The organism is Ruegeria denitrificans, assembly GCF_001458295.1.
Taxonomy (GTDB): Bacteria; Pseudomonadota; Alphaproteobacteria; order Rhodobacterales; family Rhodobacteraceae; genus Ruegeria; species Ruegeria denitrificans.
In genome coordinates this window covers 1-114,306 of sequence record NZ_CYUD01000013.1, presented here as the reverse complement: position 1 = coordinate 114,306, position 114,306 = coordinate 1, and the positions used below count along the sequence as shown (strand labels likewise).

The 114,306-nt window shown below is 57.5% G+C and carries 107 protein-coding genes, 1 tRNA gene, 2 pseudogenes and 1 riboswitch (1 of these 111 only partly in view); of the genes and pseudogenes, 63 read left to right on the top strand and 47 right to left on the bottom strand.

Annotated features, from left to right (window positions below):
* The 4 genes from mtgA to RUE5091_RS18280 all read right to left on the bottom strand — a co-directional run.
* Window positions 1-7, bottom strand: partial view of a monofunctional biosynthetic peptidoglycan transglycosylase gene (mtgA, locus tag RUE5091_RS18295; RefSeq protein WP_058283383.1) — the 5' portion only. Its footprint begins 728 nt before the window's first position; 7 of the gene's 735 nt are visible here — the first part of the coding sequence; the start codon lies at window positions 5-7; the stop codon falls past the left edge of the window.
* 116 nt (window positions 8-123) lie between these two features.
* Window positions 124-4,656 (bottom strand): glutamate synthase large subunit, encoded by a 4,533-nt coding sequence (gene gltB / locus RUE5091_RS18290; RefSeq protein WP_058283382.1) that lies wholly within the window; start codon window positions 4,654-4,656, stop codon window positions 124-126.
* On the bottom strand, window positions 4,653-5,087 hold the full coding sequence (locus RUE5091_RS18285; RefSeq protein ID WP_058283381.1) for a GFA family protein: 435 nt from the start codon (window positions 5,085-5,087) through the stop codon (window positions 4,653-4,655). Before RUE5091_RS18285 ends, gltB begins: the two co-directional genes overlap by 4 nt.
* A 28-nt stretch (window positions 5,088-5,115) precedes the next feature.
* On the bottom strand, window positions 5,116-6,549 hold the full coding sequence (locus RUE5091_RS18280; RefSeq protein ID WP_058283380.1) for an NAD(P)-dependent oxidoreductase: 1,434 nt from the start codon (window positions 6,547-6,549) through the stop codon (window positions 5,116-5,118).
* A gap of 229 nt (window positions 6,550-6,778) precedes the next feature.
* Between RUE5091_RS18280 and RUE5091_RS18275 the strand changes: the two genes are divergently transcribed.
* Window positions 6,779-7,582 carry an undecaprenyl-diphosphate phosphatase gene (locus RUE5091_RS18275; RefSeq protein ID WP_058283379.1) on the top strand — a complete coding sequence of 268 codons (804 nt, stop codon included), beginning with the start codon at window positions 6,779-6,781 and terminating at the stop codon, window positions 7,580-7,582.
* On the opposite strand, the gene RUE5091_RS18270 is transcribed toward RUE5091_RS18275, so the two are convergent.
* Entirely contained in the window at window positions 7,583-8,566 is a 984-nt protein-coding gene (locus RUE5091_RS18270) for a complex I NDUFA9 subunit family protein (RefSeq protein WP_058283378.1), read from the bottom strand.
* A gap of 199 nt (window positions 8,567-8,765) precedes the next feature.
* Between RUE5091_RS18270 and RUE5091_RS18265 the strand changes: the two genes are divergently transcribed.
* Window positions 8,766-8,852, top strand: a tRNA-Leu gene (locus tag RUE5091_RS18265).
* Between the two features lie 1,333 nt (window positions 8,853-10,185).
* The gene (locus tag RUE5091_RS18255; protein WP_058283376.1) at window positions 10,186-11,121 is read left to right on the top strand and encodes a phosphatase PAP2 family protein; all 936 of its coding nucleotides are present in this window, start codon (window positions 10,186-10,188) and stop codon (window positions 11,119-11,121) included.
* 739 nt (window positions 11,122-11,860) lie between these two features.
* On the opposite strand, the gene RUE5091_RS18245 is transcribed toward RUE5091_RS18255, so the two are convergent.
* The 4 genes from RUE5091_RS18245 to RUE5091_RS18230 all read right to left on the bottom strand — a co-directional run bounded on the left by RUE5091_RS18245 (window position 11,861) and on the right by RUE5091_RS18230 (window position 16,150).
* Entirely contained in the window at window positions 11,861-12,313 is a 453-nt protein-coding gene (locus RUE5091_RS18245; protein WP_058283374.1) for an SRPBCC family protein, read from the bottom strand.
* A gap of 320 nt (window positions 12,314-12,633) precedes the next feature.
* Window positions 12,634-14,163: a heme biosynthesis protein HemY gene (locus tag RUE5091_RS18240; RefSeq protein ID WP_058283373.1), complete on the bottom strand. Its 1,530-nt coding sequence runs from the start codon at window positions 14,161-14,163 to the stop codon at window positions 12,634-12,636.
* 10 nt (window positions 14,164-14,173) lie between these two features.
* Window positions 14,174-15,382: a COG4223 family protein gene (locus tag RUE5091_RS18235; protein WP_058283372.1), complete on the bottom strand. Its 1,209-nt coding sequence runs from the start codon at window positions 15,380-15,382 to the stop codon at window positions 14,174-14,176.
* Window positions 15,383-15,436: 54 nt separating this feature from the next.
* On the bottom strand, window positions 15,437-16,150 hold the full coding sequence (locus RUE5091_RS18230; protein ID WP_058283413.1) for a uroporphyrinogen-III synthase: 714 nt from the start codon (window positions 16,148-16,150) through the stop codon (window positions 15,437-15,439).
* A 97-nt stretch (window positions 16,151-16,247) separates the two neighbouring features.
* Between RUE5091_RS18230 and tsaD the strand changes: the two genes are divergently transcribed.
* From tsaD to RUE5091_RS18205, 5 genes are all read left to right on the top strand, one after another.
* The gene (gene tsaD / locus RUE5091_RS18225; RefSeq protein ID WP_058283371.1) at window positions 16,248-17,345 is read left to right on the top strand and encodes a tRNA (adenosine(37)-N6)-threonylcarbamoyltransferase complex transferase subunit TsaD; all 1,098 of its coding nucleotides are present in this window, start codon (window positions 16,248-16,250) and stop codon (window positions 17,343-17,345) included.
* Window positions 17,342-18,304: an NAD(P)H-dependent glycerol-3-phosphate dehydrogenase gene (locus RUE5091_RS18220; protein ID WP_058283370.1), complete on the top strand. Its 963-nt coding sequence runs from the start codon at window positions 17,342-17,344 to the stop codon at window positions 18,302-18,304. Before tsaD ends, RUE5091_RS18220 begins: the two co-directional genes overlap by 4 nt.
* Window position 18,305: 1 nt before the next feature.
* On the top strand, window positions 18,306-18,575 hold the full coding sequence (locus RUE5091_RS18215; protein ID WP_058283369.1) for a YciI family protein: 270 nt from the start codon (window positions 18,306-18,308) through the stop codon (window positions 18,573-18,575).
* Window positions 18,575-18,997: an EVE domain-containing protein gene (locus tag RUE5091_RS18210; RefSeq protein WP_058283368.1), complete on the top strand. Its 423-nt coding sequence runs from the start codon at window positions 18,575-18,577 to the stop codon at window positions 18,995-18,997. The genes RUE5091_RS18215 and RUE5091_RS18210 overlap by 1 nt, the downstream gene beginning before the upstream one ends.
* Window positions 18,998-19,158: 161 nt before the next feature.
* Complete coding sequence (locus RUE5091_RS18205; protein ID WP_058283367.1) at window positions 19,159-20,277, top strand: hypothetical protein; 1,119 nt, start codon at window positions 19,159-19,161, stop codon at window positions 20,275-20,277.
* A gap of 202 nt (window positions 20,278-20,479) precedes the next feature.
* On the opposite strand, the gene RUE5091_RS18200 is transcribed toward RUE5091_RS18205, so the two are convergent.
* The 4 genes from RUE5091_RS18200 to RUE5091_RS18185 all read right to left on the bottom strand — a co-directional run bounded on the left by RUE5091_RS18200 (window position 20,480) and on the right by RUE5091_RS18185 (window position 23,531).
* Entirely contained in the window at window positions 20,480-20,821 is a 342-nt protein-coding gene (locus RUE5091_RS18200) for a DUF2853 family protein (RefSeq protein WP_058283366.1), read from the bottom strand.
* Between the two features lie 144 nt (window positions 20,822-20,965).
* Window positions 20,966-21,715 (bottom strand): extensin-like domain-containing protein, encoded by a 750-nt coding sequence (locus tag RUE5091_RS18195; RefSeq protein WP_058283365.1) that lies wholly within the window; start codon window positions 21,713-21,715, stop codon window positions 20,966-20,968.
* Between the two features lie 13 nt (window positions 21,716-21,728).
* Entirely contained in the window at window positions 21,729-23,117 is a 1,389-nt protein-coding gene (gene ahcY / locus RUE5091_RS18190; RefSeq protein WP_058283412.1) for an adenosylhomocysteinase, read from the bottom strand.
* 99 nt (window positions 23,118-23,216) lie between these two features.
* Window positions 23,217-23,531: a hypothetical protein gene (locus RUE5091_RS18185; protein WP_058283364.1), complete on the bottom strand. Its 315-nt coding sequence runs from the start codon at window positions 23,529-23,531 to the stop codon at window positions 23,217-23,219.
* A gap of 205 nt (window positions 23,532-23,736) precedes the next feature.
* On the opposite strand from RUE5091_RS18185, the gene RUE5091_RS18180 reads away from it, so the two are divergent.
* Window positions 23,737-24,330, top strand: a complete 594-nt coding sequence (locus RUE5091_RS18180; RefSeq protein WP_058283363.1) for an HD domain-containing protein — start codon at window positions 23,737-23,739, stop codon at window positions 24,328-24,330.
* 91 nt (window positions 24,331-24,421) lie between these two features.
* Entirely contained in the window at window positions 24,422-24,745 is a 324-nt protein-coding gene (locus tag RUE5091_RS18175) for a hypothetical protein (RefSeq protein WP_131726333.1), read from the top strand.
* Window positions 24,746-24,756: 11 nt separating this feature from the next.
* Here RUE5091_RS18175 and RUE5091_RS18170 read toward each other — a convergent pair whose 3' ends face one another.
* Window positions 24,757-25,311, bottom strand: coding sequence for an ActR/PrrA/RegA family redox response regulator transcription factor (locus RUE5091_RS18170; protein ID WP_058283361.1), 555 nt, complete (start codon window positions 25,309-25,311; stop codon window positions 24,757-24,759).
* An 85-nt stretch (window positions 25,312-25,396) separates the two neighbouring features.
* Window positions 25,397-26,017 carry an SCO family protein gene (locus RUE5091_RS18165; protein WP_058283411.1) on the bottom strand — a complete coding sequence of 207 codons (621 nt, stop codon included), beginning with the start codon at window positions 26,015-26,017 and terminating at the stop codon, window positions 25,397-25,399.
* A 92-nt stretch (window positions 26,018-26,109) separates the two neighbouring features.
* On the opposite strand from RUE5091_RS18165, the gene regB reads away from it, so the two are divergent.
* The 10 genes from regB to RUE5091_RS18115 all read left to right on the top strand — a co-directional run bounded on the left by regB (window position 26,110) and on the right by RUE5091_RS18115 (window position 38,710).
* Complete coding sequence (regB, locus tag RUE5091_RS18160; RefSeq protein WP_058283360.1) at window positions 26,110-27,507, top strand: sensor histidine kinase RegB; 1,398 nt, start codon at window positions 26,110-26,112, stop codon at window positions 27,505-27,507.
* Between the two features lie 62 nt (window positions 27,508-27,569).
* Window positions 27,570-29,075, top strand: a complete 1,506-nt coding sequence (locus RUE5091_RS18155; RefSeq protein ID WP_058283359.1) for a PAS-domain containing protein — start codon at window positions 27,570-27,572, stop codon at window positions 29,073-29,075.
* Window positions 29,076-29,116: 41 nt separating this feature from the next.
* Window positions 29,117-29,590: a tRNA (adenosine(37)-N6)-threonylcarbamoyltransferase complex ATPase subunit type 1 TsaE gene (gene tsaE / locus RUE5091_RS18150; RefSeq protein ID WP_058283358.1), complete on the top strand. Its 474-nt coding sequence runs from the start codon at window positions 29,117-29,119 to the stop codon at window positions 29,588-29,590.
* The gene (locus RUE5091_RS18145; protein WP_058283357.1) at window positions 29,587-30,591 is read left to right on the top strand and encodes an aminoglycoside phosphotransferase family protein; all 1,005 of its coding nucleotides are present in this window, start codon (window positions 29,587-29,589) and stop codon (window positions 30,589-30,591) included. Before tsaE ends, RUE5091_RS18145 begins: the two co-directional genes overlap by 4 nt.
* Window positions 30,588-31,274 carry a nucleotidyltransferase family protein gene (locus tag RUE5091_RS18140; protein WP_058283356.1) on the top strand — a complete coding sequence of 229 codons (687 nt, stop codon included), beginning with the start codon at window positions 30,588-30,590 and terminating at the stop codon, window positions 31,272-31,274. The genes RUE5091_RS18145 and RUE5091_RS18140 overlap by 4 nt, the downstream gene beginning before the upstream one ends.
* Window positions 31,267-34,194 carry a double-strand break repair protein AddB gene (addB, locus tag RUE5091_RS18135; protein WP_058283355.1) on the top strand — a complete coding sequence of 976 codons (2,928 nt, stop codon included), beginning with the start codon at window positions 31,267-31,269 and terminating at the stop codon, window positions 34,192-34,194. The genes RUE5091_RS18140 and addB overlap by 8 nt, the downstream gene beginning before the upstream one ends.
* Entirely contained in the window at window positions 34,191-37,550 is a 3,360-nt protein-coding gene (addA, locus tag RUE5091_RS18130) for a double-strand break repair helicase AddA (RefSeq protein ID WP_058283410.1), read from the top strand. Before addB ends, addA begins: the two co-directional genes overlap by 4 nt.
* A 9-nt stretch (window positions 37,551-37,559) precedes the next feature.
* On the top strand, window positions 37,560-37,931 hold the full coding sequence (gene trxA, locus RUE5091_RS18125; protein ID WP_226689009.1) for a thioredoxin: 372 nt from the start codon (window positions 37,560-37,562) through the stop codon (window positions 37,929-37,931).
* 69 nt (window positions 37,932-38,000) lie between these two features.
* The gene (locus RUE5091_RS18120) at window positions 38,001-38,351 is read left to right on the top strand and encodes a Lin0512 family protein (RefSeq protein ID WP_058283353.1); all 351 of its coding nucleotides are present in this window, start codon (window positions 38,001-38,003) and stop codon (window positions 38,349-38,351) included.
* Window positions 38,348-38,710 carry a Lin0512 family protein gene (locus tag RUE5091_RS18115; RefSeq protein WP_058283352.1) on the top strand — a complete coding sequence of 121 codons (363 nt, stop codon included), beginning with the start codon at window positions 38,348-38,350 and terminating at the stop codon, window positions 38,708-38,710. The genes RUE5091_RS18120 and RUE5091_RS18115 overlap by 4 nt, the downstream gene beginning before the upstream one ends.
* Window positions 38,711-38,766: 56 nt before the next feature.
* Here the strand turns inward: RUE5091_RS18115 and RUE5091_RS18110 are convergent, their stop codons facing one another.
* Window positions 38,767-38,961, bottom strand: coding sequence for a DUF1127 domain-containing protein (locus RUE5091_RS18110; protein ID WP_058283351.1), 195 nt, complete (start codon window positions 38,959-38,961; stop codon window positions 38,767-38,769).
* Between the two features lie 197 nt (window positions 38,962-39,158).
* Here RUE5091_RS18110 and hslV point away from each other — a divergent pair, with 197 nt between their 5' ends.
* The gene (hslV, locus tag RUE5091_RS18105) at window positions 39,159-39,716 is read left to right on the top strand and encodes an ATP-dependent protease subunit HslV (RefSeq protein ID WP_058283350.1); all 558 of its coding nucleotides are present in this window, start codon (window positions 39,159-39,161) and stop codon (window positions 39,714-39,716) included.
* On the opposite strand, the gene RUE5091_RS18100 is transcribed toward hslV, so the two are convergent.
* Entirely contained in the window at window positions 39,708-40,949 is a 1,242-nt protein-coding gene (locus RUE5091_RS18100; RefSeq protein WP_058283349.1) for an MFS transporter, read from the bottom strand. The two genes, hslV and RUE5091_RS18100, sit on opposite strands and share 9 nt — an antisense overlap.
* 192 nt (window positions 40,950-41,141) lie before the next feature.
* Between RUE5091_RS18100 and hslU the strand changes: the two genes are divergently transcribed.
* The 3 genes from hslU (at window position 41,142) to RUE5091_RS18085 (ending at window position 44,863) form a co-directional block, all read left to right on the top strand.
* On the top strand, window positions 41,142-42,449 hold the full coding sequence (gene hslU, locus RUE5091_RS18095; RefSeq protein ID WP_058283409.1) for an ATP-dependent protease ATPase subunit HslU: 1,308 nt from the start codon (window positions 41,142-41,144) through the stop codon (window positions 42,447-42,449).
* A gap of 99 nt (window positions 42,450-42,548) precedes the next feature.
* Window positions 42,549-43,646: an alpha/beta hydrolase gene (locus tag RUE5091_RS18090; RefSeq protein WP_058283348.1), complete on the top strand. Its 1,098-nt coding sequence runs from the start codon at window positions 42,549-42,551 to the stop codon at window positions 43,644-43,646.
* The gene (locus tag RUE5091_RS18085; protein ID WP_082643713.1) at window positions 43,643-44,863 is read left to right on the top strand and encodes an MFS transporter; all 1,221 of its coding nucleotides are present in this window, start codon (window positions 43,643-43,645) and stop codon (window positions 44,861-44,863) included. The genes RUE5091_RS18090 and RUE5091_RS18085 overlap by 4 nt, the downstream gene beginning before the upstream one ends.
* Here the strand turns inward: RUE5091_RS18085 and RUE5091_RS18080 are convergent.
* The 3 genes from RUE5091_RS18080 to RUE5091_RS18070 are packed head-to-tail and all read right to left on the bottom strand — an operon-like array spanning window position 44,860 to window position 47,143.
* Complete coding sequence (locus RUE5091_RS18080) at window positions 44,860-45,447, bottom strand: Smr/MutS family protein (protein WP_058283347.1); 588 nt, start codon at window positions 45,445-45,447, stop codon at window positions 44,860-44,862. The two genes, RUE5091_RS18085 and RUE5091_RS18080, sit on opposite strands and share 4 nt — an antisense overlap.
* Entirely contained in the window at window positions 45,447-46,487 is a 1,041-nt protein-coding gene (gene mltA / locus RUE5091_RS18075; protein WP_058283346.1) for a murein transglycosylase A, read from the bottom strand. The genes RUE5091_RS18080 and mltA overlap by 1 nt, the downstream gene beginning before the upstream one ends.
* Complete coding sequence (locus tag RUE5091_RS18070) at window positions 46,484-47,143, bottom strand: Tim44/TimA family putative adaptor protein (protein ID WP_058283345.1); 660 nt, start codon at window positions 47,141-47,143, stop codon at window positions 46,484-46,486. Before RUE5091_RS18070 ends, mltA begins: the two co-directional genes overlap by 4 nt.
* 107 nt (window positions 47,144-47,250) lie before the next feature.
* On the opposite strand from RUE5091_RS18070, the gene RUE5091_RS18065 reads away from it, so the two are divergent.
* Window positions 47,251-47,751: an FxsA family protein gene (locus RUE5091_RS18065; protein ID WP_058283344.1), complete on the top strand. Its 501-nt coding sequence runs from the start codon at window positions 47,251-47,253 to the stop codon at window positions 47,749-47,751.
* Window positions 47,752-47,805: 54 nt separating this feature from the next.
* Window positions 47,806-48,303, top strand: coding sequence for a protein-export chaperone SecB (gene secB, locus RUE5091_RS18060; RefSeq protein WP_058283343.1), 498 nt, complete (start codon window positions 47,806-47,808; stop codon window positions 48,301-48,303).
* A gap of 27 nt (window positions 48,304-48,330) precedes the next feature.
* Here the strand turns inward: secB and dnaQ are convergent, their stop codons facing one another.
* The 4 genes from dnaQ to RUE5091_RS18040 are packed head-to-tail and all read right to left on the bottom strand — an operon-like array spanning window position 48,331 to window position 51,065.
* On the bottom strand, window positions 48,331-49,053 hold the full coding sequence (gene dnaQ, locus RUE5091_RS18055) for a DNA polymerase III subunit epsilon (RefSeq protein ID WP_058283342.1): 723 nt from the start codon (window positions 49,051-49,053) through the stop codon (window positions 48,331-48,333).
* A complete protein-coding gene (gene coaE, locus RUE5091_RS18050) occupies window positions 49,046-49,639 on the bottom strand; it encodes a dephospho-CoA kinase (protein ID WP_058283341.1) in 594 nt (197 codons plus the stop codon). Before coaE ends, dnaQ begins: the two co-directional genes overlap by 8 nt.
* Window positions 49,636-50,469: a shikimate dehydrogenase gene (locus tag RUE5091_RS18045; RefSeq protein ID WP_058283340.1), complete on the bottom strand. Its 834-nt coding sequence runs from the start codon at window positions 50,467-50,469 to the stop codon at window positions 49,636-49,638. Before RUE5091_RS18045 ends, coaE begins: the two co-directional genes overlap by 4 nt.
* A complete protein-coding gene (locus RUE5091_RS18040; protein ID WP_058283339.1) occupies window positions 50,466-51,065 on the bottom strand; it encodes a Maf family protein in 600 nt (199 codons plus the stop codon). Before RUE5091_RS18040 ends, RUE5091_RS18045 begins: the two co-directional genes overlap by 4 nt.
* A 404-nt stretch (window positions 51,066-51,469) precedes the next feature.
* On the opposite strand from RUE5091_RS18040, the gene RUE5091_RS18035 reads away from it, so the two are divergent.
* The 7 genes from RUE5091_RS18035 (at window position 51,470) to RUE5091_RS18005 (ending at window position 58,831) form a co-directional block, all read left to right on the top strand.
* Entirely contained in the window at window positions 51,470-51,919 is a 450-nt protein-coding gene (locus RUE5091_RS18035) for a CopD family protein (RefSeq protein ID WP_058283338.1), read from the top strand.
* Window positions 51,920-52,041: 122 nt separating this feature from the next.
* Complete coding sequence (gene rho, locus RUE5091_RS18030) at window positions 52,042-53,313, top strand: transcription termination factor Rho (RefSeq protein WP_058283407.1); 1,272 nt, start codon at window positions 52,042-52,044, stop codon at window positions 53,311-53,313.
* 29 nt (window positions 53,314-53,342) lie between these two features.
* Complete coding sequence (gene mnmE, locus RUE5091_RS18025; RefSeq protein WP_058283337.1) at window positions 53,343-54,629, top strand: tRNA uridine-5-carboxymethylaminomethyl(34) synthesis GTPase MnmE; 1,287 nt, start codon at window positions 53,343-53,345, stop codon at window positions 54,627-54,629.
* A gap of 12 nt (window positions 54,630-54,641) precedes the next feature.
* Window positions 54,642-56,510, top strand: a complete 1,869-nt coding sequence (mnmG, locus tag RUE5091_RS18020) for a tRNA uridine-5-carboxymethylaminomethyl(34) synthesis enzyme MnmG (RefSeq protein WP_058283406.1) — start codon at window positions 54,642-54,644, stop codon at window positions 56,508-56,510.
* Window positions 56,507-57,121, top strand: coding sequence for a 16S rRNA (guanine(527)-N(7))-methyltransferase RsmG (gene rsmG / locus RUE5091_RS18015; RefSeq protein WP_058283336.1), 615 nt, complete (start codon window positions 56,507-56,509; stop codon window positions 57,119-57,121). The genes mnmG and rsmG overlap by 4 nt, the downstream gene beginning before the upstream one ends.
* Window positions 57,114-57,917: a ParA family protein gene (locus RUE5091_RS18010; RefSeq protein ID WP_058283335.1), complete on the top strand. Its 804-nt coding sequence runs from the start codon at window positions 57,114-57,116 to the stop codon at window positions 57,915-57,917. Before rsmG ends, RUE5091_RS18010 begins: the two co-directional genes overlap by 8 nt.
* 20 nt (window positions 57,918-57,937) lie before the next feature.
* Window positions 57,938-58,831: a ParB/RepB/Spo0J family partition protein gene (locus RUE5091_RS18005; RefSeq protein ID WP_058283334.1), complete on the top strand. Its 894-nt coding sequence runs from the start codon at window positions 57,938-57,940 to the stop codon at window positions 58,829-58,831.
* Here the strand turns inward: RUE5091_RS18005 and RUE5091_RS18000 are convergent.
* The 4 genes from RUE5091_RS18000 to rph are packed head-to-tail and all read right to left on the bottom strand — an operon-like array spanning window position 58,821 to window position 61,646.
* Window positions 58,821-59,174, bottom strand: coding sequence for a YbaN family protein (locus RUE5091_RS18000; RefSeq protein ID WP_058283405.1), 354 nt, complete (start codon window positions 59,172-59,174; stop codon window positions 58,821-58,823). The genes RUE5091_RS18005 and RUE5091_RS18000 overlap by 11 nt on opposite strands.
* 3 nt (window positions 59,175-59,177) lie before the next feature.
* A complete protein-coding gene (gene hemW, locus RUE5091_RS17995) occupies window positions 59,178-60,332 on the bottom strand; it encodes a radical SAM family heme chaperone HemW (protein ID WP_058283333.1) in 1,155 nt (384 codons plus the stop codon).
* Entirely contained in the window at window positions 60,322-60,936 is a 615-nt protein-coding gene (gene rdgB / locus RUE5091_RS17990; RefSeq protein ID WP_058283332.1) for an RdgB/HAM1 family non-canonical purine NTP pyrophosphatase, read from the bottom strand. The genes hemW and rdgB overlap by 11 nt, the downstream gene beginning before the upstream one ends.
* Window positions 60,933-61,646 carry a ribonuclease PH gene (gene rph / locus RUE5091_RS17985; RefSeq protein WP_058283331.1) on the bottom strand — a complete coding sequence of 238 codons (714 nt, stop codon included), beginning with the start codon at window positions 61,644-61,646 and terminating at the stop codon, window positions 60,933-60,935. Before rph ends, rdgB begins: the two co-directional genes overlap by 4 nt.
* A gap of 112 nt (window positions 61,647-61,758) precedes the next feature.
* Between rph and hrcA the strand changes: the two genes are divergently transcribed.
* Together hrcA and RUE5091_RS17975 are read left to right on the top strand one after the other, a co-directional pair.
* Window positions 61,759-62,823, top strand: coding sequence for a heat-inducible transcriptional repressor HrcA (gene hrcA, locus RUE5091_RS17980; RefSeq protein WP_058283330.1), 1,065 nt, complete (start codon window positions 61,759-61,761; stop codon window positions 62,821-62,823).
* Between the two features lie 10 nt (window positions 62,824-62,833).
* The gene (locus RUE5091_RS17975) at window positions 62,834-63,397 is read left to right on the top strand and encodes a nucleotide exchange factor GrpE (protein WP_058283329.1); all 564 of its coding nucleotides are present in this window, start codon (window positions 62,834-62,836) and stop codon (window positions 63,395-63,397) included.
* Window positions 63,398-63,428: 31 nt separating this feature from the next.
* Here the strand turns inward: RUE5091_RS17975 and mutS are convergent, their stop codons facing one another.
* Entirely contained in the window at window positions 63,429-66,044 is a 2,616-nt protein-coding gene (gene mutS / locus RUE5091_RS17970) for a DNA mismatch repair protein MutS (protein WP_058283328.1), read from the bottom strand.
* Window positions 66,045-66,206: 162 nt separating this feature from the next.
* On the opposite strand from mutS, the gene RUE5091_RS17965 reads away from it, so the two are divergent.
* Together RUE5091_RS17965 and RUE5091_RS17960 are read left to right on the top strand one after the other, a co-directional pair.
* Window positions 66,207-68,462 carry an NADP-dependent malic enzyme gene (locus tag RUE5091_RS17965; RefSeq protein ID WP_058283327.1) on the top strand — a complete coding sequence of 752 codons (2,256 nt, stop codon included), beginning with the start codon at window positions 66,207-66,209 and terminating at the stop codon, window positions 68,460-68,462.
* Window positions 68,463-68,465: 3 nt separating this feature from the next.
* On the top strand, window positions 68,466-69,335 hold the full coding sequence (locus RUE5091_RS17960) for a ribokinase (RefSeq protein ID WP_058283326.1): 870 nt from the start codon (window positions 68,466-68,468) through the stop codon (window positions 69,333-69,335).
* Here RUE5091_RS17960 and msrA read toward each other — a convergent pair.
* From msrA to RUE5091_RS17940, 4 genes are all read right to left on the bottom strand, one after another.
* Window positions 69,332-70,003, bottom strand: a complete 672-nt coding sequence (gene msrA / locus RUE5091_RS17955; protein ID WP_058283325.1) for a peptide-methionine (S)-S-oxide reductase MsrA — start codon at window positions 70,001-70,003, stop codon at window positions 69,332-69,334. The two genes, RUE5091_RS17960 and msrA, sit on opposite strands and share 4 nt — an antisense overlap.
* A 97-nt stretch (window positions 70,004-70,100) precedes the next feature.
* On the bottom strand, window positions 70,101-70,382 hold the full coding sequence (locus tag RUE5091_RS17950; protein ID WP_058283324.1) for an SCP2 sterol-binding domain-containing protein: 282 nt from the start codon (window positions 70,380-70,382) through the stop codon (window positions 70,101-70,103).
* 79 nt (window positions 70,383-70,461) lie between these two features.
* Window positions 70,462-70,902 carry a DUF1810 domain-containing protein gene (locus RUE5091_RS17945; protein WP_058283323.1) on the bottom strand — a complete coding sequence of 147 codons (441 nt, stop codon included), beginning with the start codon at window positions 70,900-70,902 and terminating at the stop codon, window positions 70,462-70,464.
* Entirely contained in the window at window positions 70,899-72,125 is a 1,227-nt protein-coding gene (locus tag RUE5091_RS17940; RefSeq protein ID WP_058283322.1) for an argininosuccinate synthase, read from the bottom strand. The genes RUE5091_RS17945 and RUE5091_RS17940 overlap by 4 nt, the downstream gene beginning before the upstream one ends.
* A 141-nt stretch (window positions 72,126-72,266) precedes the next feature.
* Between RUE5091_RS17940 and RUE5091_RS17935 the strand changes: the two genes are divergently transcribed.
* The gene (locus RUE5091_RS17935; protein WP_058283321.1) at window positions 72,267-73,034 is read left to right on the top strand and encodes a hypothetical protein; all 768 of its coding nucleotides are present in this window, start codon (window positions 72,267-72,269) and stop codon (window positions 73,032-73,034) included.
* 57 nt (window positions 73,035-73,091) lie between these two features.
* Window positions 73,092-74,318 carry a threonine ammonia-lyase IlvA gene (gene ilvA, locus RUE5091_RS17930; RefSeq protein WP_058283320.1) on the top strand — a complete coding sequence of 409 codons (1,227 nt, stop codon included), beginning with the start codon at window positions 73,092-73,094 and terminating at the stop codon, window positions 74,316-74,318.
* Here ilvA and RUE5091_RS17925 read toward each other — a convergent pair.
* Window positions 74,315-74,644, bottom strand: a complete 330-nt coding sequence (locus RUE5091_RS17925; protein WP_058283319.1) for an Hpt domain-containing protein — start codon at window positions 74,642-74,644, stop codon at window positions 74,315-74,317. The genes ilvA and RUE5091_RS17925 overlap by 4 nt on opposite strands.
* Window positions 74,645-74,800: 156 nt before the next feature.
* Between RUE5091_RS17925 and RUE5091_RS17920 the strand changes: the two genes are divergently transcribed.
* Window positions 74,801-76,072 carry a PP2C family protein-serine/threonine phosphatase gene (locus RUE5091_RS17920; protein ID WP_058283404.1) on the top strand — a complete coding sequence of 424 codons (1,272 nt, stop codon included), beginning with the start codon at window positions 74,801-74,803 and terminating at the stop codon, window positions 76,070-76,072.
* Here the strand turns inward: RUE5091_RS17920 and RUE5091_RS17915 are convergent.
* Window positions 76,069-76,515: an NUDIX hydrolase gene (locus RUE5091_RS17915; RefSeq protein ID WP_058283318.1), complete on the bottom strand. Its 447-nt coding sequence runs from the start codon at window positions 76,513-76,515 to the stop codon at window positions 76,069-76,071. The genes RUE5091_RS17920 and RUE5091_RS17915 overlap by 4 nt on opposite strands.
* 76 nt (window positions 76,516-76,591) lie before the next feature.
* Between RUE5091_RS17915 and hslO the strand changes: the two genes are divergently transcribed.
* From hslO to RUE5091_RS17875, 8 genes are all read left to right on the top strand, one after another.
* Window positions 76,592-77,569 carry an Hsp33 family molecular chaperone HslO gene (gene hslO, locus RUE5091_RS17910; RefSeq protein WP_058283317.1) on the top strand — a complete coding sequence of 326 codons (978 nt, stop codon included), beginning with the start codon at window positions 76,592-76,594 and terminating at the stop codon, window positions 77,567-77,569.
* Window positions 77,559-78,158 carry a CoA pyrophosphatase gene (locus RUE5091_RS17905; RefSeq protein WP_058283403.1) on the top strand — a complete coding sequence of 200 codons (600 nt, stop codon included), beginning with the start codon at window positions 77,559-77,561 and terminating at the stop codon, window positions 78,156-78,158. The genes hslO and RUE5091_RS17905 overlap by 11 nt, the downstream gene beginning before the upstream one ends.
* Window positions 78,155-79,309 carry a CCA tRNA nucleotidyltransferase gene (locus RUE5091_RS17900; RefSeq protein WP_058283316.1) on the top strand — a complete coding sequence of 385 codons (1,155 nt, stop codon included), beginning with the start codon at window positions 78,155-78,157 and terminating at the stop codon, window positions 79,307-79,309. Before RUE5091_RS17905 ends, RUE5091_RS17900 begins: the two co-directional genes overlap by 4 nt.
* Before the next feature lie 194 nt (window positions 79,310-79,503).
* Window positions 79,504-81,342, top strand: coding sequence for an ABC transporter ATP-binding protein (locus RUE5091_RS17895; protein WP_058283315.1), 1,839 nt, complete (start codon window positions 79,504-79,506; stop codon window positions 81,340-81,342).
* Window positions 81,339-83,171, top strand: coding sequence for an ABC transporter ATP-binding protein (locus RUE5091_RS17890; RefSeq protein ID WP_058283314.1), 1,833 nt, complete (start codon window positions 81,339-81,341; stop codon window positions 83,169-83,171). The genes RUE5091_RS17895 and RUE5091_RS17890 overlap by 4 nt, the downstream gene beginning before the upstream one ends.
* A gap of 56 nt (window positions 83,172-83,227) precedes the next feature.
* Entirely contained in the window at window positions 83,228-84,457 is a 1,230-nt protein-coding gene (locus RUE5091_RS17885; protein ID WP_058283313.1) for a class I SAM-dependent RNA methyltransferase, read from the top strand.
* 20 nt (window positions 84,458-84,477) lie between these two features.
* On the top strand, window positions 84,478-85,263 hold the full coding sequence (locus RUE5091_RS17880; RefSeq protein ID WP_058283402.1) for an ion transporter: 786 nt from the start codon (window positions 84,478-84,480) through the stop codon (window positions 85,261-85,263).
* Window positions 85,264-85,319: 56 nt separating this feature from the next.
* Window positions 85,320-85,838: a L,D-transpeptidase family protein gene (locus tag RUE5091_RS17875; RefSeq protein ID WP_058283312.1), complete on the top strand. Its 519-nt coding sequence runs from the start codon at window positions 85,320-85,322 to the stop codon at window positions 85,836-85,838.
* Here RUE5091_RS17875 and RUE5091_RS17870 read toward each other — a convergent pair.
* From RUE5091_RS17870 to cysQ, 7 genes are all read right to left on the bottom strand, one after another.
* Window positions 85,822-87,267 (bottom strand): hypothetical protein, encoded by a 1,446-nt coding sequence (locus RUE5091_RS17870; RefSeq protein WP_058283311.1) that lies wholly within the window; start codon window positions 87,265-87,267, stop codon window positions 85,822-85,824. The genes RUE5091_RS17875 and RUE5091_RS17870 overlap by 17 nt on opposite strands.
* Before the next feature lie 6 nt (window positions 87,268-87,273).
* Window positions 87,274-88,974, bottom strand: coding sequence for a DUF5927 domain-containing protein (locus RUE5091_RS17865; protein ID WP_058283310.1), 1,701 nt, complete (start codon window positions 88,972-88,974; stop codon window positions 87,274-87,276).
* Window positions 88,971-89,957, bottom strand: a complete 987-nt coding sequence (locus RUE5091_RS17860) for a glycosyltransferase family 2 protein (RefSeq protein ID WP_058283309.1) — start codon at window positions 89,955-89,957, stop codon at window positions 88,971-88,973. The genes RUE5091_RS17865 and RUE5091_RS17860 overlap by 4 nt, the downstream gene beginning before the upstream one ends.
* 165 nt (window positions 89,958-90,122) lie before the next feature.
* Entirely contained in the window at window positions 90,123-91,160 is a 1,038-nt protein-coding gene (locus RUE5091_RS17855; protein ID WP_058283308.1) for a glycosyltransferase family 2 protein, read from the bottom strand.
* Window positions 91,161-91,167: 7 nt separating this feature from the next.
* On the bottom strand, window positions 91,168-92,151 hold the full coding sequence (gene galE, locus RUE5091_RS17850; RefSeq protein ID WP_058283307.1) for a UDP-glucose 4-epimerase GalE: 984 nt from the start codon (window positions 92,149-92,151) through the stop codon (window positions 91,168-91,170).
* A gap of 69 nt (window positions 92,152-92,220) precedes the next feature.
* Window positions 92,221-93,021, bottom strand: a complete 801-nt coding sequence (locus tag RUE5091_RS17845; protein ID WP_058283306.1) for a 3-deoxy-manno-octulosonate cytidylyltransferase — start codon at window positions 93,019-93,021, stop codon at window positions 92,221-92,223.
* The gene (gene cysQ, locus RUE5091_RS17840; RefSeq protein WP_058283401.1) at window positions 93,021-93,818 is read right to left on the bottom strand and encodes a 3'(2'),5'-bisphosphate nucleotidase CysQ; all 798 of its coding nucleotides are present in this window, start codon (window positions 93,816-93,818) and stop codon (window positions 93,021-93,023) included. The genes RUE5091_RS17845 and cysQ overlap by 1 nt, the downstream gene beginning before the upstream one ends.
* A gap of 122 nt (window positions 93,819-93,940) precedes the next feature.
* On the opposite strand from cysQ, the gene RUE5091_RS17835 reads away from it, so the two are divergent.
* A complete protein-coding gene (locus RUE5091_RS17835) occupies window positions 93,941-94,762 on the top strand; it encodes an ABC transporter permease (protein WP_058283305.1) in 822 nt (273 codons plus the stop codon).
* Here the strand turns inward: RUE5091_RS17835 and RUE5091_RS17830 are convergent.
* Window positions 94,759-95,361 carry an alpha-ketoglutarate-dependent dioxygenase AlkB family protein gene (locus tag RUE5091_RS17830; RefSeq protein WP_058283304.1) on the bottom strand — a complete coding sequence of 201 codons (603 nt, stop codon included), beginning with the start codon at window positions 95,359-95,361 and terminating at the stop codon, window positions 94,759-94,761. The genes RUE5091_RS17835 and RUE5091_RS17830 overlap by 4 nt on opposite strands.
* A gap of 212 nt (window positions 95,362-95,573) precedes the next feature.
* Here RUE5091_RS17830 and dnaK point away from each other — a divergent pair, with 212 nt between their 5' ends.
* The 11 genes and pseudogenes from dnaK (at window position 95,574) to radC (ending at window position 105,858) form a co-directional block, all read left to right on the top strand.
* Window positions 95,574-97,481, top strand: a complete 1,908-nt coding sequence (gene dnaK / locus RUE5091_RS17825) for a molecular chaperone DnaK (RefSeq protein WP_058283303.1) — start codon at window positions 95,574-95,576, stop codon at window positions 97,479-97,481.
* A 74-nt stretch (window positions 97,482-97,555) separates the two neighbouring features.
* Window positions 97,556-98,707 (top strand): molecular chaperone DnaJ, encoded by a 1,152-nt coding sequence (gene dnaJ, locus RUE5091_RS17820; RefSeq protein WP_058283400.1) that lies wholly within the window; start codon window positions 97,556-97,558, stop codon window positions 98,705-98,707.
* Between the two features lie 127 nt (window positions 98,708-98,834).
* Window positions 98,835-98,941: riboswitch (TPP riboswitch) on the top strand.
* Between the two features lie 43 nt (window positions 98,942-98,984).
* A complete protein-coding gene (gene thiD / locus RUE5091_RS17815) occupies window positions 98,985-99,788 on the top strand; it encodes a bifunctional hydroxymethylpyrimidine kinase/phosphomethylpyrimidine kinase (RefSeq protein WP_058283302.1) in 804 nt (267 codons plus the stop codon).
* The gene (locus RUE5091_RS17810; protein WP_058283301.1) at window positions 99,785-100,762 is read left to right on the top strand and encodes an FAD-dependent oxidoreductase; all 978 of its coding nucleotides are present in this window, start codon (window positions 99,785-99,787) and stop codon (window positions 100,760-100,762) included. Before thiD ends, RUE5091_RS17810 begins: the two co-directional genes overlap by 4 nt.
* Window positions 100,746-100,940, top strand: a complete 195-nt coding sequence (gene thiS, locus RUE5091_RS17805) for a sulfur carrier protein ThiS (RefSeq protein ID WP_058283300.1) — start codon at window positions 100,746-100,748, stop codon at window positions 100,938-100,940. The genes RUE5091_RS17810 and thiS overlap by 17 nt, the downstream gene beginning before the upstream one ends.
* A gap of 2 nt (window positions 100,941-100,942) precedes the next feature.
* Window positions 100,943-101,707, top strand: a complete 765-nt coding sequence (locus RUE5091_RS17800; protein ID WP_058283299.1) for a thiazole synthase — start codon at window positions 100,943-100,945, stop codon at window positions 101,705-101,707.
* Complete coding sequence (locus RUE5091_RS17795) at window positions 101,704-102,300, top strand: thiamine phosphate synthase (RefSeq protein ID WP_058283298.1); 597 nt, start codon at window positions 101,704-101,706, stop codon at window positions 102,298-102,300. Before RUE5091_RS17800 ends, RUE5091_RS17795 begins: the two co-directional genes overlap by 4 nt.
* Window positions 102,297-103,259 (top strand): HesA/MoeB/ThiF family protein, encoded by a 963-nt coding sequence (locus tag RUE5091_RS17790; protein ID WP_058283297.1) that lies wholly within the window; start codon window positions 102,297-102,299, stop codon window positions 103,257-103,259. The genes RUE5091_RS17795 and RUE5091_RS17790 overlap by 4 nt, the downstream gene beginning before the upstream one ends.
* A 19-nt stretch (window positions 103,260-103,278) precedes the next feature.
* Window positions 103,279-104,213: pseudogene (locus RUE5091_RS17785) on the top strand (ABC transporter substrate-binding protein).
* A pseudogene (locus RUE5091_RS17780) lies at window positions 104,210-105,064 on the top strand (thiaminase II/PqqC family protein); the annotation flags it as partial. The pseudogenes RUE5091_RS17785 and RUE5091_RS17780, both read left to right, overlap by 4 nt.
* Before the next feature lie 38 nt (window positions 105,065-105,102).
* The gene (radC, locus tag RUE5091_RS17775; protein ID WP_058283296.1) at window positions 105,103-105,858 is read left to right on the top strand and encodes a RadC family protein; all 756 of its coding nucleotides are present in this window, start codon (window positions 105,103-105,105) and stop codon (window positions 105,856-105,858) included.
* Between the two features lie 4 nt (window positions 105,859-105,862).
* On the opposite strand, the gene RUE5091_RS17770 is transcribed toward radC, so the two are convergent.
* The 3 genes from RUE5091_RS17770 to secA form a co-directional block, all read right to left on the bottom strand.
* Entirely contained in the window at window positions 105,863-107,419 is a 1,557-nt protein-coding gene (locus RUE5091_RS17770; protein ID WP_058283295.1) for a phosphate ABC transporter substrate-binding/OmpA family protein, read from the bottom strand.
* 25 nt (window positions 107,420-107,444) lie between these two features.
* Window positions 107,445-108,368 (bottom strand): hypothetical protein, encoded by a 924-nt coding sequence (locus RUE5091_RS17765; protein WP_058283399.1) that lies wholly within the window; start codon window positions 108,366-108,368, stop codon window positions 107,445-107,447.
* 100 nt (window positions 108,369-108,468) lie between these two features.
* Window positions 108,469-111,186, bottom strand: a complete 2,718-nt coding sequence (gene secA / locus RUE5091_RS17760; RefSeq protein ID WP_058283398.1) for a preprotein translocase subunit SecA — start codon at window positions 111,184-111,186, stop codon at window positions 108,469-108,471.
* Between the two features lie 176 nt (window positions 111,187-111,362).
* On the opposite strand from secA, the gene RUE5091_RS17755 reads away from it, so the two are divergent.
* From RUE5091_RS17755 to mutT, 3 genes are read left to right on the top strand one after another with little or no spacing between them, the layout of a single operon-like run.
* On the top strand, window positions 111,363-112,211 hold the full coding sequence (locus RUE5091_RS17755; RefSeq protein ID WP_058283294.1) for a peptidylprolyl isomerase: 849 nt from the start codon (window positions 111,363-111,365) through the stop codon (window positions 112,209-112,211).
* A 5-nt stretch (window positions 112,212-112,216) separates the two neighbouring features.
* A complete protein-coding gene (argJ, locus tag RUE5091_RS17750; protein WP_058283293.1) occupies window positions 112,217-113,443 on the top strand; it encodes a bifunctional glutamate N-acetyltransferase/amino-acid acetyltransferase ArgJ in 1,227 nt (408 codons plus the stop codon).
* The gene (gene mutT, locus RUE5091_RS17745; protein ID WP_058283292.1) at window positions 113,440-113,838 is read left to right on the top strand and encodes an 8-oxo-dGTP diphosphatase MutT; all 399 of its coding nucleotides are present in this window, start codon (window positions 113,440-113,442) and stop codon (window positions 113,836-113,838) included. Before argJ ends, mutT begins: the two co-directional genes overlap by 4 nt.
* Window positions 113,839-113,937: 99 nt before the next feature.
* Here the strand turns inward: mutT and RUE5091_RS17740 are convergent, their stop codons facing one another.
* Entirely contained in the window at window positions 113,938-114,234 is a 297-nt protein-coding gene (locus RUE5091_RS17740) for an antibiotic biosynthesis monooxygenase family protein (protein ID WP_058283397.1), read from the bottom strand.
* Window positions 114,235-114,306 lie beyond the last annotated feature (72 nt).

Here is a 114,306-nt window from a genome sequence, read left to right as displayed (position 1 = left end):
TTGCCATGTCACAGCTATACGACGTCCGGCGCGCGTTTAAAACGGGTGTTGTCGGTAAACTCACATAAGAAAACCCGCGCGGCTGCTTGCGCGCGCGGGTTTGGAACTGGTCTGTCGTGCCGGTTATTCAGCCGGAACAGCAGTTGCTTCGTTGGTCAGCGGGTGGCTGAGATTGTTCAGCATCTCTTTCGGGCAGACCTGCAGGAAGTTGGCTTTCTCTACATCCCAATGCTGCAGGATGTCTGCGGCCTTGCGGCTGAAGGTCTCGGCCTGATGGGTTTCGATCAGCGATTTCAACTGATCTTCCCAATGGTCGACCGTCACCGGGCAGGTCACCAGAGTTTCCATGTTCATCAACGCCTGTGCCTTGCCTTCCGGGTCATACAGATAGGCCATACCGCCTGTCATGCCTGCGCCAAAGTTGGCACCGATATCACCTAAGATTACAGCGACACCGCCGGTCATGTATTCACAACCGTTGGAACCACAGCCCTCAATCACCACTTTGGCACCCGAGTTCCGCACCCCAAACCGCTCACCGGCGCGACCTGCGGCAAACAGGTGGCCATCGGTGGCGCCATACAGAACCGTGTTGCCGATGATGGTGTTGTCATCCGCCTTCAGCGGGCTGACCTGCGGCGGACGTACAACAATTGTACCACCCGACAGACCCTTGCCGACATAGTCGTTGGCGTCACCGGACACTTCCAGTTTCAGACCGGGCGCCGCGAAAGCCCCCAGAGACTGACCGGCCGAACCCTGCAGTTTGACGTGTAGGTGGTCGGACTGAAACGTGTTCCGCATACCGAAATTCTGCACAATATGGCTTGAGACACGGGTTCCCACAGTCCGGTGTGTGTTCTGGATCGCGTAAGACAGCTGCATCTTTTCACCGTCTTTCAAGAACCGTGCCGCATCGCGCACGATTTCCGCATCCAGCGTATCGGGCACTGCATTGCGATCCTTGTCGCGGTTGTAGACGATGTTATGCGCACCATCGACGGTGATCAGCAGCGGGTTCAGGTCCAGATCGTCCAGATGCGCAGACCCACGGCTGACCTGCGCCAACAGATCGGCCCGACCAATGATCTCATCAATCGAACGCGCGCCGAGGCTGGCCAGCAGTTCGCGCACTTCCTGCGCGTAGAAGGTGATCAGGTTCACCACCTTATCCGCGTTACCGGTGAATTTGGCGCGCAGGTCCTCGTCCTGCGTACAGACACCGACCGGGCAGGTGTTCGACTGGCACTGGCGCACCATGATACAGCCCATCGCAATTAGGGCGGCGGTGCCGATGCCGTATTCTTCGGCTCCCATCATTGCTGCCATGACGATGTCACGACCGGTGCGCAGGCCACCGTCGGTCCGCAGGGTCACGCGATCCCTCAGGTTGTTCATCGCCAGAACTTGATGTGCCTCGGTCAAGCCCATCTCCCACGGCAGACCGGCATATTTGATACTGGTCGCAGGCGAAGCCCCGGTGCCACCATTGTGACCCGAAATAAGGATAATATCCGCTTTCGCCTTGGCCACACCGGCCGCAATCGTACCAACACCGGACGACGCCACCAGTTTCACCGTCACTTTGCAGCGCGGGTTGATCTGTTTCAGATCATAGATCAGTTGCGCCAGATCCTCGATCGAGTAGATGTCGTGGTGCGGCGGTGGCGAGATCAGGGTCACGCCTTTGGTCGAATGGCGCAGGCGCGCGATCAGGTCGGTGACTTTCATGCCCGGCAGCTGACCACCCTCACCCGGCTTTGCACCCTGAGCGACCTTGATCTCCAACTCTTCACACTGATTCAGGTATTCCGCGGTCACACCGAACCGCCCCGAGGCCACCTGTTTGATCTTGGCTGACGGGTTGTCACCATTGGGTTCGGGCACGAAGTGTGCAGGGTCTTCACCACCTTCGCCACTGTCGGATTTCGCACCGATCCGGTTCATCGCCACGTTCAGCGTCTTGTGCGCCTCAGGCGATAGCGCGCCCAGCGACATGCCCGGCGTGACGAACCGCTTGCGGATCGACGTGATCGACTCGACCTCTTCCAGCGGGATTGGCTTGCCCAGCGGCTTGAAGTCCATCAGGTCACGCAAGTGGATCGGCGGATTCGACTGCATCTTGGTCGAATACTGCTTCCACAGCTCATACGAGGCGCGGTTGCAGGCCATCTGCATCATATGCATCGAAGTCGCTTCCCACGCGTGCGTCTCACCCGATTTGCGCGCCTTGTAGAAGCCACCAATGGGCAGCACGTCCAGACCGCTGTCCCAGCCATTTGCGTGGATCTCTTCGGCTTTGACCCGAATACCGTGAATACCAATGCCCGAGATACGGCTGGTCATACCGGGGAAATATTCAGCCACCATAGCGCGGCTCAGACCGACAGCCTCAAAATTCAGCCCACCGCGATAGGATGAGATTACCGAGATGCCCATCTTGGCCATGATCTTAAGCAGGCCTTGGTCGATAGCTTCGCGGTAACGGGCCACATTTTCCGTCAACGTACCGTCCAGCAGGCCGCGATCAATGCGGTCGGCCAGCGTATCTTCGGCCAGATAGGCGTTCACCACCGTCGCACCACAGCCGATCAGCACAGCAAAGTAATGCGGGTCAATACACTCGGCCGCCCGCACGTTGAGCGAGCTGAAGGTTCGCAGGCCTTTACGCGTCAGGTGGCTATGAACCGCGCTAGTGGCCAGGATCATCGGCATCGCCACTTTGTCCGCACCAGAATATTGATCGGTCAGAACCAGATGTCCGGCACCTGAACGCACAGCCTCTTCGGCCTCGGCCCGAATACGGGTCAGCGCTACATCCAGCTGGCCCGCACCGGGTTCGAAGCTGCAGTCGATCTCGGCCAGCGGCGCGTTAAAGTTCTTGGCTAGAATTTCCCACTGTGCGTTGCCGACAAAGGGGCTTTCCAGAACGATAATCTCAGTCTGGCTGCTGTCCTCGTCCAGCACGTTCTTGAGGTTACCAAACCGCGTTTTCAGCGACATCACGCGATATTCGCGCAAGCTGTCGATCGGCGGGTTGGTCACCTGGCTGAAATTCTGGCGAAAGAAATGGCTGAGCGGGCGATACTGTTTCGACAACACGGCAGAAGGTGTGTCATCGCCCATGGACGCCAGCGCCTCTTTGCCGTCTTCGGCCATCGGCGCAAGGATTTGTTCAAGTTCTTCGACCGAGTATCCGGCTGCGATCTGACGCTTGCGCAGCTCCTCACCTGAGAACAGCGGCTGTTCTGTCACACCGCCCAGCGTTGCATCCAGATCGTTGATCTTGCCGACCCAATCACCAAAGGGCAGCGCGCGCGCCAGCTTGTCCTTGATCTGCTTATCGCGGAACAGTTTGCCTTTTTTCATGTCCACGGCCAGCATCTGACCCGGTCCCAGCGCGCCTTTTTCGGTAACGGATGCCTCATCAATCGGCACCATCCCGGCCTCGGATCCCGCGATGACCAGACCATCGCCGGTCACCACATAGCGCATCGGACGCAGCCCGTTCCGGTCCAGACCGGCACAGACCCAGCGGCCATCGGTCATCGCCAGCGCGGCGGGGCCGTCCCACGGCTCCATCACCGAGTTGCAATAGGAATACATGTCGCGCCAGGCCTGCGGCAGCTCGACCGCCTGCTTGGACCAGCTTTCCGGCACCAGCATGGTTTTCGCCATAGGGGCCGAGCGGCCTGCTCGGACTAGAACCTCGAATACTGAGTCTAATGCGGCTGAATCCGACGATCCGCCGGCGATGATCGGCTTGATATCTTCGGCATGATCACCAAAGGTCGAGGACGCCATGCGGATCTCATGGCTTTTCATCCAGTTGACATTGCCGCGCAGTGTGTTGATTTCACCGTTATGCGCCAGCATGCGGAACGGCTGCGCCAGCCACCATTGCGGGAAGGTGTTGGTGGAATAACGCTGGTGATAGATTGCAAAGGCGGATTCGAACCGCTCATCCATCAGGTCGGGGTAGAAAACCGCCACCTGCTCGGCCAGCATCATGCCTTTGTAAATGATCGAACGACAGCTGAGCGAGGCCAGATACAGGCCAGAAATACCAGCAGCAGCAGCAGCCTTTTCGATGCGGCGGCGAATGACGTACAACTCACGCTCAAACGTCTCCTCGTCCACACCTTTCGAGTTCGAGATCAGAATCTGCTCGATCTCAGGGCGGGTCGCGTTGGCTTTTTCACCCAGACAGGTCACATCGACCGGCACATGGCGCCAGCCATAGATGTAATAACCCATCCGTAGAACTTCGGTCTCCACGATGGTCCGGCAGCTTTCCTGCGCTCCGAAATCGGTGCGGGGCAGAAAGACCTGACCAACGGCAATCAACTCATCCATGTTGGGTTCATGGCCGGTGCGGCGGATCTGATCGTAAAAGAACGGAACCGGGATCTGTACATGAATGCCCGCGCCGTCGCCCGTCTTGCCATCAGCGTCCACAGCACCACGGTGCCAGATCGCCTTGAGCGCGTCGATACCGGCATTCACAACCTTGCGCGACGGCTTGCCGTCTACGGACACAACAAGACCCACACCACAGGAGGAATGCTCTTCTTCCTCGGAATAGAGACCGTTTTCCGCCATCCATTTGCGCTTGGCTTCCTCGGCGCGCACCCAATCGGCGTCATATTTGGTCATTGGCTGTCTCCTTCTTCCGAGGGGGCGAACATCGCTTCGACCTCGGCTTTGGTCATTTGCTTGCGTTCACCTGCAAACGCGTACCCGTCGGGTTTTTTGTCGATAAATAATTCCAGTTGCAGGCCGTAGCCTGTGTCTTCGAACAGGCCCGCTGCCATTTCTGTGTGCCCGTGCATGTCGCCCGGTGCGGTGACCCGGTACCACAGGGCTGATCCGCAATCGGCGCAAAAGGCGCGCTCGGCCCAATCGGACGACGCGAAGGTCTTTACCGGACCAAGCGCGGCATAGCCTTCTTCGGCCTGAAACGTCACCAGCATCGAACTGGTCCAGCGGCGGCACTGGTCGCAATGGCAGGCACCCAGCGCATTTTTCGCCGGGGTGGCGGTGACTGTGACCGCGCCGCACATGCATTGGCCTTGCAATTCGGGCATACTGACCCTCCTGTCGCGGGGCTTGGTGTTACTCGGCTGCGACGGCAGCCTTGCTGTTGAATCGGGCGATGATTGCGTCGGCGCAATCGCGACCGTCACGGATCGCCCAAACCACCAGTGAAGCACCGCGCACGATGTCACCGATGGCATAGACGCCGTCCATCTCGGTCTCACCTGTTTGGAACGCCGCCTTAACGGTACCCCAGCGGGTCACGGGCAGGTCAGGCTGGCCAAACAGGGTGGGTAGGTCTTCGGGCTCAAAGCCCAGCGCCTTGATCACAAGATCGGCCTCTTCCACGTAATCCGCGCCTTCGATGACTTCGGGGGCCTGGCGGCCCGACGCATCGGGCTGACCCAGACGCATCTTTTGCACCATCACACCGGACACTTTGTCGTCGCCAGTGAACCCTTTGGGCGCGCTGAGCCATTCAAAGATGACGCCTTCTTCCTCGGCGTTCTGAGTTTCACGCTGTGAACCCGGCATGTTGGCCCGGTCGCGGCGGTACAGACATTTGACCGAGGTTGCACCCTGACGGATTGAAGTACGCACGCAATCCATCGCGGTGTCACCACCCCCGATTACAACGACCTTCTTGCCGTCTGCATTCAGGCGGCCATTGTCGAAATCCTCGACCGTGTCACCAAAGCTTTTGCGGTTCGAGGCGGTCAGGAAGTCGATGGCTATTTCGATGCCGTTCAGCCCGCTGCCCGGCATGGACAGATCACGAGACTTATATACACCGGTTGCGATTATCACGGCGTCATGCTTGGCGCGGATTTCATCGAACCTGGCGGTGTCCACGTCACAGTTCAGCACGAACTCAACCCCGCCATCGGCCAGCAGGTCATTGCGGCGCTGCACGATATCTTTTTCCAGCTTAAAGCCCGGAATGCCATACATCAGCAGGCCACCGGCGCGGTCATGACGGTCATATACCGTGACCTGAATACCCGCACGGCGCAGCATATCTGCAGCCGCCAGACCACCGGGTCCACCACCGATTATGCCAACGCTTTCGCTGCGCTCGGCACCGGGGGCGACGGGCTTTACCCAGCCTTTGTCCCAAGCGGTGTCAGTGATGTATTTTTCGATTGTGCCAATGGTGACCGTGCCATGGCCCGATTGTTCGATCACGCAATTGCCTTCGCACAGACGGTCCTGCGGGCATATACGGCCACAGATTTCCGGGAAAGTGTTGGTGGCCTGGCTGGTCTGATACGCCTCTTCCAGACGGCCCGTCGCGGTCAAGTGCAACCAATCGGGGATGTTGTTGTGCAGCGGACAATGCGACTGACAATAGGGCACACCGCACTGACTGCAGCGGCTGGCCTGTTCTTCTGCTTTCGCCGATGCATACTCTGCATAGATTTCGTCAAAGTCTTCTTTGCGCACGTCGGCGGCACGCTTTTCAGGCATGACGCGATCGACTTGCACAAATTTCAGCATCGGTTGCTTGGCCACGGGTCAGACTCCATGAATTGGCTTGGTCGAGCCTGTTTAAGTGATATGTTGTCGAATTAAAAGTCAATTATTCTGACCTAAATTGAAAAAATATGTGGTGCCTCACAAAATATTTGGAAAATATCGACCTTTTTAGTTCCGATTCGGACCTATATGCACGCTTTCCTTTTGCGCACCGCACTTATACCCATAGATCGCAACAATACGTGACGGCAGCACGGCAGGTTAAATGAGTCTTTTTCAGTTGATTCTCGCGGCGATTATTCAGGGTATTACTGAGTTCTTGCCGGTCTCTTCCTCGGGCCATCTAATCCTGCTCCCCAACCTGACGGGGATGGACGATCAGGGCCTGGCTATCGACGTTGCTGTGCATGTCGGCACACTCGGTGCCGTGATCCTGTATTTCTGGTCCGATGTGAAACAGGCCGCCGCGGGCCTGCCGCGGGCCCTGACCGGGAACACCGACACACCGCAATCACGACTAGCGATGAGCCTGATCATTGCAACAATTCCAACCGTCATCGTCGGTGCTGTTTTGTTTACAACCGGAATGAGTCAGTCCCTCCGTTCGATGACGGTGATCGGCTGGACCATGCTAGGCTTCGGACTTCTGCTGTATTGGATGGACCAGAAGGGCCCCCAGACCAAGCAGGCCAGCAATTGGGGTTTGCGCGATGCGGTTATCCTGGGATTGTGGCAGGTTCTGGCACTGATCCCCGGCACGTCACGCTCGGGCATCACCATCACCGGCGCGCGGCAGCTGGGCTATAACCGCGAGGACGGCGCGCGGATCGCAATGCTGATGTCAATTCCTACGATATTGGCCTCGGGCGTGTTGCTGTCGGCACAGGTGATCCGCGAGGCGGACGCCCAATTGGCCAAGGACGGCGCCATCGCCGCCTTTTTTGCCTTTATTTCGGCCCTACTGGCCTTGTCGTTGATGATGCGCCTGCTACGAAGCGTCAGCTTCACGCCATACGTGATTTATCGCGTGATCCTGGGCGCGGTCCTGCTGGTGATTGCCTACAGCTGATCAGGTGCGCAGATTGTCGGCCGACTTCTGAATCTCATCGTACTGACCCGAGGGGCGGAATTTCCACAGGTAGTCCGGCAAAATGGATTCCAATGTGGCAGGCTCGATCCCCAGAACGCCAAAGCCTTTGGCATCCTCTGACACCACATTGTCCCGGCGCAGGTTCTTCAGTTGATCTCGCGTCAGGATAGGATTGGGGAACAGCTGGAAACTGACAAATTTAACGATGTCCAGCACCCCCGCCATGATCCGCGCAGCCCAGAACGGGATACCAATGATCACGCGGCGACGGTAAATCACCCCTAGCATCTGCTGCATCAGCGCGCGGAAGGATTTCACCTCGGGTCCGCCCAGCTCATATGTACCGGCCTCGGCTTGCCCCAGAACACCCTGCACTGCGGCCTTGGCCACATCGTCCACATAGACCGGTTGAAACCTGGTCTCCGCTCCGACCAGGGGCAGGAACGGCCCCAGCCGGGTCATCCCGGCAAAGCGGTTAAAGAACTGATCCTCAGTTCCGAAAATGATCGACGGACGCAAAACCATTGCGTCTGGCATATGGGCAAGCACACCGGCTTCACCCTGCGCCTTGGTGCGGGAATATTCACTACTGGACGCGGCATCCGCGCCGATGGCCGAAATATGCACCATCCGTGCCACGCCCTGTTCAGCCGCGATACGCGCTATCCGTTCGGCGCCTTCGGCCTGAACGCTGTCAAATTCATTTTTGCCCAGCTCGTTCAGCACACCCACGCAATTCACCACCGCATCGGCCCCATGCATCACTGCCGCAACCGAGGCATCGTCACGGATGTTGCACAGAATAGGTTCGACCTGACCAACCACTCCATACGGTTTGACGAACATCGCCTCGTTCGGGCGGCGCACCGCGACCCGTACGCGCCATCCTTCGTTTGCCATGCGCCGGGCGATATACCGACCGACAAATCCCGATCCGCCATAAATCGTGACCAGTTTGGACATGCGAGGGCTCCTGCTGATGGGTCTTGATCCGATCTACCGCCCAAAGCCCCGGCAAACAAGGCGCAATAACGCCGCGCATCCGAGAAAAACCTGACAATTTCCGGAGCGTTTTAGATGTGGGTCAAAAAACTTTCAAAAAACATTCCGAATCTGGTTGACGCTCCCCGTCAGTAGGCTTAAACGCCGCTCCACGACACCTGCCCAGGTGGCGGAATTGGTAGACGCGCTAGCTTCAGGTGCTAGTGTCCGTATGGACGTGGAGGTTCGAGTCCTCTCCTGGGCACCAAACTCTCCGAAAAATATATGCAAACGCAATGTGTTATGAACCGAGCCGGTTCTATAGTCCACCTCGTGGACCACTTTTTGCTTTCAGGCTCCTTGACTGAAACACCTGTTGCTTCAGAAAAGTTTCTTGTTTGAGTTTTGGCATCAAATGACTCGCACTCGATGCCAAGTGTTTTGTAAGCAACCTGCCCGCACGGTTCCAGATGCCCGAAAAGGCTATGCTACAAGGTTTGGAGGGCATTTGCTTCCCTCACGATACCTCCAGTGGCCAACCTTCACCCGCGTTTTCAGGTGACAGAATCGTCTCGCTTCTGAAATTTACGAACGTAGGATCGGATGTGCAGACGCCATCGACGATCACTTGGCGTTGACGGGATGACGATAAATCCTTTGCCGAATGGCGGGTAAACGCGCCCATGAACGCGGCCGCGTTTGAAGGTCCAGCCAGTCTTCAGTAGCGTCCTGATCACCTTGTTTATGTCCTTATCGCTGCAATACTTCTGCATCGAACATCTCACCGGTAACGGTTGATGAAACCGAGCGCCAAGAAATCGATAGTCCCTAAGGCCGCACCCGGACCAACATCCAATATGGGCTTGCTGTATCGGTAAACCGTTCGGCAATAGGTCACGAGCGCATCCCAAGAAGATACCACGTCGCCTTTCATGACTTGCACCTGAGTCATGCGGTGTCCAACGAACCCAGAGCAACTGACTATGATGGGTATATGTCAGAAGATTTGAAAAAAGCCTTTGGATAATTGTTTGCTCGTGCTTCGGCTCGCTGATCCTAGGGGCCGAAGAGGCCCTTAAGGACACAAGAAAAACAGGGGCGTCCATTCAGTCCTGTCACTGGCGAACTTCGGTCACATTTGGTGTCCATTCGAAAAATGGCAGAGAATCCATGTAGGCAATACCACTCACTCCAGTTTTGATATTTCCCCCGTGGGGGGCTGCGAATTCAGTAACGATCTTGGAATAGCGTTTCGGGCGAGAGGCACCTAATCTGTTGTAAGTCCAAATTCATCTTACGGGCCCAAGGTTTCAGAAAAACACCATCTTCAGCAGAGCGGTAATTCGTTGACGTGCGTCTTTACGAGGTGCAGATGGTCCTGAAAAAGCATACAAAGACGACTAACCCTTGTCCGAAGCAAAAGTCGTGCCGAGCTCGTTTCTGTCGCAGATCCCAACCGAGATCACGTCGATGCCACACCTCAAATTTCTTTCATCGGCACCACCTTCAATATTGCTTGGAGACCGGGTCTTTTGCCACTAGCATTCGAACGACTGACCGCCGCATGGCGTTTTGTAAACGTATCTTTTTAGTGTTGTTGGATGATTGATTATAAAAGCCGCACGCTTCTCCAACCGCCAGAAATCGCATCATTTTTTGTTTGCGTAGTCATACTTTCCCTGTTTGTCGCGCTATCCATAATCTGGCAACAAACCGTAGCGTGGAATGAGGTCGTATTTCGCACCGGTGCAGCCTTGGGTGTCGGCGGGCTTGGTGTGCTCTACAGAAAGTTGGGTCGCAACGAAGGTATCGCATTGGCCCTGATAGGTACGGGTATATTCGTAGGATTCACCAACAGCACGATTTTGTTGAACTACCTTCTGCTTCCGGTGTCTCAACCAATTGTCGATTCCCACTTGATCCGCTTTGACGCCATTTTTGGATATCGTTGGGAGTCTTTCGTTGCCACACTTGCGGGCTGTCCTGAGTTCGGCCGAGCCTTGGCGTGGGTTTATCACACGTCTGTCGTTCAGATGTTTGGAATGATCCTCATTCTGGCCTTTGCGCAAAAACACCTGCAACTATACCGATTTATTGTCGCGGGTATCATTGCGGGGGTCATGACTGTCGGTATTTGGTTTGTATTCCCAAGTTTTGGTCCGGCCGCTTATCAAATTGTGCCTGCCGAGGTTTCAGAAAATATCAATCTCGTGGTCACGAATGATTATGGACAAGAAATTCTGCGGCTAGCTGAAGAGGGCAACGCTGTCATATCATTTTCACACGTTCTGGGATTAATAGCGTTCCCTTCATTTCACACAGTTATGGCAGCGCTTGCTGTATGGTTTAGTCGCGGTCTGGTTATTTTTTATCCGCTTTTGGTTCTGAATATCCTGATGATCCCGGCAATCTTGTCTCACGGAGGACATCACTTAATCGATGTGTTCGGTGGAATTCTGGTTGTTTCTATCGCCTTGGCCATAACCCGAATACTGCTACCCGACCCTCAGGCAAATCAGGTCATTCAGACGAATTGATTACCTGGCACTATGATCCGTCGCCCGTTTACAATAACCGAAGCGAAACAGCGTATTACCAGAGCCCAGCCTGACCAAGCCCGCGCAACATATCTTCGGTTCCTGTGTCCAATCCAAAACCAATTGTGACGCCACGTCACGAACAACAGCATGTTGAGCGACAAACTTTACTTAAACGTAAGCTTTCCAATCATTTTTTGACTGGCCAGTTTATTAATGATGCAAATGCCCGGATTCTTCCCCCTTACGATCGCAAGCGGCTGGCCTAAATGCGCCCTGTCGCTGCGGGTCATCACTCACGGATTATTGATCCTAGAGCTCTCGACCATTGGGTTCGGGTCAGGTCCGCAGCGGCAAATTTTAGGCTTTGGATTTGAAGGACCGCACAATGAAAACCAATTCGATTTTCAGTCGCTTCAAGCTGACGAAAACGCGCCCGTCAGGTATATCAAAAAACGATTTGTCGTCTGAATTCGGGCGCAGGCTGCCCCGGATCAAAAAATCAGAACTCAAGGCACTGTTTCACACCGTGTTGGAAGAAAAGCGGGATGATTTGCCACCGCGACGCCGGTAGTCCACACATGCCTGGAATATACCTGCCCGATGGGAACCGCATGTCTGACATGTTCGGATTTCAGAATGCTCAGCCACTGTATGTAAGCTTCGGCGCTATCGTCAAAGTTAAGAAAGGTGGATTACAATTCGGGGCTCTGACCGATCCCAACCTTCAAATCCCTCCTCAGGACACAGATTGTTCCGACACGATCTCACCAAAGCGGGTGAAGAACTTGCCCGACAGCTTTTTGGCCGTGCCTGCAATCAGACGGCTGCCTAATTGGGCGATCTTGCCACCAACATCGACCTTGGCAGTATAGGCAAGCACGGTTTCATCCCCGTCTTCGGTCAGGGTGACCTCGGCCCCGCCTTTGGCGAATCCCGCCGCCCCGCCCTTGCCTTCCCCAAACAGGGAAAACCCGTCAGGCGCATTGGAATTGTCCAGCGAGACCGCACCAGCGAATTTTGCTTTGACCGGGCCTATTTTCAGGACCACTTTCGCCTCAAGCTCGTCGGGCGAGTTCTGGGTCAGGTCTTCGCAACCTGGAATGCATTCTTGCAGGATTTCGGGGTCGTTCAGGGCCTTGTACACCACGTCCCGCGGTGCCGAGATACGGATTTCGTCACTCAGTTCCATTCACGTTTCCTCCGCTCAACACCATCCTATGTAAACCAAAAAGTAGATCTTTGAACCCACCTGTTTCGCTACAAGCGTAGCAATCATTGTCGACGGTGACGGCTCATTCAAAGCAACCAGGTTTTCGGCCACCGTCATCTTTTGAACTGATCCAACGCCTTCATGTCAACGCCTCTGACAACGCAAGCTCTTAGTCCGGCCATGCAAAACGGATCTTATCGAATCCGCGACACAGATGATGTGCATGGGCTCAAAACCGTCTGGTCAAGCTGATCAAACCGTAAAACGACGTGTTCGGCGTGAAAATCGTGCGAAAACCGTCAGGCTTGTTTTTCGACCACGGGTTCGACATCCGGCCGCACCGGTTCAACATCAGGTAGGACGGGTTCCGCTTCCATCTCGATGATCTCGGGGGCTTCGGCCTCTTGAACCTCTTCCTCTTCCGGCTCCGGTTCGGGTTCCGCCTTGTCCTCAAGCGCGCCGACAATCAGCGGCAGCATGTGCACACCAGTGGCCGTGGCAATCTCGGGCGTTTGCGGGGTCTGCCAGCTAAGCGTATCGAAGCTGCTGCAGTTCTGGCAAACCGGTCCCCATTCGGGCTGAATGTCATGGCAATTGTCACAGACCCATTGCGGCCCGCGAGGCGCGTTCAGGGCCTTGGCCAGCCAGCCTTGCACCACAGCGTCCGAGGCCCCCTCGCCCCGCTCAATCGCCGCCATCAGAGTGTAAGCCCGCGCGTCGGCCTGCTTTTCCACCACATCGCCCAACGCACGGCGGGCTTCGGGGAAATCTTCGGCCACGATGTTCAGCTCGGCTAGGATCAAGCTGGTCTCCAGGTTCTCGGGGTGAATGCGTGTCAGCGCGGTGAACCGAGTGATCCGTGCTGCAGGGGTCTCATCCGGAGCAATCTCGGCAAAGGCGTGGGCCAAATCGGGATGCGGCTGCACCTCCCACGCTTTTTTCAGGATCTTGGTCGCTGCACGCGGTTTGCCCTTTTCGATGTAGGCGCGCGCACCCATCGCAGCGGCAGGCACCAGATCGGGCGACAGGCGGTTGGCCTCGATCGCGTGTTCCTGTTGTTCGACCGTGGCGCTGTCATCCAGAATGTCCTTCGCCTCGGACAGGGCCAAAACCGCATCGCGGCGCTTGAACACGTCACGCGGCAAGTGACCAGCCTTCAGCTTGGCGGTCAAGGTCGAGCGCGCACCGGCCCAGTCCTGAGATTTGGTCTGCAGACCCAGCAATATATCTTGGGTTTCAGCGTGGCGCGGTTTCATCGCCAGTGCCTTTTCGGCCAGCTTGCGGGCGGTGTCATCGTCACCCTCAGCCAATTTTTGTTTCATGATGCCGCGCACGCCAACAAAGCGGGTGGCGTTGTTCGTGACCAATTTCTTGTAGGTGTCGGACGCCTTTTTGGTATCGCCATTCATCTCAGCGGCCTGTGCGACCAGCAGGTTGGTCAGTTCCGGCTTGTTCAGCAGTTTCTCGGCCTTTGCGGCTTTGGACATTGCCACGCGCCCCTCACCTGAGGCCAGCGCCATCAGACCATCCGCCAGCGCCTGATAACCACGCTTTTCCCGACTGCGATCGAAATAGCGCGACAGGGCGGTTTCGTCGCCATTGAGAAAGTGCAGCGTTGCGATCAACAGAGTCAGCAGCTTGAAGATCACCCAAATGGCCACCACCAACACGCCCAGCGCGATCACCGATTGTAACGGCCCCAAGGTGAATTCGGTGCCCGCAACGGTGATTTGCACACCGCCACTGGTTTCCATCAGGAACATGGCGCCCATGGCCAGCAGGCCGATAATCGCTACAAAAACAAGGATCTTTAACAATGACCACAGCATGGCAGGTCCTTCAGTTCGAGTTTACGCTGGATTGCAGCGCATTTGCGGCGTCCACGGCAGCCACCCGTGTCTGGGCCGTCTGTTCCCAATCGGCCAATGCCGCCTGCGCCGTGTCGGGCAAGGATTTAAGCTCGCTCAGCGCGGTGGCGACATCCCCTTGGGACAAGGCCGCTTGTGCCCGCGACAGGATCGCATCCGGGTTGTCGCCCTCTTGCGGAATCACCGAGCGCGCGCCGGTCTGACGCTGCAGAAAGGCAACCAATCCGGTGGTCTTATCGGCGTCGCGCGCATCGGCCAATGCGGTGCGGGCGGCGGGCACAAAGGAGTCTTGCAAAGCAGCAAGGGTTGCAACGCCTTCTGTGGACGGTACTGACAGAGCATCGGGCACGCTTACGCCCCCTGCCATCAATTGGTCTATCAGGTCATTGAAGGGCTGACCCGCCTCCAACTGTCCATGCACTTGCGACAGAACGGCGGCATTGGTCGCCGCCTGCGCCTTGACCGAGGCCTGCGCCTCAAGCGCTTGTGCGTCCGAGACCATTTTCTCAACCTCAGCCCGTTGAGCGGCCAGCGAATCCTGCAGTTTTTTCAGTTCTGCTTCAAATGCGGCTGAGACCTCTGTAGATGCACCTTGCGTCAGGGCACCGCTCTCAAGATCGCTCAGGCGCCCGGCCAGAGGATCAACCTTGCCCGCCAGCCCGTCCAAACTGGTTTTCAACGCGGCCAAATTCGTGCTCAGCGGCGTGACCTGATCGGTCAGTGCCGCGATTTTTCTATCTACATCGGAACCACTCGACTGGGATTCGGACAAGGATTTCGTCAAGGCTTCAATCTGACTAGCCTGGTCGCTTAGCTTCGATTCCAGCGCAGTAAGCGCGTCAGACTGGCCCGAATTGAACAGCCCCGCGCTGCCCGCCGCAAAGCCAATCGCCGCAGCAATTGCGCCGCCAATCAGGGCGGGGACGAAGCCGCCTCGCTTTTCTTCATTGTGTGCCGCAGGCTCCGCGTGGGTCGGTTCCACAGCCATTTCGGCTTCGGCTTCGGCTTCGGCTTCGGCTTCGGCTTCGGCTTCGGCTTCGGCTTCGGCTTCGGAAAGGCCCTCTTCTACCGGTCCGGTCGCGTCAACAGGTGCTTCTTCGGAAGCAATTGTGGCTTCGACCACTTCGTCCGACTTGGGGTCTTCCACCGGCTTTTGATCGGTTTTCTTCTTACCAGCCACCGCAACATTCCCCTTATCGAATCCAAAATCGCATGAATAACAGACCACTCTAAGTTAATCGGTGGTCTCGCCACCCTCAACCCGCATCGCATGTTTCACAAGTTTTTTAACTGCTTTCCGCATTTTCTTCGGGGTTGGCGCTTTGGCGATCTTTAGGCGCACGTAGTCCAAAGAATAAAGGGGTTCCGCAGTCGTTTCGCTGATTGAGGCCAGCCACAAGGGCGCTGATCCGGCCCAAACGTCGGCAAATTGTCGCGCCGTCCGGGGCGAAAATAGCGGCGTGATGACCGGCTCTTTGCTATTGGCAGCTTCGATGGCCTCGGGTGTCAGCGGTAACAGGCGCTGCTGATAGACGGCCTGTTCGCGCACGGTCAGCCCTGACTCGGTCAGGCGAGTGGCGACATTGCCCCGACTGTGTTCACCGCGTAAATGTAGCAACGGGCTGTCGGGTCGATGTTTCAGCAGATTGGCCACCAGTTCTTCGGCGGTGGCGCCGGCCATTTGCGCAGTCCAACCGGCGCTTTTGGCGGTGCTGGTGGTGGCGGGGCCGACACAAAAGGCTGGCATTTCCCGCCGCAGGCCCAGGGACACGGCGGCATTCACCCCGTTGGCGGATGTGAAGATCAGCCCCCGCACATCACTAGCGTCAACATTGACCGGTTGTGGTTTGATTTCGAGTATCGGGGAATAGATGACCTTGACCCGTGATCTTGTGCGGGCCGGCAGCTGCGCGACAAACCGTTCTGAGGCAGCGCGCGGGCGGGTCATCAACAAATACAACGGTCGGCGCCTTCCGCCTTGGGATTGTTTGCATCCGCGCAGGGTGATACCCCGCTTGGCAGTCATGGTGTAACGGATCAAGCCAATGGTGCAAACACTTACCGTCCTCGGGTTGGAAAGCAGCTGTGATGACACAGCTGCCGCCGTCGTGCGCCAAACCGAAGGTGCGGAGGCCGAGGTTCTGTCCTCGATCGTACATGGCCAAACCGAGTTGCACAGCGCCTTTGGCGGCGTAGTGCCCGAGATCGCCGCCCGTGCGCATGCGGAAAAGCTGGATATCTGCGTCGTTCAGGCGTTGGAGGCCGCCGGTCTGACGCTATCCGATATGGACGCCATCGCCGTCACCGCCGGGCCGGGCCTGATTGGCGGCGTCATGTCCGGCGTCATGTGTGCCAAGGGGCTAAGCGCGGCAACTGGCCTGCCCTTGATCGGGGTGAACCATCTGGCCGGGCACGCGCTGACTCCGCGTCTGACCGACGGGATTGCTTTTCCCTATCTGATGCTGCTGGTTTCGGGGGGTCACTGTCAGTACTTGATCGCCCACGGGCCCGAACAATTCACCCGTCTGGGCGGCACCATCGACGACGCCCCGGGCGAAGCGTTTGACAAAACCGCCCGCCTGCTGGGCCTGCCGCAACCCGGCGGCCCGTCGGTTGAAGTTGAGGCTCGTTCGGGTGATCCCAAACGGTTCCGCTTTCCGCGCCCTCTTTTGGACCGACCAGGATGCGATCTGTCCTTCTCGGGGCTCAAGACCGCGCTGATGCGGATGCGGGATCAGATCGTGGCTGAAAAAGGCGGGCTGACCCGTCAGGACCGCGCCGATCTGTGCGCAGGATTTCAACAGGCCATCGTCGACACATTGGCCGAAAAATCCCGCCGCGCAATGGACCGGTATCTGGACTTAAGCCCTGCGGACCCTGTGATCGCAGTCGCCGGTGGCGTAGCGGCGAATTCGGCTATTCGCGTAGCGTTAGAGACTATTTGTGCTGAAAAAGGGACCCGCTTTACAGCCCCACCGCTGAACCTATGCACGGATAACGCCGCCATGATCGCTTATGCCGGGTTGGAGCGGTTTCGCACCGGTGCCCGGGATGGGCTGGACTTGACCGCCCGACCCCGCTGGCCGTTGGATAAAACTAGCCCCGCCATGTTAGGCGGCGGCAAGAAAGGGGCTAAAGCATGAGTGTCGCGGTCCTCGGGTCAGGTGCATTCGGCACCGCGCTGGCAATCTCACTGGCCGGGAATGGGCCGGTGACCCTGTGGTCGCGCAACGCAGAGCAAGCCCGCCACATGCAAGACAGCCGCGAAAACACTGTGCGCCTGCCGAATGTGACCCTTCCAGATGAGATACTGGTGACGGCTGACATTCAGGACGCTGTGGCCTCTGATGTCCTGTTACTGGCGGTGCCCATGCAGAAACTGCGTGCGGCTCTGATGGAACATGCAACGGTTCTGGCCGGAAAGACGCTGGTTGCCTGCTGCAAAGGGATAGAACTGTCCTCAGGTCTTGGTCCTATTTCGGTGATCCAACAGACCATCCCTGATGCACGTCCGGCCCTGTTGACCGGGCCCAGTTTTGCCGATGACATCGCGCGCGGGCTGCCCACGGCGCTGACACTGGCCTGTGCAGATGGTGATCTGAGCGAAACACTGCAGACCGAACTGACCACTGCGAACCTGCGCCTTTATCGCACCACCGACGTGATCGGCGCGGAACTGGGCGGGGCATTGAAAAACGTCATGGCCATCGGCTGCGGCGCTGCCATTGGGGCCGGGCTGGGCGACAGTGCCCGCGCAGCTCTGATGACCCGTGGTTTTGCCGAGATGCAGCGGTTCGCTTTGATGCGCGGCGCGCGTCCCGATACCTTGATGGGCCTGACCGGATTGGGCGATCTGGTGCTGACCTGCTCGTCCGAATTGTCCCGAAATTATCGTTTTGGCCTGTGTTTGGGTCGAAATCGTCCCTTCGACAGCCAAACAACGGTCGAAGGCGTCGCAACCGCGCGCGCCATGGCCGACATTGCCGCGGCTGAGGGGCTGGACATGCCCATCAGCGCCACGGTGGCCGACCTGAGCCACGGCACCTATAGTGTGCCCCAAGCCATTCAAACCCTGCTCAACCGACCCCTCAAGGAGGAATAGTATGCTCATCGCCCTGATCGCCAGGGACAAGGACGGCGCCCTGCAAACCCGACTGGACAATCGCGCCAACCACCTGGCCTATATCGAGGAAACTGGCGTTGTTGCACAGGCAGGCCCCCTGCTGGACGGCGACGCGATGATCGGCTCGCTGATCATTCTTGAGGTCGAGGACATGGCCGCCGCACAAGCATGGGCAGACAACGACCCCTACGCCAAGGCAGGGCTGTTTCAATCCGTTGATCTGATCGTGTGGAAGAAGGTCGTCGGCTGATGGCATATTGGCTGTTCAAATCCGAACCCTCGACCTGGAGCTGGGACCAACAGGTTGCCAAAGGCGATGCGGGCGAAGAATGGGACGGCGTGCGCAATTATCAGGCGCGCAATTTCATGCGCCAGATGGCAATCGGTGATCGCGGGTTCTTTTACCATTCGCAAAAGGACAAGGCGATTGTCGGTATTGTCGAGGTCTGCGCCGAGGCCCATCCCGACAGCACCACCGATGATGAACGTTGGGAATGCGTCGACATCAAGGCCATCCGCCCCTTCACAACTCCGGTCACATTGGACCAAATCAAGGCGGATGAGCGTCTGGCCGAAATGGTGCTGGTGAAAAATTCACGCCTGTCCGTTCAACCTGTGACTGATCAGGAATGGACAACAATTTGCGCGCTGGGGGCAACCCCGCAGGATTGACGAATTCAGCGCGTTTTAGTGCAAACCTTCTCAAGACATCAATAAAATGATATATTTTGAAGGCTACACCTACTGGGGGCCATGACGTTCGCGCATTTCCGTGATCGCTTGTCTTTTGGTGTTGCTCGATCTTTGGTTGATCAATTCGAAAGCAAGAACCCATGTCTGACGTTGAAGGCAGCGATGGGGAAAACGAGAACATTGCTGCTGAGTTAAATTCGAAATGCTGGGAAGCGCGGCTTGAGCTTGCGCGGAAGCAGCGCGCGGCAGCTCTGGCCAACAATCAGGCGCCGCGTGAGCCTAAAACGCCCGCAGATACCTGCCCTGCCCCCCCTCGAGACGAGGCCCCTGCGAAGCCCGGTGCGTCGAAATTTGAACAGGTGATATTTAAAAGTACCCAGTTGAAAAAACCAGTTGCGCATTCTCGTCGAAAATATGTGAATCGCATGTACCCGATCATTTTTGGCGCGATGCTTTGCGGGGCTTTTCTGCACTGGGCCGCAACAAGCGTTTTAGCGGGTTGGCGCAACCCAGACACGGTGGTTCAAGCCGGTTTACCCATTGAATCTGCATCAGAAACTGATGAGAAAGCCGATCCGAGAGAAGACAGTGCGAGTTTGTCTAACGGAGAGCTGGACACCCCAAAAACAGCAGCGCAGTTTGACAACCTTAACTTTTCGGACATCACATCCCAACCGGGGCTTGGGTCACTTGAGAGCGAGATCACGAAGCCCGTGGGTAATATGGCGCCCCCGGTACTTGTTGCCCCTGAGGTACTACTGCTGCCAGCGCTACAGAACTTAAACAAAAGGGATAAATCTCTTAAATCCGCGAGGAATGTAACGACCGTCCCTGCGGTCGCACGGGGTACAGTGCCAGAGACCCCAGAAATGACAGATTATTGGCCTGTTCAAGACAGGACCAAAGAAACAGAGGTTTCCCTTTTTGTACCCGCAGGCGTGTCGAAGCAAACCAGTATCACCGTGCTTGAGATTTTGACTTCGGATCAGACTGACGTGGTTGCAACGGCACGCGTGAGTTATTCGGTAAAGGCGACTCAGGTCCGGTATTATCACCACAAAGATTCGGAAGTTGCTGATCTGACAGCCAAGTCACTTGGCGGAATCTCTCGGGACTTTACGAATGCAGGTTCTAAGACGCGACCTGGTCATATTGAGGTTTATCTGGCTGGGACAGGTGGCAGCAGGACACGTCCGCCAAATCCGGGAGCGGATCCGGTGGAACGCTTTGTTCTGCGAATTCTTGAAGAGTTCCAGTGAAAATTCGGGAAGGTTCCAACGATGCAGAACCTTCCCTACCCCCGCGTGCTCCCTACTCACCACACGCGTTTGGAAATCTTTGGCTCTGACCGTCCTGGTCACACACTGAAACTAATAGATTTTCGGCGATCACTACAATCGCCAAGTATTTAAAATTGAAAACGCCCGCCAGCGGTCCGGCGGGCATCCATTGACCAAAGGATCAGCTATAGACCGACTCTTTACCGAAATGTTTGGTCAGCATGTAATACACCACGGCGCGGTACTTGTTACGCTCGGACATACCATATGTTTCCAGCGCTTTATTAATCCCATTCATCAGATCAGGCCCATCGGACAAGCCCAGTTTTTTGATCAGGAAGTTGTTCTTGACCGTTTCAAGCTCACCTTCCTGCGTGGCGGCAACGGTTGACGCGTCGGCGTCATAAATCGCCGGACCGCAACCAATGGTAACCTTTGTCAGCAAATCCATATCGGGGTCCATACCGCATTTGTTTTTCAGATCATCTGCGTATTTGGCGATCAGCTCGTCGCGTTTTCCCATGTCCCAGTCTCCGTAAATTGCGATGAAACGGCACACTCTACCGTCATCCCAAAGGGTAACCGCGACGGGGATTTGCCCGAAAGGAAAAAAATTATGTTTTTCTCCCCCTTATTGAAAGCAGGAATGTGGAACAGTCTGATTGAGCTAGCGACAGTAACCCCATCCTGGACCTTGAAGATGAAAATGATCTGCGTGCAAGCGATTGTAATCAGGTCCTAAAACAACCCGAAACCAATCGCAGGCACCACGGCCGATCCGGCGCAGAAACGCCGCTTCGGGTCCGGATGCAGCCCAGTCTTTCAGCAATGTCAGGGATCGACCGGTCCCCAATTGCAGTCCGACTATATCAATCGCGTCGGCAGTGGCGTGACTGCTCCAACCGCTGTCTTGCCCCTGCGCGGTGCGCATCCGACGGCAATTATAGCTACCCACGTGGCGCAAGGCGCGCACATCGGTGCCCAGAATCTGCTGCGCGGCGGGTTGCACCACATGATGTTCCCACAGGGCCAGCCGCAAGGTTGTTGTGCAGCTGGTTTCAACCGCTTCTATCTTTGCCGCAGTCAGACCAGACAACAGACCCCGACCAGCAATGCCGCAGTTCTGGTTAATCGCCAAATCATCCATTGGTTCAAAAACAACACCGGCTGCAGACAAAACAGCCCGGCATTGAGCTTCGTCCCCCAGAACGCGGTGCAGCTGATACATCGTGATTGGCGTGACCGGCGCTGTGACGGTCAATTCCCGCAGAGGGTTCCAATGCGACGGCACGGGTGTTTGCGGATGCGACAACACCCACCATCCGCCGCCACCAACGACGATCAGCAAAGAGACAAGCGTAAAAAGCAAAGACGCCGCCAGATGCAAAATCCGGCGGCGTCCTGTGCGTTTTGTCATACCCGATCCGCGATCAATAACGATAATGTTCGGGCTTATAGGGACCTTCGGGTTTCACGCCGATATAGGCCGCCTGTTCGCTATCCATCTTGGTCAGTTTCACACCGATGCGGTCTAGATGCAGACGGGCGACTTTCTCATCCAGATGTTTGGGCAGGATGTAGACGTCATTGTTGTACTGGTCACCTTTGGTGAACAGCTCGATCTGCGCCAAAACCTGGTTGGTGAACGAAGCAGACATCACGAACGAGGGGTGGCCGGTGGCGTTGCCGAGGTTCAGCAATCGGCCCTCTGACAGCAGGATGATGCGATTGCCCGAGGGCAGCTCGATCATGTCCACCTGTTCCTTGATGTTGGTCCATTTGTGGTTCTTCAGGCTGGCCACCTGAATTTCATTGTCGAAGTGACCGATATTGCCGACGATGGCCATGTCCTTCATCTCGCGCATATGCTCGATGCGGATTACGTCCTTGTTGCCGGTTGTGGTGATGAAGATATCCGCGCTGTCGACTTCGTCTTCCAGCAGCGTGACTTCAAACCCGTCCATAGCGGCTTGCAGGGCGCAGATCGGGTCCACTTCGGTCACTTTCACACGAGCACCTGCACCGCGCAGCGACGCGGCCGAGCCTTTGCCCACGTCGCCGTAACCGCAAACAACAGCAACCTTACCGGCCATCATGGTGTCGGTGGCGCGGCGGATGCCGTCGACCAGCGATTCCTTACAACCGTATTTGTTGTCGAATTTCGACTTGGTGACTGAGTCGTTCACATTGATCGCCGGGAATGGCAGCTGGCCATCTTTCACCAGCTGATACAGGCGGTTCACACCGGTGGTGGTTTCCTCGGACACGCCCTGAATCTGGTCACGCATCTTGGTGAACCAGCCCGGAGATGCCGCCAAGCGCTTGGCGATCTGCGCCTTGATCACTTCTTCTTCTTCGGACGTCGGAACAGGGATGATGTCTTCACCCGCTTCGGCACGGGCACCCAGCAGGATGTACAATGTCGCGTCACCGCCATCGTCCAGGATCATGTTGGGGCCGTCTTCGAAAAGGAAGGATTTGTCCAGATAGTCCCAATGCTCTTCCAGCGTCTGGCCCTTGATGGCAAAGACCGGCACACCAGCCTCGGCAATCGCCGCCGCCGCGTGATCCTGGGTTGAGAAGATGTTGCATGACGCCCAGCGCACATCCGCGCCCAGCGCCACCAGCGTTTCGATCAGAACGGCCGTCTGGATGGTCATGTGCAGCGAACCTACGATCCGCGCACCTTTGAGGGGCTTCGCGTCACCGTATTCCGCGCGCAGCGCCATCAGGCCCGGCATCTCGGTTTCCGCGATGTCCAACTCCTTGCGGCCAAACCCGGCCAACGCAATGTCTTTGACGATATAGTCCCCGGCCATCATATACTCCATTCCGGTAAACGGTCCGGGCTGCCCCTAACATCACTTGGGGCAGGTGGCAACGTAGATGGCCAAAATCAGATTAGTCCGCAGCAATAATCAGCTGGGTTCACCCTTTAGTGCAATCTTCGGGATCGCTTCAAAAAAATCGGTGCCAACGGCGACAATACAACTAATGCCGTTCGCCTGGGTCACCAGAACCGTGTAGCTTCCGGTTTCCTTCGAGGTCCAAACCTCCATAATCGCCTGTGCACCGCGCGTTTTCTGCAATCCGCCAAAGACCAGCTCTTCTGAATAGCTGTCCTGCAGCTTGGCGATCACATGCTCGCGTTGCGCACAACCTTGGGCAAATGCAGGGGGGGCAGTGGCGGCCATTCCAAAGGCCAGGGTAAGTCCAAACAGTCGCTTAAACATAGCGAGCTCCTTTCGATACGAGTTACGTTCCGAGAGGGGCACACCAGGAGGAGCATGCACCCCCCTCAGCACTGATGTCGGTATCACCACGCGCCAATTCAAAGCACGTCTGGTCAAGAAAAAGTTGGCAGCTGGTGATCTCGACAGGTACATCATACCACAAAAACGCGAAACTTACGTGAGCGACTTCACAGGGCATGGCATAATGGCAACACAAGCACGAGCATGGCAGAGGATGCTGTCGGGACGCAGGCTGGATCTGCTCGATCCTACCCCGGTAGACATCGAAATCGAAGATATCGCCCACGGATTGGCCTTTGTGGCCCGTTGGAACGGCCAAACAGCGGGTGATTTCGCCTATTCCGTGGCCGAGCATTCGTTGCTGGTCGAGGAACTTTTTGGCCGGATCGCGCCCAAAGCACCGGTGAAATGGCGCCTCGCGGCATTGTTACATGATGCGCCGGAATATGTGATCGGAGATATGATCTCGCCGGTCAAATCCGCCGTCGGCCCCGATTACGGCGCATTGGATGACCGTCTGGCGGCGGCGATCCACATTCGGTTCGGTCTACCTGCCGCGGTTCCGAAAACGGTGAAACGTCAGATCAAAAAGGCCGACAAGATCAGCGCCTGGATGGAGGCGACACAGATCGCGGGGTTTTCCGAGGCCGAAGCGACAAAGTTCTTTGGTCGTCCGGATAAGGCGGTGATGGAGGGGTTGGAGATTACCTTGCGCCCGCCGGTTGACGTACGGCGGGCCTATAGCGAGCGACATGAGGTGTTGATAGCTCAACTCTGAATCAGGTTTTGTGATAAGTAGCAGATCAATTGGGTTCGCGACGACCGGTTTGCTGCATAGATTACCAAGTCACTTCAGATAGGGAGGAAATATGATGCCTCATTACATTAATCACTTTACTTGTTCAGCTGCCGCGTGGCCAAAGGACCGCGAGGGTGAAATTGCAGCGTGGACCGATATGGTCGGCGACGCCAGCGAGTTGGTCGAAGGTGAAGGGCCCGTAAAATTTACTGGCTGGATAAGCAACACAGAAGGCTATGTTTTGCTCGAAGAAAAATCTAAAGCCGAAGTTATTGAGGTCTGCGCGCAATTCTGGCCACTGTTTCACAATGACATCATGGAATTTGTACCTACCGCCGAAGCAGGACCAGCTATACTGGCTGGCGTAAAACGCGGCTGGGAAAAGAAAGCGTAGAATTTAGCGCTCTAACGCGGGCTACGTTTCGCCAAAATCCGCTGCAATGTCCGGCGGTGCATGTTCAGGCGGCGCGCCGTCTCACTGACATTCCGGTCACACAGCTCATACACCCGCTGGATATGCTCCCAGCGCACACGATCCGCGCTCATGGGGTTTTCCGGTGGCGGGGGCAGTTCGTCGCCCTTGGCCAGCAGCGCGCTGGTGATGTCAGTGGCATCTGCGGGTTTTGACAGGTAGTCGGTCGCGCCGATCTTGACGGCGGCTACCGCAGTGGCAATCGCACCATATCCGGTCAGAACCACAACCCGGCTGTCGGGGCGCTTTTCACGCAGCACCTCGACCACATCCAGGCCGTTGCCATCCTCAAGCCGCAGGTCGACCACGGCATAGGCAGGGGGACGGGCGGTGGAAATGGCGCGGCCAGCGGCGACGGAACCGGCGGTCTCAACCTCGAACCCGCGCTTCTCCATGGCTTTGGCGAGACGTCTCAGAAACGGCTCGTCATCATCCACCAAAAGCAGGGATTTATCGGGGCCGATGTCGAGGTCTGAGCTGTCCGCCATATTCTGTTCTTTCCGCAATATTACGTTTTTGGCTTAAATATGAGTAATAGCAGCGCCATTCCAAAGGTCAAATCGACAGTGCGCCCTATATCTGATCCAGAAAGCACCCGACCTTATCAGCCATCTGTTCACCTGTGTCGTCTCGGTTGAAGAATTCCAGGAATCCGTGCTCGGGCGTCATCAGGTAGGTAAAGGTGGAATGATCGACCAGATAGTATTCGTCGCTTTTGTCCTGAGCCTTGTAATAGGTCTTGTAGGCCTTGCTGGCAGCTTTGACCTGCTCGGGCGAACCGGTCAGCGCGATGGTTTTGCCACCCAAGTTGAACGCATAGTCCGCCATCACTTCGGGCGTGTCGCGATCCGGGTCGATCGAGATGAACAGTGGCGTCACCGACTGGCCCCATTCGGCCAGAATATCCACCGCCTCGGCGTTGCGCGACATATCAAAGGGGCAGACATCTGGGCAGAAAGTATAGCCGAAATAAACCAGCGTCGGCTCGGTGATCACGTCCTTGTCGGTGACCGTTTCACCCTTGCCATTGATCAACTCGAACGGGCCGCCAATGGCGGCTGATCCACCTGCGATCTGCGCCGAGCGGCATTGCGCGAACTGGTCATCCGACCGGCCCCCCAATGTCAGCAGCCACATGGCGCCCAGGCCGACGGCCAGAACTACGGTTGCGAGGATGGCATAAAGACGGGTCATGACATCAATCCTGAACTGAGAGGGGTTGTTGATCGTTTCCGCCGGGACACCTATCAAGATGATCAGCCGATGCAACAGGACAAAATAGACCGATGGCAAATTCCAACATCACATTGTGGCGCGGTCAGGAAAGCAGCAGCTGGATTCGCCTGCGCACGCTGATCCTGTTGCGCTGGGTGGCTATCATCGGCCAGTTCACAGCCATTACAGTGGCGCAGCAGTATTTTGACGTGCGGCTGGAACTGGCACTGTGTTACCTGGCCATCGGCGTTTCGGTCATGGGCAACATGACGGCCATTCTGCTGTTCCCGCAAAACAAGCGCCTGACCGAGTTTGAGAACTTCCTGATGGTTCTATTCGACCTGCTGCAGTTGGCCATTCTGCTGTATCTGACTGGCGGTCTGAACAATCCGTTTGCCTTGCTACTGCTGGGGCCAGTGACGATTTCCGCCAATGTGATGAGCACCCGTTCAACCCTGATCGTGGGCGGGGTTGCGATTGTTGTGGCCTCCTTGCTGGCCGAGTTTCATCTGCCGTTGCGTACAGATCAGGGCGAAGCGCTGTTGATCCCCGATATGTTGTTGTTCGGAAACTGGGCTGCGATCGTAATCGCCATCGTGTTCATTGGTGCATATTCCCACCGCGTCAGCTCAGAGGTTCGATCCATGTCCGAGGCGCTTGCCGCCACCCACATGGCTCTGGCGCGCGAACAGAAGCTGACCGACCTGGGCGGTGTGGTCGCCGCCGCCGCGCATGAACTGGGCACGCCGCTGGCCACGATCAAGCTGACCAGCTCGGAACTGATCGAAGAACTTGATGACCGGCCCGATCTGAAGGATGACGCCGCCCTAATCCGCGAACAGGCCAACCGCTGTCGCGATATTCTGCGCGATATGGGCCGGGCAGGTAAAGACGACCTGCATCTGCGGCAGGCCCCTCTGTCCACCGTGATACATGAAGCCGCCGAGCCGCATATTCACCGGGGCAAAGTGGTGCATTTTGACGAAGGCCCAGCCGGAGACGGCGATGTGCAGCAGCCTTCGATCCTGCGCAAACCCGAGATCATACATGGCCTGCGCAACCTGATCCAGAACGCCGTGGATTTTGCCCGCGCCAACGTCTGGGTCGAAGCGGAATGGACCACCGATCAGATCACCATCAACATTATGGATGACGGGCGCGGATACCCTGCACAGATGATCGGACGGATCGGCGATCCTTTCATGCGCCGCCGTCGGGCCGACACAGATCAGCGGACACGCCCGGGGTATGAGGGTATGGGGTTGGGTTTGTTCATCGCTAAAACCTTGCTAGAACGCAGCGGCGCAGAGCTGAAATTCGCCAACGGTTCAGACCCCTATCAAAACCTGAGCGACAACCGTGACCGGCGGGGCGCAATTGTGCGGGTCTCCTGGCCGCGCAACCTGGTGGATGCGCAAACCGGCGACACGCCTGTTCCGTCGGGCGCGAACCAACGCATACAGGTCTGAATTAAGACCCCGTTAACCATTTCCGCACATAGTTCCCGGGTAATGTCAGACCCGAGGAGAGCATGGTCGACTGGATCATTCTGGCCGCAATCAGCCTGGTATCCGCCAGCCTGGCGGTGCAATGGCTTTTGCCCCGTCGTCGACAACAGGGCGACAATTTTGGCTTATCCTCACCTGCGTCCCTGTTCGATGCGGTCTTTCTGTTCGATGGTGACCGGCTGATCAGCCATTCCGACATTGCTTTGGAAGGGTTTCAGGCTGTCCGCGACTGGCCCGATCTGCGTCGTCTGTTGCACAGGGATTTTCCAACCTTTCCCGAAACGCCCGACTGTGTCCGGCTTGAGGGTACGTTTGTCATACCTGCCATCGATTGCACTATTGAACGCGATGTTCTGTGCGAATGGATCGACGGGATCGTTCGGGTGCAACTGCGCGACAGTACCGACCGCCCTGCACCGGTGCAGCGTGGCGCGCAGGATCCGATCCGGCTGGCGATGGAGCAGGCACCCTATCCCGTCTGGTTGCTGGATCATCAAAGCAACGTGCGCTGGTGCAACGCTGCATACGTGTCGCTGGTACGCAAGTTACGCGGTCAGGATACCGATCTGACCGCACCTATGTTCCCGAGTGTGGATGAGGATGCGCGGCTGGGCGCAAAAAGCCGCATCTCGATCTCGTCGGAAGACAGCGACAACAAGCTATGGTTCGATCTGACGCTGGTGGATCACCCCGAGGGACACCTGTGTTATGCGGTCGATATCAACGCCATCGTCGCTGCAGAAACAGCTCAGCGTAAATTCGTGCAAACCATGACGAAAACCTTTGCTCAGCTATCCATCGGTCTGGCCATTTTCGACCGCAACCGGCAACTGGCCCTGTTCAACCCCGCGCTGATCGACCTGACCACCCTGCCCCCGGATTTCCTCAGCTGCCGACCCAGCCTGTCCAGTTTTTTCGACAGGCTACGCGATCAGCATATGATGCCGGAACCCAAGAATTACCGCAGCTGGCGTAATCAGATGAACGAACTGCTCGAAGCGGCCGAGGACGGAAATTATCAGGAGACTTGGTCGCTGCCCTCGGGGTCGGTCTATTCGGTCAGTGGGCGACCCCATCCTGACGGTGCTGTGGCTTTTCTATTTGAAGATATCACGGCCGAGATTACCCTGACCCGGCGGTTCCGCTCGGAAATGGACCTGATGCAATCGGTTCTGGACAAGCTGGCCGATGCCATCGCGGTTTTTGGCGATGACGGAACGCTGGCCTTCACCAACCGCGCCTACCAACAGTTGTGGGGGGATAATGGTGAGGTTGGGTTCGAGCCGGATTCAGTGCTGGACGTGACACGAGCTTGGCAGGAACAGTGCGTTGCTTCGCCGATCCTCGGCGAGATCCGCGATTTCGTGGAAACGCGAGAAAACCGCGCCGAATGGTCAAGTGGCCTGCGGCTGCGCAATGGCACCCATCTGGCTTGCACGGTCAGCCCCATGCAGAACGGCGCAACGATTGTGCGGTTCTCGGTCGAGGATGCGCCGACGACCCGGTCGATCCGTCAAATCAGCGCCTGAACCGGGTTGCAGCCGCCCGGGCGTAGGGCCATTGTGGCGCCATGACGATGCACGCCCATTCCATCATTTTGAATTCGCCCGAAGAAACCGCCGATCTGGCCGCACGGCTGGGTACGGAATTGCACCCCGGCGACATCCTGTTGCTTGAGGGTGAAATCGGCAGCGGCAAGACCCATTTCGCCCGCAGCCTGATCCAATCGCTGCTGGTTGTGCCCGAGGATGTGCCCTCACCCACGTTCACGTTGGTACAGGCCTATGACACCCCGCCCGGCGAGATATGGCACTGTGATTTGTATCGGCTTACCGCCGTGGAAGAGATCGAAGAACTGGGCCTGTCTGACGCTTTTGACACCGCCATCTGCCTGATTGAATGGCCAGATAAGCTGGGCCCGCTGACCCCTGCTACTGCCTTGACTCTTCACTTGAAAACAGACCCTAACACGCTGGGGCAACGTCATCTGACCTTATCGTGGTCCGATCCGAAATGGTCCCAAAAACTGGAGATCGCCGCATGACGAACCGGGCAGTGCTGGCCGAAGCGCTGATTGCACAAACACCATGGTCCAACGCAACGCGCGCGCCGCTGGCGGGGGATGCCTCGAACCGCCGTTATGAGCGTTTGACCGATCCCGATACCGGTCGCACGGCTGTTTTCATGGATTCACCTCCGGGTAAAGCAGAGCCGGTCGAGGCCTTTGTCCGCATGGCCAACCATCTGCGGGAAATCGGCCTCAGCGCGCCGGAAATCTACGCCGAGGACACAGAATTCGGCTTTCTGTTGCTGGAGGATCTGGGCGATGATCTGTTCGCTCTCGTCCTGAAACAGTCCCCGCAATTCGAGCGCGAGCTGTACGAGGCCGCAACCGATGTCCTGATCGAACTGCATAAGGCACCTACCCTTTCGCTGCCGTCTTATGACCCGACCCTGATGACCGAACTGGCTGCGCTGTCCTTCACCAAATACGCACAGGCGGTATTGGGGGAACATGACGCAGACGCGCGGGTGCGGTTTGAAAATCGCTTCGCGGACATTCTGCACCGCGAAACCTCGGGCCGCAAAGTGGTCATCCAACGCGATTACCATGCGGAAAATATGATCTGGCTGCCGGAGCGCGACGGGGTAAAGCAGGTGGGCCTACTGGATTTCCAGACCGCAATGCTGGGCCATCCGGCCTATGACCTTGTTTCGATGCTGCAGGATGTACGCCGCGATGTCGCACCGGGCACCGAGATGCGGATGGTTAACCGATATATCACCGCAACCGGGGTGAATGATCATGATTTTCGCTGCGCCTATGCGGTGTTGGGCACCCAAAGAAACCTGCGCATTCTGGGCGTGTTTGCCCGATTGGCAACGGATTATGGCAAACCGCAATACATTGATTTGATCCCGGCCACGTGGGCGCATCTGATGCGCGATCTGAACCACCCTGCGCTGGTCACCGTGGCCGATCTGTTGCGCGGTGCCCTGCCCGCTCCAACGCCGGAAAACCTGGACAGGCTCAGACAGACATGACCCGACGTCCCGATGCCGTGATGCTATTTGCCGCCGGGTTTGGCACCCGTATGGGCGCATTGACCAAAGACCGGCCCAAACCCCTGATCGAGGTCGCGGGCCGCCCGCTGATCGACCACGCACTGGATTTGACCGACGATTTGCGCGCTGATCGCGTGGTTGCCAACCTGCATTATCTACCCGATCAGCTTGCAACGCATCTGGCCCCCAAGGGAGTTTTGATGTCCCGTGAAGAGCCTGAAATATTGGAAACCGGCGGCGGGCTGCGCGCTGCTTTGCCCCTTTTGGGGCCGGGTCCGGTCTTTACCCTGAACACAGATGCAATCTGGTCCGGGCCGAACCCTCTGACCCTATTGCGCAAGGCGTGGAACCCCGATCGTATGGATGCGCTGCTTATGTGTGTCCCCATCGCCCAGACTGTCGGACATGCGGGATCAGGTGATTTCACCACAAATGCCGAGGGCCGGATCTCCCGCGGCCCCGGATTGGTTTATGGAGGGGCACAGATCGTCAAGACCGACGGGCTGGCGGCGATATCAGAACAGGCGTTCTCGCTGAATCTGCTGTGGGATCAGATGCACGAACTGGGCCGCCTGTTCGCGACCATCTATCCCGGCCGCTGGTGTGACGTAGGTCGCCCCGAAGGGGTCGCAATGGCTGAAGAGTTGATTGCCGATGTTTAAACCCAGCCGCGTGCCCCGCGTCTTCGCCGTGCCCCCGGGAACGGATTTTCCAAGGGCTCTGGTCGAAGGCCTGCGCCGCCGTTCCGACGACCATCCGCCTGAGACCTTGGCCCGGGTTCAATTGGTCGTCAACACGCGCCGTATGGCCCGCCGGGTGCGCGAATTGTTCGATCAGGGTCCGGCCTGCCTGCTGCCGCGCCTGTCGCTGGTCACTGATCTGGGCGAAAGCGTTGATCTGGCGCAAACTCCGCCCGCCATCCCCGCATTGCGGCGCAGGCTGGAGCTGACCCAACTGATTGCCAAGCTGTTGGAACAACAGCCTGATCTGGCTGCGCGGTCTTCGCTGTTCGATCTGTCCGACAGTTTGGCAGCGTTGATTGACGAAATGCAGGGCGAAGGCGTTTCACCCGACGCAATTCGGCAGCTGGATGTCAGCGACATGTCCGGCCACTGGGCGCGGGCGCAGGCATTTATCGGGATTGCCGATCATTTCATTGACTCGGGTCCCGATGCGTTGGACGCGCAGGCACGGCAACGGCGTGTGGTGGAAAACCTGATTGATCGCTGGCAGGTTGCGCCCCCGCAGCATCCCGTGATTCTTGCGGGCTCAACCGGGTCACGCGGTACAACGCTGATGCTGATGGAGGCCGTGGCCCGACTGCCGCAAGGCGCGCTGATCCTGCCCGGGTACGATTTCGACCAGCCAGATCACGTCTGGCAGGTGCTGGAAGATGCGCTGACCTCGGAAGACCATCCGCAATTCCGGTTCCGCAAGCTGATGACCCGGCTTGAATTACGGCCGGGGCAGATCGAAAAATGGACCGACAACCCTGCCCCATCCCCTACCCGTAATCGTCTGATTTCACTTGCTTTACGCCCAGCGCCGATCACTGATGCCTGGATGTCCGAAGGCCCCCAGTTGACAGATCTGGACGGCGCTACCAAAGACCTTACCCTGATCGAAGCGCAATCCCCCCGTGCCGAGGCGTTGGCCATCGCTTTACGTCTGCGCGAAGCGGCCGAAACCGGCCAGACCGCCGCGCTGATCACGCCTGACCGGATGCTGACCCGTCAGGTCAGCGCCGCATTGGATCGGTGGAACATCCTGCCGGACGACAGTGCAGGTTTGCCCTTGCAGCTATCACCTCCGGGCCGGTTTCTGCGCCATGTGGCAGGGCTGTTCACCCGGCAGCTTGAATGTGAGGCACTGCTGACCCTACTGAAACACCCGCTGTGCCACGACGGCGGGGATCGCGGTGCACATCTGCTGCACACCCGCGATCTGGAGATGGATTTGCGGCGTCACGGTCCTCCGTTCACCGACAGCGCCAGCCTGACGGCATTTGCTATCCGCAAAGAAGTGCCCGAGGGTTGGATGCGCTGGCTAACCACACAGTTCTGCAATCAACACGTGACAGGTGAGCAGCCCCTGTCCGATTGGGTGACCCGCCTGCGGAACCTAGCCGAGGCAATCTCGGTCGGCAGTCAAGGCGACGCCGGAACATTGTGGGACAAGAATGCGGGCCAAAAAGCGTTGTCGGTTCTGACCGCACTTGAGGAAGAGGCTCAACATGGTGGCCCGATGACCGCCCATGATTTCGCTGATCTGCTCGGCGCGCTGCTGGCGGGTGAAGAGGTCCGCGACCGCGATGCCCCGCATCCGCATATCATGATCTGGGGAACACTCGAAGCACGGGTTCAGGGGGCTGATCTGCTGATTCTGGGTGGCTTGAACGAAGGCAGTTGGCCCGAGGCCGCAGCACCAGACCCTTGGTTGAACCGACAGATGCGTGACAAGGCGGGGTTACTGCTGCCCGAACGTCGGATCGGACTTTCGGCACATGATTTCCAACAAGCCATCGGCGCACCCGAGGTCTGGCTGACCCGGGCAACCCGATCCGATGATGCCGAAACCGTGCCGTCTCGTTGGCTGAACCGCATGACGAACCTGTTGCAGGGCTTGCCGGGGCAGGGTGGTCGCGACGCCCTTTCCGCAATGCGCGCACGCGGACAGCAATGGCTGCGCTGGTCGGAACAGCTTGAGGTCGCGCCGAGGATCGAACCCGCCGCACGCCCGTCACCGCGCCCGCCGGTTGCCGCACGCCCACGCCGTCTGAGTGTGACCGAGATCAAACGTCTGATCCGTGATCCCTATTCCGTCTACGCCAAACACGTATTGCGCCTGCGGCCGCTGGATCCCTTGGTACAAGCACCAGACGCACTACTGCGCGGGATCGTCATTCACGAAATCCTCGAACATTTCGTCAAGGACAGCGTGCTGGATAGCGCCTTGCTGACCCGCGAAAATTTCCTGAAACGGGCCAAAACCCTGCTGGATCAGTATGTTGCGTGGCCCACCGCGCGCAAATTGTGGCTGGCGCGGCTTGAACGAATTGCCGATGACTTCCTGAACGCTGAAACCGTCCGGCGTGGTGATGGCGGGCCAGTGGCTTTTGAAGCGGCGATGAAACTGGTGCTGTCCCCGCTGGATTTCACCATCGCGGGCCGCGCCGACCGGATCGACCGCAACAGCCGCGGTGCACTGCGGATTGTGGACTACAAGACCGGCACGCCTCCGACCGAAAGCCAGCAGGCCAAGTTTGACAAACAGCTATTGATCGAGGCTGCTATGGCCGAGCAAGGTGCTATCGAAGGGATTGATCCGCTGCCGGTGGCCGAAGCTGTCTTTGTTGGCATGGGCGGCACGTACAAAGAGGTCGCGGCCCCACTGTCCAAGGAACCCCCAGACAAGGTCCTTGCCGAATTAAAGGAGCTCATTTCTGCTTATTTAGAGCCTGATCAGGGCTTCACCGCCCGCCGCATGCTGCACAAAGACACGGATATCGGCGACTATGACCATCTGGCCCGGTTCGGTGAATGGGACCGCACCGACGAAACAACGCCAGTGGTGCTGAAATGAACGCCCGCAATGATGCAACCGAACGGCAGGTGCAGGCGGCGCGGCCGGACGCCTCGACCTGGCTGGCGGCCAATGCGGGGTCGGGCAAGACGCGGGTTCTGACCGACCGGGTGGCACGCTTGCTGCTGGGTGGAGTGCAGCCGCAGCATATCCTCTGCCTGACCTACACCAAGGCCGCCGCCAGCGAGATGCAGAACCGGTTGTTCAAACGATTGGGAAAATGGGCCATGTTGGACAATGGTGATCTTCAGAACGAATTGGTTGAACTGGGCGTACCGGGCGTGATCGACCCTGACCGGCTGGCGCAAGCCCGCACCCTGTTTGCCCGCGCTATTGAGACGCCAGGCGGATTGAAAATCCAAACGATCCACTCATTCTGCGCGTCGCTGCTGCGGCGTTTTCCGCTAGAGGCCGGAGTCAGCCCGCAATTCTCGGAAATGGAGGACCGGGCCGCGACCCTGCTGCGCGAAGAGATCGTCGAGGATTTTGCCGAAGGTCCGCAGGCCAGCCTGATCGAAGATGTTGCCCGGTTCATCACCGATACCGGCTTTGACAACCTGACCGCCGCCGTAACGCATAAACGCAACCTATTCGCGCAGCCGTCGGGGTGGGCCGATCTGCTGCATCGCTTCGATCTGCCTGACGGGTTTGACGAAATCGCTCTGCAGGCCCGCGTGTTTATGGGGGACGAGGTTGACCTAATCCGCGCGATCCTGCCTGCGCTGACCGAAAGCGGCGGCAACAACGCTAAGGCTGCCTCCAAGCTGGCAGGATTTGCCGAGGCGCGTATTGGCAATCTACCCCTATTGGAAAGTGTGTTTCTAACGGGAAAGTCCGCCAAAGAGCCCTTTACCGCCAAGATCAACAGTTTCCCCACCAAAGCCCTGCGCGAAGGCACCCTAGCTGGTCATATGCCGCAGCTGGAAGCTCTCATGCTACGGATCGAGGCCGCACGCGAAAACCGACTGGCGCTGGTTGCGGCGCGTAAGACGCATGTTCTGCACCGCTTTGCCGCGGCCTTCCTACCAGAATACGAACGCCGCAAGCAGTTGCGAGGTTGGCTGGATTTCGATGATCTGATCCTGCGGGCTCGGCAAGTGCTAAATGACCCGGCGGTGGCGGAATGGGTGTTGTACCGGCTGGATGGCGGCATCGACCACATTCTGGTGGACGAGGCGCAGGATACCAGCCCCGACCAATGGGACGTGGTTGAAAAGCTGGCGCAGGAGTTCACCAGCGGGGAAGGGGCCCGATCTGGCGTCGAGCGGACCATCTTCGTGGTCGGCGATAAGAAACAGTCGATCTATTCCTTTCAAGGAGCCGACCCGCAAGCCTTTGACCGGATGCAGCAGGAATTTGGGCGCAGATTATCAGAATCAGGCTCTAAACTGTGGGATTCGACGCTGGAATACTCATTCCGATCCTCCAGTGCGATCCTCTCGCTGGTCGATATCCTGTTCGAAAACCGTGCCGAGGCCGGGTTTCACAAAGACAGCCTGCACCGCGCATTTAAGGCCGATTTGCCGGGGCGCGTTGATTTGTGGCCGGCGGTTGAAAAGGTTGACGAAGACGATGATGGCGATTGGACCGATCCGGTGGACCGTCCCGGCGCGCGGCATCACACTGTCATTCTGGCCGAGAAGGTGGCCCGCTCGATCAAAACCATGATCGAAACCGGCGAAACGATCCCCGAGGATGGCGACACGCCCGGCACTTTTGTGCGGCGCAAGGTAAAGCCGGGAGATCTTCTTATCCTCGTCCAGCGCCGCTCGGACCTGTTTGCCGAGATCATCCGCGCCTGCAAAGCCGAAGGCTTGCCCATTGCCGGGGCCGACCGTTTGAAAGTGGGCGCGGAACTAGCGGTCAAGGATCTGGCGGCGCTGTTGAGCTTTCTGGCCACGCCCGAGGACAGCCTGTCACTGGCCACCGTGCTGAAATCACCCCTGTTCGGGTGGAGCGAGCAGCAACTGTTCGATCTGGCGCACAAGCGACAGGAACTATTCCTGTGGGCCGCCCTGCGTCAGCGGGCCGAGGAGTTCCCCGAAACTCTGGGCATCCTCAACGATCTGCGCGGCCAGATCGACTTTCTGCGCCCTTATGACCTGATCGAACGCATTCTGACCCGGCATGATGGGCGGCGTAAACTATTGGGTCGACTGGGGGCCGAGGCTGAGGATGGAATCAACGCACTGCTCTCACAGGCACTGGCTTATGAGCGCACCGATATTCCCAGCTTGACCGGGTTTCTGGTCTGGATGCAAACCGACGATCTGGAAATCAAACGGCAGATGAGCGGTGTCGGCAACATGATCCGCGTGATGACGGTGCATGGCTCCAAAGGGCTTGAGGCCCCAATCGTGATCCTGCCGGATACCGGCAAGCGACAAGCCCCGCGCGATGCCGAGATCATGGTGGGCGAGGGCACACCGCTGTGGAAAGTGCCCGCGGACGCCTCGCCAGCCTTGATCGCCCAGGCACGGGCCGAGGCACGGGCGCGGGAAGAAAATGAACGGCTTCGACTGCTGTATGTGGCTCTAACGCGGGCCGAAAAGTGGTTAATCGTCCGTGCCGCAGGGGATGTCGGCAAAGACGGAACCAGCTGGTACCAGATGGTCGAGGCTGCGATGGCACGGGCAGGGGCCACACAGGTCCCTGGCTCGGAAGCCCTGCGTCTTTCGCATTCAGATTGGGACGCGTTACCTCATGTCGAACATGTGGAGCATGAGATTGCAGCGACGAAGCTGCCCAACCAGTTTCTGTCCCCAGTGTCCGTGCCGGAACAGGCACCCGAAACGCTCAGCCCGTCTGATATAGGTGGGGCCAAAGCGTTGCCCGGAGATACCGGCCAGGATGAAGAGGCCGCCAAACTGCGTGGCACGCGCCTGCACCTGTTATTGGAACACTTACCATCCGTTGCGCCAAAGAATTGTCCGCAGCTTTGCGCCCGGGTTCTACCTGATATGCAACAACCTGACCGGCAGGAACTGCTGGATGAGGCGCAAGCCGTTCTGGCGGCTGACCATCTGAAATTCGTGTTCGCCAAAAACACACTGGCCGAGGTACCAGTGACAGCCGATCTGAACGGGCGGCGCATGCACGGGGTGATCGACCGTCTGATCGTGACCGAGACGGATGTGCAGGTGATTGATTTCAAATCAAATACTACAGTTCCCAGCAACCCGGCGGCCTGCCCCGAAGGTCTGTTGCGGCAGATGGGGGCCTATACGCAGGCGCTGGCGCAGATCTATCCCGGTCGCGAAATCCGCTCGGCAATCCTGTGGACGCGTACTGCCGATCTGATGTGGTTGCCACACGATCTTGTGACGGATGCATTGGCCCGCACCCAGATATCTTGACCTTGGGCGGTGCCGACCCTACGTTCTGTTCCCGAGTTTACCCCATTCAGGAGACAGAATATGTCGACCGTAGCCGTGACCGACGATACCTTTGACGCCGAGGTTAAGAATTCCGACATCCCCGTTGTTGTCGATTTCTGGGCCGAGTGGTGTGGCCCCTGTAAGCAGATCGGCCCCGCCTTGGAAGAGCTGGCCGCTGAATACGGCGACAAGGTGAAAATCGCCAAGGTTGACGTGGACAGCAACCCAAACGCCGCCGCCGCCATGGGCGTGCGCGGTATTCCGGCCCTGTTCATCTTCAAGGACGGTCAGGTTGTCTCGAACCGCGCAGGCGCGGCTCCGAAAGCAGCACTGCAAAGCTGGATCGACGAGTCCATCTGATCCAATATGATCAGCAAGACATCAAAGGCGCCTTGAACCGGGCGCCTTTTTTATTCGGAGGAGGGTCAGATGCCCAAAACACGGGTTCTTGTGGAATTCGGCATGGGAACGTCTTTGCGGCGCGAAGATTATACCGAAGCTGCACTTCGGGCGATCAAAGATGCGCTGTGGCACAATTCGGTCAACATGGCCGAGCTGTTCGGATTTCCAAAAGAGGCAATGATCATCGACGCCGAAATAGGAGTTCAACAGCCGGATAAAGTGGATCGGGGCGCACTGACCGCCATTTTCCCCTATGGCCAACCCAATATCACCATCACGCAAGGTGGGCTGGATATTGAAAAGCCGCATACCGAGGGTCGGACCGTCATTGCCAATGCGGCCGTCATAGTTTCCTTCGACATGGAGCCAGCGACATGACCGAAAAGCGTATCATTCTGGAAATGGGCACCGGCAATGACCTGTATGGGCAGGATTACACCAAGGCGGCGCGCCGGGCGGTGCAAGATGCGCTGCACCATTCGTCGATCACGTTGTTTTCAAAGCTGGGTGTGGACCATACGGAAATGCGCGTGCGCGTCACGATTGGCGTACAGGACCCGGACCGCGTGGATTGCGATCTGGTTGCCGCCGATCTTCCCCGTGGACGGGCCGAGGTGCGGGCCGTCAAAGGCGGGCTGGATATCGACGATGTCGAAGCCGGGACAAGACACGTGGTGGCAACCGCCGCAATTGAGGCTTTCTTGCCTGACCAATCCGGCCTGTACAAACTGTCCTGACAAAGAAAAAGCCGCTCAACTGAGCGGCTTGCATTCTTTTTCGCGTTGGGCGCGGATCAGACGTTTCTGATGTCCGCGCGGCACAGGCCGATATCGTCCAGCTGTGTGTCGCTCAGGTCCGACAGGGCCTTACGCGTCTTGCGGGATTCATTCCACGCGATTGCTTTGTCGTAGGTTCCGTAGAACGCATCCACTACGTGCAGGATGGTAGCTGCTCCGAGCGGCGCATGAATTTTTGCAGTAGTTGCCATTTGCGCAGTCCTTATATGTGAAACAGCCGACCCGTTGTCGGTTGTAGGGCTCATGTAGGACGTCAGACTGAGACTCACAATTGCTAGTCCGGTAACCCCGCATTGCGATTCCTGCATATCTTTTAGGCGGTTTGTACACTGTTGCGCTGCGGGCGGGTCCGGCCCATATAGGACGACAGTTGAAAACGGAGGCTTTTATGGCGGATAGCGATTTTCCTGGATGGCACGGCACAACCATCATTGGCGTCAAAAAGGGTGGCCAAGTGGTAATTGCCGGCGACGGACAGGTCAGCCTGGGCCAGACCGTGATCAAGGGCACCGCCCGCAAGGTGCGTCGCCTGTCGCCCGGCGGGTTCGAGGTTGTCGCCGGATTCGCCGGATCAACCGCCGATGCCTTTACCCTGCTGGAGCGTCTGGAAGCCAAGCTTGAGGCCACGCCCGGCCAACTGGCCCGTGCCTCGGTCGAACTGGCCAAGGACTGGCGCACGGATAAGTACCTGCAAAAGCTCGAGGCGATGTTGATCGTCACCGACGGAAAGGACCTGCTGGTGATCACCGGGGCAGGGGACGTGCTGGAGCCCGAGCACAACGTGGCCGCCATCGGATCGGGTGGTAACTTTGCCCTAGCGGCTGCGCGCGCGATGATGGACAGCGACAAACCCGCCGAAGACGTGGCGCGCGAGGCTATGGCGATTGCCGCCGATATCTGCGTCTATACCAACGGCAATCTGACGGTTGAGACAATCTCAGGCTAACAGCGCCTTGATCTCTTTTCCCTTCCAGCGCATGTGCATCCCGATCAGGCCCATCAAGGCCGTCACGATGACGATGTAATAGGGCAAGCGGATGTCAAAGCTCATCAATCCACCGCCAATCAGCGACATGACCCCTCCGGCCAGGCAGAAGACGGCAGTGGTCACACCCATGACCCAGCCCTGATCGGTTTCGGCGACGGCCGACGAAAACAGACCCAGCAGGGTTGGGTACGAGACGCCAAAGAAGAAATAGAAGAAAAAGACCGGAACGTAGCTCAGAACGCCGCTGGGGCTGAACGCAAAACCAAATCCGCAGATCACCATCACCACCAGCGACGTGTAGATGATATGGTGTTTGCTGAACCTTTCCTGCGCGGGTTTCACCAAAAAAGTGCTTGAAAACGCCAGCGCAAAGCCGATCACTACCATCGCCATGCTGCCACCGATGACACCATAGCCCCACGCGCTGGTCAGAAAGTTGTCGACGAAGACATAGAAGGTAACGTTGGCGATCATGAACAGCGCATAAACCGGCAGGATTTTCAGTACCATCGGGTGTTCGCGCACGGCGATCAGGCTATCGGTCACGTCGCGCGGGCGGAACACAAAAGCCGCGCGCTCGGTGCGTGTATCCTTAAAGAAGGTCAGCACCAGGAAAATGGCGATCACCACCAGAACGAATGCACCATAGAACGGGGTTTTCAGCGTCGCAACACTGCCCAGCAGGGCCGCGTCGGACAACACCGCACCAATGATCGGACCACCCACAAGGCCAAAGCTGACCCCGGTGATGATATATCCCATATTGCGGTCGCGATCCGCGGCATCGGTGCTGCCATCAATCATTGCCGCCTGCGCGATGGGCTGGTTCCCGGCGGTAAACCCCGTGATCGACCGCCCCACGATCAGCAACAGCAGGCTGTTCAAATACAGCGCCGCAATGGTCAGCGCATAGCCTGCCAAGGCCCCGCTCAGACACACCAGCAGCGCGTTCTTGCGCCCGATCGAGTCCGACACCTTGGACACATAGACCACACCCAGAAACCAGGACAGAAAGAAACAGCCGATCACCAGCCCGTAATACAAATGACGGCGTCCCATGGGCGTACTCTCAGGCAGAAACCCGGATTTTGTCTCCATGATCAGCGAGTTGATGATGGGAAAAACCAGCCCTTGCCCGATCAGGTCAACAAATACGACGAACAACAGGGTGATCTTTGCAATTTTCGTCATGTTCGCGCTCCTGACCCTCAACGCCTTGAAATCACTGTAACAGAAGGCGCGCGTTTCACCTATGGAAAGCGTTTGCAAACCGGATTGGCCATTGCTAACCAACGCTGCCAGTAAAAAGGGCTTGGTTGTTTTCGCAATTGCGGTGATTACCTAAGCCCAAGTTTAGCCATGCCGACCGAAAGGACTGCCCCTGTGACCGACCTGACCCCGCGCGAAATAGTCTCGGAACTGGACCGCTTCATCATCGGGCAGAAAGACGCCAAGCGTGCTGTGGCCGTGGCGCTGCGCAACCGCTGGCGGCGCAAGCAACTGACCGATGACATCCGGGACGAGGTCTATCCCAAGAATATCTTGATGATCGGCCCCACCGGTGTCGGTAAGACCGAGATCAGCCGCCGTCTGGCCAAACTGGCCCGTGCGCCCTTTATCAAGGTCGAGGCCACCAAATTCACCGAGGTTGGCTATGTCGGGCGCGATGTGGAGCAGATCGTGCGCGATCTGGCGGATGCGGCCATCATTCAGACCCGCGAATACATGCGCGAAGACGTTAAGGCCAAGGCCCATCAGGCCGCCGAGGATCGCGTAATCGAAGCCATCGCCGGCACCGATGCCCGCGAAGGCACGCGCGAGATGTTCCGTAAAAAGCTGAAATCGGGGGAACTGGACGATACGGTGATCGAATTGGAGTTGTCCGACACCACGAACCCGATGCCAATGTTCGACATTCCCGGCCAGCCCGGCAGCCAGATGGGGATGATGAATCTGGGCGATATCTTCGGCAAGGCCTTTGGTGGGCGGACCGTCAAGAAACGCCTGACCGTCGCCGAAAGCTATGACGCGCTAATCGGGGAAGAGGCTGACAAGCTGTTGGATGATGAAACCGTCAACCGGGTTGCCTTGGAATCGGTGGAACAGAACGGCATCGTGTTTCTGGATGAAATCGACAAGGTTTGCGCCCGTACAGATGCACGCGGTGGCGATGTCAGCCGCGAAGGGGTGCAGCGCGACCTGCTGCCTTTGATCGAAGGCACCACGGTGTCTACCAAGTACGGCGCAGTGAAAACCGACCATATCCTGTTCATCGCCTCGGGTGCATTCCACATTGCCAAACCCTCGGACCTGTTGCCCGAACTGCAAGGCCGTCTGCCGATCCGCGTAGAATTGCGCGCCCTGACCGAAGAGGATTTCGTTCGAATCCTGACCGAGACCGACAACGCTTTGACCCGGCAATACACCGCACTGATGGGCACCGAAGAGGTCACCGTCAGCTTTACTGAAGACGGTATCGCCGCGCTGGCCAAGATTGCAGCGGATGTGAACCAAAGCGTCGAAAATATTGGCGCCCGGCGGCTGTATACGGTGATGGAACGGGTGTTCGAGGAACTTTCGTTTAACGCGCCTGACAGGGCGGGATCCGAGATCACCGTCAACGCCGATTTTGTCAGCGAGAATCTGGGCGAATTGACCAAGTCGACGGACTTGAGCCGTTACGTTCTGTAACGTCTTCAGCCGGAATTCGCCACTGACCCTGCCCCATGTCGCTGGACGTGGGGCCAGAATCCGATAGCTTAGCGCAAAAGGCCCCAAGGACCCTTGTTGATGCGCTATTTTTTCATTCTGTTTTTGTCTCTTTCCCTGGGTGCCTGCGTTGACAGGACAGTTACCGAAGTTGTGCCTTCGGCAGCCTCGGTTGGCACACCAAAAACCGTATTTGCTAGCACAGCCCGCGCCCGCGAGGCAGATGGATCCTATGGTTTCCGGCGCAGCGAAAAGCTGCAGTTCCTGGAAACCACTGTATCCATACCGCCAACGCACACGCCGGGCACTCTGAAATTTTCATATGCAAATCCGAATCCGCAAAAGGAATTTGTTTTGGCGGATGTGACCGAACTGGATGGACCTCAGGGGTTGCGCGAGCATCTGCGCGGTCAGGACGACGTCACGATCTTTGTGCACGGTTACAACTCGACCCAGACAGAAACCATCTTCCGCGCGGCGCAGCTGTCGCATGACATCGGCATTCCGGGCTCGATCCTGGTCTATTCCTGGCCCAGCCGCGCGACGGGTTATGGATATGCCTACGATCTGGACAGCATGCTGTTCGCCCGCGACGGATTGGAGCAGACCATTCGTGAATTGAAGTCCATGGGCGTTAACCGGGTTCTGCTTGTGGCCCATTCCATGGGCAGCGCCTTGTCGATGGAGATGATGCGCCAGGCCGAGTTGCAGGAACCGGGTTGGTCCAACAGAAACATTGATGGTGTGGTGTTGATTTCCCCTGATCTGGACGTGGATCTGTTCCGGTCACAGATGGATCGGATCGACAATCCGCCCGATCCGTTCGTTGTTATGGTCTCGCAAAAAGACAAGATCCTGAACATATCCGCCCGATTGCGCGGTACAGACGAAGGTGAGCGGCTGGGCAATATCAGTTCAATCGAAACACTTGAGAAATTCCCAATCAGCGTGATCGACACGACCGCATTCAACAGCGATGCGCAATCTTCACATTTCGTTGCGGCGACCTCTCCGGCTTTGCTGGCAATCCTCAATTCGGTCCGGCGTGTCAGCAATACTTTTGGATCTGAGAACAGGCCGGGTATCGACATTCTAGTCCCCCCCAGCGAGCGCAACCCAGATGGCGTAACAGGGATCGTGCTGACGGAAACCGGGCAGGCCCAGGTCTCGACCCCGTGACGAGAGCGCGACTGCGCATCTTTCTTGTTCCAAACGCTACCTGGTTGGGTACCGGGGTTTTGCTGACCTTTCTGTCCAGCTTTGGGCAGACCTTTTTCATCTCGGTCTTTGCCGGTGAAATTCGTGCGACCTATGGGCTGAGCCATGGGGCATGGGGTGGGCTTTATTCGCTGGGTACAACCGTTTCAGCAATTGTAATGATCTGGGCCGGGGGACTGACCGACATCTATCGCGTCCGGGTTCTGGGGCCAGTGGTGCTAGGTGGTTTGACACTTGCGGCGCTTGCGATGGCGCTGAACACGGTTCTGTTCCTGCTACCCGTAGTGATCTTTCTGCTGCGTCTTTTCGGACAAGGGATGAGCACCCATCTGGCGCAGGTTGCCATGGCACGGTGGTTCACCACCACTAGGGGCAAGGCGCTGTCGATTGCCTCGCTGGGATATTCGGTCGGCGAGGCGCTGTTACCCGTGATTTTCGTCGCCGCGATGGCGTTTATCGACTGGCGTTTGCTGTGGGTGGTGGCGGCCGGTGTAACGGTGCTGGGCATTCCAGTGTTGATACGACTGCTGCGTCAGGAACGCACGCCGCAAAGCCTGTCGGGGGATCATATCGCCACCGGTATGCAAAATCATCATTGGACCCGGCGCGAAGCACTGTGCCATCCACTTTTCTGGTTCATGGCCCCTGCGATCCTTGCCCCGTCCGCCTTCATCACCGCGTTTTTCTTTCATCAGGTGCATCTGGCACAGGTCAGGGATTGGCCACACATACAGCTGGTGGCGCTGTTTCCGGTGTTCACCGGCGTTTCGATCCTGTCGATGTTTGCGGCGGGCTGGGCGCTGGATAGATGGGGCACTGCGCGGATCATGCCGTATTATCAACTGCCGATGGGGGTTGGGTTTGCCATCCTTTCGGTTACTGACACCGTCACCGGGGCCCTGATTGGTCTGACCTTTCTGGCCTTGACCGTCGGTGCCCATAACACATTGCCCAGCGCCTTTTGGGCTGAGTTTTACGGCACCCGTCATATTGGCGCGATCAAGGCAATGGCAACGGCGGTCATGGTGCTGGGATCAGCCGTCGGACCGGCCCTGACCGGTGCACTGATCGACCACCACGTCACGCTTGGCACCCAGTTTATGTGGATCGCGGGATTCTTCGGTCTGGTTTGTGTGCTGGTCTGGTTTGGTATCCACCGAGCGAAAGCCGCGTTCTAACGGCCGCGACGCAGATACACGTAATAGGCCCCGTCACCGCCATGGCTGATATGAGCGGGCGTTACTTGTAACACAGCCTGCACCAGTGGCGGGATGGACAGCCAATGCGGCACCTGATTGCGTAACACTCCGCGCGGAGTCGGAATGGGGCCAGGTTCGTCGCGGTCCTTGCCTTTGCCGGTGATCACCAGCACCAAACGCTTGCCCTGAGCCTGCGCCGTCAACACAAACCGCACCAGCGCCGGGTGCGCCGTGTCGATCCGCATACCGTGTAGGTCAAGCCGACCTTCGGGCTTCAGCTTGCCGCGCTTCATCCGGCCAAAAGCCTTGGTGTCCATTTGCACCGGGCTGGCACGCAGACTGTCCGTGACCGACGGCTTTAGCGTGTGGCGCGTTGGCTTTCCGGGCGCAGTCTGGCCGATCTCGAACCCGTCCAGCCGCATCTTTGGTGTTTTGGTTGGTTTCGGTTTGGGCAGGGTGGTCGGATGCACCGATTGCGGCAATTTAGGGTGCAGGCGTTCAGCCTGCTTGGTAACCTTGCGCCACAGTTCGATCTCGTCTTCGGTCAGTTTGCGCCGGGTCATCAGAACTCATCCGGGATCAGAGCATAGGCGCGCTGGATCGGCAGCAGGATCACCATCCGACCCGGGTCTTTTAGCCGCCCCGCGGCCTGTCCTGCGTCATCACCAGTGCCAAAAAAGATATCCGCCCGCTGAGCACCCTTGATGGCAGCGCCCGTATCCTGCGCGATCATCAAACGGCGCATCGGGTCCTTGCCGTCTTTTTCCACCCAGACCGGAGACCCCAGCGGGGTATAGTTCGGATCGGCGGCGATGCTGCGCATAGTGGTGACGGATCGGTTCATCGCGCCCAGCGGCCCAAGCTCGGGCGCGACGCGGGTGACTTCGCGAAAGAACACGTAAGAGGGGTTGTGAAACAACAGCTCCGACCCGGCCTCGGGGTTCTTGCGTACCCAGGCACGGATCATCTGGGCGCTGACCTCATGCGCGCCCAACGCGCCCTGCCGGATCAGTTCGGCACCGATGGACCGATAGGGATGCCCGTTCGCACCGCCATACCCTACGCGCAAGCCACCACCATCAGGCAGACGTATACGGCCCGAGCCCTGAATTTGCAGAAAGAACAGCTCGACCGGGTCATCGACCCAGGCAATTTCCAGGCCTCGACCAGCCATGACATCACCAGACAGGATTTCCCGACGGCTCAGCCATGGCCCTTCGGCGCGCGCTTCGGGTGGCATTTTGTAGATCGGGTATTTGAACCGCTCGGTCCGGCTGCGCGAACCGTCCAGTTCGGGTTCGAAATAGCCGGTGAACAGCGCATCTTTGCCGTCTTCGACCAGAACCGGCCGGAAGAACAACTCGAAAAACGCCCGCGCTGCGTCGCCCTCATAGGTTTTGGCCACGCTGCACAGGGCACGCCAATCGGGATCATCCAGATCGCCGCAGGTGTTCAGAAAAACCGAGAGGGCCGCCCCGTGATCATCGGCGGCCCAGCCTTCCAGGCCGTCAAACGACAGGATCGAGCGCGTCGCCTCAGCTCCGGCGGCGCTTGCGGTGGTCATGGCGCCCACCAGTAAGAGCGACCGGAGTGCGGCAATCATGCGTCCGTGGCGACAAGCAGCCAGTTCGGATCGTCCGCGCCCATGACACGGGCAAAGGTCCAGCTGTCCTTTTGGCGTTTGACGGTGTTCGGGTTGCCTTCGATGATATCGCCGCCGCGATCCCGCACGACCGATGTCAGTTCACCCACGAATTTCATGGTGATCTCGGCCTGATTGGAATCCTTGTCGAATTTCGCATCGGCCAACGTTGTTTCGCGCACACCGATGAACTCGGCCTCGATGGTCAACCCTTTGTCTTCACGGTCTGCAACGACAGAGACAAAGGTGTCGAACACTTCTTCGGACAGGAAGGGTTGGATTTCGTCCAGATTACCGTTTTCGAACCCCATAACGATCATCTCATAGGCCCCGCGCGCGCCCTGCACAAATTCGGTGACAGAAAAGCTGGGCTCGACCCGCTTCATCGCAGCCAGAGTTTGCGCCTGATCGCTGTCTTCGGCGACATGGTCGGTAATGTCGTGATCCGGGCCGCCGTCGATCACCTCGAACCCGCGGCGGGCACTGTGCCCTTCGGGTTGTTGCTGAACAGGAGGTTTCTCAAAACCTTCACGCGAGCCCAGCACACTTTTCAGGCGCAGGATCAGGAAAACGGCTATTCCGGCAAGGACCAGCAACTGGATCATCGGTTCGTTCATTTCATCCTCTTTTCAGACCGCGACTTTGTATACGCGGCCCCATGCCACTATGTAGGTGACAGTTCGTGGCAAGTCCACTGCCCGACCTGAGGTAAAGGATAACGCATATGTACCTGTTCTTGGCATTTTTATTGGTTCCGATCATCGAGATTGCCCTGTTCATTCAGGTGGGTGGCCTGATCGGCCTGTGGCCCACCCTTGCAATTGTCGTGCTGACAGCCGTTCTGGGCACCGCGCTGGTCAGGACACAAGGTCGCATGGCGCTGGCCAATCTGCAGCGATCCTTTGCCGAACTGGACGACCCGACTGAGCCGCTGGCCCATGGGGCGATGATCCTGCTGTCCGGCGTTCTGCTGCTGACGCCGGGGTTTTTCACCGATGCGGTTGGCTTTGCACTGCTTGTTCCGGGCATTCGGGTGGCCGTGTTTAGGTATCTGAAATCCAAGATGACGATTACTCAATTCCAGATGGGCACCGGGGGGCAGTTTCGGACAGGTTCGGCCCCGTTCGACCAAGACGACGTGATCGACGGCGAATTCACCGAGGTCCGGCCCCGTCAAGACCCTTCAAAGCCATCGAAATGGGTTGAAGGGCCGCACCAGCATTGAGGTGCCGCGCCCAACTTGCTAAGCAGTGTCGAATTTCATTTTTGGAGTAGATCCATGGCCGAAGAAAACGCTGCGGAAAACACAGCGGCCCAAGCCGCCCCCCAGGTTCAAATGCGTGTGCTGGGGCAGTACATTCGTGACTTGTCCTTTGAAAACGTGATGGCGCAAAAAGGCGTGTCCGGTGACGTTCAGCCCGAAATTGCGGTTCAGGTGAACCTGGACGCAAAAAAACGCGCGACTGAACATCAGTACGAAGTGGCAGTCAAGCTGAACCTCAAGTCGAAAGCCAAAGGGCTGGAAGACGTTCTGTTCCTGTGCGAGATCGACTATTGCGGCCTGTTCCACATCGAAGGCATCGCCCAGGATCAACTGCATCCGTTCCTGATGATCGAATGTCCGCGCATGCTGTTCCCGTTTCTGCGCCGCATCGTCAGCGACGTCACCCGCGACGGTGGCTATCCGCCGGTAAACCTGGACAATATCGACTTTGTGACCCTGTACCGCAACGAGCTGCTGCGTCGTCAGAGCGAAGCACAGAAAACCGAAGCCTGATCAGTTTGACCCGCGCCGGGTTTTTGCTCAGGCGCGGGTCCACAGGGCTTTTTCGCCCAATCCCTCTACAAATGCCTCATGCGCCGCGCGTTCTTCGTCGGTGATCTTTGACCCCAATGGCGTCGGGCGCGCTGTTGGGCGCCAGTCATCCTGACCACCCGCAGCCGAGGACGCGGTAGCCGACAGACCGAAATCCGGCTGCCGTCCGCCAATTAGTTCCAGATAGACCTCAGCCAGAATTTCCGAGTCGAGCAAAGCGCCGTGCAGCACCCGGTTCGTGTTGTCGATGTTGAAGCGTCGGCATAGCGCATCCAGCGACGCGGGCGAGCCCGGAAACCTTTTGCGTGCAATCGCCAGCGTATCCAGCGCCTGATCCATCGGAATCTGCGGCAACCCCATCCATTTGAGCTCCGCGTTCAGGAATTTCATGTCGAAGGATGCGTTGTGAATAACCAGCTTTGAATCCCGGATGAATTCAAGAAACCCCTGACCGACCTTGGCAAAGACCGGCTTGTCTTTCAGCGTAACCTCACCCTTTTCAGGCGGGCGCGGGTTTTCCAGCAAGTCGGGGCCGATGCCATGCACGCCAAACGCCTCTTCCGGCATCGAGCGCTTGGGGTTGATATAGACATGATAGGTCTCGCCGGTGGCGACGTGATTCCACAGCTCGACCGCGCCAATTTCGACAATCCGGTCGCCACTTTCGGGATCAAACCCCGTGGTTTCAGTATCGAGTACAATCTCACGCATCTGCCAGTCCTGCCCGTATCTGCCTGACCACATCCTGCACCTGCGCGCGAGCATGGTCCAGAGTGTCGGTCACGATCACATAATCCGACCGCGCGCATTTTTCGTCATTCGGCATCTGCTTGGCGCGGATATGTTCAAACTGTGCCTCGGTCATGGTGCCCCGCACCATAACACGGCGCTTTTGCGTGTCGGCCGGGATCGATACGCAGGCAACGGCATCCATCGCCACATCGCCACCAGTTTCGAACAGCAGGGGGATGTCGAACACTAGGATATCGGCTGTTGTTTGTTCCCGAAAAGCAGCCCGGTCTGCAGCAACCAACGGGTGAACGATAGCCTCGATCTGTTTCAGCGCGGCTGGGGTCTGCGCAATGACCTGTTTCAGGACTTCACGGCTGACAGACCCATCAATAACAGCATCCGGAAAAGCGACACGCATCGGTGCAATAGCTGCTCCTTCCCTTGAATAGAGTCTATGTACAGCCGCATCGGCATCCCATAGCGCGCAGCCTTCATCGACGAACATCTGCGCCGTGGTGCTTTTGCCCATCCCGATGGAACCTGTCAGGCCAAGTGCGAAACTCATCCCAGAACCGCTGCGCGCAAGTCGTCCGTCACCTCGGGGCGGGTGCCGAACCAGCGTTCAAATCCGGGCACCGCTTGATGCAATAGCATGCCCAGACCATCGACTGTTGTGCAGCCTGCGTCATCGGCAGCCTGCAACAGGTTTGTCTGCAGCGGCGCATAAACCAGATCAGTCACCACAGTGCCGGGTTGTAGCCCATCCAACGGCACCCGCAATTCCGGTTGCCCCTGCATACCCAGCGAGGTCGTGTTGACCACAAGCTCGGCCTCATCGATGAAATTGCCGGCCTGCACCCAATCAACCACTGTGATCCGATCGCCGAATTCGTCCTGCAACTGATCCGCCCGAGTACGCGTACGGTTGGTCAGAAAAATCCGGGGCACGCCCGCTTCCAGCAGGCCCTGTAATACCGCCCTTGCTGCGCCGCCTGCGCCAAACACCACTGCCGGACCATCCGACGGAACCCAGTGCGGCGCGCCACTGCGCAGGTTCTCCATGAAACCATAACCATCTGTATTGTCCGCGTGAATCGTGCCGTCCTCATGGAAAACAAGCGTATTAGCCGCCCCAATCACCAAAGCCCTTTCCGAAACATGATCTGCAATACGCAACGCGGCCTCTTTGTGGGGAACTGTCACATTGGCCCCGACAAACCCGGCGTTGGGCAGGGCACGCAGCACCGCCTCTAAATCTTCGGGCGCTACTTCCATGGGGATGTAGTGACCGGCCAACCCGTATTTCTTAAGCCAGTGACCATGCAGCTGCGGTGATTTGGAGTGTGCAATGGGATGGCCGATCACCCCGGCCAGCGGAATTTTCTTTCGCGTCATTGGTCGATCACCCCTTTAACGGCCAGATAATTGAGCAGTTCCAACAGGGGCATACCCAAGACATTAAAATAGTCGCCGTCAATGGTGGCGAACAGGCGAACGCCTTCTTCTTCCAGCTTATAAGCCCCCACCGCGTGCCGAATACTGTCCCAGTTGCGGTCTATATAGTCGCGCAGGTACGCGTCCGAGCTCATCCGCATCCGCAGGCGCACCTGACCCACATGACGCCAGATCGGCTCACCCGCCTGATAGATCACCGCCGCAGACAACAGCATATGCCGCTTGCCCCGCATCATCTTGAGCTGCGCCAGTGCGTCCTGAGGAGTTTCCGGCTTGGACAGCAACTGCCCATCGAAATCTAACACCTGATCGCAACCCAAAACCATCGCGCCGGGGTTCTTATCGCTGACTTTGCGCGCCTTCATCTCGGCCAGCGCATCAGCGATGTCGCGGGGCGAAGCGTCCTCGGCTAGCAGCGCGCGTTTCATGGTATCCTCGTCCACGCGTGCATACTGAACGGTAAACGGCACGCCTGCGTTTTCCAGCAACTGCGCGCGAATGGATGAGCCTGAGGCCAGGATGATGGGGACAGACATGTGGACAACCCCGTGTGCAAATCATTGAGCGTTCTTGAATGGTTTGTATGGTTTTCCGATTGACACGCAACCCCGGGGTTTTCGCGCAATTCTTCCCTGAGTCGCTCGAACACTGTCCATCCGGGACAAGGATAAGTTGAAAAGACGGGATAAGCGGGAACTCCACAGATACTCAGAAACTTATCCCCAGAAAGCTCTTAGAGGATTTCACATAATTTACTGATTTTATTATATTATTTTCTTCACTAACAGAATCAGTGCACTGACTTTGAAAATTGTCCCCCTGGGGAAAACACTTGTGTAAAAAAGTAATCCACGGATTTTGTTCACCCTACAAAACCATCATCCTTTTTCTTTTCATATTTTTTTATTAGGGAGAGCTTCGAGTAACACCCGGAGCCAGAATGACCGATCTTCTTTTCACGATTTACCCGTGGGTGAAGTCTTTACATGTCATGGCCGTGATCTCATGGATGGCCGGCTTATTCTATTTGCCCAGATTGTTCGTCTATCACGTGGAAAAAGCGCAAACTGTCAAAGGCGCTGAAACCATCTTCTTTGAAATGGAAGAAAAGCTGCTGCGTGTGATCATGCGTCCTGCGATGATCGTGGCCTGGGTCTGTGGCCTGATCATGGTGTTCACGCCGGGCATCGTCGGATGGGATTTTGCATGGCCCTGGGTCAAGGGTACTGCCGTGATTGCGATGACCTGGTTCCATCATTGGCTGATGGCGCGTCGCAAAGATTTCTTAGAGGGGCAAAATAAGCTCACTGGGCGGCAGTACCGCATGATGAATGAGGTTCCCTCCGTTTTGATGGTTGCCATCGTTCTGGCGGTCATTCTGAAGTTCTGAAGGCCTGTTTGACTCCGATGGCTGTCGCGCATATGTAGGGATCAACACGCCCGTCCGGGCGGCGTATCTTCCGTACTGAAATTCAACTTCGTGCCGCGATGCCAGCGGTGAAGGTATATATCATGACAACTGACGCCCTGAATCTGGCCGACCTGAAAGCAAAAAGCCCCAAAGACCTCTTGGCGATGGCCGAAGAGCTGGAGATCGAAAACGCCTCGACCATGCGAAAAGGCGAGATGATGTTCCAGATCCTGCGCGAACGCGCGGATGAAGGCTGGACCGTTGGCGGCGACGGCGTGCTTGAAGTGCTGCAGGACGGCTTTGGCTTTCTGCGCTCGCCCGAGGCGAATTATCTGCCGGGTCCTGATGACATCTATGTTTCACCCGACATGATCCGCCAGCATTCGCTGCGCACGGGCGATACGGTAGAAGGTGAGATCAAGGCACCAGATGAGAACGAACGATATTTTGCGCTGATCAAGGTCACCAAGATCAACTTTGAAGATCCTGAGAAGGCCAAGCACAAGATCCTGTTCGACAACCTGACGCCTTTGTACCCCGATGAACGCCTGAAGATGGAGATCGAAGATCCCACCATCAAGGACAAGTCGGCACGAGTGATCGACCTTGTCTCGCCTATCGGTAAAGGCCAGCGGTCGCTGATCGTGGCGCCTCCACGGACCGGTAAGACCGTGATCCTGCAAAACATCGCGCATTCGATCGAACAGAACCACCCGGAGTGTTACCTTATCGTTCTGCTGATCGACGAACGCCCCGAAGAAGTAACCGACATGCAGCGCTCGGTGAAGGGTGAGGTTGTGTCCTCGACCTTTGACGAACCGGCAACCCGACACGTGGCTGTTTCTGAAATGGTCATCGAAAAAGCCAAGCGCTTGGTCGAACATAAACGAGATGTTGTTATTCTTCTCGACTCAATCACAAGACTTGGTAGGGCGTTTAATACTGTGGTACCGTCGTCGGGTAAAGTTCTGACCGGTGGTGTTGATGCAAACGCCTTGCAACGGCCCAAACGGTTCTTTGGTGCCGCGCGGAACATCGAAGAGGGAGGTTCGCTGACCATTATCGCCACCGCGCTGATCGATACCGGCAGCCGGATGGACGAAGTTATTTTCGAAGAATTCAAAGGCACCGGTAACTCGGAAATCGTGCTGGATCGTAAGATCGCGGATAAGCGCGTTTTCCCGGCGATCGACATCCTCAAGTCCGGTACCCGTAAAGAGGACCTGTTGGTTGATAAGGGGGATCTGGCCAAGACCTTTGTTCTGCGCCGCATCCTCAACCCGATGGGCACGACCGACGCGATCGAATTCCTGTTGGGCAAGTTGAAACAGACCAAGACGAACGGTGAGTTCTTCGATTCGATGAACACCTGAACAGGTCTTAACTCACGCGAGGCCTTCGAATGGATACGATATTCGCCTTGGCCAGCGCGCAGGGCAAAGCAGGGGTGGCGGTCATCCGCCTCTCTGGTCCTTTGGCGCATTCTGCCGCAGCCGACCTAACAGGTAGCCTACTACCGCCCCGTGGCATGCGGGTGCGGTCTTTGCACGCGGCCGACGGCTCACGTCTGGATGAGGGGTTGGTTCTGACCTTCAAAGCCCCGGCGAGTTTTACCGGTGAAGACGTAGCAGAATTGCAGATTCATGGTAGCACGGCATCTGTGAATGCGGTGATGCGCAATTTGTTGGACACAGCTGGGTTGCGGCTTGCGGAACCTGGTGAATTTACACGCCGGTCATTGGAAAACGGCAAGATGGACCTGACGCAGGTCGAAGGTCTGGCCGACCTGATTGACGCCGAAACCGAGGCGCAGCGCAAGCAAGCTCAGACCATACTAGCCGGTGAGTTGGGTGATTTAGCCGAACGTTGGCGCCGTGACTTGATCCGGGCAGCGTCCTTGCTGGAGGCCGTGATTGATTTTGCCGATGAAGAGGTGCCAACGGATGTTACCCCCGAAGTTCGCACATTGGTGACGGGCGTCATGCAGGATTTGCACCGCGAAGCCGAAGGTGTGAAGATAGCCGAACGCATCCGTACCGGTTTCGAAGTCGCAATTGTTGGCCTTCCAAATGCGGGTAAGTCGACCTTGTTGAACGCACTGGCTGGTCGCGAGGCCGCGATTACCTCGGAATATGCGGGCACAACACGTGACGTGATTGAGGTTCGCATGGATTTGGACGGTCTGCCTGTGACATTGCTGGATACCGCAGGATTGCGCAAAACTGAAGATCACGTCGAAAACCTGGGAATTGAATTGGCCCGAAAACGCGCGGATGCGGCTGATCTGCGAGTGTTTCTGACAGAAGATCCAACTACGCTTGGTGTTCCTATGATTGATGGAGATATTCAGCTATTGCCAAAATCTGATCTGCGTGAGGACGACAAGGGTGGTATTTCCGGGAAAACAGGCCATGGGATTGATCAACTTATTTCCCATATTTCGTATGTACTAAGTGATCGTTTCACTAGCCATGGTATTGCAACCCGGGAACGCCATCGTGTTGCTTTAAATGATTCCAAAACTGCACTTGCCGCGGCAATGACGGTTCTGGAATCAGGACCAGATCTGTATGATATCGCAGCAGAAGAACTGCGGACGGCGATCCGGGCCCTTGAAACATTGGTCGGCAGAATAGGGGTCGAAGACCTTTTGGACGAGATATTCTCGAGCTTTTGCGTGGGTAAGTAAGGAGTGTTTCACGTGAAACATTCAGATTTCGATGTGGTCGTAATTGGTGCCGGCCATGCCGGCACAGAAGCTGCGCATGCTGCAGCACGCATGGGTGTCAGGACAGCTTTGGTGACTTTGTCTGCGTCGGATATCGGCGTCATGTCGTGCAACCCGGCAATTGGCGGGTTGGGAAAAGGACATCTGGTTCGGGAAATTGACGCCCTGGACGGCGTCATGGGGAGAGTTGCGGATCAGGCTGGTATTCAGTTCCGTTTGTTAAATCGTCGCAAAGGTCCCGCAGTGCAGGGTCCCAGAACTCAGGCTGATCGCGCATTGTATCGGGCAGCGATGCAGAAAGAAACGCAAGCGCAAACAAATCTGTCTGTTGTCGTTGGAGAAGTTACCGACTTTCTTATGAATGGTAACCGCGTCAGTGGTGTCAAACTGGCAGATAACGCGGAAATCCGAGCTGATGCTGTTATCCTGACATCTGGCACATTCCTGCGGGGTGTCATTCACATCGGAGATGTATCACGTCCAGGTGGCCGGATGGGGGATCGCCCTTCTGTAAAATTGGCGGAACGTTTGGACAGTTTTGAACTGCCGCTTGGTCGATTAAAGACTGGAACACCGCCCAGGCTGGATGGACGGACAATTAATTGGGATGAGCTTGAACGACAGGATGGTGATGAAGATCCAACCCTGTTTTCATTCCTATCAACCAAAGTGGTTGCGCCACAAATATCGTGCGGAATCACGCACACAAACGCGCAAACGCATGACATTATTGAAAAGAACCTATCCCGATCCGCCATGTATGGCGGGCATATTGATGGGGTGGGTCCCCGGTACTGCCCTTCGATCGAAGATAAAATTGTCCGTTTTGCGGACAAGGATTCTCACCAGATTTTTCTGGAACCTGAAGGTGTATCTGATCACACGATCTATCCAAACGGGATTTCAACTTCACTGCCTCAGGATGTGCAAGTGGAGTATGTGCGCTCGATCAAAGGCCTTGAGTCCGCAGAAATCATGCAACCGGGTTATGCAATTGAATATGACTACGTTGATCCCCGCGTTTTGACTTCATCCTTGTCGCTGCCCGAAGCGCCGGGTTTATTTCTTGCGGGGCAAATCAATGGAACCACAGGATATGAAGAAGCCGCGGCGCAAGGTCTAGTTGCTGGTCTGAACGCTGCGTTGGTCGTTCTGGATCGCGATCCTGTCCACTTCACCCGTGCGGACAGCTATATAGGCGTGATGATAGACGATCTGACAACACGCGGAGTCGCTGAACCATACCGGATGTTCACCTCGCGGGCAGAATTTCGCTTGTCTTTGCGGGCAGATAACGCCGATCAACGACTGACACCCATGGGTATGAACTTGGGGTGCGTGGGGGATGTACGATCAGCGAATTTCGATACAAAAATGGAAAAACTAACAGCCGCTAAATCAAAACTGACTGACAGAACCTATACACCAAAGGAGGTGCGCTCGGTTGGAATTAACGTCAATCAAGACGGAAATCGTCGGGATGGTATGGCATTATTGGCCTTCCCTGATGTTACCTTCTCTGATCTGACGCCGCTCGTGCCTGGACTGGAGAATGTTGAAGCTGACATCCAGCGGCAGGTTGAACGTGATGCACTTTATGCGAACTATATTGCGCGACAGCAAAAAGACGTTGAAGCCATGAAACGCGATGAATCTTACGAAATTCCGCGGGATTTCGACTATTCGGCGCTGGAAGGCCTGTCTTCTGAGATGAAGCAGAAACTGTCTCAGGCGAAGCCAATCAATATTGCTCAGGCGGGTCGAGTAGAAGGTGTGACACCTGCCGCACTGACTTTGTTATTGGCAAAGCTACGCCGTGAGCAAAAGGTACGAAAAGCATGAACCACGAAGTTTTCGATGGTTTGGATGTTTCACGTGAAACAATTGACAGGCTGGAAATCTATGTAGATTTAGTTCGGCGTTGGAATCCCAAGATAAATCTGGTGTCCCGCAACAGTTTGAATGATGTTTGGTCACGGCATATCCTAGATTCTGTCCAAGTTTTTCGGTGTGCTGAACAAATTGAGCATTGGGTGGACTTGGGCAGTGGTGGCGGGTTTCCCGGAATGGTGTGTGCTATCATGGCCGTCGACGAGGTACCGGACGCCAAGTTTACCCTTGTGGAAAGCGACCAGCGCAAATCAGCCTTTCTGCGTAATGTTGTACGAGAAAGTGGAGCAAATTGCGCCGTTATTTCAAAGAGGATCGAAGCAGTTGATCCGTTGAACGCCGATATTGTGTCAGCCCGTGCTCTTGCGGACCTGCCTACCTTATTGTCCTTTTGTGACAGACATTTGCAAAAATCTGGTACGGCGTTGTTGCCGAAAGGCGCAAGTTGGAAAAAAGAGCTGAATGATGCGTGCAAGGAATGGAATTTCGACTGCGAGACGATTACAAGTTTAACTGAGCCCCAAGCAGTTATTCTAAGAATCAAAGGAGTATCGCGTGGTTGATCTGTCTCGTCCCACAGGGCCCCGAATAATTGCGGTCGCCAATCAAAAGGGTGGGGTGGGAAAAACGACAACTGCGATCAATCTCGCCGCTGGTTTGGCCGAGGCTGGAAGCAGGGTGCTGGTGGTTGATCTTGATCCGCAAGGGAACGCGTCAACCGGACTGGGTGTCGAAGACAGAGACTGGACAACTTACGATTTGATCCTGGATGACGCGCCACTTGAAGCCGTGGTCCAGGAAACAGAAATTGACGGCTTGCTTGTTATTCCAGCTACCGTTGACCTGAGTTCTGCGGATATTGAACTGATTTCCAATGAAAAACGCAGCTATTTGTTGCATGATGCGCTGCGCCAGACCTCGATTGACAGGTTTGAACTGGATTTTGTTTTAATAGACTGCCCGCCATCCCTGAATCTTCTGACTGTAAATGCCATGGTGGCTTCGCATTCTGTTCTGGTTCCATTACAAAGTGAGTTCTTTGCTTTGGAAGGGCTTTCCCAATTGATGCTGACGATCAGAGAGGTCCGTCAAACCGCGAATCCGGACCTCAGAATCGAAGGTGTTGTGCTTACTATGTATGACAACCGCAACAACTTGTCCCGCCAGGTCGAAAAGGATGCACGTGACAATTTGGGTGAGATGGTATTTAAAACCAAGATACCCAGAAATGTGCGGGTCAGTGAGGCGCCGTCTTACGCCCTGCCAGTTCTGCAGTATGACTCGGGGTCGTTGGGGGCGATGGCATATCGGCATCTGGCGCGCGAAGTCATTCATAAGAATAAGAATGTTGCCGCCTGAGCTGCAGTGAGGAGGGATCAGTGGCCGTAAAGAAATCAAAACCCCGAGGTTTAGGCCGGGGTTTATCCGCTCTCATGGCGGATGTGACGCAGGAAACCGAAGGTCTGCTGCCCGCTGAACCGCGTCGACCAGACATGAAAGTTCCGATTGAAAAGTTGCGGGCCAACCCGAACCAGCCACGTCGGACATTTTCGGCGGATCGGTTGGATGAGCTTGCCGCTTCGGTCAAAGAAAAAGGCATTATCCAGCCGTTGATCGTGCGGGAAATCAGCGGCGGCGGGTATGAAATCGTTGCTGGTGAACGCCGGTGGCGCGCCGCTCAGATGGCGCAGCTACACGATATTCCGGTTATTGTACGCGAATTTGACGACACGGAAGTCTTGGAAGTCGCCATAATCGAAAATATTCAGCGGGCTGACCTGAACGCCGTCGAAGAAGCTGCTGGCTATAAGCAGCTGATGGATCGCTTCGGTCATACTCAGGAAAAGCTGGCCGAAGCTTTGGGGAAAAGCCGCAGTCACATTGCAAACCTCCTGCGCTTGTTGTCGTTGCCGTTGGATGTTCAGACCTTGGTCATTGAAGGCAAGCTCTCGGCTGGGCATGCCCGAGCCCTGATCACGGCGGAAAATCCCTCTGAACTGGCAAAAATCGTGGTGAAAGACGGGCTTTCGGTTCGTGCGACTGAGGCGCTGGTTAAGAAACAGCAGGCGGATCCAGTGAAAGCTGCCCCGCGGTCTCGCAATCTGGATGCGGGTAAAGATGCGGATACACGGGCGCTAGAGAAAGATCTTTCCGCGATTCTGGCGATGAGGGTTGCGATCAACCATAAGGCCGGAACTGAAACCGGACAGGTTGTATTAACTTATGAAAACCTGGATCAGCTGGACGATTTGTGCGCCAAACTTAGCCGTTAGGTCGGGACCAGATAAAGACCATTACTGCCCCCAGAACCACGGCTTGAATGATCAGGACATGAGCGGGCAATGCCAGCAGAACGGACAGTCCAAATACGGCGGCGACCGAAACGGTGGCCGCCTTTTTTGCGCTTGGTCGAATAGCGCCATAAGATTGCCAGTCTACGATCAGCGGGCCGAAAGTGCGGTGCGTAATCAGCCAAGTGTGCAGGCGAGTGGATGAACGGGCGAAGAAAAATGCGGCCAACAGCAGAAAAGGTACAGTCGGCAATAAGGGCAGCACGACGCCAATTACAGCGAACCCAACACAGATCAAACCCAGGGCGGCCCAAACGTATTGCATCATCTATCCCAGAAGTTCCCGGATCACTGCATTCAACACAGCGCGCCCGTCGTTTGTGGCAATCAATCGGCCATCTGTTTGTTCTATCATGCCGAAATCAATAAGATCGGACAGTCTGTCTTCTGGCAGAGGATGCTCTGCTAACGCGTTGAATCTTTCAATATCTAGACCTTCGGCGACCCTTAACCCCATCATGAGGTATTCATTGGCCTGATCTTGTGTTGATAGGGGGGACCGCTTTTTTTCTCCGCTGCCTTTGCCTACGGCGGTCAACCAGGCATTGGGAGACAGATAAGTTTCCGTTGCTAGTTTACGGCCATCCAGCGTGATCCGCCCATGGGCCCCTGGTCCGATGCCGATGTAGTCGCCATAACGCCAATAAATCAGGTTGTGTTGTGATTCGGCCCCTGGTCTTGCGTGGTTTGAAACCTCATAAGCCGGCAGGCCGTGTGCCTCGCAGATTTCCTGAGTGGCCAGATACATGTCGGCGGCACTGTCATCTTCGGGTAAGCCCCGTAGTTTACCGACGGCGTAGCGGTCACCAAAGGCGGTACCGTCCTCGATAGTCAGCTGATACAGCGACAGGTGATCGACGGCCATTGACAGAGCTTCGGTCAGTTCAGATCGCCAGTCTTCGCGGGATTGGTGCTGTCGGGCGTAAATCAGGTCAAAACTGACCCTATCAAAGCAACTTTGGGCGATATCAAAGGCAGATCGGGCCTCGGCCACGGTGTGAATGCGTCCCAATCGGCGCAGATCTTCGTCGTTGAGCGCCTGAACCCCCATCGAGATGCGATTCACCCCAGCGTCCCGATAAGCGGCGAAGCGGCCCGCTTCGACCGAACCGGGATTGGCCTCTAGCGTGATTTCCATGTCATTGGCTGGCCGCCACAGGGCGCGAGCCTGATCAATGACGGCGCCAACCGTGTCGGGGTCCATCAGGGACGGCGTTCCGCCACCAAAAAAGATCGTGTTCAGAACCCGATCAGGTGTTTCAATAGCCGACCGACGTAGTTCGCCCAAATATGCGTTAAGCCATTGTTTTTGATCAATATTACGCGAAACATGGCTGTTGAAGTCGCAATAGGGGCACTTGGCCTCGCAAAAAGGCCAGTGCACATACAGGCCAAAGCCCCCATTGCGCCAATCATCCGCCAAAGCAGCCTTTCACGAACATCTCCACCGCGCGGCCGCGATGGCTGATCTTGTTCTTTTCCCAACGATCCATCTCGGCGAATGTAATGTCGTACCCGTCAGGGACAAACATCGGATCGTATCCGAACCCGTCCTTGCCGCGGATAGGCCAAACCAAGTGGCCGGGGGCGATGCCTTCGAACACCTCGTCATGCCCGTCGGGCCAAGCCAGCACCAGCGTGCACCGAAACTGTGCCGTGCGCGGATGGGCTGCGCCTTTCGCCTCTAGGTCTTTATGGGCGCGGGTCATGGCCATCAGAAAATCACGGCCATCGCCAGTTTCGGCCCAATCGGCGGTGTAAACACCCGGCGCGCCATCCAGCGCATCAATGGTTATTCCGGAATCGTCCGACAGGGCAGGCAGTCCAGTGGCCTTGGCGGCGGCATGGGCCTTGATCCGGGCATTTCCGACGAACGTGTCCTCGGTCTCTTCCGGTTCGGGTAGGTCCATCTCACCCGCGCCAACAACAGACACGCCAAAGGGCTCAAGGAGGTGTTTCATCTCCTCAAGCTTGCCTTTGTTATGTGTGGCCACCAGCAGCCTGTCGCCGTCGAACTTGCGGGTCATGCGGTTGCGGCTTTCTGGGCCGCAGCCAGCTCGGCCACGCCTTTCTCGGCCAGATCCATCAATTGGTCCATCTGCGCGCGGCTAAAGACGGAACCTTCGGCGCTCATCTGCACTTCGATCAGTTTGCCTGACCCGGTCATGATGAAATTGCCATCCACGCCCGCTTCGCTGTCTTCGGGGTAGTCCAAATCCAGTACCGGCTGACCGGCGTAGATGCCGCAGGATACAGCAGCAACAGGGTCTACCAAAGGGTCCGAGATCACATCGCCGGTTTTCATAAGTTTGTTCACCGCCAGGCGCAGCGCGACCCAACCACCTGTGATCGAGGCGCAGCGGGTTCCGCCATCAGCCTGGATCACGTCGCAATCCACGGTGATCTGACGCTCTCCCAGGGCGACCCGGTCAACGCCCGCACGCAGGGCGCGGCCGATCAGGCGCTGGATTTCCACTGTCCGACCGCCTTGCTTGCCCGATGCCGCCTCGCGCCGCATCCGGGTGTTGGTCGCACGGGGCAGCATGCCGTATTCGGCGGTGACCCATCCCAGGCCCGAGCCCTTGATGAAAGGTGGTACGCGATCCTCGATTGTGGCGGTGCACAGTACATGAGTATCGCCCATTTTGATCAGGCAGGAACCTTCGGCATGTTTGGTGAACTCCGTTTCGATTGAAACGGTGCGCATTTCGCTTAAATCTCGTCCTGAGGGTCGCATGGAAAATCCTTTGTTTGCTGGGTTGGGGATAACGCCCTCATGGCTTACGATGCAACCCCGATTGACCTTTCATATGCCGGCGATTTAATGGCGGTCCAGTAAGGGATGGCTGATGAGCGAAGCGAGCAAAATTCTGAACGAGATGAATGACCGGTCACGTGAGGTGTTTCGGCTGATCGTTGAGAGTTATCTGGACAGCGGAGAACCTGTTGGAAGCCGTACCCTGACCCGCACGCTATCGGAAAAGGTTAGCGCCGCGACCGTGCGCAATGTGATGCAGGATCTGGAGTTTCTGGGACTGCTCGACAGCCCGCATGTCAGTGCCGGTCGGATTCCCACGCAACAAGGGTTGCGGATGTTCGTCGATGGGTTACTTGAAGTCGGTGATCTGGGTGCCGCTGACCGACAGAAACTGGATGAAACATTAGGCTCTAACGCGGGCGATGTAGGCGGGATGTTGGACCGTGTGGGTTCAGCTTTGTCACACGTGACACATGGTGCGTCCCTAGTTCTGACGCCCAAGCAAGAATCCGAGATCAAGCATATCGAATTTGTCTCTCTAGCTCATGACCGCGCGTTAGTGGTGTTGGTTTTTGCTGACGGGCACGTTGAAAACCGTCTGTTCACACCGCCACCGGGGCAGACACCCAGTTCGATGCGCGAAGCGGCGAATTTTCTGAACGCACTGATCGAAGGGCGCACCCTTGGCGAAGTGCGCCGTCAGATGCAGATGCAGATTGACGCGCGCAAGCAAGAAATCGACGTGCTGGCGCGTGAAATGGTCGAAAGCGGCATGGCCGCCTGGGACGGGGATGGGGGCGACTCGGCCCGCCTGATTGTGCGCGGGCGGGCGAATCTGTTGGGTGAACCGGGTGAAGTCGAAGAACTGGACCGAATCCGCACCCTGTTTGATGATCTGGAACGCAAACGTGATATCGCTGAATTTCTGGAATTGACCGAGGAAGGCGAGGGTGTACGCATTTTTATCGGCTCTGAGAACAAACTTTTCTCACTTTCGGGTTCCTCTTTGGTGGTGTCTCCATATATGAACGCTGATCGAAAGATAATTGGTGCGGTCGGGGTCATCGGACCCACGCGTCTGAACTATGGACGGATCGTGCCGATCGTGGATTATACGGCGCAACTGGTCGGCAAGCTGATATCCGACCGGAGCTAGAGGGTAAGAGATGGCAGAGCCCAAAGACGAAGATTTTCTGGACAATATCGCAATGGCTGAAGCTGAAGAGCTGGCTGAAGAAATCGCCGAGTTCAGCGACGAAGCGCTAGAGCTGGATGAGTTGCGCGCGGAGCGCGACGACTACAAGGACAAGTTCATGCGTGCGCTGGCGGACGCGGAAAACGCCCGTAAGCGTGGTGACAAAGCGCGGCGCGATGCCGAGCAATATGGTGGCTCGAAACTGGCACGTGATATGCTGCCGGTCTACGACAACATGAAGCGCGCACTCGAAGCTGCGACCGATGAGCAAAAAGAAGTGGCCGCCGGTCTGCTGGAAGGGATCGAGCTGACCATGCGGGCACTGAAGGATGTGTTCCAAAAGCATGGTATCGAAGTGATTACGCCCGAGGTTGGTGATCGTTTTGATCCGAACGTGCATGAAGCGATGTTCGAAGCACCGGTGCCTGGTACCAAGGCAGGTGACATCATTCAGGTCTCGGCCGAAGGCTTCATGCTGCACGACCGTCTGCTGCGCCCTGCACAGGTGGGGGTCTCGTCGACACCGGCAAGTTAAGCGGTTCGAAATCCAAAAATTTTTGAGGCGGTCAGGATCTGGCCGCCTCTTTCAGTTTATAGATCAGGTCCAGCGCCTCACGCGGGGTCAGTTCATCGGGCAACACGTCGTCCAGTATGTCGGTAACCGGTGACGCCTTGGGGGCGGGTGCTAGAGGTGGCGGCGCGGCAGAAAACAGCGGCAGGTCGTCAATCAGCGCCTTTTGCTTGCCGCCCTCGCGTTCGGTTTTTTCCAATTGGTCCAACACGATGCGGGCGCGATCCACCACGGATGCGGGCAGACCGGCAAGCTGGGCGACTTGAACACCATAGGATCGGTCTGCCGCACCTTTGTGCACTTCGTGCAGAAAAATGACCTCACCTTCCCATTCTTTCACCGCGACGGTGGCGTTGTCGACGCCCTCTAGCTTACCGGCCAGCACGATAAGTTCGTGATAATGCGTGGCGAACAGCGCGCGGCATTGGTTTGCGGCGTGCAGATGTTCCAGCGTGGCCCAGGCGATGGACAGGCCGTCATAGGTTGCCGTGCCGCGGCCAATTTCATCAAGGATGACTAGCGCGCGGTCGTCGGCCTGGTTCAGGATGGCGGCGGTTTCGACCATTTCCACCATGAAGGTCGAGCGGCCCCGGGCCAGATCGTCGGACGCACCGACGCGGCTGAACAATTGGCTGACTACGCCGATATGCGCCCGTTCAGCGGGAACATAACTGCCCATCTGGGCCAGCAGGGCGATCAGAGCATTCTGGCGCAGGAAGGTCGATTTACCCGCCATGTTGGGGCCGGTCAGCAACCAGATCGCCGCGCCTTGATCCGCGCTGAGGTCGCAATCATTGGCAATGAAGGCATCACCGTTTTGTTGGCGCAGCGCGTGTTCCACGACGGGATGGCGACCTCCTTGAATGTCGAAAGCACGCGATATGTCGACCTGCGGACGGCACCAGTTTTCGCCGCGCGCCAGATCGGCCAAGGCCGAGGTCAAATCCAGCTCGGCGAGCCCTCGGGCGGCTTGGTTGAGACGCGCGGCGAGGGCCAGAATCTCGTCAGAAAGCGCTTGATAGAGCCGCTTTTCTATTTCCAATGCCAAATTACCGGCGTTCAGGATGCGGGTTTCGATCTCGGACAGTTCGACGGTCGTAAAGCGCACCTGATTGGCAGTGGTCTGGCGGTGGATATAGGTCTCAGAAAACGGCGGGTTCAGCATCTTCTGGGCGTGGGTGGCCGTAGTTTCGATGAAATAACCCAGCACGTTGTTGTGCTTGATCTTCAGAGAAGTAATGCCGGTGTGTTCCGCGTATTTCTGCTGAAATCCGGCGATGACAGATCGGCCCTCGTCGCGCAAGGTGCGGGCCTCATCCAATTCCGTGTCAAAGCCCGGAGCGATGAAACCGCCGTCGCGCGCCAGAAGGGACGGCTCGGCCACAAGCGCCTCACCCAGCAAAGTCAAAAGATCGTCAAACCCGATCAAATTCTGCACGGCAGTGGCCAGCAGAACCGGCAAATCCTGCGTCTCGCAGATACCGGCAATAGCAGCCGCCTGGGCCAAACCATTGCGGATCGCGGCCAGATCACGCGGGCCACCCCGTTCCAGCGACAGGCGCGACAGGGCGCGGTCAAGATCAGGGGTTTTGCGCAGGGCATCGCGCAAGTCTGAAGCGGTCAAGCTGTCCTCAGCTGCAAAACTCACAGCATCCAACCGGGCATGGATCACGTCCAGATTGCGCGAGGGGCTGGACAGGCGCTGTTCCAGCAACCGGGCTCCACCCGGAGTAACGGTGCGGTCGACCACCGACAGCAACGACCCGGCGCGACCTCCAGACAACGATCGGGTCAGTTCCAGATTGCGGCGTGTGGCGGCGTCGATCTGGACTACGCGATCCTCTGATTCCTTCAAGGGGGTCTGCAGCAGGGGCAGTTTGCCCTTTTGCGTGATCTCGAGATAGTCGATCAACGCGCCCATGGCGGAAACCTCGGCCCGTCCGAAATTTCCGAACGCATCCAGCGCGCCCACGTGAAACAATCCGCAGATACGTTTTTCTGCTGCCGTGCTGTCAAAACTGGCTCGGCCGATCGGGGTTAACGAAATTCCCAAATCACGGACCGGCTCCTGCAAAGCCTGTTCCGATCCGTCTGCCACGATCAGCTCGGACGGGGCCAGCCGCGCCAGTTCGGGGCTCAGGCGCACGGATGTCAGGGGCATCACGTGAAACGCCCCGGTCGAGATATCGGCCCAGGCCAAAGCGGCCTCATCCCGAACTTCACCATAGGCGGCCAGAAAGTTGTGGCGGCGCGCTTCCAGCAGGGCATCTTCGGTCAGCGTGCCGGGCGTCACCAGACGTACGACATCACGCTTTACTACCGATTTAGAGCCTCTTTTCTTCGCCTCAGCCGGGCTTTCCATCTGTTCGCAAACGGCGACGCGAAAACCTTTGCGGATCAAGGTCAGAAGGTAGCCTTCGGCGGAATGAACCGGCACACCGCACATCGGGATATCGGTGCCGTTATGTTTGCCGCGTTTGGTCAGCGCGATGTCCAGCGCCTCGGCGGCGTTGACGGCATCCTCGAAGAACATCTCATAGAAATCTCCCATGCGGTAAAACAGCAGGGCCTCGGCATGGGCCTCTTTGATTTCGAGATATTGCGCCATCATCGGCGTGACTGTGGACAAGGCTTACCCCTTCTGGCGTGTTCCGGTCGCGACCTTACAAATCCCGCATCTTCTGTAAAAGCCGAAAACTCATTCTCGTTGAGGCGCGCGTTTTCCTGCGCTATGAGGCGACAGCCCAACAGATGTAAAGAAACGACATATCAGATGCCCAAAGCGAAAATTACCGACGAAGAGGCCCTGGCCTTTCACCTGGACCCCACCCCCGGCAAATGGGAGGTGCAAGCGACCGTTCCCATGACAACCCAGCGGGATCTGTCGTTGGCCTATAGCCCTGGTGTTGCTGTTCCATGCGAAGCAATCGCGGAAAACCCCGAAACGGCCTATGACTATACCAACAAGGGCAATCTGGTTGCCGTAATCTCGAACGGTACGGCAGTTTTGGGGCTTGGCAACCTGGGAGCGCTGGGCTCGAAACCGGTGATGGAGGGGAAATCGGTCCTGTTCAAACGGTTCGCCGACGTGAACTCGATCGATATTGAGTTGGATACCGAAGACCCGGATGCATTCTGTCAGGCGGTCCGTCTGATGGGTCCGACTTTCGGTGGTATCAATCTGGAAGATATCAAAGCGCCGGAATGCTTCATCATCGAACAGCGCCTGAAAGAAGAAATGGATATCCCGGTCTTTCATGACGACCAGCATGGCACAGCCGTGATCTGCGCGGCAGGTCTGCTGAACGCGCTGCATATCTCGGGCAAGAAGATCGAGGATGTGAAGATCGTCCTGAACGGTGCCGGTGCGGCTGGTATAGCCTGTATTGAACTGCTTAAGGCGATGGGCGCGCGGCATGAAAATTGCATTGTCTGCGACACCAAGGGCGTAATCTATCAGGGTCGTACCGAAGGTATGAACCAGTGGAAATCGGCCCATGCGATCACCACTGATATGCGCACGCTGGAAGACGCCATGAGCGGCGCGGATGTGTTCCTTGGCGTGTCGGTCAAGGGTGCGGTGACGCAGGACATGGTTGCCAGCATGGCCGACAATCCGGTGATTTTCGCCATGGCCAACCCTGATCCCGAGATCACGCCGGAAGAGGCGCATGAGGTTCGCGTCGATGCCATCGTCGCCACCGGGCGCAGCGATTATCCGAACCAGGTGAACAACGTGCTGGGCTTCCCCTATCTGTTCCGGGGCGCGCTGGACATTCATGCCCGTGCGATCAATGACGAAATGAAGATCGCCTGCGCCCATGCGCTGGCCCGTCTGGCGCGCGAGGATGTACCGGATGAGGTTGCTATGGCCTATGGCAAGTCGCTGACCTTTGGCCGCGATTACATCATCCCAACGCCGTTCGACCCGCGTTTGATCCACCGCATTCCACCAGCCGTGGCGCGGGCCGGGATGGATACCGGTGCCGCTCGGCGTCCGATCATCGATATGGACGCCTATGAGCTGAACCTCAAATCCCGCATGGACCCGACTGCCAGCATCCTGCGCGGCCTGAACGCCCGTGCGCGTCAAGCCCAAAGTCGCATGATCTTTGCCGAGGGCGACGATCCGCGCGTGTTGCGTGCTGCGGTGACCTATCAGCGGTCTGGTTTCGGCAAGGCCTTGGTTGTTGGGCGGCCAGATGATGTGAAACAAAAGCTGGAAGCTGCAGGTCTGGGCGATGCTGTGCGCGAGCTGGAGGTGGTGAATGCCGCCAACACCTCGCATCTCGGGACCTACACCGATTTCCTGTATAACCGCCTGCAGCGTAAAGGCTTTGACCGCAAGGACATTCACCGCCTGGCCGCGCGCGATCGGCATGTGTTCTCGTGCCTGATGCTGGCGCATGGGCATGGTGATGGTATGGTGACCGGGGCCACGCGAAAGTCGGCGCATGTGCTGGACCGGATCAACCACGTATTCGACGCCGATAAGGCGCATGGCGCGGTGGGTGTGACTGCATTGTTGCACAAAGGGCGGATCGTGCTGATCGGCGATACGCTGGTGCATGAATGGCCGGATGAGAATGACCTGGCCAATATCGCCGAACGCTCGGCTGCGGTGGCCCGTCACATGGGGCTTGAGCCGCGCGTGGCTTTTGTCAGCTTCTCGACCTTTGGTTATCCGGTATCGGAACGGGCCGAGAAGATGCACCGCGCTCCCGCCGTCCTGGATCTGCGCAATGTTGATTTCGAATACGAAGGTGAGATGACCGTGGACGTTGCTCTGAACGTGGATCAACAGGCCACGTATCCATTCCAGCGGCTGACCGGTCCGGCGAATATTCTGATCGTGCCGGCGCGGCACTCGGCGTCGATTTCGACCAAGCTGATGCAAGAAATGGGTGGAGCAACCGTGATTGGCCCGATCCTGTCTGGCGTCGACAAGCCGATCCAGATCTGTTCGACCGGGTCGACGGCGAACGATATCCTGAATATGGCCATCCTGGCCTCGTGCGATATCGCTTAAGCCATGACGATCTGGAACCTCGGCTCGATCAACGCTGACATGATTTATGCCGTGCCGCATTTGCCCGGACCGGGAGAAAGTCTGGCTGCCACAGGGATGGAACGGTTTCTAGGCGGCAAAGGGGCGAATATGTCCGTGGCCGCCGCCCGGGCCGGGGCGCAAGTGGCGCATATCGGGGCCGTGGGTCCCGATGGGCGCTGGGCGCAGGATCGTCTGACGGAATATGGCGTGGACACGCGCCATATTGACGGGGTCGAGGTTCCGACCGGTCATGCCATCATTGCGGTGGACGCACAGGGTGAGAACAACATCATCCTGTTCCCCGGTTCAAACCACGCCATCTCGCAGGATCAGTTGGGGCAGGCGCTGTCCTCGGCGCAGCAGGGTGGTTTGCTGGTGATGCAGAACGAAACCAACCTGCAAGTCGAAGCCGCAAAGATGGGGCGCGATCTGGGGCTGACCGTCTGCTACGCTGCCGCACCGTTTCAGGCTGATGCGGTTCAGGCCGTATTGCCTTATCTGGATTTCCTGATCCTGAATGAGATCGAGGCTGAACAGCTACGGCAGGCAACCGGACAATCCGTCACTGACCTTGAGGTCGAGCATGTGATCGTCACGTTGGGGTCGAAAGGCGCGCGGTACTACCATCGCGGCACGGCCTCGGACTTTCCGGCGTATAAGGTCAAGGCCGTGGATACCACCGGCGCGGGGGATACCTTTACCGGCTACGTTCTGGCTGGCATGGATCGTGGGATGCCGATGGCGCAGGCGGTTTCACAAGCAAACCGTGCCGCGGCCCTGATGGTCACGCGGCACGGCACGGCGGATGTTATTCCAGACCTTAAAGAGGTGCGCGAGGCGCGGTTCGATTAAGAGCCCGCGAATGGTGCGTCGCTGCCCCAAAGCTGCTTGACCCGGTCATCACGACCGCAAGCTTTGCGATAGGCTTTATAGGCGCTGTGCTGGCGCTTGGGGCCAAAGCGGGTCAGGACCAGTTTCTTTCCCTTATAGTAATCCTGATGATAGGCCTCGGCCGGGTAGAACGCACCTTTCTGTAGGATCGGCGTGACGATCTGCTGACCCAGCGCGTTTTGGGCATTGGTTTTAGCTTGCTGCGCTAACGTCTTTTCCGCAGTGTTAGAGACAAAAATCGCTGTTCGATAGCTGTCACCCCTATCACAGAACTGACCGCCTGCATCCGTTGGGTCAACCGAACGGAAGAACATGCTCAGCAAGGTTTCACGGGAAACGCGGGCCGGGTCAAAGGTGATCTGAACCGCTTCGTAATGACCAGTGCCGCCTTTGGTGACCTGATCATAGGTCGGGTTGGCTATTGTGCCGCCGGTAAAACCCGACACAGCGCCGGTTACGCCCGGAACGGATTCGAAATCGGATTCGACACACCAGAAACAGCCCCCAGCTACCGTCAGGGTCTCAGACCCGGCAGCGGGCGCAGGGGCAGCGCGCAGCAGAGAAACAAGTGCGATCAGCGAGAACAGAAGTGTCGGTTTGAAAAAATCGAGATAGGCGATGCGTGTCATAGCAGGTCTCCTTTTCGGGATCAGGCTGCCCTGACTTATGCGTAGGCGCAATCCGCTGACATGGTTTGTCACGGGGTGGTGAGACGAATTTATCGTCTTAACCCAGCAGCTGCCCCAGCTTCATCGCCACACCCATATTGCCCGAAATCTTGAGCTTGCCCAACGCCACACCGGTCATCGGGTTCAGCTTGCCGGTCAGCAATTTGGTAAGGTTGTCCTGAGATATGCGGATGGTGCAATCGGCGTCGCGATCCTGCGTAGTGGCCTGATTGTCGGCCAGAACAATCACACCCGCGTCGCCGCAATCAAATTTCAACGAGCCCTCAAAGCTCTTGCCGTTCAGACCTTTTTGAATCCCGTCGGCGATGTCCTGAAGCATCCTTGTCCCCTTCACAGTTCACGTATGCGTAAAGAGAAGGGGCGTTTAGGTGCAAGGGTGACCCAACTGGACCTTGCGGTTAAGATATACGCAAAATCTGCAAAGTCCGCTCGCAGGATTGACCGGTATAGAAGGCATCTAGCACAGCCTGAAACTCGGGCGGAGCTCCGGGAACGGATGAAAACAACGTCATGGAGGATCGCAGTTTCTTTGCGTCGATCCCGCCCAGAATGTCGATGGCATCGCGCCCTTGGTGGCGCAACATCAACCCTGCAACCTCAGTCAGGCGCTGGCGGAGCTCTGGATGATTCAGATAAGCTGTGGCCTCATCCAAATCCTCGATCCCGTAAAGCTGCGCCATATGAGACCGGCCAAGTTCGGCCAGTTGTGGAAACACAAACCACATCCAGTGACTGGTTTTCTGCCCTTGTTCCAATTCGCGCAGGACATCGGACCAGACCGCGTCCTGCGCTTCGATGAACAGCTCGAGTTCATCGTTGATATCGTCGTCGTCGATCACTTGGACAAGCGCTTGTCCCGCGCCGCCAGTAGTTTCAGGCGCAGCGCGTTCAGCTGAATGAAACCGGCTGCGTCTTTCTGATCATAGGCACCAGCGTCATCCTCGAAGGTCACATGCTCTTCGGAATACAGCGAGTGATCCGACCAGCGGCCCACAGTTGACGCCAGCCCTTTGTACAGTTTCACGCGGACGGTGCCGGTGACATGTTCTTGAGATTTGTCGATGGCGGCCTGCAGCATTTCACGCTCGGGGCTGTACCAGAAACCGTTATAGATGATTTCCGCATATTGCGGCATCAGCTGGTCTTTCAGGTGCATTGCGCCACGGTCCATTGTGATGGATTCGATGCCACGATGAGCCTCCAGCAGGACGGTGCCGCCGGGCGTTTCGTAGATGCCGCGCGATTTCATACCAACGAAACGGCCTTCGACCAGATCCAGGCGGCCAATGCCGTGCTTGCCGCCATATTCGTTCAGCTTGGTCAGGATGGTCGCGGGGCTCATCGCCTCGCCATTGATGCTGACGGCGTCGCCTTTTTCGAATCCGATTTCGATGAATTCCGGCTCGTTCGGCGCATCTTCGGGGTGGACGGTACGCTGATAGACATAGTGAGGCGCCATATCGGCGGGGTCTTCCAGAACCTTACCCTCTGACGAGGTGTGCAGCAGGTTGGCATCGACCGAGAAGGGAGCCTCACCGCGTTTGTCTTTGGCAATTGGGATCTGGTTCGCCTCGGCAAACTCCAGCAGCTTGGTGCGGCTGGTCAGATCCCATTCACGCCAAGGCGCAATCACCTTGATGTCGGGGTTCAGAGCATAGGCTGCCAGTTCAAAGCGAACCTGATCGTTGCCCTTGCCGGTCGCGCCGTGGGCAACGGCATCGGCACCGGTTTCTTTGGCAATCTCAACCAAACGTTTCGAGATCAGCGGTCGCGCGATCGAGGTGCCCAGAAGGTACAGGCCTTCGTATACTGCATTGGCGCGGAACATCGGGAAGACGAAGTCGCGGACGAATTCCTCGCGGATGTCCTCGATATAGATGTTTTCGGGCTTGATCCCCAGCAGTTCGGCCTTTTGGCGGGCAGGTTCCAGTTCCTCACCCTGACCCAGATCGGCAGTGAAGGTCACGACCTCACACCCATACTCGGTCTGCAACCATTTCAGGATGATCGAGGTATCAAGGCCACCGGAATAGGCCAGAACAACTTTCTTGGGCGCGGACATCTGACTTCCCCTTATGCGTAAGACGATTGGCCCCTAACGGGTTTTGAACGTGGGGGCAAGTTATGAGCGTTGACGCAGGGCAGGAATTGAGGTGAAACGGTTGTAAAGAAAACAATGTTTGGTTGAGAGGGCAGTTTCAGGATGTTGGGTTGGCAGATTTTTTTGCATTCGGTGCGGATGGTGTTTGGAAATCTCAAGCAGGTGCTTCAGATAACCGTTGGTCCAGCACTGATTGCGACTATCGTTATCGTTGGTGTGTTTTTAGCGCTTGGAATTCCGCTTGAGGCGCTTGATGACAACGCAGGCGAGTTGCCGCCAGGTGTAACCGCAGGTTCAGCCTTTGTATTTGTGGTGGTTTTGATAGCGGTAATGTTCGTCACCATGTTCTGGATCGCTGTGTCGTGGCACCGCTTTATCCTTTTGGAAGAGTATCCTACTGGAATACTACCGACATTCCGTTTCGACAGGATTCTTGCCTATTTCGGTCGTGTATTGTTGTTGGGGATTTTGATGATGATCGCATATATCCCCATGGGTTTGGTCGCTGCTGTATTAGGCGAAAGTCTTGCGCTGCTTTCGATCATTCTGGTGATTGTTTACACTGTTTTTCTGGTCATTTGTTTTTACCGCCTGTCCATCATTCTGCCGGCGGCGGCGATAGGAAGCCCCATCTCGCTCGGCGATGCTTGGAACAACACAACTGGAATTGGCGGTGCAATCTTGTTGCTCCTCCTCGTTGCATTCCTGTTCCAGGTTTTGGTACAAATAGCCTTCACCGTTCTGGCAATAATACCTGTGTTGGGCGTTTTGCTGACCGTTTTCTTCAGTACGCTTATACTTCCAATGATCAACGTCAGCATCCTGACCACAATGTACGGCGTCTTCATCGAAAAGCGCGCGCTGTCTTGAACCCGTACACATATGTATTCCTTGCCCTTTCAGCAGTGATGCGGCAGTGAAACTGTCATGACTGATTTCATGACCCGCGCCCGCACCGCCGAACAGGCGATGCGTACTGTCTTTCCCGCAACGCCACTGCAGCGGAATGCCCATCTGTCCGACCGCTTTGGCGCCGACATCTGGCTCAAGCGGGAAGACCTCAGCCCGGTGCGGTCGTATAAAATCCGTGGTGCGTTCAACGCTATGCGCAAGCAGCAGGAACAGAATCTGTTCGTCTGTGCCAGTGCGGGCAACCATGCGCAGGGCGTGGCCTTTATGTGCAAGCATCTGGACGTGAAGGGTGTGATTTTCATGCCGGTGACGACACCGCAGCAGAAAATCCAGAAAACCCGCATTTTCGGCGGTGACAACATCGAGATCCATCTGACCGGCGACTATTTTGACGATACGCTGGCGGCGGCTCAGCAGTGGTGCATGCAGCAGGGCGGGCATTTTCTGTCTCCGTTTGATGATGAAGACGTGATCGAAGGGCAGGCGTCGCTGGCTGTCGAGGTTGAGGCGCAACTGGGCGGCGTGCCCGATCATGTCATACTGCCAGTGGGTGGGGGCGGCATGTCCTCGGGCGTGGCGACATGGTTTGGGGATCGGACTCATTGCCTGTTTGTCGAACCCAAAGGCGGGGCGTGCCTGCACGCGGCCATGGCAGCGGGGCATCCGGTGGCGTTGGATCACATCGACAATTTCGTCGATGGTGCGGCAGTTGGGAAGATCGGTGCGAAACCGTTTGAGCTGCTCAAGGATCGTCACCTGTCCGACGTGCTGGTCCTGTCCGAAGACCGAATCTGCACCACCATGATCGAGATGCTGAATGTCGAAGGCATTGTGCTTGAGCCCGCAGGCGCGTTGTCGATCGAGGCGGTGACCGATGTGCAAAGCTTTATCCGCGGTAAGACCGTTGTCTGCGTCACCTCGGGCGGCAATTTCGATTTCGAACGTCTGCCCGAGGTCAAGGAACGGGCGCAGCGCTATTCCGGCGTTAAGAAATACTTCATCCTGCGCCTGCCACAGCGCCCCGGTGCGCTGAAAGAGTTTTTGGGCATCCTCGGCCCCGAAGATGATATTGCCCGGTTCGAATATATGAAGAAATCGGCGCGCAATTTCGGCTCGGTCCTGATTGGCATCGAAACCCGCAAGCCCGAGAATTTCGCACGCCTGTTCGCGCATCTGGACGAGGCTGGCTTTACCTATACCGACATCACCGAAGACGAGACCCTGGCGCAGTTCGTGATCTAGGACAGGTTTTCGGATTTCTCGGTCAGGAACTCAGCCTTAGACGTGTCATACACCGTCAGGATGGCGGGCAGATCGACGTCACTGGCCTTGCCTGCGGCGGCGTTGCGTTCTGCGTCCTGACACAGCTTGGAAAACCGGTCGAACCCCAGACTCAGCGCGCTGCCCTTAAGGAAATGCATATTCTGTTCCAGCTCAAGCCGGGCGGTGTCCTGATGCAGCCGGTCGATGGTTTCCTGAACCTCATCCAGAAAGATCTGCACCACCTCTTCGAATTCGCTGGCACCCACCTCATCCCGCAGCTGTCTGACCCTGGACCAGTCGATCATGTTCGGCCTCTCCACACATATCGCGACCTGACTTGGATAGCCCACGGCAAGTAAAGAGCGGGTTAAGCAATAAGACAAAGACGCCTTCACCGGATGTTAAACCGCCCTGCGCTAGGGTCGCTGCGTTCCGTAAAGGTCACAGTGCAGAGGGTTCAGGTGGCAGAGGGCAGTCAGGCAGAGGCCGGGTCCGATCAGGATTTTGGCGCGATCCAAAAGGTGCTGGTCGTCGATGACAGCCGGCTGCAACGTCGTATTCTGGTGGCCTCGCTGAAAAAGTGGGGCTTTGAGGTGTTTGAGGCCGACAATGGCGACGCCGCGATTGAGATGTGCGCCACCGACCCGCCGGATCTGGTTCTCAGCGATTGGGTGATGCCGGGGATGAGTGGGCTGGAATTCTGCCACGCCTTCCGGGCGCTGGAAAGTGATCAATACAGTTACTTCATCCTGCTGACGTCAAAAAGCGAAAAGCAAGAGGTGGCGCGCGGGCTGGACGCTGGTGCGGACGATTTCCTGATCAAACCGCTTGAGGCGGACGAGCTGCGCGCGCGGATCTCGGCCGGGGCGCGGATACTGGATATGCAGCGCGAGTTGTCCGAGAAGAACCGCATGATCGAATCCGCGTTGGAGGACCTGCGCGTCGCGCATGATGCCATCGACAAGGACCTGATTCAGGCGCGGAAAATTCAGGAATCTCTGGTTCCTGAACTGACGCGGGATTTCGGCAAGTCGCGAGTCAGTATGTTGCTAAAACCCTGCGGGCATATTGGTGGCGATTTGGTGGGGATGTTCTCGCCCGGGGTCAATCGGTTGGGGTTTTACAGCATTGACGTGTCGGGCCACGGCATCACCTCGGCGATGATGACGGCGCGATTGGGCGGCTATCTGTCCAGCAATCATTTCGATCAGAACGTGGCGATGGAAAAACGCTTTGACAAATTCTATGCGCTGCTGCCACCCGAACAGGTGGCTGAGATGCTCAATTGCCGCCTGATGGCCGATGCGGGAGTCGAAGAATATTTCACAATGGTTTATGCCATTGTCGATCTGCGCAACGGGCACCTTAAGATGGTGCAGGCCGGGCACCCGCATCCGCTTGTTCTGCGTCACGATGGCAGTGCTGAATTTCTAGGCGAGGGTGGGTTGCCCATTGGATTGCTGCCAGATGTGTCCTTTCAGCGGACCGAAACCTATCTGCAACCCGGCGACAAATTGATGCTGTATTCAGATGGCTTTACCGAATGCCGTCTGGCCAGTGGGGGTTTGCTGGAAGAGGAAGGATTGCAGGAGATGGCTCGCGATTGCATTCCCGGCCGCAGCGGTACCGAATTTCTGGACGATATGTTCTGGCGTCTGACACAAGCCATGGAACCGGGCAGCGGCATGGACGACGACGTGTCCGCCGTGTTCTTTGAATATAATGGGACTTAAAGCCTGTTCAGATGCCGGGTGGCAAAATGGCGATCGCCTTCATTGCCCAGCATCTGCACCGCAACAGCGGTGTCCATCCACAAGGCTTCGTGAAACTCTTCGCGGGGTGGTCCCTTCGGGCGGACGGGGCGGGCGCTGTAGATCATGCAGATCTTCTCGGCCCAGAGGTCATATTCGGGCATATAGGTGAACCGGCGAAAGGCTCCGATCCGACGAGGGGCTGCGATCAGCCAACCGGTTTCCTCGAACACTTCGCGGTGCAGCGCTGTGATCGGGGATTCACCGGGGTCGATACCACCACCCGGTAATTGCAATTCAGGGTTCTGGCCATCGTCGTACCACGTCACCAACAGGTCCTTTCCTTGCGGCAGCAGCGCATAAACACCCGGCCTGCGTGTATATGTACGCCCTTTTTCCGGGGTTTCACCGAACCGTCTGATCATGTATGGCCCCTTAAAACCCAATCTTGTCGACCTATATGATGCCGGTATGCCAACCTGTGGCGTGTAAGGAAACCCCATGTCTCTTGGAACGAAAATCGCGTGGGACGATACCGTCCTACCCTTTCAACTCGATGTATCTGATATACGCGGCCGCGTTGCCCGTCTGGATGGCGCGCTGGACGGCATTCTGAAACAGCACGACTATCCGGAAAAGGTCGAGGCGCTGGTGGCCGAGATGGCCCTGCTGACAGCTTTGATCGGCCAGACTGTATCGCTGCGCTGGAAGCTGTCCCTGCAGGTGCAATCCAAGGGCGCAGTACGTATGATCGCGACCGATTACTTTGCCCCCAAGGTCGAAGGTGAACCGGCCCGCATTCGCGCCTATGCCAGTTTCGACCGTGATCGCCTGACCGATGGGGTGCCGTTTGATCAGGTGGGTGAGGGCTATTTCGCCATTATGATCGACCAGGGCAAAGGCACGCAGCCATATCAGGGGATCACACCACTGGCCGGAGGCTCGATCAGCGCATGCGCCGAGGCTTATTTCGCACAATCCGAACAGCTGCCGACGCGATTCTCGCTCAGCTTCGGTAAATCGACCGAGCCGGGCGTCGGTGAGCATTGGCGCGCGGGCGGCGTGATGTTGCAGCACATGCCCAAGGCCTCGCCCTTTGTCGCCACCGGAGACGGTGAGGGCCAGATCCTGACCGCCGAAGATCTGGTTGATGGGGAAGAGGGTGAAAACTGGGGCCGCGTCAATATCCTGCTGGATACGGTCGAGGATCTGGAATTGATCGGGCCTTCGGTGGCGCCGACCGACCTGCTGATCCGGCTGTTTCATGAGGAACAGCCGCGGGTTTATGATGCCCAGTCGGTGCAGTTCGGTTGCACCTGTTCGGAAGACCGCGTGCGCCAAAGCCTGTCGATCTATTCAGCCAAGGACATCGAAAAGATGACCACGCCCGAAGGCGATGTGACCGCTGATTGCCAGTTCTGCGGCGCCCACTATGTGCTGGATCCGGGCTCGGTCGGCTTTGATGCGGATGACGCCTGATCCAACGGATCTGCTGCGGGCGGCCCTGCGCCGCCCCGGCCACGGGTCGAGTGATTTCGACCTGAACCCCGAAACAATCTTGCCCGAAGGTCGCAAGCTGCGCCCGGCGGGAGTGCTGGTTCCGATTACGCTGGCGGGTGACACGCCGCGGCTGATCCTGACGAAACGATCCTCGGCCCTGAAACACCATCCCGGCCAAATCGCTTTTCCCGGCGGCAAGCAGGATGATGGCGACGTGGATGTCACCGCCACTGCTCTGCGTGAGGCGCAGGAGGAAATCGGCCTGCCGCCTGATCTGCCTGAGATACTGGGCCACCTGCCGGCACATGAAACTGTCACGTCATTCACGGTGACGCCCGTCGTGGCGATCTTGCATGATCCGTTCCAACTGACACCCGAACCGGGTGAAGTGGACGAAGTGTTTTCGGTTCCGCTTGCACATGTCCTCAACCCTGCGAATTATATCGTTGAATCGCGCCGCTGGCGTGGTCACAAACGGTATTATTTCACGGTGCCGTTCGGCCCCTATTACATCTGGGGCGCGACGGCCCGCATGTTACGGGGAATGGCCGCACGGGTGAGTGAATGACGCGAATATCTGAGGCCTGGGTTACCGACTCGGCAACGCAAAAGGTCTGTGCGGCGTTGACCGACGCCGGTGCGCAGGCCTTGTTCGTAGGAGGCTGTGTACGCAACGCGCTGCTTGGGGCGCCGGTCTCGGATATCGACATCGCCACAGATGCACGTCCCGAGCGGGTAATGGAGCTGTCGCAGGCGGCGGGTCTAAAGGCCATTCCCACCGGGATCGACCACGGCACCATTACCGTGGTCAGCGGCGGTGCACCGCATGAGATCACCACCTTTCGGCGCGACGTGGAAACCGATGGCCGCCGTGCAGTTGTGGCCTTTTCCGACAAGGTGGAAGAGGACGCCGCGCGCCGCGATTTCACCATGAACGCGATCTATGCGCAGCCTGACGGCAGCCTTCTGGATCCGCTGAACGGGTTGCCTGATCTGCAAAACCGCCGCGTGCGCTTTATAGGCACCGCCGAGAACCGCATTCGCGAAGATTTCCTGCGGTCCCTGCGTTATTTCCGATTTCACGCTTGGTATGGTGATGCTGATGCCGGGTTCGATGCGGATGCGCTGGCCGCGATTGCTGCCAATCTGGATGGGCTGGCCAACCTGTCGCGTGAACGAGTGGGAGCCGAGTTTCTGAAACTTCTGGCCGCGCCTGATCCTGCGCCTTCAGTGGCTGCAATGCGTCAAGCAGGAGTTTTGGCGCAAGTGTTGCCGGGGGCTGAGGTCTGGTCGCTGGCGCCTTTGGTTGCGCTGGAACAGCAGGCAGGAGCCGAGCCTGAACCGATCCGCCGTCTGGCCGCCATTGCGGCACCTGATATTGCCAAGACCCTGCGCCTGAGCAAAGCACAGATGCAACGCCTGACCCGCATGCGGGATGAGGCAACCGGCACCGCCAGCGTTGCCGAGCTGGGTTTCCGCTATGGCGAAGAAGGTGGTTTGCACGAAACCCTGCTGCGCTGCGCCATTCTCGAACAGCCGTGGACTGAAACCTTGCGCACCGATCTGCACAAAGGGGCCGAGGCCGATTTCCCGATCAAGGCCACCGATCTGATCCCCGATTTCACCGGCCCTGCGCTGGGCAAAAAACTGGCCGAGCTTGAAACACGCTGGATCGCATCAGGTTTTACCCTGACCCGCGAGGAACTGCTGAGCATCTGACGCGAAGTCTCAAAAGGGGATGACAAATCAACTTCTTTGTGGTTTCGTGCGCCTGTCACAGGAATGGAGGGCTGCGAATGTATTACGGGATCTGGTTCGGCTAAGTCCGGAACACTTTAACCCGTAGGGGTGGTGTTCTGGCGCCATCTTTTTTCTTCGCATGACCTGTTATCTGCTCAATCGGAGCACTCTCCATGTTTCGCTATTTCGAAAATCTCGTTGACCCTTTTGCTGACTATACCGAGACCGACACGCCGCCCACGCGGTTGTGGCCTTTCATGCTGGATTATTCCCGGCCTTTCATGCGGGTGTTCTTCTGGGCTGGGCTGATTTCAGTCGTTGTCGCTGCGGTCGAGGTCGGGCTGATCTACTATATGGGTCGCGTGGTTGACCTGCTGTCCGGTTCTCCTGCCGAGGTCTGGCAAAAACACGGCACGGAACTGATCTTGATGGCAGTGTTTGTGCTGCTATTGCGGCCGATGCTGCATGTGGTCGATGTCTTGTTGTTGAACAACACGATCCTGCCGAATTTTGGCACAATTATACGCTGGCGGGCGCATAAGCACGTGCTGCGTCAGTCCGTGGGTTGGTTCGAAAACGATTTCGCGGGCCGCATTGCCAACCGGATCATGCAGACGCCCCCCGCCGCAGGCGAGGCAGTGTTTCAGGTTTTTGACGCGATATCCTTCTCGCTGGCTTATCTGATCGGGGCGGCGATCCTGCTGATGGCGGCGGATCCGCGTTTGCTGCTTCCGTTGCTGGTCTGGTTCGCTCTTTATGCTTTGCTGGTTCGATGGACAGTGGCGCGGGTTGGCCCGGCGTCCAAGGCGGCGTCCGATGCGCGCTCGGCGGTGACAGGGCGCGTGGTGGATAGTTATACCAACATTCATTCGGTCAAGATGTTTGCCCATGATGATCAAGAGTTGGACTATGCCCGCGAAGCCATCGCTGAAACCCGCCGCACCTTCCAGGTTGAGATGCGCATTTTCACAATCATGGATGCGGTTCTGGTCACACTGAACGGCCTGCTAATCGTCGGCGTGGTTGGTTGGGCCATTGCCTTGTGGATGCAAGGCAGCGCCTCAGTCGGTGTGGTTGCTGCAGCAACTGCGCTGACTCTGCGACTGAACGCGATGACCGGCTGGATTATGTGGGCGCTGACCAGTTTCTTTCGCCAGCTTGGTGTGGTGGCCGAGGGGATGGAGACGATTGCTCAGCCAATCGACCTGCTGGATTCGCGTGATGCAAAACCCTTGCAACTGACCAAAGGTCAGATCGAGGTTTGCAACCTATCGCATCACTACGGTCGTAAAACGGGGGGGTTGGATCATATCAACCTGACCATTCATCCGGGTGAAAAGATTGGCCTGATCGGGCGGTCTGGCGCCGGAAAATCGACTCTGGTCAAGTTACTTTTGCGGTTTTATGACGTAGAGAAAGGTGCGATTCTGATCGACGATCAGAACATCGCAAACGTCACGCAAGACAGTCTGCGCAGTCATATCGGTATGGTGCAGCAGGACAGTGCGTTGCTGCACCGGTCGGTGCGTGACAACATCCTCTATGGTCGGCCAGAGGCGTCCGAGGAACAGATGATCGCCGCCGCCAAACAGGCCGAGGCGCATGAGTTCATTCTGGATTTGCAAGACCCGCAAGGGCGCACTGGCTATGATGCGCATGTGGGTGAACGGGGCGTGAAACTCAGCGGTGGTCAGCGGCAGCGGGTGGCACTGGCGCGCGTGATCTTGAAAGACGCGCCGATCCTTCTGTTGGATGAGGCAACATCCGCCCTGGATTCCGAGGTCGAAGCCTCGATTCAGGAGACCCTCTACGGCATGATGAAAGGAAAAACCGTGATCGCAATTGCCCACCGGCTGAGCACCATTGCACAGATGGATCGTATTCTGGTCATGGACGCAGGCCGGATTGTGGAACAGGGCGGACACTCTGAGCTGCTGGCGTATGGAGGGCTTTACGCTCAGTTCTGGGCGCGGCAATCTGGGGGCTTCCTGAATCCGGAGGCAGCGGAATGAAGGTTGCCGACCTTATAGATCCGTTCAAAAACACCGACACGCCCCCGCCACAAACTCTGGGGGCGTTCATCCGCTGGTGCCTGTCGGGCGCGTGGCCGATGATCTTTGTCGCGGCCAGCTTTTCAGCGATGGCCGGCGCAATGGAAGCCGGGACAGCGTGGATGCTGGGCTTGATAATAGACATCGCGACCGAAAGCGGACCGCAGAACTTTTTCAACGCAGACAATCTGTGGATGATCCTTGGCGTCGTGGCGTTCTTCATGCTGCTACGTCCCGCGCTGTTTGGGCTGTCCTCGGTGACGAACAACTACATTGTCATGCCCAATGTGCCGCCGCTGGTGCTGGCCAAGCTGAACCGTTGGACCCTTGAGCAATCGATTACTTATTTCGACGATGATTTCGCGGGCCGAATTGCGCAGAAACAGATGCAGACCTCGAACGCGCTGGCCTCGGTCGTGTCAGAAACGATCAGCGCGATTGTGTTCGCGTTGGCCTCGCTTGCAGGTTCTTTGCTTTTGTTAGGCTCGATTCACCCCTTAGTGATGTTGCCCTTTGCTGTGTGGCTGACAGTGTATTTTTTGCTGATCCGCTGGTATCTGCCGCGCATTCGCGTCCGATCTGCGGCGCGGGCTGGCGCACGCGCGATGGTGTCCGGACAGGTTGTCGACACCATCACCAATATCAAGACTGTGAAACTGTTCGCCCATTCCGCGTTCGAGGATCAGGCCGCGCGAAACTCGATGGTCGATCTGCGTGAAAAGATGCTGGCCTTCGGCGCGCTGTCCGCCAGCTTCCGCTTTTTCCTGATGGTGCTGGCCGGAGTTCTTCCGGTTCTGCTGCTAGGGGCAACACTGCTGCTGTGGCGGAACGGTGTCGCGACGGCGGGGGATATTGTAGCGGCTGGCGCAATTTCGATCCGGATCGCGCAAATGACCGGCTGGGTCAGCTTCACGCTGATGGGGCTGTATGCGAATGTTGGTGAGGTCGAGAACGGCATGAAGACGCTTGCCAAACGCGACCGGGTCGAGGACGCCGCGCAAGCGGCCAGCCTGACCGTGACCGAAGGGCAGATTGATTTCGACCATGTAAGCTTTGCCTATGGTCGCGACGTGGGGGGTGTGTCCGATGTGAGCATGACAGTCCAACCGGGTGAAAAGCTGGGGATAGTTGGCGCCTCGGGTGCTGGGAAATCCACTTTGGTTTCGCTGTTACTCAGGCTCTATGACGGGGAAAAAGGCGTCATTCGCATTGACGGGCAAGATGTCAGCCAGGTAACGCAGGACAGTTTGCGTAGCCAGATCGGCATGGTCACGCAGGAAACTGCAATGTTCAATCGCTCGGCGCGTGAGAATATCCTGTATGGCCGCCCAAACGCGTCAGAAGACGACATGATTGAAGCGGCAAAGAAAGCCGAAGCGCATGAGTTTATTCTTAGCTTGCAGGATGCCCATGGCCGCACCGGGTATGAAGCGCATCTGGGTGAACGGGGCGTGAAACTCAGTGGTGGTCAGCGGCAGCGGATCGCTTTGGCGCGCGCTATCCTCAAGGACGCGCCGATACTTGTATTGGATGAGGCGACCTCGGCGTTGGATTCCGAGGTCGAGGCTTCGATCCAAACCGCGTTGCACCGGGTGATGCAGGGCAAGACGGTCCTGGCGATTGCACATCGCCTGTCCACGCTCAGCGAGATGGACCGGATCATCGTGTTGGATCAGGGGCAGATCGTCGAAACCGGCACCCATGATGCGTTGTTGGAGCAGGGCGGGCTGTACGCGCGGTTCTGGCATCGCCAATCGGGCGGGTTCATTCAGGCCGAAGCCGCCGAATAACGCACAAAGCGCGCTAGGGGGTTTTGTTGCGCGCAAAGCCCCGGTATCAGGCCCCCATGACGCAACAGTTCACCATAAACCGCCTAGGTCATCAGGGCGACGGTATCGCCGACGGCCCGGTTTACGCGCCGCGCACCCTGCCGGGTGAGGTGGTCAGTGGAACCTTGGTGGGTCAATTACTGACCGATATTCGGGTTGAAACTCCTTCGGATCAGCGGGTGAAAGCGCCCTGTCGGCATTACAAGGCGTGCGGTGGGTGTCAGTTGCAGCATGCCGCAGATGGTTTTGTGGCCGACTGGAAGGTCGAAGTGGTGCGCACTGCACTGGTGGCGCAGGGGCTTGAGACGCAGATGCGCCCGGTCCACACCTCATCTGAACGCTCGCGCCGCCGTGCCACGATCGCCGTGCGTCGGACCAAAAAGGGCACGCTTGCCGGGTTCCATGGCCGCGCGTCTGACACCATCACCGAAATCCCCGATTGTCATCTGCTGGACCCGACTCTGATCGCCGCCATACCGGTGGCCGAGGCGCTGGCGATTCTGGGCGGCAGCCGCAAGGGCGTTCTGGCCGTGACGCTGACCTTGTCCGAAGGTGGGCTGGATGTGGCCGTCAAAGGTGGCAAACCGCTGGACGGCCCGCTCGAGCTGACCTTGGCGCAGGCGACCGAGAAACATGGGTTGGCGCGGCTTAGCTGGGACGGCGAGGTGATCGCCATGCGCCAGGCTCCGATACAACGCTTTGGGGGTGCTGGGGTTGTGCCACCGCCCGGAGCCTTCCTGCAGGCGACAAAAGACGGTGAGCAGGCTCTATTAAAGGCGGTTTTGCAAGCGACGCAGGGGGCAAAGCGGGTTGTTGACCTGTTTGCAGGCAGTGGAACTTTCTCTTTACCTCTCGCCCAAAATGCCGAGGTTCACGCGGTCGAAGGTGAAGCCGCGATGACGGATGCGCTGGATCAGGGCTGGCGTCGCGCGCAAGGGTTGAAACGGGTCACGACCGAGTCCCGCGACTTGTTCCGCCGCCCGCTGATGCCCGATGAGCTGAAATCATTTGACGCCGTTGTGCTTGACCCGCCCCGCGCCGGGGCCGAGGCACAGATTGTCGAACTGGCTCAGGCGCAGCGCCCGGTGATTGCCTATGTCTCGTGCAACCCCGTTACCTTTGCGCGGGACGCAAAAATGCTTGTTAACGCAGGCTACACCCTTGAATGGGTACAGGTGGTCGACCAATTTCGATGGTCGTCACACACGGAACTTGCCGCGCGGTTTGTAAGGGGGCCCGCATCATGAGCAGACAGGAGAGTGTCAATATGGGCTTCAATCAGCGTTTGTTGGCCATCATCGACCATCCCACTTTTGGCCGGTTCATCACTGCGGTCATCATCTTTAACGCTGTGTTGCTGGGGATGGAAACATCGCCCACCCTGATGGAGGCCGCCGGACCCCTGATCGTGACGCTGGACACCATCTGTCTGGCCATTTTCGTGGCCGAGATCGCCATGAAACTGGTGGCGACCGGGCGGCGGTTCTTTCTGAGCGGCTGGAACGTCTTTGACTTTATCGTTGTCGGCATTGCCCTGATCCCCAGTGCCGGGGGGCTGTCGGTGCTGCGAGCGTTGCGAATTCTGCGGGTTCTGCGGGTCATTTCGGTCGCACCGCGCCTGCGGCGTGTGGTCGAGGGCTTTATCTCGGCCCTGCCGGGCATGGCCAGCGTGTTCCTGTTGATGGCGATCCTGTTCTACATCGGCGCCGTGATCTCGACCAAGCTGTTCTCGGCCACTTTCCCGGACTGGTTCGGCGATCTGGGCCTGTCGGCTTATACGCTGTTCCAGATCATGACGTTGGAAAGCTGGTCCATGGGCATCGTCCGCCCGGTGATGGAGGTCTATCCCTATGCCTGGCTGTTCTTCGTTCCATTCATCATGGTCACGACCTTTGCGGTGGTGAACCTGCTGGTCGGTCTGATTGTGAACTCGATGCAGGATGCGCACCATGCCGAGGATGAAGTGCGAACTGACGCCTATCGCGACGAAGTATTGGAACGGCTGGAAAGCATCGAGCGCCGCCTGACCGAACAGCAGCACATCAAAAAGTGATTTCAGTTTTTTGGATTTCTGGCATAATGCTGAAAAAAAAGAGCAGGCAGTGAAACATGGATCGTCGAGCATTTGGATTGGGCGCTATGGCAACGCTGGGCCTTTCGGCCTGTGCCTCAGCCAACCCACGATTTCTAACATACGATGGCCCCGAGGTGACCTCATTGGTCATCAACAAGGGTTCGCGGAAGCTGTATCTTCTGCACAACGACACCATTCTTAACGAATACAAGGTCGATCTGGGCTTTGCGCCAGATGGCACAAAGACCAAGCGCGGCGATGGTCGCACGCCCGAAGGCAGCTATCTGATTGACCGCCGCAACCCCAACAGCCGTTATCACCTGTCGCTGGGGATTTCCTACCCGAATTCCAGTGATATCGCGCAGGCCAAGGCGGCCGGTGTCGATCCGGGTGGCGATATTTTCATTCACGGTCAGCCGAAAAAGCGGTCGGAACTGAAACGCGCCAAGAAGACAGCGGATTGGACCGCTGGCTGCATCGCCGTGAAAAATGAAGAGATCGAAGAGATCTATGCGATGGTAAACCAGGGCACGCTGATCACGCTGCGCCCATAGACGGTTTCCACGCCCCAAACCCGAATTGCATATAGTCGCGCTGGTAGGCCTCGGCCGCCAGCGTTTCCAGTTTGTCGTCATATATCTCTGCCAACGTGAAAGGGATATCTGGTGCGCAACGCCCGGGTATTGGCGGCCTGTCATGTCCCATCTGCCGGGCAAGTGCGGGCAGTGTCGCGGCAATTTCGCCCTCGCGTAGGATCAGGTCAGGCAAGGCGAATGACGCCATCCCGTCCAATGCCTGAGATTGGCTGCACCACGTCCCATCCACACGAACTGGTGTCTGTCCCGCCAGGTTCTGACGCAAGAAGGTGAGAAAGGCCGAAAACGCTTCATAATGCTGATCAACCGGGTAATTGTCCTTGCGCAGCTGACCGGGGATCGGAATTTTGAACCTGTTGCGCAGGATGTTGCGGATTTTCAGATATGCGCCGGGTCCGGTGCTGAGAATATGAGAACAAAAGGCTGAATGCGCCCGCGCCAGAGGATGTTGCAGAACTGTGAATTTCCGTTGTCCGGGATGGGTTTGCAACCATTGGCGCATTTGTTTGCGGGTCAGATCGGTGATCAGCTTTTCGGTGCTGGTTGAATCCAGTTCAGCCATCCATTGAGTCACAGGTGCCTCAAGCCCACCTCGTATTGGCATATACATCAGAGGCGTCTGTGGTGTGGTAATGTAGCTTCCGACGATTGGTCCGCGACGGGGTTCGAAATTTGGGGTGCGATGCAGATTGAAACCGTCAATGCGGGCCAACGCATGTTCAGCCTCGCCGGGATTTGTCATCTTGGACAGAGTTGGATCGGGGTTCTGCGGCTTGATCGTGTCATCAATCGAAGCCAACCGCGCTGAAACACCCAACCAGGCGGCCAGACCGTTCAACACGTCCAGATTGGTCAGGTCGTCATAAGCAATGTAAAACCCGGTCTGACCTGTTCTTTGAAGAGTATTGAGCAGCAGGAGTTGAAAATCCTGCTGTTTTTCCAGGTACGATTCAAACTCTTCGGCATTGAATTCTACCTGCGCCTCGCGGCGACGCTTGATGTTTTTCAGTTGCCATTGCTTGGTTTCCCGTGCGATTTTCAATGAGACGTAACTGTCCAGGGGATTGCGCGTCAAAATGATTTTGGCGCAACGTGGATCGCCTAATACTTTCTCTAATACACGGAAATCATGGCCTTGAAAGAAACGGAATCCATTTAATTCTCCGGGTGCAGACTTGATCGCCTGCACCAGTTTCATCGGATCACCGTCACGGTCTTCCAAGGTCACACCCAGCAGGCTTTCGGATTGGAGACGTCCGATGAAATGTGGGTTAAATGCTTCACCAAAGCTGGTGACGCCGTCTAGCGCGTTCAAATTGAACTCAAGCAGGTTGGACCCGGTGCGCATGGCGGCGAGAACGACAAAGCAATCAAACCTGGATGTCATGACGAGCTATTGCACCAGATAGGGTTTCTTGAACGGCCGAACCTGCGCACCGAAGACATCATCTGTTGGAAAATCTCCCATCATATAGGGATGCATCCCCTGGTTCTTGAGGTTCTGCAGGAATTGCCCAAAGCCGGACAGATCCACCATTTTTGGCGCTTCGACCAGATGGCCGGCGCGTTGGGTGCCGATTTCTTCGATGACGGTCTGTATGGGCTCCATCGGTGATTCCACAAATTCCGCCAAGGACCAGGTGCGCACCCGCGCTTTGGTCCAGACCGATCCCAGAACTTCCAGCTGTTTGGTCTCAATCCGTTGCAGGCGCGCGGCCTCACAACGGATGTCAGCAAAGTTCAAATTTGACCGGAACAGTGGTATTGCCCAGGCCCCGGTGATGACCGAGATTTGTGCGTTCTTGTCCCGCGCCAGAAACCAGTTGATCTTTTGCGTATCGCCGGGGCCGAATTGAAAGCACTGTCTTTCACCGCGCGTGTTCCAGATCAGATTCGATACAAAGGCCGTTGGGTTATAATCGCGCAGAACCGCACAATCACTGAGCGCGCCGTTGGCGATCGAGTCCCCATTGGCGAATTCAGCCCGTTCGGGGCCAAACAGGTGCCCATGGACCCGTGCGCCCGTGGCCTCAGCCAGCCAGGGCTCGAAATCCTCGAACAGTTCGGTGAAACCCTGAAACACCGAATAGGGGAAAGAGGTCAAACCGTTTTCACTGCCATGACGGGGAAAACGGCTTTGCATGTACAGCCCGTCGCGTCCGCGGGTCCGACGCTCGACCGCTTTGGAAAATACCCGGTCGATCTTGCCCGGATTGGGTTCGGCCGGGCGCATGGCGCTGCTTTGATCGGTCAGAAACGCCTGATACAAGCGATCCGCGCGTGGCCAGATTTTCCGGGCCACAAAACAGTCCGACCGGCGCAACAGTTGCAGATGGTCGTCGTAGAAAATATGCGGCCGTCCCTGATAGTCGAATTTCGACAAGGTCAGCGACCGGCTTTCGATATGGGTTGAATAGAGCCGCGCCAGCGTCTGAAAATAGCTTTCATCCGGTATCCAAACACGCCGGAAGTAACGATCATAGGTCTGTCGCTTGGGGTCTTGCAGAATGGCAGACAAGGTCTGGCGGGTCAGGCACCACCATTGACTGCCCATATGCGGCACCAACCCTTCCGGGATCTTGCGACGCATTCCGATGGCGCGTTGCAGTTTTACATAGGCATCGAACAGCTTACGGCTTCGCCGCCAGGAAAACGGAAAGCGCAGGGTAAAACGTTCCTGATCCAGCCCACCGATGGTCCAGCTGACATCTGCGGTGGTGGCGCTTTCAATGAAATCTACACGCGGCCGGTCTGAAAGATAGTCAATTAGTTCGTCCATCGGCCGCAGAGGCAGGCAGGCACCCGATGACAGATAGACGTGATGGACGTCCGGAAAGGCCGCAAGCATCAGTTCTGCCGCCGATTGCGAGGCCGCGACAATACCCCAGCCACCCCATTCGCAGATATGACGATCCGAGAACCGAATCAGCGGCTCATCGGCGCATGAGGAAACGAATGCGGAGAAAATGCGATCGGAAACTTTGCCGTCCACATGAATCACCACCGGGCAGCCCGATGCCGTCCAGTGACGCGCCACCTGCTCGGCCCGGTGCAGTGCTGTGTGCACCAGCATGACGACGCCCAGACGGCTCATGCCCAGTTTCCTTTCGACATGAGGCCAAGAATCTCAAGCTGACGCCAGTTGATGTATTTCTCGGATCGGTCGCACCAGAATACCGGCTGCTCGTCCAATCCTTCGGCGTAAGCGCGATACTCGCCCGAGCGGCGGTAGTGCTGACCGCGCAGCATCTCTTCGCGGGCCTTCTCGCCCAGCGTACTGATCAGCTTGGCGTGCAACAAGGCACCGCTAGTCTTTTCGCCGCCCCATTCATCATAGACCTGGTTCAGCCCGCGCGGCAGCAGAGAATGGGTCGAACTGACATAGACATACCGCCGGTCCCATTTGACCAGAGGGATTTTATTTAACGCCGGTGCCTGCAAGGGGGCGTCCCGGAAGAACACACGGGCCCGCGGTCCGCCCTGAATCCACAGGTTCTTGTAGTCTGGATTCATGGTGATCATGTAATTGCCAGCATCAAACCAACGGGCGATCTGAAACGGGTCCTGTCCTTCGTGATAGGGTTCCGCATCCACTGGCCCCTGCGGATACATGTCGATCAGCATGGTGCCGAAACTGCGCACCGCGCAACCATCCAGCCAATCGGTCAGGGCGCGGATCGGGCGGGTGTCGCAAAACGGGTAGATAAAGAACTCATCCGGGTCGACCGTCAGCACCCAATGCCCGTGCGCGTATCTGCGCAGCAGGTAGTTCGACCAGTCCAATCCAAACGAGGCCCGTTTATAGCTAGCATTTGCCTGCCAGACGGATACATCCGGTTGGCTGGCCAGATATTCGCTCGAGCCATCATCGCTGTTGTTGTCGACGAACAGAAAATGGTCGATGCCCAGCTTACGGTAGTATTCCAGAAAATAGGGCAAGCGGATTTTCTCGTTCCGCAGAACGCTCATCAACAGGACATCATCGCGCCGGATATTGGCGCTCTTGTCAGAAACTGGTTTTAATTGCCGGCGTTTGCGTAGGCAACGCGCAAGACGACGCTTGCGCCGCAATCTCATCCGGTATGAATCCAACAGGCTCACGCGTCTGCTCAACCTTCTTGTTTACGCGAGCATGCCCGGGGCTGGATGATCCAGAGTGGTGCCGGGCAAGTGCCGTTTTATGCCATTGTTGCATCTTTCAAGGCAACGACTTTAAAAATCGTTAGTCACATATGCTGCGTTTCAGCAAACTTTCCCCATCAGACCCAGTTCCTGTAACTGAGCCCAACCCTCAAACCGTACCGACTTTGGCGTCCACAGGTCAGGGCAGCCTCCGATTGCATCATAGTATGACCCAAATTGGTCGGGATCATGAAAATGCTGACGTCGGGCTTTCTCTGTTTTTGACTTACCCACCACTTCGGGTAGGAATTTGGTGTGCAGCAACACGCCTGACGGCGTATTACCACTTGGTCCGTCATAGGCTGCGTTCAGGTGCCGGGGCAGGGCTGAATGGCTCGAATTCACGTAGGTAAAGCGTCGTGACCAGCGCACCAAGGGGATTTTGTTCAGCGTTGGCGAATGCCGAGGCCGGTCGGCAAAGAACATTCTTTCACGTGCACCACCCTGCACCCAAAGATTGCCCATCGGGCTTTGCCTCTGCGCCCAGTATGGACTGGGATCGAACCAATTCAGAATTTTGGTGGGGTCCGCCTGAGGGTCATAGACCTGCGTGCCCAGCGGACCCTTGGGGTAGAGGTCCAGCATCAAGGCACCAAAGGCGGCATGGCCTTGTTGGTCCAATGCTTCAGTCAGATCGTGCAGGGGCTTGGTATCATGGTCGGAGTAGATCAGCAACTCATCCGCATCCACCATCAGGGTCCAATGGCCATGCCCATAGCGCATCTGAAGCCATGTCAGCCAGTCCAGACCAAAGCGCGCGTCGCGATAGCTGGCACCGGTTTTCCATAGCGAAACATCGGGTTGATCGAGTAGGAATTCGACCGAGCCGTCATCGCTGCCGTTATCCACGATCAGGAAATGGTCGACACCCAGCGCGCGGTAATGGTGGAAGAACCAAGGTAGCCGGGTGATTTCGTCGCGTAGCGTGGTGAAGGCGAGAACAGCGTTGGGCCTGATCTGCGCAGTTTGATCGCCGAGGCATTTCAACTGATGGCGACTGCGAAAAGACCGCCACAGCAACCGCCGTCGTTTCAGACGCAACCGGTATTTTTGCACCCAGCCAATCGACGGAAGAGTATCGGTTGCGTGATTTGTCACCTCCGGCTCACTTTTCGTAGTTGCCGTTCTGATGCCAGCGCCAGGCATCGCCGATCATGGTCTCTAACGTTGATCTTTTTGGTTCCCAGCCCAATTCTAACTCGGCGCGGGTCGAGCCCGAAACCAGCTTGGTGCAATCGCCAGCGCGGCGGGGGCCGATGGAATAGGGCACCTCGCGGTTAGTTACGGCTTTGGAATGGCCGATCACCTCCATCACCGAAAAGCCTGATCCGGTGCCAAGGTTGAAAACCCGACTGCCCTTGCCCTGTTCCAGCCAGTTCAGCCCCAGCACGTGTGCATCGACCAGATCGCAGACATGCACATAGTCGCGGATGCAGGTGCCATCGGGCGTGTCGTAGTCGGTGCCGAATACGGTCAGCCCGTCACGCTTGCCGTCGATTGCGTCCAGCATCAGCGGCACGAGATGTGTCTCGGGACGGTGGAATTCTCCCACATCGCCCTCGGGGTCGGCGCCGGCCACGTTGAAATAGCGGAAAATCACGTGGTTCAGACCATATGCGGCTTCGAAATCGCGCAAGATATCTTCGATAGCGCGTTTCGAGGCCCCGTAAGCATTCAGCGGCAGTTGCGGCGTGTCTTCGTCCAGCACGACATTGTCATGTTCACCGTAGGTAGCGCAGGTCGATGAGAACACGAAATTCAGGCAATTGGCTGCCACCGCGGCCTCGATCAGATTCAGTGATCCGGCGACGTTGTTGGTCCAGTATCTGCCGGGCTGGGACATCGCCTCACCCACTTGGCTGAGGGCGGCGAAATGCATAACGGCAGCGGGCCGGTACTTGGTGAAAACCTCATCCAGTCGCGCCCGGTCCAACAGATCGCCCTGTTCAAACGGCCCGAATTTCACCGCGTCCTGCCAACCGGTGATCAGATTGTCATAGGTCACGGGTGTATAGCCCGCCTGTGCCAGTGCCTTGCAGGCATGTGATCCGATATATCCGGCCCCGCCGGTTACAAGTATGTTGGTCATATATATTCCAGAAACCGCGTGCTGTGCATACTTACGTCGTCAGGCTTATGCAGATCAGGGAAAAACAGCTCAATCCAACCCCATCGCAGCCATCATTTCCTCAAGCTTGGGAACGTCTTGTGGATTGTTCAGCTCCCAGAATTGGCGGCCTTTGGCCTCAACTTCGACGCACAGAACCTTGCGACCATTTTCCATAAAGCGCAGCTGCTCAAGCCCTTCCAGTTGTTCCAGCGGACCAGCCGGCCAGGTGGGATAGGCGGCCAGCGCATCGGGGCGATAGGCGTAAACGCCAACATGATGGAACACCGGGGTCGCGTCGCCGCCGCCATAGGTCTGTGCAGTGAAGGGAACGACTTCTTTTGAGAAATACATGGCGCTGTGATCGGCGGCGAAAACAGCGGTGGTGCCACCAACGCGCCCGTGTTTACGGTCGTTCAGCAGGCTGTTCAGTGCATCGCCATCGCAGCGCAGCACCGGCGTGGCGACGCCGGCCTCGGGGGCGGCGCGCAGGCCTGCGATCAGGTCTTCGACAAACCAATGCGGGGTCAGCGGCGCGTCACCTTGTAGGTTCACCACAATGTCATAGTCTGCGGCTAGGTTTGCATGGGTCTCGGCACAGCGCTCGGTGCCGTTCTGGCAATCTTCCGAGGTCATCACCACCTCGGCTCCGAACCCCTCGGACACCTCGCGGATGCGGTCGTCATCGGTGGCGACGACCACCTTGTCGACGCCCGAGACAGAGCAGGCCGCGCGCCAGGAGCGTTCGATTAATGTCATCGCGATGCCATTGGCCCCGGTCAGCGGCACCAGCGGTTTGCCCGGGTAGCGGGTCGAGGCATAACGGGCGGGAATGGCGATCAGAACGGACATCAGGCCTCCTTCAGGTCAACACCCGGAGCGTAGGCGATAAAGAACGGGTTTGCATAGCCATCCTTGCCATAGGTCAGCGGCGAATGGTCATCAAAGCGCACGACTTTGCCACCAGCGCCCGCCAGCACGGCATGACCCGCGGCGGTGTCCCATTCCATCGTGCGACCCACGCGAGGATACAGATCCGCTTCACCAGTGGCGACCAGACAGAATTTCAGCGACGAGCCCGCGCTTTTGCTGTCCTTCACTTGATATTTGTTGATGTAATCCTCAGTGGCCTGATCGCGGTGCGATTTAGAAGCTACGATCAAAAGGGCTGAATTGTCCGGTTTAGACACTGAAATTGGCGCCACATCCCCGATCTGCGTCCTGTCCAACGCGCCGGTCTCTTCGACCGATTGACCGTCGGCTTGCGTATAGAACATGCGCCCCTTGGCCGGAGCGTACACGACGCCACGGGTTGGAACGCCGTTTTCGACCAATGCGATATTCACGGTGAAATCGCCGCGGCGGTTGATGAATTCCTTGGTGCCATCCAGCGGATCAACAATCAGGAAAGTGTCACCCTTTTCGGAATGCGAGGCAGCCTGCTCCTCGGTCACCAGCAGAACGTCGGGAAAAGCCGCGCGCAGACCGGCCGAGATCAGGGCATCGGCTGCTTCATCCGCTTCGGTCACTGGGCTGGCATCTGATTTGACCTTTACGTCGAAATCATCGGAATTGTAGATTTCCATGATCTTGTCACCGGCTTCCAAAGCCAGCCGCCGAATGACGGGAATAAGGGCGTCGTAGGTCACAAAAATGCTCCGTTCCTGTGAATTGTTGATCGAATAACCTGACGGCCTTATGATGTGCTGGTTACGGAACGGCAAGAATTTCGTGGCAGATTGCAGGCGAAATAACGGGAAAGACGCTTCGGGTGTATTATTACAAGCGAAACCAGTCCTTACTGGGCGGCGCGTTCACAACGGCCGAATTGATATTCCACGCGGTCGTGCGCAGCGTCAGGTCCCAGCATCACAACGCGGTTGTGGCTATAATCGTCAATATCCTGCAGGTGCTGGCCCTTGTCGCAGTGTTTTACACGATCATGTCTTTCCTTGGCCCGCGCATCGCCAGGATCCGGGGCGAATTGATTCTGTTTTTGCTGTCAGGGGTGTTTCTTTTTATCACCCATGTCAAATCCGTTAGTGCGGTGGCGGGGGTCAGCACCGGCAATAACCCGATGATGCTGCATTCACCGATGAATATGATGGTCGTTTTGTTGGCAACCGCCTTTGGGGCACTTTACACGCAGATTGTGACAGTCATTGTGATCCTGTTCCTCTACAGCGTGGCGATCGGACCGATTGAAATTCAGGAACCGGGTGGTGCCTTTGCCATGGTGATCCTAAGTTGGTTTGTCGGTTGCGCCATCGGCGTTGTGTTCATGGCTTTGAAACCATGGTTTCCCACTATCGTCACGATGCTGACCAATATTTATCGACGGCTGAACATGATATTTTCGGGGAAAATGTTCGTTGCAAATGCGCTGGGCGGCGCCACACTGGCGATGTTTGCTTGGAACCCCCTGTTTCACATCATCGACCAGTGCCGTGGATTTCTTTTCCGCAACTATTTCCCACGCAATACAAACTGGGAATATGCGCTTTGGGTGGGGTTGGTCTTGTTGCTGATTGGCCTGTTGGGGATTTTCTTTTCCCGTCAGCATGTATCCCAAAGTTGGGACGCACGGCGTTAACGAGCCACGCGTAGTGTCAGGTTGATCCGGCCGCCTTTGGGTAAAAGTTTCGAAGACCCGAAACGGACGCGGTCGATGCCGTGATAGGTCAACCGGGCGGGCCCGCCCATGATTACCACATCACCCGAGTTCAACCAGATGGATTCGGTCTTGCCGCCCCTTGTCTGGTTGCCGATGCGGAACAAGGCATCATCCCCCAACGAGATTGACAGGACCGGCCAGGAAAAATCGGCCTCGTCTTTGTCCTGATGCAGCCCCATCCGGGTCCCTTCACCATAATAGTTGATCAAACAGCAATCGGGGTCGCGGTCCGGGCTGGCAAGGTCGCGCCAGATATCAAGGATCTGATCCGGAATCGCAGGCCAGTCCATGCCTTTAGGATGCTGTGCCTGATATCTGTAACCCGTCTTGTCGGTGACCCAGCCCAATGCCCCAGCCGACGTCATACGCACCGACATTTCTTTGCCGGATGGCGTTACTGGCCGGAACAAGGGGGCCGATTTCAGAATCGGTCGCAGGCTGTCGATCAGCTGCGCCTGAGCGGTCCCATCCAGCCAGGCTTTTCTGATATCAAAACCGCGCAAAAGCAGCCGCGCCATCCAAGATTCCCCGATCCTTGCCAAAACCTTGCCAAAAAGGCCACAGATTCCCGAAAACCTGCGTTTTACAACGCTTGCAGGCCTCTGATCCCGCCCTTATATACGCCGGGACGCGCGATGGTGTAGGGCTGTTGCGCATATCAGATCGGGGCCGGGTGCCATAACGGGTTCGGACCTCGGGACATCGCCTTGAAGAGAAAGGGATTGAACATATGGGAAAAGTAATCGGGATTGACCTCGGAACCACCAACTCGTGTGTGGCCATCATGGACGGCTCGCAGCCGAAGGTCATCGAAAACGCCGAAGGGGCGCGGACCACGCCCTCGATCGTCGCCTTCACCGAAGATGAGCGACTGGTCGGTCAGCCTGCAAAACGTCAGGCGGTCACCAACCCCGACAACACGATCTTTGGCGTCAAGCGTCTGATCGGTCGTCGTGTGGATGATGCAGAAGTCGAAAAAGATAAGAAAATGGTGCCGTATGCCATCGTCGATGGCGGCAACGGTGACGCGTGGGTCGAAGCCCGTGGCGATAAGTATTCCCCAAGCCAGATCTCGGCCTTCACTCTGGGTAAGATGAAGGAAACTGCCGAGAGCTATCTGGGTGAGGAAGTCACGCAGGCGGTCATCACCGTTCCGGCATACTTCAACGATGCTCAGCGTCAGGCCACCAAAGACGCCGGTAAAATCGCCGGTCTGGAAGTGCTGCGGATCATCAACGAACCGACAGCGGCTGCTCTGGCTTATGGTCTGGACAAGGAAGAAACTCAAACCATCGCGGTTTATGACCTTGGTGGCGGTACCTTCGACGTGACCATTCTGGAAATCGACGATGGCCTGTTCGAGGTCAAGTCGACCAATGGTGACACCTTCCTAGGTGGTGAAGACTTTGACATGCGCATCGTCAACTACCTGGCGGACGAGTTCAAAAAGGAACACGGTGTCGATCTGTCTGCCGACAAGATGGCCCTGCAGCGTCTGAAAGAAGCTGCTGAAAAAGCCAAGATCGAACTGTCCTCGACTTCGCAGACCGAAATCAACCAGCCGTTCATCTCGATGGGGTCGAACGGTCAGCCGCTGCACATGGTCATGAAACTGACCCGTGCCAAGCTGGAATCGCTGGTTTCGGACCTTATCAAAAAGTCGATGAAGCCCTGTCAGGCCGCGCTGAAAGACGCAGGTCTGTCGGCTGGCGACATTGACGAGGTTGTTCTGGTCGGTGGTATGACCCGGATGCCGAAAGTGATCGAAGAGGTCACCAAGTTCTTCGGTAAAGAGCCGCACAAGGGTGTGAACCCGGACGAAGTGGTTGCCATGGGCGCCGCCATTCAGGCCGGTGTTCTGCAGGGCGACGTTAAAGACGTGGTTCTGCTGGACGTGACGCCGCTTTCGCTGGGGATTGAGACGCTGGGTGGGGTGTTCACCCGTCTGATCGACCGCAACACCACGATCCCGACCAAAAAGTCTCAGGTCTTCTCGACCGCCGAAGACAACCAGAACGCCGTAACCATCCGTGTGTTCCAGGGTGAGCGTGAAATGGCCGCGGACAACAAGATCCTGGGTCAGTTCAACCTCGAAGATATCCCGCCCGCACCGCGCGGCATGCCTCAGATCGAGGTGACTTTTGACATCGACGCCAACGGCATTGTCTCGGTTTCGGCCAAAGACAAGGGCACCGGCAAAGAGCAGAAGATCACCATCCAGGCCTCGGGCGGTCTGTCCGACGAGGACATCGACAAGATGGTCAAGGACGCTGAAGAGAACGCGGAAGCCGACAAGGAACGCCGCGAACTGGTCGACGCCAAGAACCAGGCGGAAAGCCTCATCCACTCGACCGAAAAGTCGATGGAAGAGCATGCCGACAAGGTCGATCCGACCACCATCGAAGCCATCGAGCTGGCAATTGCCGCGCTGAAGGACGAGCTGGAAACCGAAAATGCCGACAAGATCAAGTCGGGCATCCAGAACGTTACCGAAGCCGCCATGAAGCTGGGTGAAGCCATCTACAAGGCGCAAGCCGACGAAGGTGATGATGAACCTGCGGCAGCAGATGCTGCTCCGGGTGAGGATGACATTGTCGACGCCGAGTTCGAAGATCTGGACAACGACAAGCGTAACTAACGGGTAACCGGGCCAATGCGGGCCGGTCCGGTTGCCGGGCCGGCCCGATTACGTTGAGGCAGAAGGAAACACTGATGTCAAAACGCGACTACTACGATGTGCTCGGCGTGTCCAAGGGCGCATCGGCGGATGAAATCAAGAAAGGCTTTCGTACGAAGGCCAAGGAATTGCATCCCGATCGCAACAAAGACAACCCGGATGCCGAGTCGCAGTTCAAAGAGGCCAACGAGGCTTATGATGTTCTGCGCGACGCTGACAAAAAGGCTGCTTACGACCGTTTTGGCCATGCGGCCTTTGAAAACGGTATGGGTGGTGGTGGCCGTCCTGGTGGTGGCTTTGGTCAGGGTGATTTCTCCAGCGCATTCTCGGACGTGTTTGACGATCTGTTCGGCGATTTCATGGGCGGTCAGCGTGGCGGTCCCGGTGGCGGACGTCGCGCCGCGCGCGGATCGGACCTGCGCTATAACCTGCGTGTGACGCTGGAAGAGGCATTCGCAGGTCTGCAGAAAACCATCAGTGTGCCCGCCGCCGTGGCCTGTTCGGCTTGTGACGGTTCGGGCGCGGAAGGCGGCGTTGAGCCGACCACCTGTCCAACCTGTTCGGGTATGGGCAAAGTGCGGGCGCAGCAGGGTTTCTTTACTGTTGAACGCTCGTGCCCGACCTGTTCGGGGCTGGGTCAGATCATCAAGAACCCCTGTAAGGCTTGTGGTGGCGCAGGCCGCGTGGAAAAAGAACGCGCGCTGTCCGTCAACATCCCTGCCGGTGTGGAAACCGGAACCCGCATCCGTCTGGCGGGTGAGGGTGAGGCCGGCATGCGCGGTGGCCCCCCGGGTGATTTGTACATTTTTGTCGAAGTGTCGGATCACAGGCTGTTCGAACGCGACAGCGTGAACTTGTACTGCCGCGTTCCGGTCAGCATGGCCAAGGCTGCGCTGGGCGGCTCGATCGAAGTGCCGACCATCGACGGTGGCCGTGGCCGCGTGCAGATTCCGGCAGGCAGCCAGTCTGGCCGCCAAATGCGCTTGCGCGGCAAGGGCATGCCCGCCCTGCGTGGCGGTGGTGTGGGTGATATGTTCATCGAACTGGCCGTGGAAACGCCGGTCAACCTGACCAGCCGCCAGAAAGAACTGCTGCGTGAGTTCGACGATCTGGGTGAAGATAATCACCCGGAATCCAAAAGCTTTTTCTCATCCGTCAAATCCTTTTGGGATGGGATGAAGGGTTAATACCACGTTGCCAATTTGCGAAAGAGCCGATCCCCTTGGGTCGGCTTTTTCGATTCATAGGTCCAGTTTGTTCATGAACTGCACCAAAATTGGCCCTTGAATCCCCTCGCAGCCCCTGAGATTGTCGTGCCAACCGTTGGGGTGCCCTGATCAAAGGGCTGAGAGGCGTGAATGCGTTAACCCATCGAACCTGATCCGGGCAATGCCGGCGTAGGGAACGGTCTAATCACTCAGACGTTTTCCATGCTGCGTTGCCCCTAGAAGATGGAGCAACGACATGGCGCATATTGCCCTGACTATTGCGGGCTCGGACAGTGGCGGCGGGGCTGGGATTCAGGCGGATCTCAAGGCGATGTCCGCGCTGGGCGTCTATGGGGCTAGCGTGATCACAGCGGTTACAGCGCAGAACACGCGGGCCGTGACGGCAGTGCATGGGATACCGCTGAACGTGATTGCCGCCCAGATTGACGCGGTGCTGACCGATTTGAACGTGGGCGCGATCAAGATCGGTATGCTTGCGACGCCTGACATTATCCAAACTGTTGCCGAGGCCATCGCAGGGTTTAACGGCCCCGTGGTTCTGGACCCGGTGATGATTGCCAAATCCGGCGATGCCCTGCTGGCGCAAGATGCGGTGCGGACCCTGCGTGACATTCTTTTACCCTGCGCGACCCTACTGACGCCGAACCTGCCCGAGGCCGCTTGTTTGCTGGGTGTTTCGGATGCGGAAACCCCCGATCAGATGATCGCACAGGGAATAGCGCTGTGCGAATTGGGGGCGCAGTCAGTGCTGATGAAAGGCGGGCATGGGCGTGGGGATGTTTGCCGCGACCTGTTGATAGACTCTACCGGTGCTATGGCCGAATTTATCGCTCCCCGACGCGATACGCGCAACACGCATGGCACCGGTTGCACCCTGTCGTCTTCTATTGCGGCCGGGTTGGCGCAGGGGCTTGGTTTGACCGACGCGGTTGCGCAGGCGCATGACTATCTGCAAGGGTCCATTGTCCAAGCTGACACTCTAATGGTCGGGCAGGGGCACGGTCCGGTTCATCATTTCCATCGGGTCTGGTCCGCGTGACGGTCTGGTCCGTCATAGGGGCAGGTGTGGCCGGTTTGGCCGTGGCCAGCGAGCTTGCGTCGCGCGGGGAGAGGGTTGAGGTGTTCGACCCCGGTGGCCCTCCGGGTCCGCATGGGTGTTCCTGGTGGGCGGGCGGCATGCTGGCCCCGTGGTGTGAGTTTGAAAACGCCGAAGAACCGGTTTTGCGGCTGGGGCAGACGGCTTTAAACTGGTGGAGTAAGCGCACTCGGGTGGAACAACGAGGAACATTGGTTGTTTCCAATCCACGCGATCTGCCGGATCTGCGCCGGTTTGCCCGCCGAACCGAGAAGTATTTTAAGGTCGATCAAGCCGAAATTTCATATTTAGAGCCTGATCTATCCAGCTTTACCAAAGGCCTGCACTTTCCGGATGAGGGGCATTTGGACCCGCGTCAGGCACTACGTGATCTACACCGACAATTGCTGGATCAGGGGGTCACGTTCCACCGTAAGCTGGCTCCAACCCGATTAGAGAACGCAATCGACTGCCGCGGTCTGCACGCTCGTGAGGTATTGCACGACCTGCGCGGTGTGAAGGGTGAGATGCTGGTGATCCGCTGTCTGGATGTGACCCTGACCCGCCCCGTGCGTCTGCTGCACCCAAGGATGCCGCTGTACATCGTTCCGCGCGGCGACGGCGTCTACATGTTGGGCGCGACGATGATCGAAAGCGAGGACAGCAGCCGCATCACGGCCCGATCCATGCTGGAATTGCTCAGCGCTGCGTATGCGTTGAACCCCGCTTTTGGTGAGGCTGAGGTGCTCGAAATCGGCGTTGATCTGCGTCCGGCGTTCCCGGACAACCTGCCCCGTATCCGACGGCTGGGGCGCTCGATTTACGCCAACGGGCTGTATCGCCATGGCTATCTGCTGGCCCCGGCGCTGGCGCAGGGCGTGGCTGATCTGGCGCTGGAAAACAAACATTCGGAGATGGTCGATGAAGATCGTGCTTAATGGTGAACCGCGCGAGGTGTGTGCTGAAATCTTGTCGGACCTGTTGGTTGAATGTGGATTCTCGGGGCGGGTGGCGACGGCAGTGAACGAGGGTTTTGTGCCCGCAGGCCTGCGCATTGCGCACAAGTTGGCTGACGGCGACCGGGTTGAGGTCGTCGCGCCGATGCAGGGGGGCTGAGGATGAAAAGCTTTTACGGCACCCAATTGTCCAACCCGCTGATGCTGGGTACAGCGCAGTATCCCAGCCCAGCCATTCTGGAACAGGCGTTTCGTGACAGTGGCGCGGGCGTGGCCACAGTATCCCTGCGACGTGAATCCGGGGCCGGGCAGACATTCTGGCAGATGATCTGCGAGCTGGGCGTGCTCATTCTGCCAAACACTGCAGGGTGCCACACTGTCAAAGAAGCCGTGACCACGGCCCATATGGCGCGTGAGGTGTTTGACACCAAATGGATCAAGCTGGAACTGATCGGCCACACTGACAGCCTGCAACCCGATGTGTTCCAATTGGTCGAGGCCGCGCGCATTCTGACCGAGGACGGGTTTCACGTGTTCCCCTACACAACCGACGATCTGATCGTGGGTGAACGCCTGCTGGCCGCCGGGTGTGAGGTGCTGATGCCATGGGGTGCTCCCATCGGGTCAGGACGGGGGCTGAACAATGAATATGCCCTGCGTGCCATGCGCGCCGAATTCCCCGACGTGCCGCTGGTGGTGGATGCCGGGATTGGCCTGCCCAGCCACGCCGCGCAGGCAATGGAGCTGGGCTACGACGCCGTTCTGCTCAACACCGCTGTCGCACGGGCCGGGGATCCCGCCGCCATGGCTCGTGCGATGATGCTGGCGATTGAGGCCGGGCAATTGGCCGATCTGGTCGACCCGATCGAGGCGCGCGATATGGCCGAGCCTTCCACTCCGGTGATTGGAAAGGCTTTTTTATCATGATGTTAGACCGATTTTATCCAATCTTTGATCACGCGGACTGGTTGCGCAGGATGCTGCCCCTTGGTGTGAAGCTGGTGCAACTGCGGATCAAGGATCAGCCCGATGCGGTTGTGCGTGATCAGATTGCACAGTCGCGAGACCTGTGCCGGGCTCATGGCGCTGTGCTGGTGGTCAATGACTTCTGGCAGCACGCGATTGAAGCCGGTTGCGAATGGATTCATCTCGGGCAAGAGGATCTGGACGCGGCCGATCTGAATGCCATCCGCAAGGCGGGGCTGAAACTGGGCGTTTCCACCCATGATGATGATGAGCTGGAGCGCGTCCTTTCCATGGGTCCGGACTATGTGGCTCTGGGTCCGGTCTATCCGACGATTCTGAAGAAAATGAAGTGGGAACAGCAGGGTCTGCCTCGCGTCACCGAATGGAAGGCGCGGGTTGGGGATATCCCTTTGATCGGGATTGGCGGCATGAGTGTTGCGCGCGCGCCGAGCGCCCTGCAGGCGGGGGCCGACATCATTTCGGTCGTCACAGACATTACGTTGAACGCGGATCCCGAAACCCGCGTACGCGAATGGATCGAGGTCACGCGATGAGCCGCTATGCCCGCCAGATGATTCTGCCAGAGGTTGGGAGGGCAGGGCAGGCCCGCCTATCCGGTGTGAGGGCTCTGGTGGTTGGTGCAGGAGGGCTGGCCGCGCCGGTCTTGCCATTACTTGCCGGGGCTGGGGTCGGGCACCTGACCATCATGGACCCGGATGAGGTCGCGATATCGAACTTGCACCGGCAGACGTTGTTTACCGAATCCGATTGTGGGTGCGCCAAGGCTGGCGCCGCAGCAGAACGCTGTCGTGCGATGAATGGTGAAATCACGGTGGTTGCTGAAAATCAGGCCCTAACTAACAAAAATGTCCACAAACTTGTCGCGGAATCCGACATCATTCTGGACTGCGCAGACAGCTATGCCGCCAGTTACATCCTGTCGGATACCTGTTTCGTGCAACGTAAGCCCTTAATCAGTGCATCCGTTTTGGGGTTGTCTGGTTATGTTGGTGGGTTCTGTGGTGGTGCCCCGTCCTTGCGTGCGGTATTCCCGGATGCTCCGGACAGTGGCGCGAGCTGTGCCAGCGCCGGGGTGTTAGGCCCCGTTGTGGGTATGATTGGCGCGATGCAGGCGCAAATGACGCTGTGCGTGATCCTCGATATGGATCCCTCGCCGCTGGGGCAGATGGTGCAGCTTGATGCGCGGACACTGCGCAGTTCAAACTTTCGCTTCGACGGCGCGCCAGAACCGGCACAACATTTTCCGTTTCTTTCCGTCAGCCAATTGACCGCAGATGATCTGATTATCGAGTTGCGCAGCCCTTCTGAAAGTCCTGAACCTATCCATCTCAACGCGCGGCGTGGATCGGTGGATTCTTTGAAAACTGAGCCTAACAAAGGAAAGCGGTTGGCGCTTTGCTGTGCCACTGGCCGGCGCGCCTGGCGGGCAGCCGAACAAATTCAACCGGATTGGACGGGCGAGATCGTTCTCATCGCAGCGTCAACCTCCTGAATAATAGGACACGCGAAGCATGAGGAAACTGTTCACCGCCATCGCCCTGATGGCCGCAACGGCGGCCTGGGCTGCGGACAAGATGACTGTTCTGCTGGACTGGTTCGTCAACCCCAATCACGGTCCCATCATCATTGCGCAGGAAACGGCTATTCCGTGGATGAAGGGCTGGAAGTTGAAATCATCCCGCCTGCCGATGCCTCGGCCCCACCCCGCCTGTTGGCCGCCGGACAAGTTGATCTGGTCGTGTCCTATCAACCGCAGCTGCATCTGCAGAACCACGAAGGCCTGCCCCTGAAACGTGTGGGCACGCTGGTTGCCCCACCGCTGAACTGTCTGCTGATGCTTGAGGATGGTCCGATCGAAACGCTTGCCGACCTCAAGGACAAAAAAGTTGGGTTTTCGGTCGCTGGCGTGGAAGAGGCCGTGCTGTCTGCGATGCTAAACACCCATCACGTGGCGCTGGATGACATCGAGATGATCAACGTTAACTTCTCACTCTTGCCATCCCTGATGAGTGGTCAGGTGGACGCGGTCATCGGAGCGTTCCGCAATTTCGAACTGAACCAGATGGATATCGAAAGTGTTGCGGATCGCTGCTTCTATATCGAGGAGTAAGGCGATCCGCCCTATGACGAGCTGATCTATGTCGCCAATCCCAACGCGATGGATGCCGACAAGGTCGCACTGTTCTTGGCCGCCACGGATAAGGCGACGCAGTTCATGGTGAACAACCCTGAAATAAGCTGGGAAATTTTTGCCGCCACCTCAAAGGAATTGCAGGATGAACTGAACGCGCGTGCCTAGGTTGATACTCTGCCCCGTTTAGCCTTGCGTCCGGCGGGCTTTGATACAGGTCGCTACGCCCGGTTCGAGGCGTTCCTGAAGGACAGCGGCATGATCGACAGCATCAATCCGGTCAGCGACATCACCATCGACGTGACTGCGCAATGAGCGACTATGGCAGAGCCTTAGCGCTGATGCGTGATGCGGCACAGGAGCCGTGGCGGAAATACACCCGCCACGCCTTTGTCCAAGGGGTGAAGGAGGGCTCTCTGCCGCGAGAGGCATTTCTGTATTATTTTGCGGCAGGATTACGTGTTCCTGATACACTTTTCCCGTGCTTGGGCGCTGGCGGTGAATTCCGAAACCCAATCCGAGATGCTGACCGCCGTGGCCACGGTCAACGCGTTGGTGGCCGAAACCTGGTGGCAGAACCGCTGGCACATTGCTGAAAACACGGTTCTGACAGCGATCGAAGTTGTTGTGGGCCTGATCGTCGGCACGGTGTTGGGCGTGCTGACCGCGCTGCAACTGGCTAGTTCGCGGGTTGCACGGGTATTGGTGCAGCCGATGCTGGTCTTCACGCAGGCTTGCCTGACATTGCGCTTGCCCGGCTGCTGACACCGTGGCTGGGCTATGGGCCGTGGTCCAAGGTGGCGATGGCGGTGCTGATCATTTATTTTCCGATTACCGCCTCGTTTTTCGATGGCCTGATGCGCACGCCAGAGGGCTATCTGGATCTGGCGCGCACCATGCAGGCCGGTCCACGAGCGATCCTGTGTCATATCCGTATTCCGGCGGCCCTGCCCTCGCTGGCGTCTGGGATGCGTCTGGCGGCGGTCTATGCGCCCATCGGCGCGGTGATCGGTGAATGGGTCGGGCCCTCGAAAGGGTTGGGATACTTGATGTTACTGGCCAATTGCCGTGCCATGACAGACCTGATGTTCGCAGCGGTGCTGACGCTGGGCGTGTTCTTGGTGCTAGTGCGTTGCGCCGCGACACGTATGGCGGATGAGGAGCGTTAACCTTTCAGAAACCGATTCTGCGCCAGTCTGGGCGCATGACTCAGGACGCCTTTGCCGAAGCCCCGATGCTGTTTGAAAGTGACGAAGCCCCGGTGGCGCCGCTACCTTCGGGGCGATTGCCGTCTTATATCAAGGATCATCGCAAACGCCTGCGCGAAAGGTTTATGTCCGGCGGGTCCGCAGCGATGCCGGACTATGAACTGCTGGAGCTGGTCCTGTTCCGCTCCATCCCGCGGCAGGATGTGAAACCGTTGGCGCGGGCGCTGATGGATACGTTTGGGGATTTCAACCGGGTTCTGACCGCGCCCGAGGAACGGCTGCGACAGATCAAGGGCGTTGGCGATACGGTGATCACCGACCTGAAGATACTAGAGGCTTGCGCCCATCGCATGGCCCGCGCGCGAGTGATGCAGCGGCACGTGATCTCGGGCTGGGATGCGCTGCTGGACTATTGCCACACGACGATGGCGCATCGCGAGACCGAGCAGTTCCGGGTCTTCTACCTGGACCGCAAGAACGTGTTGATCGCGGATGAGGAACAGGCCAAGGGCACCGTGGATCATGTTCCGGTCTATCCGCGAGAGGTTGCAAAACGGGCGTTGGAGTTGAATGCCTCGGCCCTGATCCTTGTGCACAATCACCCTTCGGGCGATCCAACCCCGTCGCAGTCAGATATCGACATGACCAACCGGATTCAGGATGCCTGCCTGGCGCTGGGGCTGACATTGCACGATCATTTGATTATCGGCAAATCGAATGAGCTGAGCTTTCGGTCGCAGGGATATCTGTAGCGGATTACTGAACCCAGATTTCGACCCGGCGATTGATTTTACGGCCCCAGTCTGTGTCGTCGCAGGCCATCGGCATCGCCTCGCCAAAGGCATCGACCTGCAACTCGATACTGTCGGGAATAGCCGTTTCCACCGCCGCCAACACTGCATTGCGGACGGTTTTAGCGCGTAACATTGCAATTCTCTTATTCGAAATCGCGGCGCCGTCGCCATCGCTAAATCCAACAAAAACCAGCTTGCGTGCGCCCAGTGTCCCGGTCTCAAGCTGCTGGGCCAAATATTGAATGTTTGACCGCGATTGCGCATCGGGGCGGGATGAGCCCGCCTCGAACCGGACTGACAGCGACAGCCGGGACATAGGTCTGAGGGTATCGACCATACGCTGCAATTCCTCCAACCCTACTTCCGGGCCGCCGGAGGCCACCGCATTGGCCAGACGATCCCCTTGCAGTCCGATCCGCATCATTTCTGGTTCCTGGTCGACAAAACCGGCATTGCGGATTGCCATCTGAGCATCAGCGCTTTGGGTATACGCCAGAAACTGCCGCGCGATACGAGGCAAGCGGCGCTTTGGCAGGTAGAGAAACATGGGCGAGGTCAGCGGGTAATCCTCGGTTTTGATCGTCTGTCGGGTGGCCAACAACACGTGGCCACACCCGCCGGTTAGAGGCAGCGCACGGGCGACATCAGCCTCGGCCTGACTGGCAATGCCGATGGCAAAAGTGTCCTTGGCTACCGCATGGACCAGATCGCTGCTGCGGTCATGTCGGGTTACACTGTCAGACAGCACGACACTGGCCGGTGAAAGTAACTGATCCTCTACCCCTTGAGCCAGCCCGGATCCCGCAGCGGGCAGATGCAGTGCAATCGGTGCGTCCGGCCCACCCAAGGCGAACCAGTTGTCAATCGCACCGGAAAGCACCTGCGCCAAATCAGCGGGTGAGATATAGGGGACCGGATTATCCGGCGCAACGATAGGCACAAGCGCATCGAGCGCAATAACCCGTGACCGACGGGCACTGGTCAGATCACCCAGCCCGGCCCTTTCTGCGGCCTCCTGTTCGGCCGGTCGGATTTCGCGCAGGGCCATGACGATATCGGTTTGATCTGTGATCAGATCGGCAAAGCCCTGACCAGTATTGCTGATGTCGAAAAAGAACCGACCCAGCGGCGCATCGCGACCGGTCTGGTGCAGCTCATAGGTCAATGTGTCAGGATCGGAGCGGCGCGGTGTGGCAGACAGCCCTTCCTGTTCGGCAAAGCTCATCAATAGCGCTGGCAGCACCTTCTCGGCCATGACTGAAGAGCCCGAAAACCGCAATTCACCCACGAAATCTGTCAGGTTGGGGCAGGCGGGGCCATCGCAAGTTACGCCCGACCCATCCACTGTCAATTCACCGAATTGAGTGTCGACGCGGTAGAATTCGCCATCAAATCCCAGCAGCGTGCCGGTCACCTCGACCTTGCGGTCATGAGAGGTGAGCGTGATGTCCTGCGCCTGAACGGCGGTGCCAAGTGTTGCCGAAAACAGTGCAGCCGCCGCCACACGAAGAAATGTCATTGGAAGTTCGAGCCTGCCTGCGGTTTTAGTTTGCCGCGATTGTCAGGTTTTGGAACAGATTATTCAACACCAGAAACTCACCTGTTTTGGAACAGTCAGGAAAGTTCAGCATGAGTTCGCGCGACCGCAGTTCCCGATCCTCGCGCAGTTCCAGAGACTGCAATTGCAGATCCGTGCCGCAGTTTTCTGCCGTGACCTCAGCCTCGACAGTCAATTCAATCGATCCGGATTGATGCGATTGCGCCGTGGGAAAGGAATAGATTTCGATATTGCGGGCATCGGTGAATGTGGGCTGTGTCATATGAATGACATTGCCCGCACCTTGCGTGTCGGACTGAGCCGACACATGACCTGTGTCACCATAGCTGGCACCAAACTCCAGCGCGTGAATTTGCAGTTCGGTCTGACCCTGCCACTGCAGGGCGATGCGGGAATACTGGCTGATGTCCGGTATGTGTGTGGTGGCCACGGTCCCTTTCTGATCGTCAAGCGAGATCAGAAAGATCGCATATTCCGACAAGGCAGGAATTGTCAGGTCCAACGTGCCGTTGGCGTCTGTCTGCCGGGTCACGGTCAGGCCATTGTGATGTATCTCGATCCGCTCATTGCCATGGCAAGGGGCTTTGACGATCAGGCGTGCTGCAGCACCGGGAACGGAGTGCGCACGTGCACCGAGACGACAGTCGGTACGGTCCAAGGGGGTTGACCGACCGGAAGTCTGACTTTGTCGTGCCGCAGGGGTTGCGCGGACCGATCCCTGGGCGGGGGTCGAGGAGGTCAAGACAATGTCCTCCAGCCCGGGAAAATCTGCGCTTTGACCAGCGGCCGCAAGTTCAGTGCCCTGCACGTCGTTTGACCACGCAGGGAATCCATTCTGCATCAGGTAACCAATAGCCAGCGCACAAGCGACTGTGCCGCCGGTGGTTACGTAGTTCTTTATTACAAACAAGACACCCTCCCCAGTTGAAGGAGCGAGTCGCATATTGATTCCGAATCACGGCCAATATGTGGCCGTGACGGGGACTCAATGTGTCTCAAATGGGGTGACGTTAGGTCAGGCGACCGTGGCAGTGTTTGAATTTCTTGCCTGACCCACAGGGGCACCGGTCGTTGCGCGACGGGTTACCCCAAGTGCTGGGGTCATCCTCGACAAAGCCGGGCAGCGGATCGCCTGAAGCATCTGCCTCGGCCACCGCTTCGGCCTGACTGGCGGCCTGATCGACCGCTTGTTGCGACTGAGCCTGTTGCGCCTGCATCTGTGCCAGCATTTCCCGTTGCTCTTCTTCGGTCAGTGGACGCACGCGTGACAATTGCTGGGTCACGGTTTCGCGCAAGCTGTCCAACATCCCTTCGAACAGCTGGAAGCTTTCATTTTTGTATTCGTTCAGCGGATCACGCTGGGCGTAGCCGCGGAACCCAACGACCGAGCGCAGATGTTCCAGAGTCAGCAGATGCTCGCGCCATTTGCCGTCAATGGTGTTCAACAGCACCTGCTTTTCGATGTTGCGCATGTTTTCCGGGCCAAAGGCCGCCGCTTTCTGCGCCATCATCTCGTCTGCGGCGTTGATCAGGCGTTCGCGTACCTGTTCGTCATCCACGCCTTCTTCTGCGGCCCAGTCCTGTACGGGCGCGTCGATGGTCAGCTTATCCTTGACCGCTTCGTGCAGACCGTCAGTGTCCCACTGATCGGCATAGGATTTTGGCGGCATGTGCTCGTCGATCAGATCGTCGATCACCTGTTCACGCATGTCCGACACGATCTCGGACAAGTCGTCCGAAGACATGATTTCACGACGCTGACTGAACACCACTTTCCGCTGATCGTTCATCACGTCGTCGAATTTCAGAACGTTCTTGCGCATGTCAAAGTTGCGGCCTTCGACCTTGGACTGCGCGCGCTCCAGCGACTTGTTGACCCAGGGGTGCACAATCGCTTCGCCCTCTTTCATGCCCAGCGTGGTCAGAACCTTGTCCAGTCGTTCCGAGCCGAAGATGCGCATCAGATCGTCTTCAAGGCTCAGGTAAAACACGGTGCGGCCCGGATCGCCCTGTCGGCCAGAACGACCGCGCAGCTGGTTGTCGATGCGGCGGCTTTCGTGGCGCTCAGATGCCATCACGTAAAGGCCACCGGCCGCCAGAACCTTTTCCTTTTCCTCGGCATGGCGGGCTTCTTCTGCGGCACGCAGCTGGGCCGGGTCGGCCTCGGGGTTCTCGGCCATCGCCTGCAGAACTTTCATTTCCACATTGCCGCCCAGCTGAATGTCGGTGCCGCGACCCGCCATGTTGGTGGCAATAGTCACTGCGCCCAGACGGCCGGCATCGGCGACGATCTGCGCCTCTTGCTCGTGCTGGCGGGCGTTCAGAACGTTGTGCTCGATGCCTTCCTTTTGCAGCATATGGCTGAGCAGTTCGGACTTTTCGATGGACGTCGTGCCCAGCAGGACCGGCTGGCCCTTTTCCCGTGCTTCCTTGGTCTGATCAATCATCGCGCCATATTTCTCACCAGCGGTGCGAAAGACCTGATCGTCTTCGTCCAAACGGGCAATCGGCTTGTTGGTCGGAACCTCAACCACGCCCAGACCATAGATTTCGGCGAATTCCTCGGCCTCGGTCAGGGCGGTGCCGGTCATGCCGCCCAGCTTGTCGTACAGGCGGAAATAGTTCTGGAAGGTTACGCTGGCCAACGTGACATTTTCTGGCTGAATCTGCACGCCTTCCTTGGCTTCGATGGCCTGATGCAGACCTTCGGACAGGCGGCGGCCCGGCATCATCCGGCCGGTGAATTCGTCGATCAGGACAACATCGCCGTCACGGACGATGTAATCCTTGTCGCGCGTGAACAGCTTATGCGCGCGTAAGCCCTGGTTGACGTGGTGCACAACCGTGGTGCTTTCGGGATCGTACAGAGAATGCCCTTCGGGGATCAGGCCCGCGGCGATCAGCTGCTGTTCCAGAAACTCGTTGCCTTCATCGGTAAAGGTCACGTTGCGGGACTTTTCGTCCAGCGAATAGTGATCGTCTTGCAAAGACGGAATCAGCCCATCAATGGCGGTATACAGATCCGAGCGGTCCTGCGACGGCCCCGAAATGATCAGCGGCGTCCGCGCCTCGTCGATCAGGATCGAGTCCACTTCGTCCACAATCGCGAAATTGTGGTATTTCTGGTAAATCTGGTCCAGTTCCGCCTTCATATTGTCGCGCAGATAATCGAAACCCAGCTCATTATTGGTGGCATAGGTCACGTCGCAGGCATAGGCCGCTTTCTTCTCGGCGTCAGGCTGGCCCGACCAGATCACGCCGGTGGTCATGCCCACTGCGGCAAATACCTTGCCCATCCATTCCGAGTCACGCTTGGCCAGGTATTCGTTCACCGTGACCACATGGACCCCTTTGCCGGTCAGCGCATTCAGATAGGCCGGGAAGGTGGCGACCAAAGTCTTACCCTCACCCGTCTTCATTTCCGAGATATTGCCCTGATGCAGGAAGGCACCACCCATCAGCTGCACGTCAAAGGCGCGAAGGCCCAGTGCCCGTTTTGCACCTTCGCGTACGTTCGCGAACGCTTCAGGCAGCAGGCTATCCAGGCTTTCACCGTCCAGCGCACGTTTGCGCAGCTCGGCGGTTTTTTCGATCAGGCCGTCATCGGACAGTTTCTCGAACTCGGGTTCCAGCGCGTTGATCTGTTCGACCAGCGGGCGGGTCGCCTTGATCTTGCGGTCGTTCGGTGTTCCGAACACCTTTTTGGCGAGCGTTCCGAGTCCCAGCATGTTCACTCCAGCGGATCTGTTCTTGTCTTGGTTTTGACAGGCTTGCCCACCTTGCGCGCAACCCATAGATACGGGGGGAGAAAGGCGGCCCTGTCCAAGGCTTCAAAGCGATGTAAGCGGCAGGTCCCAGAGTGTCAACGCCACGCCCCGTCGCGGCCAAGAAATAGGATGATTCCATGCCCAAAGGCCTCACTTTTCTGCCATCGTTGGCGTTAGCTGCCGCGATGGCCCTGCCATTGGCCGCCGAAACCAAACCTGACGCCGCCACCGTGGTCGCCCGCGTGAACGGGGACGAGATCACATTGGGTCACGTCATCGCCACCGCAGCGGCTCTGCCTGAGCAATATCAGCAGATCGAAGATACCGTTCTGTACGATCTGATCCTCGATCAGATGATTCAGCAACAATTGCTTAGCCAACAACAGGACGGGCTGAACACATTGAACAAGCTGGCCCTGGAAAACGAGGAACGTTCATTGCGGGCGGTGCAGACGGTAAATGCGCTGATCGAAGAAAATCTGACCGACGACGTGATACAAGACGCGTATGATGGCCAATACGCGGATTTCGAGGGCACGGACGAATTCAACGCCAGCCATATTCTGGTTGAGACGGAAGAGCAGGCCAAGGATATCAAGGCTCAGCTGGACGACGGCGCCGATTTCGCCGAGATGGCCAAAGAACATTCGACTGGCCCGTCAGGCCCGAACGGGGGTGAACTGGGTTGGTTCGGACCGGGCCAGATGGTTCCGGAGTTCGAGGCGGCTGTGATCGCGCTGGACAAGGGTCAGATCTCCGAGCCGGTGCAAACCCAGTTCGGCTGGCATCTGGTCACCCTGAACGACAAGCGCAAAACCGAAGCACCGGAACTGGAACAAGTGCGCGCCGAGCTGACCCAAACCTTGCAGCAAGGTGTTATTCAGGCGCGGATCGACGACCTGACCCGCGAGGCCGACATTGAGCGCCCCGCTGCTGAGGGTGCAGGCCCCGAAGCACTGCGTCAGATCGAACTGATTCAGGAGTAACCCCCGTGGCCACGATCACCAAGGTTTCTCCGCTGGCCCCGGCGGCCTTTCCCGATCTGCCTGCGATTGACGGTGTGCGGTTTGCCACTGTCGAGGCCGGTGTGCGCTATCAGGGCCGTACTGATGTGATGTTGGCGGTGTTGGACCCCGGCACTTCGGTGGCCGGGGTGTTCACCCGGTCGGCCACACGCGCTGCCCCGGTTTTGGACTGTCAGGACAAGATCGGCGGCGCCAGCGACGGGCCAGCAGCGATCCTGGTGAATTCCGGCAATGCCAATGCCTTTACTGGCCACTACGGTCAGACCTCGGTGGCCGAGGTGACGCAGGCCGTTTCCAACGCAACCGGCGTTCCGGTTGCGCGGGTTTTTACCTCGTCCACTGGTGTGATCGGTGAACTGTTGCCCCATGACCGTATCGTGGCACAGCTTGAGGCCCTGAAAGCGGGCCTCAGCCGTCACGCGGTAGAAGACGCGGCGCGCGCCATCATGACCACGGACACATTCCCGAAAGGGGCCAGCGCGCAGGTCGAGATTGATGGAAAAACAGTCTCTATTGCGGGTATTGCCAAGGGATCGGGCATGATTGCGCCCGACATGGCGACGATGCTGGTTTACATCTACACCGACGCGCAGGTTGAGCAATCGGCGCTGCAGGCGCTGCTGGGCGCGCAGACGGACCGGACGTTTAACTGCATCACGGTGGACAGCGATACCTCGACCTCGGACTCGCTATTGCTGTGTGCGACCGGGGCGTCGGGTGTGGATACCACCGGCAATGCTACCTTTGCCGCCGCGCTGGAAGGGGTGATGCTGGATCTGGCGCAGCAAGTGGTGCGCGACGGTGAGGGGGCCACGAAATTCGTGGAAATCCGAGTGACCGGGGCGGCCTCGGACGCAGATGCCAAGGTGCACGGGCTGGCAATCGCAAACTCTCCGTTGGTGAAAACCGCCATCGCGGGCGAGGACCCGAACTGGGGGCGCGTGGTCATGGCCATCGGCAAATCCGGTGCCGCGGCGGATCGTGACCTGCTGAGCATTTCTTTTGGTGACATTCTGGTGGCCGAGAAAGGCTGGGTCAGCCCCGATTACAGCGAAGATGCCGCCGCTGCCTATATGAAAGGTCAGGATCTGGTGATCTCGGTCGATCTGGGGCTGGGCGAGGGTAAATCCACCGTATGGACCTGCGACCTGACCCACGGATATATTGAGATCAACGCGGATTATCGCTCGTGAAAACGGTTCTGGTTTCCGCGGTCGCCCTGATCGATATCGAGGGCCGCGTGCTGCTGGCTCAGCGCCCGGAAGGCAAATCCATGGCAGGTCTTTGGGAATTCCCCGGCGGCAAGATCGAACCCGGCGAAACCCCCGAGGCCGCCCTGATCCGCGAATTGCACGAGGAACTGGGCATCGACACCTGGGCCTCGTGCCTCGCGCCCTTGACCTTCGCCAGCCACAGCTATGAGGATTTTCATCTTCTCATGCCGCTCTTTGCCTGCCGAAAATGGGAGGGAATCCCACAGTCCAAGGAAGGGCAGGCCCTGAAGTGGGTCCGGGCGAAAGATCTGCGGAGCTATCCCATGCCTGCGGCGGATGTGCCATTGATCCCGGTTTTGCGGGATTGGTTATAGAAAAAAGAGCATTCATTTGGCTGGGCTGTCTAAACCACAGTTACATGGGGCAATGTTACTGGCGCGGAACACGCTGAAGCGACAGACAAATTCAGGGTTCTAACCCTCAACTAGATCATAGTGTTTGATCGAGCGCGACTCGACCAGTTCGGCCTCCATCGGGTCAATATGGGGGCTGGAAATGTCGTCACCAACGAACGCCTTGAGCGCTTCAAGACTTTCCCAAACCATAACGAAACTGAACTCTCTGGGCGTATCCAAACGCGGGGCACCCGGTATGACCTGAACAATCCCCCTGGTTCCTTTCATGAGAGGGATCGCCGTTTCGTGAAAGAACTTACCAAACTCTTCTTCTTTGCCGGGTCGCGTCACGACCTGAAATATTCGAATAATCATGCGAACAACCTTTCTATCGGCGTTGTTGCACGGATCGCCCATGCGCTGATATCGAGGCGGTCCGTTCCTTTC

What these genes read in the sequence shown, in the direction of transcription:
- gltB (WP_058283382.1), bottom strand. Translation starts at nt 4,656, where the DNA reads ATGACCAAATATGACGCCGATTGGGTGCGCGCCGAGGAAGCCAAGCGC.
- RUE5091_RS18285 (WP_058283381.1), bottom strand. Translation starts at nt 5,087, where the DNA reads ATGCCCGAATTGCAAGGCCAATGCATGTGCGGCGCGGTCACAGTCACC.
- RUE5091_RS18275 (WP_058283379.1), top strand. Translation starts at nt 6,779, where the DNA reads ATGAGTCTTTTTCAGTTGATTCTCGCGGCGATTATTCAGGGTATTACT.
- RUE5091_RS18270 (WP_058283378.1), bottom strand. Translation starts at nt 8,566, where the DNA reads ATGTCCAAACTGGTCACGATTTATGGCGGATCGGGATTTGTCGGTCGG.
- RUE5091_RS18255 (WP_058283376.1), top strand. Translation starts at nt 10,186, where the DNA reads ATGATTGATTATAAAAGCCGCACGCTTCTCCAACCGCCAGAAATCGCA.
- RUE5091_RS18245 (WP_058283374.1), bottom strand. Translation starts at nt 12,313, where the DNA reads ATGGAACTGAGTGACGAAATCCGTATCTCGGCACCGCGGGACGTGGTG.
- RUE5091_RS18240 (WP_058283373.1), bottom strand. Translation starts at nt 14,163, where the DNA reads ATGCTGTGGTCATTGTTAAAGATCCTTGTTTTTGTAGCGATTATCGGC.
- RUE5091_RS18230 (WP_058283413.1), bottom strand. Translation starts at nt 16,150, where the DNA reads ATGACCCGCCCGCGCGCTGCCTCAGAACGGTTTGTCGCGCAGCTGCCG.
- tsaD (WP_058283371.1), top strand. Translation starts at nt 16,248, where the DNA reads ATGGTGCAAACACTTACCGTCCTCGGGTTGGAAAGCAGCTGTGATGAC.
- RUE5091_RS18220 (WP_058283370.1), top strand. Translation starts at nt 17,342, where the DNA reads ATGAGTGTCGCGGTCCTCGGGTCAGGTGCATTCGGCACCGCGCTGGCA.
- RUE5091_RS18215 (WP_058283369.1), top strand. Translation starts at nt 18,306, where the DNA reads ATGCTCATCGCCCTGATCGCCAGGGACAAGGACGGCGCCCTGCAAACC.
- RUE5091_RS18210 (WP_058283368.1), top strand. Translation starts at nt 18,575, where the DNA reads ATGGCATATTGGCTGTTCAAATCCGAACCCTCGACCTGGAGCTGGGAC.
- RUE5091_RS18205 (WP_058283367.1), top strand. Translation starts at nt 19,159, where the DNA reads ATGTCTGACGTTGAAGGCAGCGATGGGGAAAACGAGAACATTGCTGCT.
- RUE5091_RS18200 (WP_058283366.1), bottom strand. Translation starts at nt 20,821, where the DNA reads ATGGGAAAACGCGACGAGCTGATCGCCAAATACGCAGATGATCTGAAA.
- RUE5091_RS18195 (WP_058283365.1), bottom strand. Translation starts at nt 21,715, where the DNA reads ATGACAAAACGCACAGGACGCCGCCGGATTTTGCATCTGGCGGCGTCT.
- ahcY (WP_058283412.1), bottom strand. Translation starts at nt 23,117, where the DNA reads ATGGCCGGGGACTATATCGTCAAAGACATTGCGTTGGCCGGGTTTGGC.
- RUE5091_RS18185 (WP_058283364.1), bottom strand. Translation starts at nt 23,531, where the DNA reads ATGTTTAAGCGACTGTTTGGACTTACCCTGGCCTTTGGAATGGCCGCC.
- RUE5091_RS18180 (WP_058283363.1), top strand. Translation starts at nt 23,737, where the DNA reads ATGGCAACACAAGCACGAGCATGGCAGAGGATGCTGTCGGGACGCAGG.
- RUE5091_RS18175 (WP_131726333.1), top strand. Translation starts at nt 24,422, where the DNA reads ATGATGCCTCATTACATTAATCACTTTACTTGTTCAGCTGCCGCGTGG.
- RUE5091_RS18170 (WP_058283361.1), bottom strand. Translation starts at nt 25,311, where the DNA reads ATGGCGGACAGCTCAGACCTCGACATCGGCCCCGATAAATCCCTGCTT.
- RUE5091_RS18165 (WP_058283411.1), bottom strand. Translation starts at nt 26,017, where the DNA reads ATGACCCGTCTTTATGCCATCCTCGCAACCGTAGTTCTGGCCGTCGGC.
- regB (WP_058283360.1), top strand. Translation starts at nt 26,110, where the DNA reads ATGGCAAATTCCAACATCACATTGTGGCGCGGTCAGGAAAGCAGCAGC.
- RUE5091_RS18155 (WP_058283359.1), top strand. Translation starts at nt 27,570, where the DNA reads ATGGTCGACTGGATCATTCTGGCCGCAATCAGCCTGGTATCCGCCAGC.
- tsaE (WP_058283358.1), top strand. Translation starts at nt 29,117, where the DNA reads ATGACGATGCACGCCCATTCCATCATTTTGAATTCGCCCGAAGAAACC.
- RUE5091_RS18145 (WP_058283357.1), top strand. Translation starts at nt 29,587, where the DNA reads ATGACGAACCGGGCAGTGCTGGCCGAAGCGCTGATTGCACAAACACCA.
- RUE5091_RS18140 (WP_058283356.1), top strand. Translation starts at nt 30,588, where the DNA reads ATGACCCGACGTCCCGATGCCGTGATGCTATTTGCCGCCGGGTTTGGC.
- addB (WP_058283355.1), top strand. Translation starts at nt 31,267, where the DNA reads ATGTTTAAACCCAGCCGCGTGCCCCGCGTCTTCGCCGTGCCCCCGGGA.
- addA (WP_058283410.1), top strand. Translation starts at nt 34,191, where the DNA reads ATGAACGCCCGCAATGATGCAACCGAACGGCAGGTGCAGGCGGCGCGG.
- RUE5091_RS18120 (WP_058283353.1), top strand. Translation starts at nt 38,001, where the DNA reads ATGCCCAAAACACGGGTTCTTGTGGAATTCGGCATGGGAACGTCTTTG.
- RUE5091_RS18115 (WP_058283352.1), top strand. Translation starts at nt 38,348, where the DNA reads ATGACCGAAAAGCGTATCATTCTGGAAATGGGCACCGGCAATGACCTG.
- RUE5091_RS18110 (WP_058283351.1), bottom strand. Translation starts at nt 38,961, where the DNA reads ATGGCAACTACTGCAAAAATTCATGCGCCGCTCGGAGCAGCTACCATC.
- hslV (WP_058283350.1), top strand. Translation starts at nt 39,159, where the DNA reads ATGGCGGATAGCGATTTTCCTGGATGGCACGGCACAACCATCATTGGC.
- RUE5091_RS18100 (WP_058283349.1), bottom strand. Translation starts at nt 40,949, where the DNA reads ATGACGAAAATTGCAAAGATCACCCTGTTGTTCGTCGTATTTGTTGAC.
- RUE5091_RS18090 (WP_058283348.1), top strand. Translation starts at nt 42,549, where the DNA reads ATGCGCTATTTTTTCATTCTGTTTTTGTCTCTTTCCCTGGGTGCCTGC.
- RUE5091_RS18080 (WP_058283347.1), bottom strand. Translation starts at nt 45,447, where the DNA reads ATGACCCGGCGCAAACTGACCGAAGACGAGATCGAACTGTGGCGCAAG.
- mltA (WP_058283346.1), bottom strand. Translation starts at nt 46,487, where the DNA reads ATGATTGCCGCACTCCGGTCGCTCTTACTGGTGGGCGCCATGACCACC.
- RUE5091_RS18070 (WP_058283345.1), bottom strand. Translation starts at nt 47,143, where the DNA reads ATGAACGAACCGATGATCCAGTTGCTGGTCCTTGCCGGAATAGCCGTT.
- RUE5091_RS18065 (WP_058283344.1), top strand. Translation starts at nt 47,251, where the DNA reads ATGTACCTGTTCTTGGCATTTTTATTGGTTCCGATCATCGAGATTGCC.
- secB (WP_058283343.1), top strand. Translation starts at nt 47,806, where the DNA reads ATGGCCGAAGAAAACGCTGCGGAAAACACAGCGGCCCAAGCCGCCCCC.
- dnaQ (WP_058283342.1), bottom strand. Translation starts at nt 49,053, where the DNA reads ATGCGTGAGATTGTACTCGATACTGAAACCACGGGGTTTGATCCCGAA.
- coaE (WP_058283341.1), bottom strand. Translation starts at nt 49,639, where the DNA reads ATGAGTTTCGCACTTGGCCTGACAGGTTCCATCGGGATGGGCAAAAGC.
- RUE5091_RS18045 (WP_058283340.1), bottom strand. Translation starts at nt 50,469, where the DNA reads ATGACGCGAAAGAAAATTCCGCTGGCCGGGGTGATCGGCCATCCCATT.
- RUE5091_RS18040 (WP_058283339.1), bottom strand. Translation starts at nt 51,065, where the DNA reads ATGTCTGTCCCCATCATCCTGGCCTCAGGCTCATCCATTCGCGCGCAG.
- RUE5091_RS18035 (WP_058283338.1), top strand. Translation starts at nt 51,470, where the DNA reads ATGACCGATCTTCTTTTCACGATTTACCCGTGGGTGAAGTCTTTACAT.
- rho (WP_058283407.1), top strand. Translation starts at nt 52,042, where the DNA reads ATGACAACTGACGCCCTGAATCTGGCCGACCTGAAAGCAAAAAGCCCC.
- mnmE (WP_058283337.1), top strand. Translation starts at nt 53,343, where the DNA reads ATGGATACGATATTCGCCTTGGCCAGCGCGCAGGGCAAAGCAGGGGTG.
- rsmG (WP_058283336.1), top strand. Translation starts at nt 56,507, where the DNA reads ATGAACCACGAAGTTTTCGATGGTTTGGATGTTTCACGTGAAACAATT.
- RUE5091_RS18000 (WP_058283405.1), bottom strand. Translation starts at nt 59,174, where the DNA reads ATGCAATACGTTTGGGCCGCCCTGGGTTTGATCTGTGTTGGGTTCGCT.
- rdgB (WP_058283332.1), bottom strand. Translation starts at nt 60,936, where the DNA reads ATGACCCGCAAGTTCGACGGCGACAGGCTGCTGGTGGCCACACATAAC.
- rph (WP_058283331.1), bottom strand. Translation starts at nt 61,646, where the DNA reads ATGCGACCCTCAGGACGAGATTTAAGCGAAATGCGCACCGTTTCAATC.
- hrcA (WP_058283330.1), top strand. Translation starts at nt 61,759, where the DNA reads ATGAGCGAAGCGAGCAAAATTCTGAACGAGATGAATGACCGGTCACGT.
- RUE5091_RS17975 (WP_058283329.1), top strand. Translation starts at nt 62,834, where the DNA reads ATGGCAGAGCCCAAAGACGAAGATTTTCTGGACAATATCGCAATGGCT.
- mutS (WP_058283328.1), bottom strand. Translation starts at nt 66,044, where the DNA reads ATGATGGCGCAATATCTCGAAATCAAAGAGGCCCATGCCGAGGCCCTG.
- RUE5091_RS17965 (WP_058283327.1), top strand. Translation starts at nt 66,207, where the DNA reads ATGCCCAAAGCGAAAATTACCGACGAAGAGGCCCTGGCCTTTCACCTG.
- RUE5091_RS17960 (WP_058283326.1), top strand. Translation starts at nt 68,466, where the DNA reads ATGACGATCTGGAACCTCGGCTCGATCAACGCTGACATGATTTATGCC.
- msrA (WP_058283325.1), bottom strand. Translation starts at nt 70,003, where the DNA reads ATGACACGCATCGCCTATCTCGATTTTTTCAAACCGACACTTCTGTTC.
- RUE5091_RS17950 (WP_058283324.1), bottom strand. Translation starts at nt 70,382, where the DNA reads ATGCTTCAGGACATCGCCGACGGGATTCAAAAAGGTCTGAACGGCAAG.
- RUE5091_RS17940 (WP_058283322.1), bottom strand. Translation starts at nt 72,125, where the DNA reads ATGTCCGCGCCCAAGAAAGTTGTTCTGGCCTATTCCGGTGGCCTTGAT.
- RUE5091_RS17935 (WP_058283321.1), top strand. Translation starts at nt 72,267, where the DNA reads ATGTTGGGTTGGCAGATTTTTTTGCATTCGGTGCGGATGGTGTTTGGA.
- ilvA (WP_058283320.1), top strand. Translation starts at nt 73,092, where the DNA reads ATGACTGATTTCATGACCCGCGCCCGCACCGCCGAACAGGCGATGCGT.
- RUE5091_RS17925 (WP_058283319.1), bottom strand. Translation starts at nt 74,644, where the DNA reads ATGATCGACTGGTCCAGGGTCAGACAGCTGCGGGATGAGGTGGGTGCC.
- RUE5091_RS17915 (WP_058283318.1), bottom strand. Translation starts at nt 76,515, where the DNA reads ATGATCAGACGGTTCGGTGAAACCCCGGAAAAAGGGCGTACATATACA.
- hslO (WP_058283317.1), top strand. Translation starts at nt 76,592, where the DNA reads ATGTCTCTTGGAACGAAAATCGCGTGGGACGATACCGTCCTACCCTTT.
- RUE5091_RS17905 (WP_058283403.1), top strand. Translation starts at nt 77,559, where the DNA reads ATGACGCCTGATCCAACGGATCTGCTGCGGGCGGCCCTGCGCCGCCCC.
- RUE5091_RS17900 (WP_058283316.1), top strand. Translation starts at nt 78,155, where the DNA reads ATGACGCGAATATCTGAGGCCTGGGTTACCGACTCGGCAACGCAAAAG.
- RUE5091_RS17895 (WP_058283315.1), top strand. Translation starts at nt 79,504, where the DNA reads ATGTTTCGCTATTTCGAAAATCTCGTTGACCCTTTTGCTGACTATACC.
- RUE5091_RS17890 (WP_058283314.1), top strand. Translation starts at nt 81,339, where the DNA reads ATGAAGGTTGCCGACCTTATAGATCCGTTCAAAAACACCGACACGCCC.
- RUE5091_RS17885 (WP_058283313.1), top strand. Translation starts at nt 83,228, where the DNA reads ATGACGCAACAGTTCACCATAAACCGCCTAGGTCATCAGGGCGACGGT.
- RUE5091_RS17880 (WP_058283402.1), top strand. Translation starts at nt 84,478, where the DNA reads ATGGGCTTCAATCAGCGTTTGTTGGCCATCATCGACCATCCCACTTTT.
- RUE5091_RS17875 (WP_058283312.1), top strand. Translation starts at nt 85,320, where the DNA reads ATGGATCGTCGAGCATTTGGATTGGGCGCTATGGCAACGCTGGGCCTT.
- RUE5091_RS17870 (WP_058283311.1), bottom strand. Translation starts at nt 87,267, where the DNA reads ATGACATCCAGGTTTGATTGCTTTGTCGTTCTCGCCGCCATGCGCACC.
- RUE5091_RS17865 (WP_058283310.1), bottom strand. Translation starts at nt 88,974, where the DNA reads ATGAGCCGTCTGGGCGTCGTCATGCTGGTGCACACAGCACTGCACCGG.
- RUE5091_RS17860 (WP_058283309.1), bottom strand. Translation starts at nt 89,957, where the DNA reads ATGAGATTGCGGCGCAAGCGTCGTCTTGCGCGTTGCCTACGCAAACGC.
- galE (WP_058283307.1), bottom strand. Translation starts at nt 92,151, where the DNA reads ATGACCAACATACTTGTAACCGGCGGGGCCGGATATATCGGATCACAT.
- RUE5091_RS17845 (WP_058283306.1), bottom strand. Translation starts at nt 93,021, where the DNA reads ATGTCCGTTCTGATCGCCATTCCCGCCCGTTATGCCTCGACCCGCTAC.
- RUE5091_RS17830 (WP_058283304.1), bottom strand. Translation starts at nt 95,361, where the DNA reads ATGGCGCGGCTGCTTTTGCGCGGTTTTGATATCAGAAAAGCCTGGCTG.
- dnaK (WP_058283303.1), top strand. Translation starts at nt 95,574, where the DNA reads ATGGGAAAAGTAATCGGGATTGACCTCGGAACCACCAACTCGTGTGTG.
- dnaJ (WP_058283400.1), top strand. Translation starts at nt 97,556, where the DNA reads ATGTCAAAACGCGACTACTACGATGTGCTCGGCGTGTCCAAGGGCGCA.
- thiD (WP_058283302.1), top strand. Translation starts at nt 98,985, where the DNA reads ATGGCGCATATTGCCCTGACTATTGCGGGCTCGGACAGTGGCGGCGGG.
- thiS (WP_058283300.1), top strand. Translation starts at nt 100,746, where the DNA reads ATGAAGATCGTGCTTAATGGTGAACCGCGCGAGGTGTGTGCTGAAATC.
- RUE5091_RS17800 (WP_058283299.1), top strand. Translation starts at nt 100,943, where the DNA reads ATGAAAAGCTTTTACGGCACCCAATTGTCCAACCCGCTGATGCTGGGT.
- RUE5091_RS17795 (WP_058283298.1), top strand. Translation starts at nt 101,704, where the DNA reads ATGATGTTAGACCGATTTTATCCAATCTTTGATCACGCGGACTGGTTG.
- RUE5091_RS17790 (WP_058283297.1), top strand. Translation starts at nt 102,297, where the DNA reads ATGAGCCGCTATGCCCGCCAGATGATTCTGCCAGAGGTTGGGAGGGCA.
- radC (WP_058283296.1), top strand. Translation starts at nt 105,103, where the DNA reads ATGACTCAGGACGCCTTTGCCGAAGCCCCGATGCTGTTTGAAAGTGAC.
- RUE5091_RS17770 (WP_058283295.1), bottom strand. Translation starts at nt 107,419, where the DNA reads ATGACATTTCTTCGTGTGGCGGCGGCTGCACTGTTTTCGGCAACACTT.
- secA (WP_058283398.1), bottom strand. Translation starts at nt 111,186, where the DNA reads ATGCTGGGACTCGGAACGCTCGCCAAAAAGGTGTTCGGAACACCGAAC.
- RUE5091_RS17755 (WP_058283294.1), top strand. Translation starts at nt 111,363, where the DNA reads ATGCCCAAAGGCCTCACTTTTCTGCCATCGTTGGCGTTAGCTGCCGCG.
- RUE5091_RS17740 (WP_058283397.1), bottom strand. Translation starts at nt 114,234, where the DNA reads ATGATTATTCGAATATTTCAGGTCGTGACGCGACCCGGCAAAGAAGAA.